Source organism: Labrys sp. LIt4 (assembly GCF_017813775.1).
Taxonomy (GTDB): Bacteria; Pseudomonadota; Alphaproteobacteria; order Rhizobiales; family Labraceae; genus Labrys; species Labrys okinawensis_A.
The window spans coordinates 1-113,136 of the sequence record NZ_JAGIPY010000013.1 but is presented as its reverse complement, the minus strand read 5'-3'; the positions used below and the strand labels follow the sequence as shown (position 1 = coordinate 113,136).

The following is a 113,136-nucleotide window of genomic DNA, read 5'->3' as shown; positions in this document are numbered from 1 at the left end:
TGTCGTTCATCATCGCCTGGTCCAGAATTCCGTCATGGAGCGGATCAAGCTTGAGGGCAGAGAATTCGGGCTGATGACTGACGATGGGCAGGCTGAGGCAGGCCGCCAGGCCCTGCGTCTGGGCAGCCGTATAATTCGACACGCCGATGGCGGCGATCTTGCCGGCCCGGTGTGCATCCTCCAGGGCCCTGGCGATCTCGCTGGGGTGGGTGAGGATATCGGGCCGGTGGATCTGCCAAAGATCGATGCGATCGACCTGCATCCGCTTCAGCGACGCGTCGATGGCCGAGGTGAGATAGGCAGCCGAGGAATTATAGGGCGTACCGAAGACGATACCGCCCTTGGTCGCCAGCACCATGCGCTGGCGCAGGCCGGGACTGGCTTCGAGCACGCGGCCGAGCTGGCTCTCGGCAACACCGAAGCCGCCAAGATCGGACGGCCCGTAGATGTCGGCAGTATCGAACAGCGTGACGCCAACCTCGAGTGCCGTCTCCACCAACTTCTGGGCCGAGGCGAGATCCTCTCCCCCGAAGCGCCACATGCCCCAGGCGACCGAACTCACCGATATGCCGCTGCGGCCGAGGGGGCGGATCGGTTCGGGTGTAGGCAGGTCGCTCATCTCGGTATCCCACAGTGACGATACGTCACTTCTATCAAGTGGAAGCAGCGATGGACATCCCCTCTTCCCAATAAGGCGGATCGCCAAAGCTGCGTTTCAAATGTTCGGCCAGCGCCCGGAGCTTGGCGGAAGGGCGGCGCGCTTCCGGATGAGCGAGGAAGACGAATTCCGGTTCGGGCCGAATGCCGACATCGATGAGCTTCAGCCTGCCGGCGCGGATCTCCGGCCCGGCGATGAAGGTCGGCAGCAGGCCGATGCCAAGACCTGCAATCGCAGCGTCGCGGATCATGTCGCCATTGTTGACGCGCAGGGCCACCTTCGCCCGCACGATCTCCACACCATCGGGCCCGAGGAAACGCCAATCGGCCGCGCCCCGGTTCGAATAGAACAGCCCTTTATGGCGATCGAGTTCGCCAATGGAACGGGGCGTCCCCTCACGGTCCAGATAATCCGCCGAGGCCACCAGGAAGCGCCGGCTCGGAGCGAGACGCCATACCATCAGCCGCGTGTCCGCGATGACTCCATGCCGGATAACGCCATCATAGGCACCGGAGGCGATATCGACCCGGCGATCATCGAGGTCGAGAATCAGTTCGACCTGAGGATGAGCCGCCAGAAACGGAAACAGAGCCGGGCCGAGATGCAGGCGCCCGAAGGTGATCGGGGCGGCAATCCGCATCGGCCCGGCCAGGGTGCCGCGCCGCTCGGCCAGATCCGCCGCCGCCTCTTCCACCTCGCGCACGATCCGCTTGGCACGCTCCAGAAAAGCGGCGCCGTCCTCCGTCACCGACAATCGCCGTGTGGTACGATGCAGCAATATCGTACCGACGCTGCGTTCCAGTTCCCCCAGGCGTTCACTGACCACCGATTTCGACAGGCGCAGGCTGCGGGCCGCCTCGCTGATCGATCCTGCTTCTGCCACGGCGACGAAACTCGCGATCCCGTCCAATTTCATCGTTCGGAAATCCCGGAAGATAGATCCAATATCGGAAGGATACTCCGGACAGGATGCTTGCGCCATATTCGCTTCACCAAAGCATCCCTCACGAACAAGGAACCGCAATCATGAACAGACTCTCGGGCAAGCGCGCACTCATTACCGGCGGCACTACGGGCATAGGCCTGGAAACCGCCCGCCAATTCCTGGCGGAAGGCGCCCTGATAGCCGTGACGGGCACCAATCCCCAGACGCTGGAGGCCGCCCGCAAGGAACTGGGTGAAAGTGCCCTGGTCATCCAGTCGGACGCCGCCGATGTCGCCGGGCAGAAACGCCTCGCCAAAGCGATCGCGGAGGCCTTCGGGGGGCTCGACATCCTCTTCGTCAATGCCGGCATTGCCCAGCTCAAGCCGCTGGCCGACTGGAACGAGCCCGATTTCGACAAGATCTTCGACATCAATGTAAAGGGCCCCTATTTCCTGATCCAGGCCCTGCTGCCGATCCTGGCCAATCCGGCCTCGATCGTGCTGAACACCTCGGTCAACGCCCATATCGGCATGCCGAATTCCAGCGTCTACGCCGCCTCGAAGGCCGCGCTGCAGTCGCTGATCCGTACCCTGTCGGGCGAGTTGATCGGACGGGGCATTCGCCTGAACGCCGTCAGCCCCGGCCCGATCGCCACGCCACTCTATGGCAAGCTCGGCTTTTCGCAGCATGACCTGAAAAATGTCGCGGACAGCATCAAGGGGCTGGTGCCCGCCGGCCGCTTCGGCGAGGTGAGCGAAATCGCCAAGGCAGTCGTGTTCCTCGCCTCCGACGAAGCGGCCTACACGGTCGGCAGCGAACTCATGATCGATGGCGGCATGGGCACGCTCTAACCTCTTGCGACTCCGAGCTTATTCTGCCCCACTGAGGCTTGCCGCCTCTTCTTCCGACAGGGCCTGGGGCTGGACGCCCTCGGCTTCGATGGAGACCGGCCGCCCGGAACGCGCCGCTTCCAGGATGCCCTCCATGATCACGAGCACATGCAGGGCGAGCTCGCCGGATGCCCGCGGCCGGCGGCCTTCCTCGAGGCTGCGGGCGAGATCCGCCACGCCGAGCATGCGGTAATTCGCACGATCGGGCGCGGCGTAGGGCCAGTTCAGGCCGCCATAGGTCATGGCGGCCGTCTCGATGGACTGCCAGGGCTCGCCCTTGCGGCTCAGACGGAGGAGGCCGCCGAACGTATCCGGATCGGGCAGGCTGAGCGAACCTTCGCTGCCATGCAGTTCGATCGGCTGGTTGCAGTGGCGGAAGACATCCCAGCTCATGCCGACATTGACGATGACGCCGCCGGCAAACTCGACCAGGGCCATCAGGGTGGTGGGTGTGCCGACGGCAAAGCTTGTGCCCTGGTTCGGGCCGGGGGCGGTGATCAGCCGCTCCGCCTGCCCGGTCGTAGCCATCGCCGCAACCTGGCGCGCCGGTCCCAGCAGGTTGACCAGCATGGTCAGGTAATAGGGCCCCATGTCGAGAACGGGACCGCCGCCGGGCTGGTAATAGAATTGCGGATTGGGATGCCAATGCTCCATGCCGCGGGTCATCATGAAGGCAGTCCCGGTGGTCGGGCGGCCGATCGCCCCTTCTGCCATCAGGCGGCGAGCCGTTCGTCCCGCGGCGCCGAGGAAGGTATCGGGTGCGGAACCGATCGCCAGCTTGCGCCGGCGGGCCTCTTCGACCAACTTCCGGCCCTCCGCCGCCGTGACGGCGAGAGGCTTTTCGGTAAAGACGTGCTTGCCGGCGGTAAGAGCCGCCATCGATACCTCGAAATGAACAGCCGGAATGGTCAGGTTGAGGACGAGGTCGACCTCGTCGTCGCCAAGCAATTCTTCCACGCTGAGGGCACGAATGCCGTATTCCCCAGCCCTGAGCTTGGCGGATTCCGCTGAGATATCGGCACAGGCTTTCAATTCGACGCCTGGAAACAGCGCGGCATTGCGCAGATAGGTCATCGAGATATTGCCGCATCCGATCACGCCGACGCCGAGTTTACCCATGCGCTTCCTCCGCCTTTCCGGTCAATCTGATTGCTCATTTTTGCATTAATTTAGAAAGTAAACACGAGACTCTTCGAGTTTGAATGAAATTTTTTGAACGAAGATGACAATTTATCCTTGACAGTAGGCAACCTCGGGCCAAGCATGGCCTAAAAATCAGGGTGGCCATTCACCCCTGGAGCAAAGCGCAAACGCCCTTTTGCCCAGACGCATAGTTGCGACGCGTCTTTGCGATTCTTGGTGAGGCCACCAAGTCGCAGAACGCTCAGAGGGAGGACTTGTGATGTCGGACGTTCTGTCACGCTCGACCCCGGCTGTCGGGGCTTCGCAATCCGGATCGACAGCGCCGAGCCGGCGCACCTTCCTGCAGGGAGCGGGCTTGGCCGCAGGCGCCCTGGCGCTCGGCCTGCCCAAGCGTGCCCGCGCCGCCGAGCGCACGGAGATCACCTTCGCCAGCGCCAAGTTCTTCGGCAAGCAGACCATGGCGCAGGTGGTGGACGCCTATAACCGGTCGCAGGGCAAGATCCACGTCACCTATGTCGAGCTGCCGCCGCCCAGTTCCTCTACCGAGGTGCACACGGCCCTCGTGCAACAGCTCGCCCGCCGCACCGGCACGCCCGACGTCTTCACCCAGGACGTGGTCTGGATCGCCGAATTCGCCGGCGCCGGCTGGGCCCTGCCGCTCGACGAATATTTCAACGCCTCGGTCCAGAGCCAGTTCTTCCCCGGCCTGGTGGCGGCCTGCACCTACAACAACAAGCTTACCGCTTTGCCCTGGTATGTCGATTCAGGCATGCTGTTTTATCGCAAGGACCTCCTCGAGGGCATCGGCGCCAAGCCGCCGCAGACCTGGGACGAACTCACCGCTGCCGCCCAGGAGATCCAGAAGTCCGGCAAAGCCGATTTCGGTTACCTCTGGCAGGGCAAGCAGGCCGAAGTGCTGGTCTGCGATCTCGTGGAAGCCATCGCCTCCAATGGGGGCTCGATCCTTACGCCCGACGGCAAATCCTCGGCGCTCAGCGACGACAAGGCGGTGGCGGCGGTTCAATTCCTCTACGACACCATCAACAAGACGAAGATCAGCCCCTCCGATGTGCTGAGCTGGGACGAAGAACCCTCGCGGCAACCCTTCACGGCCGGCCGTGCGCCCTTCCTGCGCAACTGGTCCTATGTCTATGCCATCGCGCAGGACAAGGCGGCGTCTTCGGTGGTCGACAAGGTCGGCGTGGTGCCCCTGCCCCATTTCGCCGGCGGCAAGAGCGCGGCCTGCCTGGGCGGCTACCAGTACGGCGTCAACGCCAACACCAAGAACCGGGAGGCGGCCATCGAATTCCTGACCTGGATGTCCTCGCCGGCCACCCAGCTCCAGTTCGCCCTGCAGCTCGGCATCGCGCCGACCCGTCCCGAAGTGTTCGAGGATGCTCAGCTCGGCAAGGAGCAGCCCTTCATGAAGCAGCTCAAATCGGTATTCACCGGCGCGACGCCGCGTCCGGTCACTCCGAAATATGCGCAGGTCACCCTCGCCATCCAGTCCGGCGTCTCGAAGGCGCTGGTCAGCGGCAACATCAAAGCCGAGCTCGAGGCCGCCAGCGCCAAGATCAATGCGATCGTCGCGGGATGACGCGATGAGCGTGCAAGTCTCCGCGGCCAACCCTCCCCTCGGGGCTGGCCTGCGGTCCCTGGATCTGGCGCCTTGGCTCTTGATCCTGCCGCTGCTGATCTCGCTCGGCTCGGTCTCGGTCTATCCCGTCGTCAACGGCGTGTGGCTGTCGCTGACCAACACCTCCCTGGTCACCCAGGAAGATGCCTTCGTCGGCCTGGCCAATTATCGCACGCTGCTCGGCGATGACGCCTTCTGGAACGCCTGGGGCCACACGGTGCTGTTCACGGCGGTGTCGACGGCGCTCGAGACCGTGCTCGGGCTCGGCATGGCGCTATTGCTCTACGAGCCCTTCGCCGGCCGCTCGCTGGTACGCGCCGCCATGCTGGTGCCCTGGGCCATGCCCACCGTGGTTACCTCCAAGATGTTCGGCTGGCTGTTCGACGGGCAGCACGGGCTGATCAACTACCTCCTGAAATCCGTCGGGCTGATCGACGGCAACATCAACTGGTACGGGTCGGTCGACCATGCCCTGGACACCATCATCATCGCCGATGTCTGGAAGACCACGCCCTTCATGGCCCTGCTGCTGCTGGCCGGGCTGCAGACGGTGCCGCGCTCGCTGACAGAGGCGGCCAAGATGGACGGCGCCTCGGCCTGGCGTATCTTCTGGCATGTGCGCCTGCCTTTGCTGCTGCCGACCCTGCTGATTGCCGGCATGTTCCGGGCCCTCGATGCCTTCCGCATCTTCGACCTCGTCTATGTGCTCACCGGCGGCGGCCCGGCCGACTCCACGGAAACCTTGTCCACCCTGAGCTACAAGGTGCTCTTCTCCACCCTGCAGTTCGGCTATGGCTCGGCGCTCTCCACCGCGATGTTCATCACCGAAACGCTGATCGCCATCGGCTTCGGCATCTTCATCGTGGCGCAGCTGAGGAGGCAGGGATGACAGCCCGCGAGATCCTGCGCCTCATCATGGTCTATGCCGGCGCGGCTCTGCTGCTCGTCTGGTCGGCCGGACCGTTCCTGTGGCAGTTCTCCACCTCGCTGCAGCTCGACAAGGCGTTGACCGATCCGGTGCCGAGCTTCTGGCCCTCGCCCGTGACGCTCGAACACTACGCCAATGTCTTCTTCGTCAAGAAGTTCCAGCTCTATGTGCTGAACTCCGTCGTCGTTGCCGGTCTCACCACGTTGTTCTGCCTGGCCATCGGGGCGCTGGCCGCCTTCTCTCTGTCGCGGCTGGAGATCAAGGGGCGCTTCGGCATACTCGGCGTGGTGCTGTCGGTCTCGATGTTTCCGCAGATCGCCATCGTCGGCCCGCTCTATCTGACCGCTTCCAATTACGGCTTCCTCGACACCTATAGCGGCCTCGTCATCGTCTATCTGGCGCTCGGCCTGCCGCTGGTGACCTGGGTGCTGTTCGGCTATTTCGACACGCTGCCGCGCGAGATCGACGAGGCCGCGCGCATGGACGGCGTCGGTGTCATCGGCCTGTTCCTGCGCATCATCCTGCCGATGTCCCTGCCCGGTCTCGTCACCACCGGCCTGCTCGCCTTCATTGCGGCCTGGAACGAATTCATGTTCGCCCTCGCCTTCACCTCGACCATCGAGCACCAGACGATCCCGGTCGGCATCGCCAACTTCACCAATCTCTATTACGTGCCCTGGGGCGACGTGGCCGCCGCTTCCGTGGTGGTGACCGTGCCGCTGATCGCCCTGGTGCTGTTCTTCCAGCGCCACATCATCGAAGGCCTGACACAAGGCGCCGTCAAGGAATGACATCATGAACGAGACTGCCAAGCTGAAAGCCGGCTGCCAGACCTTCACCTGGGAAATGCTGGGCAAGGCCTGGACGGGCAACGCCGACGACCTGCTCGCCGCCATCGCGGCGGCAGGCTATGCCGGCATCGAGATCACCGACACCATGATCCCGCCCTATGCCGACCGCCCGCGGGACTTTGCTAGGGCCTTGGAAACCCATGGCCTGACACTGGTGGCCTTCGCCTGCGGCAGCAGTTCCGGCTTCACCGAAGCGGACGCTCTCGAGGCCGACCTTGCCATGGTCGACCGCGCCCTGCGCTTCACCGCGCATTTCCCCGGCGCCATCCTGTCGCTGGGCAGCGCCACCATCATGAGCCCCGGTTCCCTCGACGACAAATTCGCCGTGGCCGGGCGCTTCTACAATGGCGCCGGCGAACTCGGCCGCGTCGTCGGCGTCGATGTCGCGGTGCATCCGAGCTCGCACCACGACACGCTCTTGAGCTCACGGGCCGACTATGACCGCATCATGGCCCTTCTCGATCCGGCCCTGGTCGGCTGGGTGCCCGACACCGGCCATATCCTGCGCGGCGGCCAGGATATCCTCGATACACTGCGCACCTATCAGGACCGCATCCGCTATCTGCATCTGAAGGATGTCGACGCCGAGGGCCATTGGCGCATGCTGGGCCAGGGCATCTGCAACCTCAGAGGCGTGATCGACATCGTGGCCGCCGGGCCGAGCTTCAACGGCTGGCTGGTGCTGGAGGAGGAATCCGATATCGCCGCAGCCGACCCTGCCGCCGCCGTCAGGGCCAATCGCCAAACGCTGCGCCGCGCCGGCATCTGAGCTGCACGCCGGCTGCACGAAACCCGCAAAGGAGAACGCCACGATGGCCACCGTCAATCTCAAGGGATTGCGCAAGTCCTATGGCGCCGTCGAGGTCATCAAGGGCGTCGACCTCGAGGTCGAGGACCGCGAATTCGTGGTCTTCGTCGGCCCCTCCGGCTGCGGCAAGTCGACCTTGCTGCGCATGATCGCGGGGCTGGAGAAGATCAGCGGCGGCGACCTCCTTATCGACGGGCGCCTTTCCAACGACGTGGCGCCGGCCAAGCGGGGCCTCGCCATGGTGTTTCAGAGCTATGCGCTCTATCCCCACATGACCATTGCCGACAATATGGGCTTTGCCCTAAGGATCGAGGGTGTGCCGAAGGCCGAGCGCGCCGCCAAGGTACAGGCAGCCGCCGAGATCCTCCAACTCGGCCCGCTGCTGCAGCGCCGGCCCAAGGAGCTTTCCGGCGGTCAGCGCCAGCGCGTCGCCATCGGCCGCGCCATCGTGCGCAATCCCAAGGTCTTCCTGTTCGACGAACCGCTTTCCAATCTCGACGCCGCCTTGCGCGTACAGATGCGCATCGAGTTGATGCGCCTGCACGAACAGCTTCAGGCGACAATGATCTACGTCACCCACGACCAGGTCGAAGCCATGACCATGGCGGACAAGATCGTGGTGCTCAATGGTGGTCGGATCGAGCAGATCGGCGCGCCGCTCGAGCTTTATAATCACCCCCGCAACCTGTTCGTGGCCGGCTTCATCGGCTCGCCGCGCATGAATACGCTGCCGGCCCGCATCGTCGAAATCGACCCGAGGGGCCTGAGCCTCTCCTTGCCGGGGGACAGGCGCATCGCCCTGCCCTTCGCGGCCACTGGCCTGAAAATCGGTTCCGAGGTCACCTTCGGCATCCGGCCCGAACATATCACGCTGCTGAATGGAGCCGACAGCGCCGGCGAAGCCATTGCCGGGACGACCAGCATCGTCGAGCATCTGGGCGGGCTGACCGTGTTTCATACGGCCATCGCCGACGGGCAGACATTGGTGGTGCAGACCGACGGCAAGAACCCCGTGCGAGCTCACAGCGAAGTCCGATTGCGGATCGATCGCGATTCAGCCCATGTGTTCGGGCCGGACGGCACGGCCTTGCCGCGCCTGGCCGCAAATGTCGCCTGAACGGCTGGGGCTGCAAGGCGAAAAAACACAAAAAGACGCTACGGACGGCGCAAAACGTCCGCAGCCTCTGCATAGTCCTACCCTATCGCTCAGCCATGAAGCGCGTGGCTGCCACGCAATTCGGTAAGCGGGGTCGCGGTGACGGCGGGGCGCGGGTGCTGCTCCATATGGAAGGCGATGCGGCCAGCGCCGATCAATTCATAATAGCGCAGTATCGCATCAGCGGCCCGAGGCGCATGTCCCTCAAGATTCGCGCGGTGTTGCCCGTCCTTGGGCACCACTTTGAAATCGCCATTGGCCGCCATCAATCGGCGGGCACAAAGGCTTTCGATCATCGGACGGGTCTCCTCCGTCCACACATACCAGCCATAGTCATCGGCCTGCGTGCGCAGGAATTCCAGCTCCTCGGCCGAGAAGACGGCGGCACGGCTTTCTTTCATGGCTCCACCCTATCGTTTCTGGCTCCCGCTCGATTGAACGCGGCGAGGCACATATGGTTCCGTCAAGGCAGTGGAAAAAACTATAGCGCGCATCCGCGTCACAACCTAGGTATAGAAATCGATTCATCTTTTAAATTTTATTCATTTACCTGGATTTCATCGCGTAAAAATTGAGCAAACCAGTCATAATTCGGGCAGAGTTGCATAAATCCGTCATCTGGGCATTTTCCGGCCCAGCAGCCGAGCTTGAAGTTCGGCCGTCTTGAGTCGTTGCTTCCACCGGACAAATCCGCACATCGCCGCCGAGCCCAGACCCAAAAAGGCCGGCAATGACCGGGCATGGCCGTTCCCGGACGCAGGCCTCGGCCAGCATGATGCCGGGAGTGTCATCGCAACAGGAAACGCTCCCATGCGCCGTCTTTCGATCGCCTTCCTCACGACTGCCCTGCTGGCGGGTTCGGCCACGGCCGAGACCTTCAAGGACTGGCAGGTGAATTGCGACGCGAGCCGCCAATGCCGGGCCATCGGCTTGGCCGCAGGCGACCCGGATGCGAGGGGCTATCTCGGCATCCACCGCAGTTTCGAGACGTCGGCGCCGGTGGAACTCCGCTTTGCGGTGGCCGATCCGACCGGCGGCCTGGCCGGCCGGCCTCATGTCCTTCTGGCGGATGGTAAACCCATCGCCTCCCTCGCCCGCCCGATCATATTCTCGGAACCCGAGGAAGATGGCGGGCTGGTCGAGGCCACCCTCGCGGTCGACGAAACGTCGAACCTGCTCCAGGCCCTGCGGCAGCACCACTCCCTGCAATTGCAGGCAGCGGATGGCAGCCTGGCGGTGAATGTCTCGTTGGCCGGCGCCACTGCCGCCTGGCTCTACATGGAGGAGCGGCTGGGAAGGAATGCTCTGCCCGCCGGGCCTGCGACATGAACGGTGGATCGCGGGAGGGGAAACCTTGCGCCCGCCTCTACGCACGTATACTCCTGCGGCCCCGAATTCATCGCAGGCGCCGGCATGGCTAGGAAGAAAGCCCCCTCTCCCTCCCGATCGAGCCCGGCGCCCCAGGCCAAGCGCCCTCGCAATGCGGCGGCGACGCGCGAAGCCATTCTGCAGTCGGCCCTGGTCGCCTTCTCGCGCGCGGGCTATGACGGCGTCGGCCTGCGCGAAATCGCGGGAGAAGCCGGCGTCACCGCCATCCTGGTCAACCGCTATTTCGGTTCGAAGGAGGAGATGTTCGCCGAGGCGGCCAAGATCGCCTGCGCCGATGCCAGCCTGTTCGAAGGCGATGCCGCTACCCTTGCCGACCGCGTGGCGCAGGCGATGGTGGCCAACCCTCCCGGCGAGAGCTCCGGTGTCGATCCGTTCCGGCTGATGCTGCATTCGGCTTCCAACCCCAGGGCCGCCGAAATCCTGCGCGAGACCGTCACGGCGCAATTGGAACGCCCGCTTGCCGCCGGCTTGGCCGGCAAGGATCGGCCGGAACGCGCCGCCTTGTTCCTCGCCCTGATCGCAGGCGTCGCCCTGATGCGCGACGTGATCGCCAGTTCCGCCCTGGCCGAGGCCGATCCGTCGGCGCTGGCCAAGCGGCTGGCCCAGATGCTCAAGCCCCTGATCGACGACAAGCCGGCCAAGAAGACGGACAAGCCCCAGCAGCTCAGCCTGGGATTTTGAGACGGGCTCTCACACTGCAGTTGCGTTTATACAAATGAGCTCGGGATAACTGGCTCTAGCCTTCCTCTGGTCCGCTCGATGCGTCCCGACAACCGAAAACGAGGGGCAATGGCTCGAAGCTGAGGGCCACCGCGTGAAAACGGCTACAGCAACTTGCGCAGGGCCCGGCGGGTCGCGGCATCGACCCGGCCGGTGATGGCACCATCATAGTCGCCATCCGCTTTCATCTGCCTCTGCACCTGTCGGATGGTCTCGCGGTGCAGGCTCAAGGGCCTTGCCAGGATCGCAGGTATTTCGAAATACCGGTTGTGGCAGGAAACGGCCTTGAGCTGCAGTTCGCCGGCGCGCTTTGGGTCTGGCGGTCCGCCGAGACCGGCGTCCAACAGCCGGGCGTAGCGGTCGGCGATGTCGCCATGGCACCACTTCAGCGTCTTTTCATAGATCGCACGCGCCTCGGCGGGGTCCTTGGGGCCCCCGAGACCGAGTTCCACCATGCGCGCATACTCGTAGCTGGCATCGATTTGCCCCTTGTCGTCCGATTGCTTGAACAGCATCCGCGCCAAGGGCAGGTTGCGCGGACCGCCCTTGCCGTCGAGAAGCAGGAGGCCGAGGCGCCACAGCGCTGCTCTGTTGCCGGATCGGGCATAATGGATGCGCGCGGCGGCTCGGTCCCGCCGCCCGCCGGCCCCGGCTTCGAGCATCTGCGCGAGCAGCCTGTCGGCGGTCTTGTCGCCTCCCGCCGAAGCCTGCGTGAGCAATTTGCGGGCCTGATAGGCCTTCTCGGATTTGGCACCTGCTGGAACATCATAGGCACCGTCCCTGTCGGCGCTGCTGATATCGTCGGCGGGATAGAGTTCGAGGGCCTGCGCACGCAGATCCGTGCCAGGCGCATCCCCGGCCTTTGCGGGCAGGGCCGGCGCAAACGCCAGGAATAAAATAGCGGCCAAGGTGGCCGCGCAATGCTTCCAATCCTGCCCTGATTCCGGCGACATCATCCTGGCTCCCTGCGGCATCGAGACTGCAATCTGAGCCATGGCTCCATCACGATCGGTGCGTTCGCGCACGGGTTGCCCGACTTCTCCTCCCGCAACCGCCGGAAGAGTATGAATTGTCCCATGCCCCTATGTCGGATACCTGTTGGTTCGTTCGTCCTTGGCACGAGAGGAAGCAGACAATGCGATATACGATCCTTTGCTACAATTACGAAGATGTCGTCGGCGCCTGGACCAAGGAAGAGGACGATGCCGTGATGGCGCGCCTGCAGAAAGTGCATGAAAAGGTCGCCGCGGCCGGCAAGCTCGGCCCAGTGGTGCGGCTGCTGCCGACAACCGCTGCCACCACCCTGCGCAAGACCGGCGGCGATCCCCTGGTGATCGACGGCCCCTTCGCCGAGACCAAAGAGCAATTGCTCGGCTTCTATGTGGTCGACTGCGAAAATCTCGAGGAAGCGCTCGATATCGCCCGTGATCTCGCCAAGGCCAATCCCAGCATCGGCTCTTATGAGATCCGCCCGCTTTCGATCTTCCAGCCCGGGGTACTCGGACAGAAGGCGCATGCAACATGACGGATGCGGCCTGGATCAACAGCGCTCTCGCCTCTGCCCGCCCACAGGCCATGGGAGCGCTGCTGCGTTATTTTCGCGACCTCGACACCGCCGAGGAAGCCTATCAGGAAGCCTGTTTGCGCGCGCTGAAGAGCTGGCCGAAAAACGGCCCGCCGCGTGATCCCGCCGCCTGGCTGATCTTTGCCGGTCGCAATTCCGGCATCGACGCCAAGCGCCGCGAGAAGAAGCAGGAAGCCCTGCCGGACGAGGACCAGATTTCCGATCTCGGCGATGCGGAAGCCGAGCTCGCCGAACGCCTCGACGGCCAGCATTATCGCGACGACATCCTGCGCCTGCTCTTCATCTGCTGCCACCCTGATCTGCCCGGCACCCAGCAGATCGCCCTGGCTCTGCGCATCGTCTGCGGACTCAGCGTCAAGCAGATCGCCCGCGCCTTTCTGGTCGGCGAAGCGGCGATGGAACAGCGCATCACCAGGGCCAAGGCGCGCATCGCCAATGCCGACGTGCCCTTCGAAGCACCGGGCGCGGTGGAGCGTTCGGAGCGGCTCGGCGCCGTGGCCGCCATGGTCTATCTCATCTTCAACGAGGGCTATTCGGCCGGCGCCGAGGACGATGGTAGCCGGGCCCAGCTCTGCGACGAGGCCATCCGCCTCGCCCGCCTGCTGCTGCGCCTGTTCCAGACCGAACCGGAGATCATGGGGCTGGCCGCACTGATGCTGCTCCAGCATGCGCGCTCGCCGGCTCGCTTCGATGCCGAGGGGCAGTTGGTGCTGCTGGAGGACCAGGACCGGCGCTTGTGGAACAGCCAGATGATCGCCGAGGGCCTCGCCCTGATCGACAAGGCTGCCCGCCACGGCAGCCCGGGAAGCTATCAGTTGCAGGCTGCTCTCGCCGCCGTGCATGCCAGGGCAGCGACCCCCGAAGACACCAATTGGCGCCAGATCGATTTCCTCTATGCGCTGCTGGAGGAAATCCAGCCCTCGCCCGTGGTCACCCTCAACCGGGCGGTGGCCGTTTCCAAGACGCAGGGCCCCGAGGCCGCGCTGGCGATGATCGAACCCCTGGAAGCCCGCCTCTCCGGCTATTTCTACTTCCATGGCCTCAAAGGCGGGTTGCTGCTGAAGCTCGGCCGAGGCAAGGAGGCTCATCGAGCCTTCGACCAGGCTATCGCCCTCGCCAGCACGGCGGCCGAAGCCAATCATATCCGCCAGCATCTGGACAGGCTGATGAAGGACGCCGCGGCGCAGGCATGACACGATGGGAGGCCATGCCTGCCCGTTATCCCCGTCAAGGCTCCCACATTCGCGGAAGTAGCCTCAGATCAGTCCGCCATTGGCCCGCAAGGTCTGGCCGTTGATCCAGCCGCCGTCCGGGCCGGCCAGGAAGGCGACCGCCGCGGCGATATCCTCCGGGGTGCCGAGCCGCTCGAGCGGCGCCATGCGGGTATAGTGCTCGATCAGGTCCTCGGATTTGCCGGTGAGGAAGAGATCGGTTGCGGTCGGTCCCGGCGCGATGGCGTTGACGGTGATGCCACACCCGCGCAACTCCTTCGCCAGCACGCCGGTCAAGGCCTCGATGCCGGCCTTGGTCGCGGCATAGATGCCATAGCTCGGTTGGCGCAGTCCGACGACGCTCGAGGAGAAGTTGATGATGCGTCCGCCCGGACGCAAGCGCCGTGCCGCCTCGCGCATGGTGTTGAAGCTGCCCTTGAGATTGACGGCCACCAACCGGTCGAAGCCCTCATCCTCGGTCTCGGCGAGGAGCGACAGGGCGATGATGCCGGCATTATTGACCAGGACGTCCACCCCGCCGAAAGCCGCCTGCACCGCCTCGAACATATGGGCGACGGCCGCGGGATCGCTGACATCGGCCTGAACCGCCAGCGCCCGGCCTCCCGCGCTCTCGATCTCGCGCGCCAATGCCTCCGCCCGCTCGGTATTGCCGGCATAGTTGACGACGACCGAAAAGCCGTCATGGGCAAGGCGTCAGGCGATGGCGGCGCCGATACCGCGCGAGGCGCCAGTGACGAGGGCGACTTTGCTGCCATTCAAGGTCATTTTGTTCTCCGTGACGTGAAGTTGATCGCCGAAAGGCACTATCCCCCATCTGCCGTCTTGGATAATTGTGTAAGATTAGGCATGACTATTCAGAGATAACGAACAATGGATCGTTTCGACGCCATCCGGCTTTTCACCCGCATCGTCGAGCGCCGCAGTTTCACGCAGGCAGCTCAGGATCTCGGCCTGCCGCGCTCGACCGTGACCGAAGCGATCCGTCAGTTGGAGGCACGCCTTGGCGTCCGCCTGCTCCAGCGCACCACCCGCGTCGTCAGCCCGACGCTGGACGGCGAGGCCTATTATCATCGCTGCCTCGCCATTCTTGCCGATATCGAGGATGCAGAAGCGGCTTTCGGCGATGCCCAGCCCCGCGGATTGCTGCGTATCGACGTGCATGGCACGCTCGCCCGGCATTTCCTGCTGCCGGGGCTCGCCGATTTCCTGGGACGCTATCCGGGCCTGCAGCTCCATATCGGCGAGGGTGACCGGCTGGTCGATCTCGTGCGCGAAGGCATCGATTGCGTAATCCGCGCCGGCGATCTCCAGGACAGCTCGATGGTGGCCCGCCGGGTCGCCATGCTTGCCGAGGCCACTTGTGCAAGCCCGGCCTATCTTGCCCGCCACGGCGTGCCGGCCACGCCGGACGACCTCGAAGGCCATCGCATGGTCGGCTTCGTTTCCTCGGCGACGGGAAGCGTCATGCCGCTCGAATTTCAGGTGGACGGCGCCATACGCCACGTCAGCCTGCCCACCGCGCTGACCGTCACCGGATCGGAAGCCCTGTTCGGAGGGGCGCTGGCGGGGTTGGGGCTCATCCAGGTGCCGCGCTACCATCTCCTGCCCTATTTCGCCGATGGCAGGCTGATCGAAGTGCTGCCGGCCCACCCGCCGACGCCGACGCCCGTCTCGCTGCTCTACCCACAGAACCGCCAGCTCTCGCCGCGGGTTCGCGTCTTCATCGACTGGGTGGCAAGAAGCTTCGCCGCATGGGCCGATGCCGGGATAATTTCCCGCTCGCCGGGGCCGGCGTGAGATGATAGCGCCTGCCCTTCTCCATCAGGTCTTGCGGAACGTCAGATTGATGCGATTGCGCCCCAGGCGGGGATGCTGGCCTTCCTTCAGCGGCAGGATGCCGTGATAGGCCAGTCGCGAGGGGCCACCCCATACCATCACGTCGCCATGCTGCAGCGGCACCTTGCTCGGTTTATCGCTGCGTGACAGGCCTCCGAATTGAAAAATGGCGGGCAGGCCGAGCGAGACCGAGACGATGGGCTTGCTGAAATCGCGCTCGTCCTTGTCCTGATGCAGCGACATCTTGGCGCCGGGCTCATAGCGATTGATCAGGCAGGCATCCGGCTCGAAACCGGCAAAGCCGGCCTCCGCCGCAGCCTCATGCGCAAGGGCGGCGAAGGCCCCGGGCATCTCAGGCCAGGGCTGACCCGTCTCGGGATCTTCCGCCGTGTAGCGATAGCCGCGCCTGTCGGTCACCCAGCCGGCCCGTCCGCAATTGGTCATCGCGACCGACATGGTGAAGCCGCCGGGCGTTACCATATGGCGGAAAGGGGCTCCGGCCACCACGGTATCGAGAGCGGCAAGCAATGCTTCCTCGCCGGCGAGGGCACGGCCGCCAAGCAGCACGGCGCCCTCGGCGATATCGAGGCGGTTGGGTTGGTCGAAGCTGAAAAGATCCGTCATCCGCGTGTTCTGGCCCATAATCTGGGCGCCTATGTGACCCAACGGCAGCGCCAGTAATCCCTTCGCCGTCTTTCGATGACGGCGCTTATACGGGTGGGCGGGTCTGGGGACCCGCCCACAAAGATGTCGCTCGCGGCATCGACGCTGCATGAGCAGTATTTTCGTGCTCTGGTATTACAGCCGCTCGATCAAGGCCTTGGCCGCGGTGGGCGCCTTGGGCTTGAAGCCGTTGATCATGAAGACGAAGACGTCGCGACCGGCAGCCTGAGGCGGTTTCTTGCCGGAGGTCTTGTCGAGGTCGGCAGGCTCGCCACCCTTGGCCCAGGCCTTGGCCCGCTCGGCCCATTTGTCCAGCGCGGCCGCGGAATAGCCGAGTTCCTCGTTCTCTTTCGCCGCCTGTAAACGCGCGTAGACAAAGGGGGCCGTGACATCGTGGATATGCGGGAAATCCGCTTTGTCGGTCAGGACGATGCCGACATCGTAGGCGCGCACCAGCTCGATGAATTCGGGCACCTTGAAGCTGTCGTGCCGGACTTCGACGACATGGCGCAAGGCATGGCCTTCATGGCTCTTGGGCAGGAGCTTCAGGAAGCCTTCGAAATCGGCCGGATCGAACTTCTTGGTCGGCATGAACTGCCAGTTGATCGGCCCGAGCTTCTTCTTCAATTCGACGATGCCGCTGCCGATGAACATATCGATCGATTTTCCGGCGTCCGACAGCACTTTCTTGTTGGTGGCGAAGCGGTTCGCCTTCATCGCAAAGACGAAATCATCCGGCGTCTCCGCATGCCATTTGGCGAAGCTCTCCGGCTTCTGCGAACCATAATAGGTGCCGTTGATCTCGATCGCGGTCACCTGGCGGCTGGCATATTCCAGTTCCCGCTTCTGGGTCAGGTCGGCGGGATAGAAGCTGCCGCGCCACGGCTCGAAGGTCCAGCCGCCGATGCCGACGCGGATTTGGCCAGTCATGCGAATTCTCCCGATTTGTTCTCGGTCGCCAACCGACCATAGCACGCTGAGTCCGGCAACCCGAAACCTCTTGCCGGGGAGCGCGGACTTCCAGCCCGCGCTCCAGGCACCCTATCCCGTCTGTCCCGGGTTGGTCTGCCAGCCAGAGATCCATAATTCGCGCAAGCGGTCTCCCTCATGACGAAAATAGTGCCCGGTCGGTTTCAAGGACAAGGCGCGGTCGGCGCGGAAGTTGCGGATCGCCTGCCGCAGTTCGCACCACGCCACCAGGACGAAGGCCTGCGAATAATAGATCAGGGCGAGCGGGCGGATCGTCCGCTGCGTCTGCCGTCCCTGTTCGTCGCGATAGCCGAGATCGAGCTTTTCCTCGTCCCGGATCGCCCGGCGAACCAGGCCGAGGTCGATGCGCTCAGGCGTCGGCGCGATATCGCCCCAGGCATGCAGCGTGCGCGAGGAGAACAGCTGGCGCAGGGGCTGGGGCACCGCACCCGCCAGTTTCGCACCGGCTCGCCGCGAGGCCTGTGTCAGTTCGGGATCGCCGGCGCGTTCGATCAGGGCGAGACCCAGCATCACCGCCTCGGTCTCCTCGATCGAGAACATCAAAGGCGGCAGGTCGAAGCCCGAGCGCAGGACATAGCCGATGCCCCGTTCCCCCTCGATCGGCACCCGCATGGCCTGCAGCGCGGCGATGTCGCGATAGATCGAACGCATGGTGACTTCCAGGGTCCCCGCGATGGCGGCTGCGGTAACCGGTTTCCTCGCCAGCCTGAGGATCTGGATGATCTCGAACAGACGTGCCGCCTTGCGCATGGTGCCCCTTCACAACTGACACATCCTTGTCAGTTGCTCCCCTCTATAGAGGCAGCCAACTCCTTGAAAAAGCGGCAAAGGTGTCCCCGAACACGTTCACCTCCGCCTGGCAACTGACATGACCTATACTGAAAATCTCTGGATCTTCCTCATCCTGCTTGCCGGCATCATCATCGTGCCTGGCATGGATATGCACTTCGTGCTCGCCAATGCCTTGACGGGCGGACGGCGCGCAGGCCTTGCCGCGACCACGGGCATCATGGCCGGCGGCATCTGCCACACTGTGTTCGGCACGGTCGCGGTCGCTGCCCTCAGCCGGCTGGTTCCCGCCCTCGCCACCGCCATGATCCTGACCGGCTCGGCCTATATGATCTGGATCGGCATCCGGCTGCTGCGCAGCTCCATTGTCGTCGGCGAGGTCGAAACCGGCCGCGCGGCCGCGCTGGCGCGCATCTTCGGCCAAGGGCTGACCACGTGCCTGCTCAATCCCAAGGCCTGGCTGTTCGTGCTGGCGGTCTACCCGCAATTCCTCAGCCCGAGTTTCGGGCCGCTCTGGCCCCAGGCTGTGGCAATGGGCCTGATGACGGTGCTGGTGCAGTTTGCCGTCTATGGTGGGCTGGCCCTGATGGCCGCGCGCGGTCGTGATGCCCTGACATCGAGCCCCGCCCTCACCATCTGGGCCGGGCGCGGGGCAGGACTGCTGCTGGTGGCCGTTGCGGCCTTCGGCCTTGTCTATAGGCTCGCCAGCCCGTGAGCGCCGCCTCAGCTCCGGCGCGCATCCTTCGTCAATGCGGCGAGAGCGAACTCCACGGTCTGGCGCAGACTTTGCGTATCCGCGCCAGCCTTGCCGCTGACCTTGAGGCCGCGCAGCGTCGCCTGAATGAAGCGGGCCGCCCCCCTGATATCCGTGGCCGTACCGATCTCGCCCTCCGCCTTGGCCTTGCGCAGGCTACCTTCCAGCGCCGCATCGAGCGCGGCCTCGCTCTCGGCGAGCATGGCGGCGATTTCTTCGTCGTTCCGGCCGAACTCGACGATCGCGCCGACATTCATGCAGCCGAGTGCCCGGAAGGACGGGTCGGCCTCCGCCACGGCCAGCAGCATCCGGCGGATTCCGGCGAGCGGCGATGCTTCCGCGTCCAGTTGCGCGAGCTGGTTGGCAAGATTGACCGCCTGATAACGCCCGAGCGCTTCCAGATAGAGGCGGCGCTTGTCGCCGAAGGTGTCGTAGAGGCTCTGGCGGCCAATCTTCATCGCCGCAAGCAGATTGTCGGTAGACGCCGCCTCGAAGCCCTTGGCCCAGAACACGGCGGTGGCGCGCTTGAGCGCCTCGTCACGATCGAATTCTCTCGGTCTTGCCATGTCACCAGAAACACTGTTTCGGACAGACTTGTCAATAATTTTGTTGCACCGCACAAGAGCAGGCGCTCCGATCGATTGTCGTCCCCGGCGGCGCCGCAGGCGGCGGGAAGGGGATCCAGGGGCCGTAAATACTGTCTTTAGCCCTGGATTCCACTCACAAGCAAAGCTTGTGAGGATACCTCGGCCTCTCTCGCTTCGCTCACGACAAGCTCGGCCGGGAATGACAGCGCGCTTATTCTCGGACGATCCGGCTAAGGCCCGTTATCGCCGGGCATCATGCGACCTCCCCTACCACCATCGGATGGCCGAGGCCTCCCAGAACCTGAAGGGTCTCGACGGTCGGTATGGCCGGCTTTCCCGTCTCACCGAAGGCGAAGACCTGCTCAACGATGAAAATCGCCGCCAGCAGAGCCATCAGTATCCAGACAAAGACCTGCCTTCTCAATTTGGCCGCCCGTTCTGGCGCTGACAATTCCGCCGCTGACAACCGCGGTGCATGGAGGATCTTCTCCATCTGCCCGGCAGCGCCGAAACGACGCCCGAACAGAGATAAGGGCCAAGCGCGACGTTTCGAAACGTCGACGGCGATTGCCCTGGTGGCATAGCCCTTGCCACGACTCTTATGGCCGGAGAGACGGGACTTGTCTGTTCGGCCAATCGCACGGGAGCCGATCTCATAGATCGTGATTGCGAGTTTTGCGGAGGCCGGCAGCGAGCCCGCGATATGCCGGGCAAGACCGGCAAGGCTCTGCGCCGGCATGGTAAAGATCTTGCCCTCCGCGCTGTCGCAGTTGACGATCGCGGCAATAGAGACACGGTTGCCGGCCGATCTGGTCAGCACATAGTCGCAGTGTTGCAGCAACTCCTCCGATTGGGGCAAGGCTCCCAGCCTGTAGCCACGTTTGGCGACCAAATAGCGAGCGTAATAGCGGGAAAAGGGTTCGCACTCCGTCGCAGATTCTTCCATCGCTTCACTATCCCTGCCGCTCCCAGCTGATGTTTGCATGAGCACTCGTCTGTTTGGCAATGCAGATTTGGCCGCCAGCGGACGATCGCGCAACGTCATGGTGTCCTGTCACCAATCCCGACGACACCCCGGCCATGTTGCAAACGCGCAGCAGCATCGCGTGATCGCCCTCGCAATTGCCGGCGCTTTGCTGTATTGGGCTCCCTCATCAGTGAAATCCTGCAGAAGTGGACGCTGGCGCGCGGACTTTATTCCCGTGGGCGCGCCGCCCCCGACCCGGCATTTCACATGACCGGTTTTCCTCATCTGACAGGTTTATCACGTGGCACTTCCTTCCCTGAACCCGGCCCTTCGCCAGGCTCTGACCGATCGTAATTATGAAGAACTGACCCCCGTTCAGTCCGCCGTGCTGGCCGACGACGCCGCCGACCGCGACCTGCTCGTTTCGGCCCAGACCGGCTCGGGCAAGACGGTGGCCTATGGCGTTGCCATCGCCCGCGGCCTGCTCGGCGACGACGAGCGCTTCGAACAGGCCGATGCCCCGCTCGCGCTGATCATCGCGCCGACCCGCGAACTCGCCATCCAGGTGGAGCGTGAATTGCTCTGGCTCTACCAGAAGGCCGGTGGGCGCGTGGTTTCCTGCGTCGGCGGCATGGACCCCCGCCGGGAACGCCGCCAGCTCGCAGACGGCGCGCATATCGTGGTCGGCACGCCCGGCCGCCTGCGCGACCACATCGAGCGCAAGGGCATCGATCTCTCGGCCCTGCGCGCCGTGGTGCTCGACGAGGCCGACGAGATGCTCGACCTCGGCTTCCGCGAGGATCTGGAATTCATCCTCAAATCCACCCCAGACGACCGCCGCACCCTCCTCTTTTCGGCCACCATGCCCAAGGGCATCGTCGCCATCGCGCGCACCTATCAGAAGGATGCGCTGCGCATCGAGGTGAAGACCGCCGAGCGCGGCCATGCCGACATCGAATACCGCGCCATCCGCGTCTCCGCCAAGGAGATCGAGCACGCTGTCGTCAATCTGCTCCGCCTCGTCGCCTCCCCGACCACGATCGTGTTCTGCAATACGCGCGAATCCGTGCGCCATCTGCATGCCACCCTGCGCGAGCGCGGCTTTTCGGCCGTGCTGCTCTCGGGCGAGCTCGGCCAGCACGAGCGCAACCAGGCGCTGCAGGCCCTGCGCGACGGCCATGCCCAGATCTGCGTCGCGACCGACGTGGCGGCGCGCGGCATCGACCTGCCCAATCTCGGCCTGGTCATCCATGCCGACCTGCCCACCGACGCCGAGAAGCTGCAGCATCGCTCGGGCCGTACCGGACGCGCCGGCCGCAAGGGGATCAGCGCCCTGCTGGTGCCGATGTCGCGCCGCCGCAAGGCCGAGATCCTGCTCAGCCAGGCCGGCGTGAAGGCCCAGTGGATGGGGCCGCCGACCGCCGACGAAATCCGCGCGCTCGACCAGCAGCGCATGCTGGAAGACCCGCTGCTGACGGAGGCCCCCGGCGAGGAGGACCTGGCCATCGCCAGGCTCCTGCTCGAAAACCGCAGCGCCGAGGACATCGCCGCCGCGCTTGCCCGCGTCTACCGGTCGCGCCTGCCCGAGCCGGAGGAGGTCAGCGATCCCGGCGACAGCTTCGGGCGTCGCGACGCTTTCGATCGCCGCGACGGCCGCAGATCTTCCCGTTTCGACCGGGACGACCGTCCCGCCAGGTTCGAGAGGGACGACAGGCCTCCCCGCTTCGAGAAGGGCGAGCGCACCTCGCGCTTCGACAAGTCGGATCGGGCACCGCGCTTCGAGCGGGCTGGGCGCTTCGAACGCGACGAGGTGCCGCCCGCCGCCGACGACATGGTTCTCTATCGGTTGAGCATCGGCCGCCGCAACAATGCCGACCCGAAATGGCTGTTGCCGATGCTGTGCCGCCGCGGCGGCGTCAAGCGCCGCGATATCGGCAACATCAAGATCCTTGACAACGAGACCGTGGTCGAGATCTCCAAGGAAGCTGCCGAGCATTTTGCCGTCAACGTGCGCAAGCCCGACGAAGAAAACATTCGCATCCAGCCCTATCGCGACCGGGGCGGCGAGGAAGCGGCACACGAACCCAAGCCGCACCGCAAGGGTCCCAAGAAGCCCTGGGCTGACGAAAAGCCGGGTAGAAGGCGCGGGCGAGAAGCTTGAGGCCGTACAGGCAAGGTACGACGTCTCGTAAGCGCGGCCTCCCTCGAAGCTGCAGCGGTTGCGCGCGTGACTTGTGCGCGCTGGAACCGACGACGTTGACGCCGAAAGAGTAAAGGCTCGAGAATTTCTCTATCTCAAAACAATACTCGATGAAATAGTGACACCATCACTATCTCGAGCCTGGCACAACTTGCGGCCAGGCTCTCATCATATGCCAATCGCGTCGTGCGATTAAAACTTCTTGGCGTCATTGCCAAACGCGAACTCGCCTGTGCTGCCATCGCTCATGGTAAAGGAACCGGTACCGCTCATGAGGCTTGGATCGTTATGAACGCTCGCCGTACCCTTGCGGCCATCGCTGCAGAAGATCGGCACGTATATCCTCTCCCTCACCCCCGACAAGGCATATGAACCCGTGCACGAAAATTTGCCTTTGCTCACCAGATAAGAGCCTTGGGTCTGCTCCAGGCGGACAGACCCATGCAAAGTTCCCCCAAGTCCCTGGCTGACGACGACGACGGGCAGACTTTTTACCGTGCCCGGAAGTGTCCGGATCGGAGTGGAACAGCCTCCGAGATTCGCCGCGACGGTCCCTAGAGCAAGAAAATATCCCGCGGCAGAAAGAACGCGCATGACGCCCCTCATCGGATAGCAATGAGGTTAGGTATGGCGGCTTTTTATAATCGGTCAAGGGCACAGAAGCCCCTCGCCTTCCGGGTGCGACAGCCGACCCAAGCGCTCAGAATGTCCCCGGTCTGGCGAGCAGAAGCCGCTTCCCGCCTCGTCGCGACTTCGGCGTCTGCCCGCCCAAAATCCCAGGGTGAGATCAACTCGAGTCCCGTCGTCTGGAAGTCAGCCCGATTTCGGGTAGCCAAGCGACCGCCATTGACGCGTGTGATCGCCGCGATCATGCCGTCAGGAGCGGACATTGGGCGCCCTTGATGGACGGCATGGGCCATGATCTCGCCATAAGCGAGCGTCGCTTCTTCGGTAAGGCCGAAGATCCGGTCCGCGAAACGGTGGCGCCAACCCGAAAGGCCTTGTTTCAATCGTATGGAACGTTCTTCTGGCCGAATCTTACGGATACCGAAAGCAATCTCCGCAATCGTCACCGTCGGCAAGGCGAGTTCGGCGTCGAAGCGAACTAGCCATGCCTACCCCCCTTTTCCTCAGCCGAATATAGGGCGCTCGACTCTGCCATTACGATGGCAGCTGCCGGCACTGGTTCACATCCATCGATGGCCCTCCTTGAATCCTCCTTGCATTTCCTCCGCCAAGCGCCTATCTGCGCCTTCCTATTCGTCTCCCCGCCCCAAGGCACCGGACCCATGCGGACATCATCGTCGATCTCGCTGATGATCCCGAGGAACGTCGATTCCTCGGCCGCATTCGCTTTGCCCTAGGCCGGACCGACATCACCTGAGATCGAGCCAGCCCGGACGCAAAAGCGGTTCCGGGCACTTTTTTGGCTCTCGTGGTGCCCTGAGCCGTTTTCTCCTCCAGTGAGAGCCAACGGTAAAAGGACCGACCACAGGTGTAGCATGACCAAGGAAAAGTTCACCCGGTTGAAGCCCCATTGCAATGTGGGCACCATCGGCCACGTCGACCATGGCAAGACGACGCTGACCGCGGCGCTCACCAAGGTCTCGGCGGACCGAGGCTGGGGAGCTTTCGTCTCGTATCAGGACGTGGCCCGCGCCTCTGCCGCGCAGGGCACGCGCGATGCCTCGAAGATCCTCACCATCGCCTCCGGGCATGTGGAGTTCTCGACCGAGAACCGCCACTACGCCCATGTCGACTGCCCCGGCCATGCCGATTATGTGAAGAACATGATCACCGGCGCGGCGCAGATGGATGGCGCCATCCTGGTGGTTTCGGCCTTGGATGGTCCCATGCCGCAGACGCGCGAGCATATCCTGCTGGCGCGGCAGATCGGCGTGCCACGCATCGTGGTGTTCCTCAACAAGTGCGATGCGGTGGAGGATCCGGAACTGATCGACCTGGTCGAACTCGAGATCCGCGAACTCTTGAGCCGGCAGAACTATGAGGGCGACAAGGTGCCCTTCATTCGCGGTTCCGCCCTGCAGGCCCTGAACGGGATCAAGGGCGAACTGGCGGATGAGGCGATCCTCCGGCTCTTCGAGGCGCTGGACAGCACGATCGAGCTGCCCGAGCGCGCAGAGGACAGGCCCTTCCTGATGCCGATCGAGAGCGTGCGCACCATCTCCGGAAGGGGCACGGTGATCACCGGCTTGATCGCGCGCGGTGCGGTCAGGCTTGGCGACGAGGTCGAACTCGTTGGCTTCGGCGCCCGTCGCAAGACGGTGGTCACCTCCATCGAGACCTTCCAGAAGATCCTGGACCAGGGTCTCGCCGGAGAGAATGTCGGCTGTCTGCTGCGCGGTGTCGAGCTCAAGGAGGTCCGGCGCGGCCAGGTCCTGGCCAAGCCCGGAACGGTGGAGCCGCATGCCCGCTTCGAAGCCGAGGTTCACGTCCTCAGCAAGGAAGAAGGCGGGCGCCATACGCCCTTCTTCGGCCATTACCGGCCGCAGTTCTTCTTCCGGACGGCCAACGTCACCGGCAGCATCGAACTGCCGCCGGACGTCGAGATGGTGATGCCCGGCGATACCGTCGTGCTCACCATTGCCCTCAACCAAGCCATCGCGCTCGAAGCCAATACGCGCTTCGCCATCCGCGAGGGCAACCGCACGGTGGGGGCTGGCGTGATCAACCGGCTGCTCGACTGAGGGCAGCAAAGCGGAGGGCGGGCGACCGCCCTCCGCATTCAAGGCTTATTCCGGCTTTTCAGAATAGGGCACGGGTCCCCTCCTCACGAAGCTGGGGAGGGACCCGCGCCTCATCCGGCCCGCTCCTGACCCGCCCCGATCGCCGATTCCAGCAGCGTGCGCACCGAGGTTTGCAGATGCTCTTCGAGCCGCATCTGGGCTTCTTCGATCACACCGGATTTCAAGGCGGAGAGGATTCTCAGATGCTCCGCCAGCGCGGTCCGATAGCGCTCGATCTCATCGTCCTTGCGCCATTGATAATGATAATGGAAGACGAAGGACACGACGTCGTAGAAGCTCGCCACGAAACGGTTGTTGAGCTGGTCCACCAGGAAGCGGTGAAAGCGACGGTCGAGTTGCGGGAACTGGCGGATCACCTCGTCCCCTCCCCGGCTCATCGCCTCATGCGCCTCGATCAGCCGGCCGATCTCCCGCCATACAGGATCATCGGTGCTCCGCTGCGTGAAGAGCCGGATCGCCTCGATCTCGAACGTACGCCGCGTCGCCGCGAGCTCGCGCGCGAAGGAGGCGTCGAAGGCGCAGAGCCGCCAGCCCCCGCGCGGTGCCTTCTCCACCAGGCCATAACGCGAAAAGCCGATCAGGAATTCGCGCACGCTCACCGTGCTGGTGCCGAAAGCCCGCGCGAGTTCGGCCTCCGAAAAATTGCGTCCGGGCATCAGATCGCCGCCGACGGCCATTTCGAGGAAGCGCCGCTCCACCAGATCCGAACGGCTCTCGGTTTCAGCCACGCCGAAATAGTCCGACACGGCAGGCAACCGGTGCAGCAAGGTGCGCCGGCCGTCGCGCCGGACCAGCCCGGCCTGCTCCAGGCCTTCGAGGGCAGACCGCATTGCCGTACGGCTCACGCCGACTTCGCGCGCCAGGACGGCCTCCGGCGGCAGCAGCGCGCCGGGCTGCAGCTTCGCCATGATATCGAGGGCCAGATTGGTGGCCTTCATCGAGACATTGCGCGGGCGCGGCATCGCCATCCCCCGGGATTGCGGTGGGCTGGTCCCCAGACGAGCCCTGAACCACGACAGTCCCGAGGGAACGGGTCTGGGGACCCGCCCACCAAACAGCAAGGATCACTCCCAGCTCCCAACGCTTTGTGCCCTTGCCGCCCCCGATAACGCATGTTAGTGTCCTCTATAAATAAAAGACACCGATACAACAAGGGTGTCGAGGAAACGCACAATGCTCGCCACTCGGCCCGAACCGAGTGATGTCGCGCTGGAAGCGCGTGGCATCTCCAAACGGTTCGCAGGCGTCCCCGTCCTCGATGATGTCGACTTCTCGGTCGAGGCTGGAGAAGTGCATGCGCTCGTGGGCGAGAACGGCGCCGGCAAATCGACCTTGATGAAGATCGTCAGCGGCATCCTGACCGAGTTCGACGGCAGCCTGTTCGGTCGTGGCCGCAGCCTGCGCTTCACCTCCGTGCGGGAGGCCCAGGCCGCCGGCATCGCCATCATCCATCAGGAACTCAATCTCATTCCCGAGATGACCGTCGCCGAGAACATCTTCCTCGGCCGTGAACCCCGCATCGCCGGGCTGTTCGTCGAGCGGCGCGCCCTCGGCCGCGCCGCTCGCGACCTGCTCACGGGTTTCGGTGTCGCCCTCGACCCCGAATCCCGCGTGGGATCGCTGCGCGTCGGCGAGCAGCAACTGGTCGAGATCGCCAAGGCCCTGTCGCTGGAAGCGCGGGTCCTGATCATGGACGAGCCGACCTCGGCCCTGTCGCCGAGCGAATGCGAGCGCCTGTTCGGCATCATCCGCAAGCTCGCTGCCGCGGGCGTCGCCATCGTCTATATCAGCCACCGCATGGACGAAGTCTCCCTGCTCGCCGATCGGGTGACGGTGATGCGCGACGGGCGGCGTGTGCTGACGGCTGCCATGGCGGAACTGACGCCTGAGCGCATCATCGCCAGCATGGTCGGCCGCGATCTCAGTCTCGCCACGCCGCCTCACACGCCCGACCGTTCTGCCGAGGCCTTGACCGTGCATGGTCTCGGCCTCAGCCTGCCGCAGGCGCGCGGAGGCTGGAAACGCGTGCTGCGCGGCGTGTCGTTCAACCTGCATCGCGGCGAGATCCTCGGCATTGCCGGCCTGCTCGGTTCCGGCCGCACCGAGATCCTGGAAACCATTTTCGGGGCCAGCATGGGGCGCCGCGAGGGCCGGATCGTCGTCGACGGTGCCGAGGCCCGGATCGACAGCCCGCGCCAGGCCATCCGGCACGGCCTGGCTCTGGTGACGGAAGACCGCAAGGCGACGGGACTCCTCCTGCAATCGGCCATCCGCGACAATGTTTCGCTGCCCTCCCAGCCGCTGCAGCGACGCTTCGGCCTGCGCGATGACCGGCTGGAAACCCGGCTTGCCCGAGAGGCGATCGCCGGCCTCTCCGTGCGCTGCCGCTCGGACGAGCAGGTCGTAGCCGAACTTTCCGGCGGCAATCAGCAGAAGGTGGTGATCGCCAAATGGCTCGCCATCGGCCCCCGCATCCTGCTGCTCGACGAGCCGACGCGCGGCATCGACATCGGTGCGAAGAAGGAGATCTACGACCTCGTCTTCCGCCTCGCCGGACAGGGCATGGCCATCCTCGTCGTCAGCTCCGAACTGCCCGAATTGCTGCTGCTCTCCGATCGCATCCTGGTCATGCAGGAAGGACGCCAGGCCGGCATCCTCGAGCGCCGGGAGGCCAGCGAGGAGGCGATCATGACCCTCGCCTCGCCGCGGCGTGCTGAGAGGGCCGGACTTCGGGCCGGCCCGGCAACAGCACACCAACCGGAGAGTCCAGTCGGGTCTGAAAACCCACCACCCGATGCGCCGCCCTCCTCGCCCTTCCCCATGAGCCGTCAATGACCTTTCTGAGACTTCTGTCGCGGACCAAGCTGTATTGGGGCCTCGCCGTCCTCTTTGCGATCGGCGTCGCCTTTTCGCCGGTCACCTCCAAGGGGCGGAACATCTTTCTTACTTCCGGCAATCTCTCGGACGTGCTGCGCCAGGTTTCGATCACCGGCCTGGTCGCCGTCGGCATGACCATGGTGATCCTGATCGGCGGCATCGACCTGTCCGTCGGCTCGATCCTGGCACTCGGCACCGTGCTGGCGGCGCTGCTCCTCACGCAGCCGGGCTTCACGGTGGCTGCGGGCATCGCCCTGCCCATCACCTTTCTGGTCGCGATGGCCGGGGTCGCCCTGATCGTCTCCTTCGTCTCCGGACAGCTCGGCACGGGCAAATCCACCGCCACGGCGACGGCGATTCACCAAGGCCGCCGGCGATCGACGCTCTCGGCCATCTGGCTGCCACTCGCCGCGGGAATCGTCGTCGCCGGCCTGTTGACGCTCTGGCTGGCCTCCCAGGCCGGCAGCCAGTTCGGCATGCCCGGCGTGCTGATTGCCGTTTCCTGCGTCGGGCTTGCGGTCGGCGCGCTCAACGGCGCCATCATCGTCAGCGGTCGGCTGCAGCCCTTCATCGTCACGCTGGCGATGATGGTGACCATGCTCGGCCTCGCCCGCCTGGTCGCCGGCCAGGACAGTGCCGTGGTCGCCGTCTATTCCGGCACCAACGCCACCGCGGACATCGATCTCCTGCGCGCCGTGCTCTGGGGCGTGCTGCCCGTGCCGGGCCTCTTCTTCCTGGCCGCGCTTGCGCTCTTCATGGTCGTGCTGAAATTCACTGCTTTCGGCCGCTATGTTTATGCCATCGGCGGCAATGAGGAGGCGACGCGCCTGTCCGGCATCGCCGTCATGCCGGTGAAGATCACAACCTACGCCTTTTCAGGCATGCTCGCCTGCATCGCCGGCGTGCTCTATGTGGCGCAGTACCGCCAGGGCAAGCCCGATGCCGGTGTCGGCCTGGAACTCGATGCCATCGCCGCCGTGGTGATCGGCGGCACCAGCCTGATGGGCGGGCGCGGCAGCCTCGCGGGCACGCTGGTCGGCGTCCTCATCTTCGGCCTGCTCACCAATATCCTGCAGCTCCACAACATTTCCACCAACGTCCAATTGGTGATGAAGGGGCTGATCATCATCCTCACCGTGCTGCTGCAGGAACGCAATCTTGGCCAGATCTTCGCGTTGCTCCGAGCGAGCCCGCAAGCCGAGGCACAGGATGAGAAGACCTATAACAAGCTGGAGGAAACCCCATGATCAATCGCCGGAACTTCATCCACGCCGCGCTCGCCAGCGGCGGCGCCATGCTGATCCCCCTGGGCTGGACGCCGCGCGCCCACGCCGACGACAAGAAATATACGATCGGCTTTTCGCAGGCGACGACGCTCGAACCCTGGCGCGTCCAGTTCAACAAGGATCTGAAGGCAGAGGCCGAAAAGCATCCGAACGTCAACCTGCTGATGGCCGACGCCGAGGACAAGACCGAAAAGCAGGTGGCCGACACCGAAAGCTTCATCACCCAGGAGGTCGATGCCATTCTGATCAGCCCGAAGGAATCGGCCGGGCTCACCGCCGTGGTCGAAAAGGCGATGGACGCCAAGATCCCGGTCTTCGTGCTCGACCGCAACGTCAATTCCGAGAAATACACCCAGTGGATCGGCGGCGATAATGTGGTGATCGGCCGTGCCGTCGGCGACTTCGTGGTCAAGACGCTGGGCGGGGCCGGCAAGGCCAAGGGCAATGTGGTCGAGATCTGGGGCGGACTCGGCACCCAGGCGAGCCACGACCGCTCCAACGGCTACCACGAGAAGGCGGACAAGGAGAGCGGCATCAAGCATCTCCTGAACCAGCAATCGGCCGACTGGAAGCAGGCCAAGGCCTATGAGGTGATGTCGACGGCCCTGCGCAATTTCGAGGACATCAATCTGGTCTATGGCCACAACGATCCCATGGCCTATGGCGCCTATCTCGCCGCCAAGGATGCCGGCCGCGAAAAGAACATCCTGTTCGTCGGCGTCGACGCCCTGCCTAATGAGGGGGTCAAATACGTCCATGACGGCGTGCTCGCCGCGACCTTCCTGTACCCCACGCCCGGCGCCGAGGGCCTGCGCCAGGCCCTAAAGGTCCTGGGCGGTGGGACGGTCGAGAAAAAGCTGGTGCTGGATACACAGACCATCACCAAGGACAATGCCGACGCCATCCTGAAGGCGAACGGATTGCTGTGAGGCATCTTGGCCTTCTCCCCTTGCGGGAGAAGGCCTCCTACCCCAACCGCATCAGCACCAGTCCGCCCAGGATCAGCAGGGCCGAGAGCCCGCGCACGGGCGTGAGGGGCTCCTTCAGGAAGACCATGGCGATCAGGCCGCCGAACAGCACGCTGGTCTCGCGCGTTGCTGCAACGAGGGCGATGGGCGCCACCGTCATCGCCCAGATGACGATCCAATAGGCGGCAAGCGACATCACCCCGCCGGCAAAGCCCGGCACCAGGAATTTCAAGGCAGGGCTCACGCCGGCCCAGCCCTTGCGCCACAGGCAGATCGCCAGCATCGGGTAGGCGTCGAGCGCGAACAGGGCGGCCGCATAGGAATTCGGGCTCCCCGCAGCGCGGGCGCCGATGCCGTCGACGATGGTGTAGAGCGAAATGGTGACGGCGGTAAGCAGGGCGTAGATCACGGCCGTCCGGCTCGGAACCAGCGAGCCGCGTTGCCCCTTGAGCGAGATCAGCAGGACCCCCAGCCCCAGGAGGGCGACGCCCGCGACATTGCCGGCGCTCATCGGGTCATGGATGAAGGCGAGCGAAATCGCCGTGGTAACCAGGGGCGCAGCACCGCGCGCGATCGGATAGACCTGGCTCATATCGGCGCGGCGATAGGCCTCGGCGAGGAACAGGTAATAGCCAAGGTGCAGAACCGTCGACAAGGCCACCCACACCCAGGCCTCCTCGTTGGGCAGGCCCGTGATCGCCAGCGCCGGCAAGGCGATGAGACCGCAGGACACCGCGATCAGCGTCATGGCCAGGAAGGGATCGAGCCTGATCTTGACCAGCGCGTTCCACCCGGCATGCAGGGCCGCCGCAGCAAGTACGGCCAGGAAGACGGGGAGTTGCAATTCCATGAGGCGGTGAACTTCGAGGCAACGGGCGCCTACCGGCGACAATGGTGCTGGCTGGTGACCCTGACAGAGGGAGGGCTGAAGCTCGGTGAATTTCACCAGCGCTTTCAGCGCCTTCCTTCTCATTATGACAGTTTGATGTCAAAGCCGCTCGGCGGGGTGCGACGTTTCGCGTGTCCCTCAGGCCGGCGCCCAGACCAGATTGTCGTTGGAAAGAACCGTTTCGCCGGACCAGCGATAGGCGGTCAGCACGCCGCCCTTGGCGACGCTGAAATCCAGGCACGACGCGGTTGACGACAGCAATTGCGGCCGGCCGGACATCCAGTAATGGCCGAACATCACCGGGACGGGATCATCATAGCGATAATGGGTAGGCACGGGATCGTCAGGCAGCGCGCTTGCACCTTCGCCCAGGCCCAGCGTCGCGGACCGGAAGGTCGTCGCTTCCCGGTCCCACCAGCGCAGGCGGGCGTCATGCCTGATGTGACCGTCCTTGTCGCGGAACGAATGCCCGGCAGGCAATCGTATTTCGGGCCCCTTGAGCAGAATCTCGGCGGCTCGATTTTCAGGAGCACCGTCATAAAGGGCCTTGTGCAGGCCCGGCCCGTGCAAGCATCCGGCCGCGTCGAGGCAGGTTGCCGCGAGCCGATGCTGTGATGCGCCGTGCCAGCACGCATGCACGACCCGCAATCCCCCGAGGTCGAGCCATATGGGAAGGCAGGTAAACCAGGCCAATGCCTCACGATAGGCGGGCGAGCCCTCTCCTATCTGGTCCAGAAAGGCAGCGTGCTGCTTTCTGTTCTCCTCCGTGTGAGGCCGAAGGAAACCGCCGCTGCCATCCGGCGTACCCCAGCCGAGAGCATTGAACTCGTGATTGCCCATGATCGCCCGGGCCGTGCCCGCTCCCGCCATGGCGCGGACGACGCGCAGGACCTCGACCTGCTCCGGCCCACGATCGATGAAATCTCCCAGGAAGATCGCCCTCCGGTCGGAATGCCGATAGGCCCCGTCCCGCTCGCGATAATCCAGCTTCGTCAGCAGCCTGTGCAGTGCATCAGCGTGGCCATGAATGTCACCGATCACATCATAATTCATCGTCAAACTATTGATTTTCCTTGTTCATATCGAGATCGAGATAATTTCGGCCTCTTAGGTCATCCCTTATCCGCACGGCATCGTTTGTGCTGCGGTGCCCTCTCTCAGCTGTGCCATGGCTTTGGCTTGACACGGAACGGCTGCCCGGCCCAGGATGGACCATGGCCAATTTGCGCATCATTCTCGCCGTTTCCAAACAGCGCCTCCATATCGGGGGCAGGTGATCGCGTGCGCCATCAACAGCGAAGTCAGATCGAAAATGTACCCCGCCGGTTGACGGGGTTCTTGTTTGCTGCCGTCTCCGGCCAATCGGAGATGATCCATGGAAATCCCCTCTTCTTCCGCCCGCGAGGCCTCTCCGCGGGGCCTGTGGCTGCCCTTGATCACGCCGTTCCGCGATGGCGAGCTCGACGAGACCTCGCTGCGGCGTCTCATCCGCCACTATGGCGCACTCGGGCTGGATGGCCTGGTTCTCGCCGGAACCACAGGTGAGAGCCTCACCCTGGACGAGAACGAAACGCAGCAGCTGGTCGAGGTCAGTGCCGACGAGCTTGCCCGGCAAGGCTACCGACTGCCGCTCTATCTCGGCCTTTCCGGCAGCGATACGCGCAAGCTCGCCAAGTGGCTTCACCGCCTGGTGGACTGGCCGATCGCCGGCCACCTCATTGCCTGCCCCTATTACAGCAGGCCTGGCCAGGCGGGGCTGATCGCCCATTTCGACGCACTGGCGGACAGCACCCGGCACTCGATCCTGATCTACAACATTCCCTATCGCACCGGCGTCACTCTGGGCAATGACGCGATGCTCCGGCTCGCCGAACGGCCCAACATCGTCGGGGTCAAGGATTGCTGCGCCGATCCGGCCCAATCGGCCGAATTGATCCGGCGCCGGCCGCCCGGCTTTTCCGTGCTGACCGGCGAGGATGCCTTCTGCCATGCCGCCCTGTCTGCCGGCGCCGACGGCGCGATCCTCGCCTCCGCCCATGTCGAGACCGCCGGCTTCATCGCCATCCGCGACGCCTTTGCCCGCGGCGACGGCCCGACAGCAGATTCTGCCTGGCGCCGTCTCGCCGATCTCGTGCCGCTGCTCTTTGCCGAACCCAATCCGGCCGCGATCAAGTACTGGCTCTGGCGCACGGGCCTGATCGACAGCGGCGAATTGCGGCTGCCGATGACGCCGGTGAGCGCCGCCCTCGCCGCCCGCCTCGACAGCGCGATCGAGCGCCTGAAGCCGGCGGCCTGAGATCCGGCCGTCGCAATGGAGTCAGCGCGCCAGTGCCGCCTTGCTGCGCTGGCGCCATTTCGGCCAGATCAGCAGCCAGCCCACCAGGACGAGATTGACCACGTTCCACAGGAAGCCGTGCAGGAAGGCGAGCCGGTAGGACTGGGTGGCGTCATAGATGAAACCGGAGGCAAGCCCGCCGCCAGCCATGCCGAGCACGGTTGCCATCAACACCAGGCTGATGCGCGCGCCCGCCTCGCGCGGCGGCAGGAACTGGCGGATGATCACGGCGTACATCGGCACGATGCCGCCCTGGAACAGGCCGAACAGGCCCGAGATCACCCACAGCGAGGAGAGGCTGTTGAAGAAGAGATAGAGCAGCAGCGCCGCTCCCTGCATGGCTGAGCCGATCAGCAGCATTGGCCCGGCGCCGATGCGGTCGGCGACAAAGCCGGAAGCAAGGCGGCTGACCACGCCCAGGCCCAGCATCAGGGCGATGATCTGGGTGCCGATGGCCACGCCATAGCCGAGATCCCCGCAATAGGCGACGATGTGAACCTGCGGCATCGACATCGCCATGCAGCAGGCAAAACCGGCAACCACCAGGATCGCCTGCAGGGCATTCGCCGACAGCCCGAGCTCGCCGCGGGCGGCCTCGGTGGCGGCCTCGGCCGCGGCATAGGTGGTGGTGGCGGGCCGCCGGGTCAGGGCCAGGGCCAATGGGAGCATCGCGGCAGGCGCGAACAGGCCGATGCCGACATGAGTGGCGCGCCAGCCATAGGCGGACTGGAAATGCTCGATCACCAGCGGCCAGACGGCACCGGCAAGATAGCTGCCCGAGGCCGCGAAGGTCACCGCCAGCGCCCGGTGCTTGCGGAACCAGTGCGAGAGATCGGAGATCAACGGGGCGAAACCGGCGGCCGAGCCCAGGCCGATCACGATCGAAAGGGCCGCGAACTGCCAGATATTGGAGGTGGAGGCGGCAAGCACATAGCCGGCGCAGAGCAGAGCGGCACCGATCAGGATCGGCACGACGATGCCGAGCCTGTCGGCCAGTCGGCCCATCACCACCCCGCCGACGGCAAAGCCGAGCATGGTGCAGGTATAGGGCAAGGAGGCTCCGCCCCGCAGCGTATCGAACTCCAGCTGCAGGGTCGGCAATACGACCACGACCGACCAGTTGCCGACGCAGGCAACCGTTCCAAGAATCAGGGTGAGAACCAGACGCAGCCAGGAATAGGCGGAATCGACATCGCTGGAACGAAGCGCGTTCATGACGGAACGTCCGTCTTCTCCAGGCCTTCGTTTCGACGCGTCCTTGCGATTCTCGATGGCTCCCTCAAATCGCAAAACGCTCTTGGCCCATTGGCCTCACGGGGCAAAGCTGACACGGGAAGTTTCCTCGTTCCGGAATATTATCCTGAATATGCATGTTTCGCCGACCGGACGGCGTGCAATGGTCAGGCTATAGCAGCTTCCGTCCCGGCTTCGCCACACCGTACGAGGCATGGCTGGTCTGCTGGACAGCGCCTCACCTGCCCTGCCCCAGGACCCGCAACACGAAGGCCGCGCGTTCGGCAACCGGCACCAGCGGCAACGGCACCAGCTCGTAGCCGAGGCTTGCATAGACCCGCATCATCGCCTCATGCGTTGCCTGTGCCTCTTCCGGGCTCTGCTTGCGTTCGGCATCGCCGGCATAGATCGCCGGCCAGGGCGGAGCGATGAAGACCTGCCGCCGGTAGCGGCAAAGCGTTGCAGCCTTGCGAGCCGGCTCCGGCACCGGCAAACCGCAGAGCTCGAGATAGCCGATCACGTCAGGGATGCCGCGATCGAAAACCACGAGCCCCTCGGCTGCCTGCGCCTCGCGATAGGAGCGCATGTCGGCCGCCAGCATCAGATTGGCGAAGGCAGCGCGGTCAGCCCATGGCAGGGCATCGCCGCCGATCGCGACCTGATCCTGAATAATCGCGCGGCCAGCCTCGGGCATGGTGCGGAGGCCCTCTCCGGCCAAGGCCGATATCAAGGTGGTCTTGCCGGAGCCGGGACCACCGGTAAGAACGACGAAATGATCGATCCGAGACAAGGCTCGATCTCCTCTTGCTGACAATGACGATGTCGGGGATGTGCAGTGGGCACGGCAGGCACCTCGCATGCGCGGAATGCAGCCGGCCGGTCGATCGGGAAAAGGTTTTGAAATGCGATGACATCGACCGGACACGGCCCGGGATGTCGATCTTCAGAGCATGCGGCAGGACACTCTGCCGGGCCTGCGACTCGCTGGAACAGCCTACACCGTCTTCCGCTCGACCGAAACCCATGCTGCCGTGCCAGCTTCCGGATCGTTGCGTCGAGCACTCAGGAAATCACCAAAGCGTCGCCTCCCTCGTAGAGAGTGTCGCTTGCAGGTCATTTGCCCCACGCCCAAGGCAACACGATGCGGATCGAGAAGGGTACGCCGCTTGTGGCCAACCCGTCCGCAACATCACAGGGGACAGTCAGGCATGACAGACAGGATCGGCAAGGCGGGAGCACAGGGTTTGATCGTGGATCGCCGCGAGCTGATGAAGGGAGCTGCCGCGCTCGGCCTCGGCTACGGCCTGACCGGGATTTTTGGAGGGCCGGCCCGGGCCGCCGAGACGCCCAAGAAAGGCGGCACGCTGCGCATCGGCATGGAGGGCGGCTCGGCTTCCGACACCCTCGATCCGCGCTCCTTCGCCGATTCCATCCCGCTCAATTACGGCTATCAGATCTGGAACGGCCTGGTTGAGATCGACAATAACGGCAATGCCGTCGGTGAACTCCTGGAGAGCTGGGAAGCCAAGCCCGGCGCCAAGGAATGGATCTTCAACATCCGCAAGGGCGTCACCTTCCATTCCGGCAAGACGCTCGATGCCGATGACATCATCTATTCGATCAACCTGCATCGCGGCGACACCAAATCGGCGGCCAAGGATCTTTTGTCGGGCATCACCGAGATCAAGAAACTCTCCCCGACCCAGATTCAGATCAGCCTGAACGGCGGCAATCTGAACCTGCCCTACAATCTGACCGACTATCACATCCTCGGCATGCCCAACGGCTTCACCGATTTTTCCAAGCCGGACGGTACCGGTGCCTACAAGCTGGAAACCTTCGAGCCCGGCGTGCGCGTGGTCACCAAGAACACCGGCAATTACTGGAAACCGGGCTGCGGCAATTTCGACTCGGTCGAGCTGCAATATATCGGCGACTCCTCCTCACGCCTGCAGGCGCTGATCGCCGGCCAGGTCGACGCCATCAACCGCCTCGACCCCAAGACCATGGACCTGGTGACATCCTCGCCCGACGTGAACGTGGTGCAGACCAAGGGTACCGGCAACCGCTATGCTTTCGTGGCGCTGTGCGACACCGATCCCTATTCGAATGTCGACCTGCGCTGGGCGCTCAAATATGGCATCGACCGCAAGAAGATCGTCGACACCGTCTATCAGGGCTATGCCACCGTCGGCAACGACACCACCATCAGCCCGATGAACAAGTATTTCGCCAAGGACCTGGCGCAGACCCTCTACGATCCGGAAAAGGCGGCCTTTCACTACAAGAAGGCCGGCAGCCCCAAGCTGGAGGTCAAGGTCTCCGAGGGCGCCTATAGCGGCGCCACCGACGCCGCCCTGCTCTATCAGGAATCAATGAAGCAGGCCGGCATCGAGCTCACCGTCACCCGCGTCTCGGCCGACGGCTACTGGTCGAACATCTGGCTCAAGGATCCCTTCTGCGCCGTCTATTGGGGCGACCGTCCCGCCATCGACCTGCAGCTGTCGCAGACCTATCTCTCGGATGCGGCCTGGAACGACACCCATTGGAAGCGGCCGGATTTCGACAAGCTTGTCCTGGCCGCGCGGGTAGAGGAAGACGAGGCCAAGCGCCGCGAAATGTATTACGAGGCGCAGAGGATGATCCATGACGACGGCGGCATGATCTGCTTTGCCGTCAGCGACTATCTCGACGGCTATGCCAAGAAGGTGATGGGGGCCGCGCCCCATCCGCGCTACGACATGTGCGACCAGCGCATCGCCGAAAAGGGCTGGTTCGCCTGACCTCGCATGAACCACTCAGGGCGTCGATAGACGCCCTGCAACATCCGCCCCGCTTGTCGCGAAAGCTGCTTCAGCCCCACCAGAAAATGGCGGCGATTATGACGTAGAGGCCGACAAGGGCGGCGCCGTCCGCCATGTCGGCCCGGCCATCCGCGGTGACGACCACGCCGATGATGGCCGACAGCATCAGGGCCACGGCCAGCATCGGCGGGATCACCAGGGTGAAGGGTGTTCCGCCCATTGCATAGCTGGCGAAGACCAGCACGGGAATAAGGGCGAGCGCGACCTGGAGCGAGGAGTTCAGGATCACGCTGATGGCGAGCTCGGCCCGGTTGCGCAAGGCGAACTGGATGCCCACGACATTCTCCACCGCATTGCCGACGATCGCCACGATGACGAGACCAGCGAAGGCCTGGGAAATGCCCAGCGTTTCGATGGCCGGGTTCAGTGCCTCGACGAACCAGTCGGACACGAACAGGGCGGCGGTGCCGGCGAGCGCCAGGATCGTCAATGCCAGCCAGAGCGGCCAGCCAGCCTCCTGCTGAACATGTGCCTCGGCCGGCACGGTGCGTTCGCTGCCACCGAGCATGACCCTCACGGAAACCAGGAAGACCAGCAGCAGGACGCCGGCGCAGACCAGGGCCAGCTTGTCCTCATGGGCGCCCGCCGGCAGGTGCATCACCGAAGCGAGCGTCGGCAGCATCAGGGCGGAAACCGCCAGCAGCAGCAGTGCCGCGATCATGCGCGGCCCGGCTGCATCGAAGACCAGCACCTTGTGGCGGGCACTTCCGGCGATGAAGGCGATGCCGAGCACCAAAAGGCTGTTGCCGAGGATCGAGCCGATCAGCGAAGCCTGCACCACCTCGATCAAGCCGGCGCGCAGCGCGAAGATACACACGCATAATTCAGGCAGGTTGCCGACCGCCGATTGCACGACGCCGGTTGCGGCCGGGCTGAGATAGCGCCCCAGATGGTCGGTGGCCTCGCCGATCAGCGAGGCCAGTCCGGCAAGCGCGACGGCGCCGATGACGAAGACGAGGATATGAGAGGCGCCGGTATAGTTCGCGACACCCGTGGCAGCCGATGCCCCTCCCGCGATGGCGAGCGTCACGAAATCGCGTTTCGACAGCATGAAACCTCCTGCGAAGCCGTGCAAATTTCATAGCCCGACGTGAAGACGCAAGGGAAGGTCAAATCTCATGCCGGAATATTTGGAGACCGAAGCCTCGTCACGCGCGTCAGCATGACGCGGCGGCCCGCTTGTGTCGTCGTGGCGACCCCATGCCGAACTTGCCCCATAGCGCATCCCCTCGAAGATCTTGGTTCAGGCCGCGAGACCGGCACCGTGAATGAAGCCACCCTTTTGACAATATCGGCTTCCAGCAGGCATCAGACTCGCCGTCCATACATATCTTCGCCGGTGAGTTCGTTTGCTTTGAGCAGCATTGCTTCCAACGCCTGATATACAGGACCGACATCCGCTTTCTTGCTTGCCAGGTCGATGCATTCAGATCGCAGTTTGGCTGTCATTCCATAGAGGGCTTGAAGGGCGTCCGGCTCCAATCGATCATTCAGCGATGCGGCTATGCCAAGATCAAGCGCGCGCTCATATTCACCCCTCTCGACTAAACCGCGAATCTGATCAGCCAGCATCATGTCACAGTGAACCTGCTCAACATTTCTTGTCGTTCGTACGCCCGCCCGGATCCGATACGGCCGGGCTGATGCCGTTCCAGACGACGGCCAAATGCAAGGCGACGAGCAGGTCGATCATCTCGCGGAATCGCGGGCGAATCTCGATAATTCGTCCTGCCCCGGCGTGCTGGACGATCAGACCCTTGTCCTGCAGCTGACGCATGATGCGATGGATCTGAATGCGGGGGATAGCGAGTTCGCGCGAAACCCAGCCATAGTTGAAATTCACAAAGTCTTCCGACCGCGGATCCTCAATTTTGTCGGCGAGCATCAGGAAAAGGGTCACCTCATATCCGCCAGCCATATCGAGGATCGTCTCCATTTCTGGCGTGAAGATCGAGATGTAGCGAAAGTCGATGATGCATCGATAGGAATAGTCGATGACATCCCGAAGCAGGCGATCATCGTTGTAGAGGTCGGAAAGCAAGGTTGGATTGTCCATGAGCAGCGAGATCGGAATGAAAAAGTTCCGGTAAACGCCCTTGGCTTTCTCGATCGCTTTGGCGGTGGCTTCGTATCGGAGGTTACGGCGATCCTGATGATTGACGACCTTCCTCAGATATCCCCCGAGCTGAAGCAGCCGCAGGAAGGCGATGGTTCTGGCGCGGCCGGCAATATCGGCGCGTTCGGCAAAGGCCAGGGCGCCCGGCAGTGTGATCCCCTTCTCGTCCGCTGACGTACCAAACGCAAAATGGCTTCGCAGCAGATAGAGGGACAGCAAATGCCGCACTTTCTCGGTTGCGAAATGCGAGAGGAAGAAATTACTGCCCATCATCGAGCAATAACGTTTCGCGAACATCCGAAACGCCGCTCGAAAATTATAATGATTCATCAATAATTTAGCAGTTTCCATCACTTCATGGGAGAGACGACCGAACACATACATGCAATAGACCCGTTCCGCGTCAGGCTTTCTTCAAGAAAAATCAGCGAGCTTTTTCATTGCTGAAAAAACCGAATCGACGCTTCCAAAATTCGGGGCAGAGGCCCGTGACGCCGTGCAGGCCAAAGGCGGCTCGCTCCCACCGTGCCGAGGCATCGCCACCTGTCCGGCAAGGCAGAGTTACCGGAGGAAAAGGCCTTGGAGCAACTTCGCGTTCACGCCTGGACGCGATCGAGGCGGCACCATGGGTAATGCCGCCCCGCCCCGTCACCAGCGATAGCGCAGGCCGGCCGTGCCCTTGAGGGTGTAGTTGTCGCCGCCTTTGCCGGAGAGGGCCATGGCATAGCTGGCCTCGCCATAGGCGCTCCAGTTCTTGTTCCAGCCATAGGTGGCGCCGGCGCCGATTTCGCCCCACAGGCGGCGGTTGCTCTGCACCAGCGAAGTGCCGGACACCTTCACGCTCCTGCCCTTCAGGAACTCGTAGGTCAGGTTGGCGATACCGTAGAATTGCAGACGCGCCGTCTGGCCATCGGCATCCTCCCAGCTCGACAGGTGCTCCACCCTGAGGCCGGCGCGGCCCTGCAGGCTATCGCCTCGGCCGAGCGCGATGCGGTTGCCCAGATTGTCGGTGAAGCTGGAGAAGTCGACATGGGTCCAGGCGAGCTGTGCCTGCGGCACCACTGCCCAGCCGGAGCCGAGTTCGTAACGCTTGCCCACCTCCAGGCTCGCCGCGCTCGACCAGCCCTGGTTGCGGCCGTTCTTGTTCGACAGGCTGGAATCATACCAGGTGAACTGGCCGATGGCATCGGCGTAGAGGCCGTCATGGCCGAGCCAGGTCAGGTTGGCGCCGATGCCGTAGCCCTGCGTGGTGATCCTGCCCTTGGCCCTGATAGCGCCGGTGACGGGATCGTTGCTCACATTGATGCGGGCCGTCGAGGTGCCGATGATCGCATAGGCGCCGATGGTAAGGTCGCCCGCCGCAGTTTCCTTCGCCACGCCCTCATAGCCGGCCTGCAGGAAGCCGATGCTCTGGTCGTAGGCCGAGCCCTTGCTGGGGGCGAAGGAGGAATATTGTCCCCCCATCCGGCCCCAGGCGCCCTGGCCGATCAGCACCGGCCCTCCCTTGGCATAGGCCGCAGTTCCGGAGCGCGGCGAGTCGGCAGCGAAGCCCGACGCGCCTTCAGGCCAGATGCGGTTACCCGTGCGCTGCTGCAGGGTGCCGAGCGTCGCCTGCGCGAAGGTCGAGAGCACATCCGCATAAGGCAGGGCCGTCTGGCTGTTGGGCGACAATTTGCCGGTCGAACGCAGATACCAGTTCTGGCTGCCGGCATGCGCGCCGACGCCGCCGAGATAGAGATTATAGTCATAGGCACCCACCGCGACGGCAGCGCCGAGGCTGAAGGCGCCTGCCTCAGAGGTGCCGCCGACCTGGATGACCTCGATACCGTCGGCGGTCGTCGCCGCGCCGGGGCCGCCGATGTTATGGATCGTGAGCGTCGTCGTCCCCGAGACATTGCCGTTGACGATCAGCTTGTCCGTCGGCGAATTGTCCGAGGCCAGATAGGTGTTGAGTTCGAGCCGTCCGTCTGCACCGACATAGTCTCCGGTCACCGTCAGCGTGGTGCCGGGCGGGCCGCCTTTGAGATTGGTGGCGACCGTGCCGGCATTGGTGAGCGACTTCACGGTCTGGTTGAAGCCGTTAGCATCGAGAGTGCCGGCGGTGACATTGACGTCGGAATTGGGGCTGAAGGCGTTGGCGGCACCCGCCTGCAGCATGCCGGCCGAGACGGTGGTCAGGCCATAATAGGTGCTCTGCCCCATCAGGACGGTGGTGCCGCTATTCATCTGGTTGACGGCGAGCTTGTAATCCGGCGAGGCGCTGGTCATCGCCGGCGTGAAGGTGATGTCGTCGGTGTGGTTGAAGTTGACCGTCGCTCCGGTCTGCGAATAGCTGGTGACCTGGCCGGCCGTCAGGTTCCCGGCGAGGCCGCCCGCGCCGATATTGATGGTGCCGGTGCCGTTCGGCGAGAACCCGCCGCCGACGCCGACCGTGCCCGTGACGGAGGCCGTGCCGCCCTCTGTAAGGTTGACGACGCCGGTGGCGCCGCTATTGCCGACCGACATGTCGCCGGTCACCGCCAGGGACGACCCAGCGCCGGTGACGGTTACGGTGCCGTCGGAGCCGTCGAAGCGGGCGATCGTGGTGGTGCCGCTGGTGACCTTGGCGCCGTTATCGACCGTCAGGCTGGCCTTGCCATTCTCGGCGACGACGAGCGTTCCCGTATTTTCCCAGCCCGAGCCCGCGCCGGTGACCTTGACGGTGCCGCTGGACGTGATGCCTGCATTGATATCGACCATCTGCGCAATCGTCGCCGATGCGGTCTTGAGCTTGGCGCCATCCTCGACCGTGAGACTGGCCGTGCCCAGGCGCCCGACGATCAGCTCGCCGGTCGTCGTCCAGCTCGAGCCGGCTCCGCTCACCGTGGCGGTGGTGTTGGAGCCCCCGTAATAGCTCAGATGCGTGATGCCGCTCTCGATCGCACCGCCCGCGGTTACGTCGACGGTGGTGGTGCCATACAAGATGGAGAGCTGGTTCGAAGCGACCAGCTTGGAGCCGGCGCCGGTGACGTTGATCGCGCTCGGCCCGTAGCCATTGTAGCAATTGACACAAAGGTAGCCGGTTTGGACCTGGCCGCCATCTTCAAGGTTCAGCGTGCTCGATTCCACCGTCAGGCCGTTGGTGGCGGTCCATTTGGAGCCGGCGCCGGTGATGGTCGCGACCGATTTCGTCCCGTTATAGCCAATCGAGCCGAACAGGTTGTTGACCTGACCGCCATCGGCGATGAGGAGCACGGCCTCGCCCCCGCCGGGAACGCCCGTGCCATTGGAATAGGACCCGCCGACGCCGAGGCCGATTGAGGTCCAGGTGGAGCCGGCGCCGGTCACGACCATGGATGAGCCGGTGGAACTGCCTTGGGATGACACCGTCACGGCATCTGCTGACCCCGTCGCGCCGTTTTCGATGCGCAGGGTGCCTTTGCCGCCGTCACCGACCATCACATTGTTGCCGGCCTGAAAGCTGGAACCGGCGCCCGACACTACCACGGAGCCGGTCGATCCGGCATATTCGCCGATCGTCGTGTAGGTGGCTGTGCTTGGGGAAGGGTTGGCGACCTTGAACTGACCGCCGCCACTGATGTTGAGATTGCCGGTGCCGGTGCGGCCGACCGTCAGCCTCTCGGTCACGGTAACGCTACCGCCAGCCAGGACGTTCACAGTGCCTGTGCCAGGGTTACCGATGAACAGCTGGCTGCCGGGATTCCAGGGACTCGCCTGGTCGCCGGGTACATTCACGGTTTGATTGACAATGACAAGTTGCGCCTGCGCGCCATTCAACGGCGCGAGGCCGAGGAGGCAACCCGCCGCCCCTGCAGCGATCCTAATCGGCTGATGCTTTTGTCCAGCGAGAGATTTGTTCGGGGAGCCGGAAGGCTTTTTGCTTTGCGTTGTCATTTTGCCGTGATTTGACCGGTTGGTGCGAAAGCGCACATATCGAGGCCATTGAGCCGCGTGTATGTGCTATTTCGCACACGCCATAGTTGTGATTGATCGACTCAAGCGACGACACTTCGTCCCGACGCACAAGTCAGTCGAAAGCAAATTCTCTATTTTTCTTGAATTACTCTAGGTTACTTTTAGAAAATTCCGAAATTATTATGTAATTTATAGCGCTATGCCGTATGGAGAACCTTCTGTCAATCAAGCTTTGGATGTCATCGATTTTGTACAAACGCCACAAGCAAGTGATGCATTCATGCAACAGTGTCGCAGTGTTACTAATTTGATGAAAATGTCCTCCATTACTGCAGCAGAGAACAGGTAAAGCAAAGAAGCCATAGCCGTTTCCAAGGAACACAGTCCGCGCGCAAAGTGTGTATCGGCTTGATCCGAAAGGGCTGAACTTTATCGGTCGCCCCCCCTGCCGGCGCCCGGGACGGTTGACCATTTCCGGCTTGCAGGGCGGCGACAGTGCAATAGGATATCTTCCTGCCGTCACCGGAGCAGAATACGATTTCTTCGAATCGCACTTTGTCTCCGCTTCTTTGTCTTGACGCATTTTCTCAATTGAAAAGGCCGTCAACTTTTCTGGAAAATGTTTATCGGGAGAAAGCGCTGCCATGGCCCTCTACGCCGATCGCTTCAAAGGCCGAAGTGCCGTCATCACCGGCGGGGCCTCCGGTATCGGTCTCGCCAGCGCCAGGCGCATTGCCGCCGAGGGTGGCCGGATCATGATCTGGGACGTCGATGCCACGCGTATCGACGCGGCGAAGGCGCAAATCGGCTCCGGTACGTTCGGCCTGGTGGTCGACGTCACCAATCCGGAAGCGGTCGAGGCCGCCGCAAAGACCTCCGAGCGCCATCTCGGCCAGATCGACGCCCTCATCTGCTCGGCCGGCGTCGCCGGCCGCAACGCGCCGGTGATCGACTATCCGATCGAAGAATGGAAGCGCATCTTCGAGATCAATGTGAACGGGCTGTTCTATGCCAACCGCTTCATCGCAGCGATGATGAAGAAGCGCGGCTACGGCCGCATCGTCAACCTGGCCTCGATCGCCGGCAAGGAAGGCAATCCCACGGCTTCCGCCTATTCGGCATCGAAGGCGGCGGTGATCGGTTTCACCAAGGCGCTCGGCAAGGAGCTGGCGAAGAGCGGCGTCACCGCCAATGTCATCGCACCCGCCACGATCGACACTCCCATCCTCAGGCAGGTGGCGCAGGCCCATATCGACTATATGCTGTCCAAGATCCCGATGGGCCGCTTCGGCCGGGTCGACGAAGTCACCGCCATGATCGCTTGGCTCGCCAGCGAAGAGTGCTCCTTCGCCACCGGCGCGGTCTTCGATGCTTCGGGTGGCCGCGCCACCTATTGATCCGTCACTGCCTCAGCGCCAGCGATAGTTGAAGCTCACGCTGATTCGCTCTTCGTCCGCCTGGTTGACCGGTACTTCGTGCCGCAGCCAGCTCTCCCACAGCAACACGGTGCCGGCCTGCGGCGCCTCATAGATGAAGGGCCGCTGCTCCCTGGCCGCCTTGGCCTTGCGCGGCGGTGCCGCCATCATCAGGCCGAGCCGCGGATCCTCGAGCTTGAGCGCACTGGAGCCCTTCGGCGTGGCGACATAATAGGTGCCTGATATCACCGAGCGCGGATGGATGTGCGAGGTATGCACGCCCCCTTCCGGCAGCACATTGACCCAGATGTCGTCGAGCTTGAGCTTGTCGCGGCCGAGATCGAGCTCGAGCTCCCTGGCAAAGGCGGCAACATGACCGTCGAGCACCTTCACCAGCTTCTTGATGGCCGGGAAACGCCAGGGCAGATCGTTCAGCGACGCGTAGGAGGTGTAGCCGGGATAACCGTGCTTGAGGCACCAGGCCTGCCCGGCCTCGTCATCCTCGGCAAGCGAGCGGCAGGTCGCGTCGATCTCGGCGAGCGGCGCCTGCGCCTCGTCGAGTTCGGCGCGATAGAGCTTGGTGACGAAAAGTGTCTTGATCTCGGCCATGGCGAGGAAGTGGCCGGGCAAGGGCTCGCCTGTCAAGCCGCTTGTCGCTTCGTCTCGAATTCGGCTGCGAGAGCTTGAGCCCGACGACCTGCCGCAATGCCAAAACCCCTCCCCCTATCGCTGCCAGAAAGGCTTGGCGATCTCCGCCTCGACCTGCCATTTCTTCATGCCGATGTCGTCGATCAGATGAGGATTGGCTTTCGCCATTTCCTCCAGCTCCCTGCGGAAATAGATCCGCTGGCGCCAGATCGCGATCATTTTCGGCAGCGCCGTCAGGCTGCAGGGCCAGCGCGATGCTTCGCCCCTTCCCCGCCATGCCGGATTGTGGTCGGCCGTCCCAACGATCGGTGTATCGTTCATGGCAACCTCCATAGGTTTCAAGGTTCGAGAAGGGTCCTCGACCTGATTGAGGCTGGATTGTGCAAGATACGGCCGGCGCCGTACTTAAGCTTTGCCAAATAGTTCTCAAAACTTCCAAATGAGCTATAGAGTGCCGCCCATGCAGGGATCGCGCTTTGCCTTTGGCCCGTTCGTGCTTGATACAGGCGCGGCAACGCTTCTTCGGGACGATGCGCCCGTTGCCGCCGGTTATCGGGGGTTGAAGCTGCTTGCCGCGTTGATCGAAAAGCCCGGCGAGGTTCTGGGCAAAGCCGCGCTGATGGACGCGGCATGGCCCGGCATGGCCGTCGAGGAAGGCAACCTTACCGTCCAGATCGCACAATTGCGCAAGCTCCTCGGCCCCGCCCCCGACGGCGAGTGGATCGCCACGGTCCCGCGCATCGGGTATCGCTTCGCCGGCGCCGTCGAAAAGCTCGGTCGCGAGCAGCGAAAGCCTCTGCCTTTGCCCGGCAAGCCGTCGATCGCCGTGCTGCCCTTCGTGAATGTCAGCAACGACCCCGAACAGGAATCCTTCGCCGATGGCCTGACCGAAGACCTGATCACCGATCTGTCGGGGATCTCGGGTCTGTTCGTCATCGCCCGCAACTCGGCCTTCGCCTACAAGGGCAAGGCGATGGACGTGCGCGGCATCGCGCAGGATCTCGGCGTGCGCTATCTGCTGGAGGGCAGCGCCAGGCGCGCCGCCGGACGCGTTCGCATCAATGCGCAACTGGTCGACGCGGTGAGCGGCGACCATCTGTGGGCCGAGCGCTTCGACCGCAGCCTGGACGACATCTTTGCCGTCCAGGACGAGGTCACCGGCAAGATCGTGGAAGCGCTGCTCGGCCGGCTGCGCACCCCGCCGCCCCGCACTCCGCCCCGGAATCGCGAGGCCTACGAGCTCTGCCTGCGCGCGCGCAGGCTGATGGATGATTCGCCGCAGGCGGCGCAGGAAGCCCATCTGATGCTCACACGCGCGGCTTCGCTCGCCCCCGGCTACGCCGAGCCTTATCGCTGGCTTGCCATGAACCACTGGATGGGATGGGTGCATTCGGGCGGGCCGAGCGAAGCCTCCCGCAACACTGCCCTGGAGCTGGCGCGCAAGGCGGTCGCACTCGATCCCGGCGATGCCGGCTGCCGCTGGGTCCTGGCTTATCTGCTGGCCTATGACCGCAGCTTCGCCGAATCGGACGCGCAATTTGCCAAGGCGATCGAACTCGATCCGAATGAGGCCGACATCTGGGCGACTTTATCCGACATCTCGGTCCTGGCCGGCCGGGTCGAGGAAGGGCTCGAGCAGATCCGCAAGGCGTTTCGGCTGAACCCGTTTCCGGCAAGCTGGTACTATCTGACGCTGGGCCAGGCACAATATGCGGCCGGCTACTACGAGGCCGCCGTCGAGACGCTGCGCAGGGACGAGACCTACCGTACCAGCTCACGCCGTTTCCTGGCAGCAAGCCTGGCTCAACTGGGCCGGCTCGACGAAGCCCGCGCCGAGGTCGATTTGTTCCTCGTCGGCAATCCGGATTTCACCCTGCGCCACTGGGCCGAGATGGAACCCTTCCGCGACGCCGCCACGCTTCAGCATTTCCTCGATGGCTGCCGCAAGGCAGGCCTTCCGGAGTGAAGGGCGGCGATTCGAGGAAAGCGCGGCCTCAGTCCTCGAAGCGACCCTTGGCGTCACGGTCATGCTCATATCGTTTGGTGAGCGGAAATGGCGGCAGCCATGATTCGCGACGCACGGTCCAGCTTTCATAGGTCGGCATCAGCTGGTCGGGAGCATCGAGTGTGCCCAGATGCACTTCGATTTCATCTCCACTGCGGGCGAAAACGGACGAGCCGCAGCGGGGACAGAAAAAGCGTCCGGCATAGTCGTGTGTCTCGCCGTCGATCGTCACCGCCTCCTGCGGGAACACGGCGGCTGCATAGAAGAGCGCCCCATGATGCTTGCGGCAATCAAGGCAGTGACATAGGCCAACCCGATATGGGCGCCCCGATGCCACGAGCCGGACATCGCCGCATAGGCAGCCGCCAGTGAATCGGTCCATGCCGCGCCTCCTCTGCATTCGAGCGATCAGATGGTTAAACGAACCGGCCCCTCATTGCCACGGCCTTCGGGAGCGGGTCCGCAGCCGAATCACGCCTTTGCCGAGCTTCCTGCCATGATGCGTTCTGCCCGGCCGAAAAAGGCGACCGGCTTTTCCGGCGGATGCGTCGGGCCGGTCGAATTCCGACTGCCTAAAATGCAATCGCGCCGCCGCCGCACTCGCCGATATTCGGCTCGGCGGAGATCGTTCGGCGGTATTCCAATGCTACTTTCCTTCGGCAATACCGAGCTCTGGCGGCATGGCGAGAGGGCGGGAACGCCCCATCGCAGCCTCTGCAGCACTGCGCATGCGTCGCACGAGGACAGGAAAAACTTTCCACTTCAGCGTCGTTACAAAGTTGTCATGTAGCATTGTGCTGATCAAGCAGACTGTAGAAAACTACCACCCTGCAATCTGGACAAAAAAAGACGGCCGGGACGAACCCGGCCGTAGCTTGGACAAAGTCCAAAAGTCACCATCCAGAGGGGAACGTCAGATGCTCCAGGTCGCCACCGGGAGGATGATGGCCCGAACGTCTGACAAGGCTGAGAGTATATTTGCCAGCCCCCTGCTGCAATGCATTCTTTCACATGCCGGCCCTGCGTGCTGCGCATAGATGCAATTGCTGTCGAAACGCGCAGCTCGTCGCCCAATCCTTGATCAGGCCGGTGCACAACGCGTCCTTGCTGCAAAAACAGGCAAACATGTGCTCGACCTAGCCTGGAAGCAACGCCACTGAGGAAAACGCACCGGTTCTGATCCGGTTCCGGAAGCCGCGGGGTAATCGGCAAGGGGCTTGATCCCGGGTCATGCCCGGCAATGACAAAGGCAGCCAAGCGCCCGGGGCTCAGTGAACCGCATGCGACCTGCAGCGTCAGACCCGTTGTCGGAGTCGGATCTGATCCAGGCATTGTGGCCGCGTTGTTTTCCCGAAAACCGACGGCCACTTTTCAACGCGCCCTATAGCGTTTTGCGATTAGACGGAGTCACCAAGAATCGCAAAGACGCGTCGGAACAATGAGCTGGAGCAAATAAGCGTTCACGCTTGAACGCGCTTTGCTCTAGAAGGCCCAGCGCTGGGCCTTGCTGACCAGGAAGTCCCTGAGAACCTGGATGCGGGCCAGGTTCTTCATCTCCTCGGGGTAAACGAAATAGGTCTCGAGCTGCGGCATTTCCGCGTCAGGCAGCACCTGGACCAGGGTCGACTCACGCCCGACGAGATAATCGGGCAGCACGGCGAGGCCGACGCCCCTCTCCACTGCCGTCTTGACGCCGCCGAGATTGTTGACTTCGAACACAGGCTCGCGAGGATCCTTGGGATCGCGCCCGACGGTGTTCAGCCAATTGATCGCCTGCAGGAAGCTGCCGGCCGTACCGCCGAAGCTGATGATGCGATGGCGGTCGATCTCCTCGATGCTGCGCGGCTGTCCGAAACGCTTGATATATTCGGGCGCGGCATAGGCGTGGAAATGCACGGTGAACAACCGGCGCTGAATGAGGTCCCCCTGCTCGGGCTGGCGCATGCGCAACGCGACATCGGCTTCGCGCATGCCCAGATCGAGCTCCTGCTCGGTCAGCAGGAGTTTGAGTCGCATATCGGGATAAAGATCGAGAAACTCGCCGATGCGCGGCGTCAGCCAATAGGTGCCGAGACCCACCGTCGTGGTCAGGCGCAATTCCCCATTCGGCTTTTCCCGGCTGTCGCTGAGGGCGCCCATCGCCGCTTCCAGCTTGAGCATGACATCCTGGGTGGTGCGGAACAGCATCTCACCCTGTTCGGTCAGGATCAGCCCGCGTGCATGACGATGGAACAGCGGCGTGCGCAGGTCCCCCTCGAGGGCGGAGACCTGCCGGCTGACCGCCGACTGCGACAATCCGAGCACGTCGCCCGCATGCGTGAAGCTACCGGCCTCCGCAGCCGCGTGAAAGACCTTGAGCTTATCCCAATCCATGAAGCACCCAGTTCAGCCCCGCTCCAGATTCTGCGCTCCGACCCTTGCTTTGCTTCGGTTCAACGTCGGCCAAGTTCAACGTCGTATTGGCGACGCGCGAAGATCTGATTTGCGCAGAGTATATGATGATTGCCTAGAAGTTTGAAACGGGTGGCAAATTTAGGGCGGAAATCGATTTATTCCGCAGCTTCCCTGTGGACTTCCTCAGCTGCCAGCCATTTCTCCGCCTCGAGCGCCGCCATGCAGCCCATGCCGGCGGCAGTGACGGCCTGGCGATAGACGTCGTCGGCGACGTCGCCGGCGGCATAGACGCCCGGTACGCTGGTCGCCGTCGTGCCCGCGACGGTCTGAATATAGCCGCCATTCTTGAAGGTAAGCTGACCAGCGAAGAGTTCGGAGGCGGGCTTGTGGCCGATGGCGATGAAGACGCCGTCCGTGTCATGCTTGGTCACGACGCCGGTTTCGACATTGCGCAGATTGACATGGGTGACACCCAGCGGGATCTCGTTGCCGCCAATCTCGTCGAGCACGCTGTTCCAGACCACCTCGATATTGGGATGCTTGAACAGGCGGTCCTGCAGGATCTTTTCCGCCCGGAAATGATCGCGCCGATGCACGACCGTCACCTTGGCCGCAATATTGGCGAGGTAAAGCGCCTCTTCCACGGCCGTATTGCCGCCACCGACCACGGTGACGTTGCGGTTGCGGAAAAAGAAGCCGTCGCAGGTCGCGCAAGCCGAGACGCCGAAACCCCGGAATTTCTCTTCCGACGGCATCTCCAACCATTTGGCCTGGGCACCGGTGGCGATGATCAGGGCATCCGCGAGGTAGATGTCGCCCGTATCCCCTTCCAGGCGGAAGGGGCGCTGCGACAGATCGACCTTGGCGATATGATCGGACACCAGGCCCGTGCCCATATGCTCGGCCTGCTTGCGCATCTCCTCCATCAGCCAGGGGCCCTGGATCACCGAGGAGAAGCCGGGATAATTCTCGACATCGGTGGTGATGGTGAGCTGCCCACCGGGCTGGATGCCGGAGATCAGCAGGGGCGACAAATTGGCGCGCGCTGCATAGATTGCCGCGGTATAGCCCGCCGGGCCCGAGCCGAGGATGATGAGCTTGGAGTGACGGGTAGCCATGCCGAGGTTCCAATCAGGATGCCGCCCGAAGGCGTGCGAGGATTTCTTGAGCAATCAAAGGGGTTGAATCTAGGGGTTCATAGGGGTGGTTTTCAAGATGCCCGTCGAACTTCACCACAGCCCCGTGCGCGATCAGGCCGTCGATGAGGCGCATGATCTTGGCCGGTACGCCCTTGGGCAGGTAGACATGGATGGTCTTGCCCGTCGCCGCCGCCTCGCTGAGCATATTGGCTGAATCGGCGGTCACCACGAAAGCATCCGCCAGCGCCAGCATCTGCGCATAGGGATTGGCGCCCTCACCGTTCCAGATCCAGGCCGGCTTGCCCTCCAGTGCCCGCGTGATGGCCTGAGCCATTGCGGGCGGCGTCCGGCGCGACGGGGTGACCATCAGCCCCGCGCCGCTATCGGCCAGCCGCGACAGCGCCGAGACGAAGCCGTCGACGTCATCGGCGGCGAAGGCGACATCCTTGGAGGGGCCGCCCGCCAGCACGGCGACACGCGGCTGCGGCAGGGCGATGAGTTCGGCACGGGCATCCGCGCGCGCCGCCGCCAGCACGGCCGGCGTCTGCCGGTGCGGCGAGGTCAGCGTCGCCAGCACGTTGGCGCCGCGCAGGCGGTCATGCGCCGGCACCCAGATGAAATCCGCCGCCTTGGGTCCGGTGCGAGGATCCTTGAGAAACACGGTAAGCGTGGCAGGCGAGCGTCGTTTCAACCAGGACAGATAGCTCACGGCGCGGCGGCCCGAGGCGATCGCGAGGTCGGGCCAGGGCGGGAGCAGGTTGCGCAGGTCGGCCGGATCGGGCGGGCCCCACGGCATGGCGAGGGCATAGAGGCGCCGCGGCGACACCTTGTGTTCCACGATGCTGCCGCCGGTCTGCGCCCGCACCGCCTCGGCGACGCCGAGGCACTGCAGGGCATCGCCCGCCTTGCCGTCCGTGAGGGTCCAAATCAGAGCCATGAGGGCGCTCTTAACATGTCCTTCCCGAGGCGCGCCATCGCGGTTCAAATCAAGGGTGAATTTTTGCCCGGAAACCCTGTTGAGACTAGCCCCGCAGAGCGCTGGCAACAAGGCTAAGTACCTGAGTTTATCGGGGCTTTTCCACCAATCATATTGAGAACACAATTGACCTTATAACCCGGCGCATCCCCAACTATTGAGAGCTTGACTGAATGACGTCTAAAACGACGAACGCTACATTTTTTGCCGCAGCAATTACTCTACTAACGATGACGGGAACTAGCTATGCTGACTCCGTCGGTGTGGCCTCCTACTACGGCAAGGAATTTAGCGGTCGCCGCACTGCCAATGGCGAACGTTTCAACCCGGGCGGCCTGACTGCCGCGCATCGCTCCCTGCCCTTCGGAACCAAGCTGCAGGTGACGAACCTGCGCAATGGCAAGAAGGTGGTGGTGCGCATCACCGATCGGGGGCCTTTCGCCAAGGGCCGTGTCCTCGATCTCTCCTATGGCGCCGCCCGCGCCGTCGGCATGGTGTCTTCGGGCACCGCCAAGGTGAAGATGGAGCGCCTCGCCGCCCGTTGAGCGAGGCAATGAAGAGAAGACGAGCGAATTGGGGCGGCCTCCGGGCTGCCCTTTTTCTTTGCACCTACCGGCCGTCGGAGCCCGCCGTGGCGCCTTCTCATTCCACGCTTTGGTTCAATTTGGTGAAGATGCGGGTCAGTTCCTCGATATCGCCGGAGGAAAGGGCGGCGACTTCGCGCGGCGTGCGGTAATGCTCTTCCATCAACTCCTTGCGGGTCACCTCGCCCTTTCCGGTGAGCCGTACCAGCTTCACCCGGCGGTCATCCGGCGCAGCGGAACGCTCGGCAAGGCCCGCCCGCTCCAGCCGATCGACCAGCCACGTCGCCGTCGAGGGATCGGCCCCCCATTGTCGCGCAAGCGCGCCGATCGGACGCGCCTCTTCCCGATCCAGCGTGAACAGAACCCGTGAATCGTTAGGGGTCAGGCCGCGACTCCGCAGGCTCTCCAGGCGTTGTGGCGAAGATCGCATCAGGAAATCGAATATCAGCCGCCAGGCAGCGGAAGCAGAGTCAGGGCTGCGATCCGGCGGCATCATGCGGGCATCCTTGGGAGGCAGGGAAGTTCGCCCCATAAAAATATTTGACTAATAAAATATTTTAGTCAATCAAAATAATAGCGAAGGGAGACGACAGCCATGGGAACGCCGCTGCAAACCAGACCTTCCGTGCTCATCGTCGGTGGCGGCCTCCCCGGCCCGACGGCGGCCGCACTGCTGGCCGAAGCCCGGCCTGACGCCCTGCATCGTCCTGGCCCAGGCACGACCGGAAATGCGGAGCGGGTATCATGACCGCGCGGATCGCACGCTTGCTCGCACCTGAGACCGCGCTCTTTGCCTGTGCTTCCATGGCGCATGCCGGCCTCTTGCCGTTTGGAGAGCCTCATTCGAGAGCCGCGACTGCGGAGGCGATCATTGCCGTCATCTTGGCGCTGGGTCTCGCCACCAGCCTTGTCCGGCCACCCCTGGCGCGGTTCGCGGCTCTCGCTGCGCAGGGTCTTGCTCTTCTGGGGACGCTGGTCGGCGCCGTCACGATCGCCATCGGCATCGGACCGCAGACGGTTGGCGACAAGATATTCCATATCGTGCTGGTGGCCGTTCTGGTGTTCGGCCTGTGGCGCGCCGCCGGAATCCGGCAACGCTGAAGGGACTTTGCCATCGGCAGGATGTTCGGCTGCAGCCTGGCGCCTGCCCCTAATGGCGGGCGCTCGCACGCAGGCCGCCACAAGCGCGCTTTGCGTCGCTTCTCGCCTCTTGCGCAAAAGCATGGCATCGGCCGCGCCCATCGCCTTAAGGTCGGCAAAGCGCTCGGGAGGGCCCACGCCTAGCGTCGGGGTGGGGTGAAATCCTCGGGTGGCGACGAAGAAAACGGGGGATTTTTGCCAAGAAGTCACCCCACCCCGGCCTTTCAGGCCGACCTTCCCCATCAAGGGGAGGGTAGTCGCGCTTGGCGTTAACCGGAAACGATCGCCCTGTTTGAGTACTCAGCATCTTCGAAACTTGGGATCACTCATGCATCTTATTTGCAGCTTTGCCCAATATGGCAGATCTATCGGTTAAGACTGCTTGCAATTGCTGGCCCTACCGGTATTGGTAAACACTAACGGAAGCCTTTGGAAGATATAAGCATAACCAACCCGACGCACCTTTATTGCGGCGTCAAGACGGCATCTCTTCATCAAACTATCTCATGGAACAAATATGTGGCCGTTCCGTCGTAAGACTATGCTCGATCCGGAGATGATGGGCTGGATGTTCGGTCAGGCGGAATGGCTGCTTACCGCTCATGCCCATCGCAGAGCTTTCGCCACGGCGCAGCTCCTGCCGCTGTCGGAACGGCTCTTTCCGGCCGCCGGCCAAGCGGGACACGCGCTTGCTCAGGACACATTCGCCAGGATTCGCAGATTCGCCGGTGTCGCCGACCACCCCATGACTTTGGCGCCGCTCGGATCGAGCGGACGCTACAGCGATAGCCGGGTTCAGCAGCAGATGACGGCGGCGGGCCTCTATCAGGCAGGCGAGCATGGCGTTACCATCCATTACGATACGGCCCTACTAAGCAACCGGGCCGATCTCGTGGCGGTGCTGGCGCATGAGGTCGCCCACGCTGTCCTCGATCTCGGGGCGCGGCGCCCCGCTCCGGGGGATGAAGCCTTCGAGGAAATGCGCACCGATTTCACCGCCGTTTTTCTCGGCTTCGGTTTCTATCTTATGCAGTTTCGCGCGGACACACGCGTGCCTACCCCTGAAATCGCCCATGCCTGGAAGGACTACTACGCTTATTACATGAACCTGCCGGAGCTTTGTTTTGCCACGGCCTTGTTCTGTGCCGTGCGAGGCATCGACAAACGCAAGATCTTGCCGGGAGCGCCCGGCGCAGGTGCCTCGATGCTTAAGCGTTGTTTCCAGGATCTCGAAAGGCAATCCGACTGGATCGAGGCCTTGCATGCCATGGCCGCCGAAGCGGGCGGTCGATCGGCACAAACGGCCTGACCCGGCAAGAACACCCGAGCCGATAGAAAAAGCCCGCCCCCTTTCAGGAGCGGGCCGCATAGTCTTGCCTGTTCCGAACGATCAGACCAGCGTGTTGCAGAAGCGCTGGATGCGGCGGCCGGCCTCCTCCAGCGCCTCGGTCGAGGTCGCGTAGGAGATGCGGAAATTCGGGCCGAGGCCGAAGGCCGAGCCATGCACCACCGCCACGCCTTCGGCCTGCAGCAGTTCGGAGACGAAATCCTCGTCCGTCTCGATCACCTTGCCGCTCGGCGCCTTCTTGCCGATCGTGCCCGCGCAGGAGGGATAGACGTAGAAGGCGCCTTCCGGCGTCGGGCACTGGATGCCCTTGGCCTGGTTGAGCATGCCCACGATCAGGTCGCGGCGGCCCTCGAAGATCTTTCGGCGCTCGGGGATGAAGTCCTGTGTGCCGTTGAGCGCTTCCACCGCCGCCCACTGGGCAATGGTGCAGGCGCCTGAGGTCTGCTGGCCCTGGATCATGTCCATCGCCTTGATCAGCTTCTCCGGGCCGGCGGCATAGCCGATGCGCCAGCCCGTCATCGAATAGGCCTTGGAGACACCGTTGATGGTGAGCGTGCGGTCATAAAGCCTGGGCTCGACCTGGGCCGGCGAGTAATAGACGAAATCGCCATAGACGAGATGTTCGTACATGTCGTCGGTCATCACCCAGACATGGGGATGACGCAGCAGCACGTCGGTGAGTGCCTTCAGTTCGTCGTGGCTATAGGCGGCCCCGGACGGATTGGAGGGCGAGTTGAAGATGAACCACTTGGTCTTCGGCGTGATCGCCTTCTCCAAGGCCTCGGGCGACAGTTTGAAATTGGTGGCCAGCGTCGTCTCGGCGAAGACCGGCGTGCCGCCGCACAGCGCCACCATCTCCGGATAGGACACCCAATAGGGCGTGGGGATGACGACCTCGTCGCCGGCATTGAGCGTCGCCATCAGGCCATTGAACAGGATCTGCTTGCCGCCGGTGCCGACAATGGTCTGCGAAGGCTTGTAGTCGAGCCCGTTCTCGCGCTTGAACTTGGCGGCGATGGCTTCGCGCAGCTGCGGGATGCCGGAGACCGGCGGATACTTCGTCTCGCCGCGCATGATGGCGTCGACCGCGGCCTTCTTGATGTTGTCAGGCGTATCCATGTCGGGCTCGCCCGCGCCAAGGCCGATGATGTCGCGTCCCGCCGCTTTGAGTTCGCGCGCTTTCTGGCTCACCGCGATGGTCGCGGAAGGCTTGATGCGCGAGAGGGCGTCGGCGAGAAAAGCCATGGCTGGAAACTCCTGTAAGCCGTGGGAAATGCGGTTGAAGCGGAACATGGCGGCGGCCCGGATGGGGGGCCCCTGCCCGCCCCGGAGGGCGCGCCTCTGCTTAGGCGCCGCCCGGTCTGCATTCAAGCGCAAAGATTACGCCCAATGCACAACTTGCCGGAGAGGTCGCGTGAGCTCATTGCTTGACGATATCGACACAACAATGCCGCGAAACTTCCTCACCGCCGCCTGAGAACGTGCAAAAGCCCGCCGTGATCGGCGGCGATGCTTTGATCGTAGCCGATGCGCTTCACGGCCACGCGAGTTTGCGGTGATGTGATGCGCAGCCCGAAGTATCTGAGTTGAGTGCCGCGTGCGTTTTTGCACTTCGTCCCGCCGGGCGAAGTTCTAGACGGAAGGACGTTAGAGGTTTTCGAGCGTTTCGAGGAGATCACGATGGCCGTCAATCAGGCAACCGCACGCATGTTCAAGGCCGATACCCGCGCCATGCGCGTTTCGGCGGCTGAAGCGGAACGTCAACTCACCTTGGCGCTCTGGCTCGTCGGACTTCTCGCGACTGCAACAGTAGTAACAGCGACCATTGGGTTCTTCGCCTAGTCCCCCCGCAAGCGAATTGAACGGGTCGCTCAACGCGCCGGATGGTCCCCCCGCCATCCGGCGCATTTTTTTGGTACAGTCCTTCACGCCATTCTTGGCACTTTCCGCCGACCCCGTGGCGAGGCTATCTCAGGGCCGATCATTCTGAGACGAAGTCAGCCATGTCCCGAACCATTTTGCCCCGAACCATTTTCCTGGCCGGCGCAGCCGGTGCCATTGGAGCCCCCCTCACCTGCCTCCTCCTTCGCGCCGGCCACCGTGTCGTCGGCACCACGCGCACGCCTGCCAGGGCCGAAGCCCTGCGCAAGCTGGGCGTCGAGCCGGTGGTGGTCGATGTCTTCGAGCGCGACGCGCTGATCGCTGCGGTAACGGCCGCCAGACCTGAAATCGTCATCCACCAGCTCACCGATCTGCCCCCTGCCCTCGATCCGGCCCGCATGCCCGACTTCGTGCCGCGCAATGCTCGTATCCGGCGGGAAGGAACCGCCAACCTGGTCGCGGCCGCTCTCGCCGCCGGAGCCCGCCGGATCATTGCCCAGAGCATTGCCTGGGTCTACGCGCCGGGGCCGCTGCCGCACGCCGAAACCGATCCCCTCGACCACGGCGCCGAGGGCCCCGGTGCCGTCAGCGTGCAGGGGGTGATCGCACTGGAAGACGCCGTGCTCCAGGCTCCCATCGAAGGCGTGATCCTGCGTTACGGCTATCTCTATGGTCCCGGCACCGGCAGCGACGCTCCCCGTCGGCCGATGTCCGTGCATGTCGATGCCGCGGCACAGGCAGCGCTGCTCGCGATCGATCACGGCCGGCCAGGCGCCTACAATGTCGCGGAGGCAAGCGCCGAGCTCTCCACCACCAGAGCTTTGGACGAGCTCGGCTGGCGGGCCGATTTCCGTCTCGTGGCCTGAGCAGAGCGTGGTTTGCCGGGTGGCACAGGCTTTGGCGACCGTGGCAGCGCATGTCACTTTTCCCTTGCCACGGCCTGCAATCGGCGCGACGGTTCCTGTCAGCCGCCCAAAAGAGCGGCGGCCAGAACAGGAGGGACGCGACAATGACGCAGAACACTCCAAACGGCAGACGATCCAGCGGGCCGCGCTGCATCGCCCTGGTCGGCCCGTTCCAAAGCGGCAAGACGACCCTTCTGGAAGCCATCCTCGCACGCATGGGCGCCCTGCAGCGCCAGGGCACCGTGGCGGCCGGCTCCACCATCGGTGACGCCAGTGCCGAGGCGCGTGCCCACGCCATGAGCGTGGAGGCCAATATCGCCTCCGTGGATTTCATGGGCGAGACCTATACTTTCATCGATTGCCCCGGCTCGATCGAATTCCTGGCCGAGATGCGCCCCGTGCTGCCGGCGGTCGACGCCGCCGTGGTGGTTTGCGAGGCCGACGAGAAGAAGGTGCCGGCCCTCCAGCTGATCCTGCGTGAACTCGAAGACCAGAAGATTCCGCGCTTTCTCTTCCTCAACAAGATCGACAATGCGCACCAGAGCGTGCGCGAAGCCCTGCCGCTGCTGCAGCCGGCCTCCCGGCTGCCGCTGCTGCTGCGCCAGATCCCGATCTGGAAGAACGGCGTTGCCGTCGGCTATGTCGACCTGGCGCTCGAGCGCGCCTTCATCTACCAGGAGCATGCCGCCTCGCAGGTGGTCGAGATTCCGCCCGACGAGCGCGACGAAAGCAAGGATGCGCGCTATTCGATGCTGGAACGCCTGTCGGATCACGACGACGCGCTGATGGAACAGCTCCTCGAGGAGGTCGAGCCGCCCCGCGACCGGGTGTTCGACGACCTCGCCCATGAGCTGCGCGACGGCCTGGCCGTGCCGGTGCTGATGGGCTCGGCGGCCAACGGCAACGGCATGCTGCGCCTGATGAAGGCTTTGCGCCACGAGGCGCCCTGCATCAAGGAAACCGCCAGCCGCCTGGGCGTGACGCCCGGCTCGGAGCCTGTCGGTTATGTGATGAAGACCTTCCATACCGCCCATGCCGGCAAGCTTTCGCTCACCCGCGTGCTGAGCGGCGCCTTCCAGGAAGGCATGACGGTGACGACGTCCTCCGGCGAGACCGGCCGCATCGCCGGCTGTGCCCGCCTGCTGGGCCAGACCACCCAGAAGACGACGCAGGCCCAGGCCGGCGATACCGTCGCGTTCGGCAAGGTCGATGCCGCCCACACCGGCGACATGCTCGCCGTCGGCAAGGCCGTGCCCCGGCCGGCCGAGATCGAGGCACCCCAGCCGGTGATGTCGCTGGCCGTCCGGGCCCGCGACCGCAAGGACGACGTCAAGCTCTCGGCCGCCCTGCAGCGCCTGACCGATGAGGATCGGGCGCTCGCCATGGAACAGAATGCCGAACTCGGCGATACCATCCTGCGGGGCCAGGGGGAGATGCATCTGCGCGTGGCGGTGGAGAAGCTCGCCTCGAAATTCGGCGTCGCCGTCGATTCCAGCCAGCCGCAGATCGGCTATCGCGAGACCATCCGCAAGCCGGTGACGGGCGTGCGCGGGCGCCACAAGAAGCAGTCCGGCGGGCATGGCCAGTTCGGCGACGTGGTGATCGACGTCGCCCCCCTGCCGCGCGGCGAGGGCTTCGCCTTCATCGACAAGATCACCGGCGGCGTGGTGCCGCGCAACTACATTCCCTCCGTCGAGGAGGGCGTGAAGCAATATCTCAAGCGGGGCCCACTCGGCTTCCCGGTGGTGGATGTCGGCGTGTCGCTGACGGACGGCTCCTACCACACGGTGGATTCCTCCGACATGGCCTTCCAGACCGCGGCGCGCATCGGCATGAGCGAGGCCATGCCGCAATGCAGTCCCGTGCTGCTGGAGCCGGTGCTGGCGGTCGAGATCTCGGTGCCCTCGGATGCCACGGCCAAGGCCAACGCCATCGTCTCCTCCCGGCGTGGCCAGATCCTCGGCTTCGACGCCCGCGAGGGCTGGGAAGGCTGGGATGTGGTGCAGGCCCTGATCCCGGAGGCGGAGATCACCGATTTGATCATCGAGCTGCGCTCGGCAACGGCGGGCGTCGGCACCTTCCGGTCTCGGTTCGACCATCTGGCCGAACTGTCCGGGCGGCAGGCCGACACCATCGTGGCGTCGAGGCAGGCGGCACAGTAGGGTCCCGGGACCGCCGGCTGACAGCCGGCGGTCCCGGGGGAAATTTGCCCACCGCCTCCAATGGCGCTAAAGAGCGGCGATGCCGACCATCGAAATTGCCGCCTTCTATCATTTTGCCCGGCTGCCCGGCTTCGCGGAGCTGCGCGAGCCGCTGGCCAAGCTCGCCTGTTCGCTCGGCATCAAGGGCATCATCCTGCTGGCGCATGAGGGCATCAACGGCACGGTGGCCGGCACGCCAGAGGCGATGGCGGTCTTCCATCCGCGCCTGCGCGCGATCACCGGCCTCGATGCCATCGAGCACAAGACCTCCTTTGCCGAGGAGATGCCCTTCCTGCGCATGAAGGTCCGGCTGAAGGAAGAGATCGTCACCATCGGCGACAAGAGCGTCGACCCGCTGGAACGGGTCGGCACCTATGTCGAGCCCAGGGACTGGAACGCCCTGATTTCCGATCCGGACGTGCTGGTCATCGACACGCGCAACGATTTCGAGGTGCGCATCGGCAGCTTCAAGGGCGCGCTCGATCCGAAGACCGAGAGCTTCGGCGACTTCCCCGCTTATGTCAGGGACAATCTCGATCCCGCCAGGCACAAAAAGGTGGCGATGTTCTGCACCGGGGGCATACGCTGCGAGAAGGCGACCAGCCTGATGCTGCGCGAGGGCTTCGAGGAGGTCTATCACCTCAAGGGCGGGGTGCTGCGCTATCTGGAGGAGATCCCGCCGGCCGAGAGCCTGTGGGAGGGCGCCTGCTTCGTCTTCGACAAGCGCGTCGCCGTCGGCCATGGCCTGAAAGTCGAGGATTTCACGCTCTGCCATGGCTGCCTGTCGCCCCTTTCGGCAACGGACCGGCAATCGCCGGACTATGAGGAGGGCGTGAGCTGCCCCTATTGCGCCGCCACCCTCACCGAGACGCAGAAAGCCTCCTCGCGCGAGCGCCATCGCCAGGAGACGCTCGCCCGCCGGCGCGGCCATGCCCATCTCGGCCCGCGCCTTGCCACGGCGGTCGAAGAAAGCTGAAAAGCACCGTCGTGCCAATGAGATGACGTTGCCTCATGCGCCGGTTCGGGATGGCAGTCACCCCACCCCGATGCTTCGCATCGCCCCTCTCCCTCCAGGGGAGGGTAAAGAGAAAACTCTGTGTGCAATTGCGAGAAGACCATGTCTGACAAAGCCCTCGTCCTGTTCTCGGCCGGTCAGGATTCCACCACCTGCCTCGCCTGGGCGCTCGAGCGTTTCGACAGCGTGGAGACGGTGGGCTTCGACTATGGCCAGCGCCATGGCGTGGAGCTGGCGATGCGTCCGGTGGTTCTAGCCGCCCTGCGCGAAGCCTTTCCGGCCTGGGCGGGGCGCCTGGGGGAGGACCATCTCGTCGACCTCGGCATACTTGGCCGCATCAGCGAAACCTCCCTGACCCGCGACGTCGAGATCACCATGCAGGAGAATGGCCTGCCCAACAGCTTCGTGCCCGGGCGCAACCTGCTCTTCCTGACCTTCGCCGCCACCCTCGCCTATCGGCGCGGCGCCCGCCATCTCGTCACCGGCGTGTGCGAGACCGATTTCTCCGGCTATCCCGATTGCCGCGACGACACCATGAAGGCCATGCAGCTGGCGCTCAATCTCGGCATGGAGAGCCGTTTCGTCATCCACACACCGCTGATGTGGATCGACAAGGCGCAGACCTGGGGGCTGGCACGGGAGCTCGGCGGCGAGCTTCTGGTGGATCTCGTCCGCGAACACACCCACACCTGCTACAATGGCGATCGCAGCCATCGGCACGACTGGGGCTATGGCTGCGGCACCTGCCCCGCCTGCGAGCTGAGGTCCAGCGGCTACCGGCGCTTCGTGGCCGAGAGCGCTTCTTGATGCGAGCACCCGGGCGGCCGCAGGCGCAAGGATAAGGGCTGGGCAAGATGATTGACCCGCGCGTCATTGCGAGCGCAGCGAAGCAATCCATGAGCCACGGACACCACGTTTTCCATCTCTGGATTGCTTCGCTGCGCTCGCAATGACGGTGCTTGATCGGTCAAGCATCAATATCGTTGGTATGACGCCGCGTTCTCGACCTCATCGTATCGCCTGCGGCCAGCCGCCCGCCCTCATTTGCTGCCGGGCGGGACCTGGAAATAGCTGCCGTCGGCGGAGCCGTTCATGCCGCAATAGCCCACCCTGCGCTCGGTCGCACCGGCCGGAAACACCGTCTCGGCCTTGAGGCTGGCGCCCTCGCGGGTCAGCTTGAGGGTCGACGTTTCGTCCTCCTGCCTGACCTCGAGCACGCCGCCGGCCTCCCGCCCGCTGCCGGAGACCTCGCAGACCCAGCGTCCCATCACCGGCTCGACGACAGTGCCCGAAACGCTCAGGCTGCCATCCGCCTTGGCCTCGATGTCGAGTCCGCCGGCGACGTTGCGCCAATTGCCGGCAAAGCCGTCCGCGGGCTTGACGCGGACGCCCTCGAGAAAGCCCGAGCGTTCCGCCAGGCGCTCCTTCAGTGTGCGAAAGGCGCCGTCCCCCTCCTTGCCGGCGCCCGCGTCGTCGCGGGCACCGACGAACCAGCGCTGGTCGGCGGCAAGCGCCGCAGCGGCCCGGGGGTCGAGGGCCTTGCGCAAGCGATCATAGGCCGCGGCGATCGCCGCGTCGGCCTTCGACAAAACGGGACTGGCGCAGATCGCCTTCTCCACCTCGCTCGCGGCTTTGCGGCAGTCGAAGGAGGGCTTGCCGGCCGCCAAAGCGATGGCGGGCAGGAGGCAGGCAATGGCAAGGCCGGCCGGGTTGCGTGCGATCATGGCTGCTTCCCGGTCTCGATGAGGGAGAACAGATCCTTCTCGATATCGCCGTCCTCGCTGCGCGGCTTGACGCCGCCGACCGGGCGGTAATGGCCATTGTCATAGACCAGCTTGAACCCTGCCGGCTTGCCGGGCCGCTTATCGGCGCGACACTCGCCGGCAACCGTCTTCCAGGTTTCGCGGGTGAGGCTCTGCTCCACCGCGAGGTCGCGATAGCCCGCCCCGGCCTTGGGACCGAGCTTGACGGTGCGCGTCAGCGTGGTGGATTCGCCCTCGCACTCGCCGTTGTTCTCGCCATTGCTCCGCTCGACGATCAGCCCGTCCAGCACGCGCTCGATGCGCCCCTTGTCGAAGATGTACATCCACAACGCCTGCTCGCCATAAGGATTGAGGCGCGAACTGCCGGATTGCGAGGTACGCAGGCCGAAGGCCCGCAGCCCGTCGCCGACGTCGTAGCGGGCGGTATCGAGGCTCATCGAGCCGAACCGGATGGCGTCCGAGAACGCCATGCCCTTCTCCAGCCGCCGCGCGACGGGCTTGCCGGTGGCGACATCGGCGATGATGATCTCGACATCGCCCTTGTTCTCGCCCTCGATCGGCGGCTCGGCCTCGATCAGCGGCACCGCCGCCAGCATCAGCTCGGGGCGGTAGGGCCAGGCCTTGCAGACCACATCGCCGGGATTGATCGCACGATCATAGGCACCGCCCTTGACCAGCAGGCCGTTGTCGCCCTGCTGCGCGTCGGGATAGGCCTGCTTCAGCAGGGCGTCGGTGATGTCGCAATCGGCCAGGGCCTGGCCCGGCAGCATCAGGGCCAGGGCTGCGGCACCGAGGGCAAGCTGAAGCTTCATGGCGGGGTGATTCCATTCCAGGGACGCTCCGATATCTAGCACGAGCCGGAGCCGGGACAATCTCCTGCACCGTTTGGTCCGCGGCCACAGTTTCGGCGGATACAGGGGACTCGCCGCCGGCGATTGTCTGGCCGTCGCGGCCCCGATAGGTTCGGCCCATGTCTCTCGATACCGATAGCCTGCAGGCCTTGCTGAGCCGCCGTTTCGACACCCTCTATGCCACCGACGACCGGGGACGCCTGCTGCATAGCAATGAGTGGGCTTCCCGTCCGGCGCCCCGCTTCCATCTCATGCGCACGCCGGCTGGGCCGCTGTTTCGCTGCCGCGCCGACATGCCGGATGCCCTGGTCGCCCGCCTCGGCGAGCTCTGCCGCGACGAGATGCTAGGCGAGGTGCCGCAGCAACCGCCGGCCCGGCAGCAGGCCTATCTCGACCTGCTCGGCCACCAGGCTCCGGTGACGCAGATCTGGTCCTGACCGGTTTACCGGGCAGATGCCGCCCTGCCGCCGCCGCGATCGCTCGTCGCCATCCATGAGGGCAATGCCGAATTGCTGCGGCCGCTCTTTCCCGACTGGCTGCCGGACGTGCCGCACCGGCGGCCCTTCCTGGCTGTCGTCGAGGGCGATCGCGCCGTGGCGCTCTGCGCCAGCGTGCGCATCTCCGACGCGGTGCATTGCGCCGGGGTCGAGACCCATGCCGACTACCGCCGCCTGGGCCATGCCGCCGCGGTCGTCGCCGGATGGGCACAGGCCGTGCGGGCGCTCGGGGCCGTGCCCTTCTACAGCACGTCCTGGGACAACCAGGCCTCGCGCGCCGTCGCCGCCCGCCTCGGCCTGCCCCTGGTCGCCACGGACTTCCATGTCAGCTGAGGTGGCGGGAAACCCGGCTATTGCCGGCGATGGCGGCAATTACACCAATGGCATAGATGCTTGCCCGGTTAAGCGCCGTCATTGCGAGCGTAGCGAAGCAATCCAGTGCCGGGAAACGTGGTGGCCATGGCTCCTGGATTGCTTCGCCATGCCAATCCTGTGGATTGGCAGAGCTCGCAATGACGTGCGGATCAAACATCGAGGCCGTTGGTCTTACTGCCCCTCGCCCAGGGCCGAAGCCCAGTCCTTTCTGACCTGGCCGATGCGCGCCGCATAGGCGCGCTCGATGCAGGCAGCGTCGATGCAGATGTCGCGCACCGTCTCGCGCCAGCGGGTCTGGTCCTTGCCGAAGGGGTCGCTGGCTGCGCCGGTCTCGCCGTCGACGCCGCGCGTCTCGCCCTCGATGGCCTGGTAGAGCCGGTTCATCTCGTCATCGAGGCGGGAGAGTTTCGGATGGGCGCAGATCAGCTTCTCGACGACCGTATGCGCCTTGCGGCAGTCGAAGCCGGCGGCCTGGGCCGGGCCTTCCCAGGCGAGGACAGCGAGGGCCGTGGCGATAATCATGACAAGACTTGCAGGACGGGTCATCCGGGACTCCCAAGGCGACGAACACCCGTCGCTAGCACAATGGCAGCCGCCTCGTCGTGCCGCGGGAAACTCAGCCACCCTGCTGACAGGACGTTGTCAGCAAGTTTCCGACGACAGCCCTTCCCCCGGCGCGTGACTCACCCCATTATCTCAGCATGTCCGATACGCCCAAATCCCCCTCCCCGAGCAAGACGCCTGCTCCGAAGAAACTCCGCACGCCCAAATCCAAGGCGGCGCGACCCGCCCTGCCCTCGCTCGACGAGCATTTGAAGGCGCTGCTCAATCCCGGCCTGCTCAAGGAGGCCAAAAGCAGCTTGCGCGACGACGAGAAGCCGGGCTTCGGCGAAGGCCCGCAGGCCGGCTTCGACACCGGTGCCGTCACGGGCCTCGACCCCGAGCTTGCCGCCAAATTGGGCGTGCCCTCCGCCGGTGGGGGCGCCGAGATGGAAGGCCGCGCGGTCAAGCGCAAGCCGGCCGACAAGAAGGCGCGCGCCAAGGAGGGCGGCGAGCTCGATCCGGACGGGCTCGACAGGCTCGGCGGTTCGGCCGGCACCATCAAGGCGCTCTCCGAACTGCTGGAGGGCGGCGACCCGCGCATGGTCGGCAAGCCGGTGTGGACGCCGCACCGCCCCTCGCGGCCCGACAAGAGCGAGGGCGGCATCCGCCTGGAACTCGTCTCGGAATACCAGCCGGCCGGCGACCAGCCCACCGCCATCGCCGAGCTGGTCGAGGGCCTGCAGAGCCATGAGCGCGACCAGGTGCTGCTCGGCGTCACAGGCTCGGGCAAGACCTTCACCATGGCGCAGGTGATCGCCCGCACCCAGCGCCCCGCCTTGATCCTGGCGCCGAACAAGACGCTGGCGGCCCAGCTCTATGGCGAGTTCAAGTCGTTCTTCCCCAACAACGCGGTGGAATACTTCGTCTCCTACTACGACTACTACCAGCCCGAGGCCTATGTGCCGCGCACGGACACCTATATCGAAAAGGAGTCCTCCATCAACGAGCAGATCGACCGCATGCGCCACTCGGCCACGCGCGCGCTGCTGGAGCGCGACGACGTCATCATCGTCGCCTCGGTCTCCTGCATCTACGGTATCGGCTCGGTGGAAACCTACACCGCCATGACATTCTCGATGAGCGTGGGCGAGCGCGTCGAGCAGAAGCAGCTGATCGCCGACCTCGTCGCCCTGCAATATAAGCGCATCAATGCCGATTTCGCCCGCGGCACCTTCCGGGTGCGCGGCGACACCATCGAGCTGTTCCCGGCCCACTATGAGGACCGCGCCTGGCGCATCAACCTGTTCGGCGACGAGATCGAGAGCATCGCCGAGTTCGATCCGCTCACCGGCCAGAAGATCCAGGACCTGCAATTCGTCAAGGTCTACGCCAATTCGCACTATGTCACGCCGCGCCCCACGCTGAACCAGGCGATCAAGGGCATCAAGGACGAGCTCAAGACCCGGCTGCAGCAGCTCTACACCGGCGGCCGCCTGCTGGAGGCCCAGCGCCTCGACCAGCGCACCACCTTCGACCTGGAGATGATGGAGGCCACCGGCTCCTGCGCCGGCATCGAGAACTATTCGCGCTGGCTGACGGGACGCCAGCCCGGCGAACCGCCGCCGACCCTGTTCGAATATCTGCCCGACAATGCCATCGTCTTCACCGACGAGAGCCATGTCACCGTGCCGCAGATCGGCGCCATGTATAAAGGCGACTTCCGGCGCAAGGCGACCCTGGCCGAATATGGCTTCCGCCTGCCCTCCTGCCTCGACAACCGCCCATTGCGCTTCGAGGAATGGGACGCCATGCGCCCACAGACCGTGCATGTCTCGGCCACCCCCGGCAAATGGGAGCTGGAGCATACCGGCGGCGTCTTCGCCGAGCAGGTCATCCGCCCAACTGGACTGATCGATCCAGTATGCGAGATCCGCCCAGCCCGCACCCAGGTCGACGACCTCCTCGGCGAGGTGCAGGAAGTCGCGCGCAAGGGCTATCGCAGCCTCGTCACCGTGCTGACCAAGCGCATGGCCGAGGACCTCACCGAATATATGCACGACCATGGCGTGCGCGTGCGCTACATGCATTCGGACATCGACACCATCGAGCGCATCGAGATCATCCGCGACCTGCGCCTCGGCGCCTTCGACGTGCTGGTCGGCATCAACCTCCTGCGCGAGGGCCTCGACATTCCCGAATGCGCCTTGGTCGCCATCCTCGATGCCGACAAGGAAGGCTTCCTGAGGTCGGAAACCTCGCTGGTGCAGACCATCGGCCGCGCCGCCCGCAACGTCGATGGCCGCGTGCTGCTCTATGCCGACAACATGACCGGTTCGCTGGAGCGCGCCATCGCCGAGACCAACCGCCGCCGCGAGAAGCAGATGGCCTGGAACCAGGCCAACGGCATCACGCCGGAGAGCGTCAAGCGCTCGATCGCCGACATCACCAATTCGGTCTATGAGCGCGACCGCGTCACCGTCGACAAGGGCCTGGCCGACAATGTCGCCACCGTCGGCCATAATTTCGAGGCCGTCACCGCCGACCTAGAAAAGCGCATGCGAGACGCCGCCGCCGACCTCCGCTTCGAGGAAGCCGCCCGCCTGCGCGACGAACTCAAGCGCCTGCGCGAGACCGAGATGGCCGTGGCCGACGACGGCTCGGCCCGCCAGGTCAGCGTGCGCGAAAAGGCCGGGGCGTATAAGGGCCCGAAGGCCTATGGCGACGCGGCGAACCTGCCGAAGACGCGGGCGGCCAAGCCGGGGCTGGACAGCATGGGCCCGGGCACGGATCGCGAGGTGCCGCTGGGGGCGGAGGCGCGGAAGAAGGGTGGTGGGAAGCCAGGGCCGCGGAGGTGGAAGCGGTGAAGAAGACCATCCTATATAAGGGAAGCTTGAAACAGAGCTGTGTAATATAATATCAAGAGTGCCGTCTAATAACAGCGCCGCAGGCTTTGCCGTATGGTTCACGGTGAGCCCTTTCAAATAGGTTCGGCATGGCTCTTTTTAATCGCAGTAGCGCAGAAAAAATTACCAACGTTTTTGTAACTACTGGCCAGCCGACGATAACGTACGTAAAAAGAGATAATGGCCTATATGAAAGGAATCTTAACAGAGCTTTGGATGAGAAAGGACAGCTTTGCCTTCTGACGGGTCCATCCAAAACGGGGAAAAGTACCTTATACAAGAATGTCCTCACAGAGAGAAAGCAACTTCCACTTGTCGTGGGTTGCTCCAAAGGAATGTCCACCAGAGATATTTGGACTAGAGCATTAGAAAAAATAGAATTTTCTAGGACAGAAACGACTACAAATAAAAATACGTCAACAGCTGGCGCTGAATCAGAGGTGTCCTTAACCGCCGGCTGGAAAGCTTTAGCCTCAGTAGTTGGCAAAGGAAGATTAGTTTCAAATCAATCTGATACGGAAGAAGATGTTCGGCGAAGAGTATTAGCCGATCCAAATCCAGAAACACTTATTGACGCACTCGTTCATCTTAATCATGTACTAGTTGTGGAGGATTTTCATTATCTCTCCGAAACAACAAAGATTGATTTATTTCAGCAATGGAAAAGGTTTGTTGATAGCCACTTAAGTGTGATCGTTGTTGAAACGAGCCACAGAGCCGTGGACATTGCGAACAGCAATAAAGATCTTATTGGCCGCATCACTCAAATTGATATCGGCGACTGGAGTGAGGATGACCTGGAGAAAATTTGTCTTCTCGGATTCAAGTATCTAAAAAAGGATTTTGATAAATCCGTAACCTTAAAGATAGCATCCGAATCCGTTGGCCTCCCAATTGTTTGTCAGCAGGTATGTCTTGAAATTTTTTCGTCACGAAATCTAATTTATGTCTCCGATATCCAAAGAACAAAAATTAAAATGGATTCGTACAATCTTAACGTAATATTTAACTCCGTAGCAAAAAATCGCTACACTACTCCATTTGAATCTTATTATCAAACTTTAACCAAAGGACCGCGAGAAAAATCAAGAAAATACAAAACATATGAACTTATAATTCTCTGTTTTGCTATCAATCCAGTACAATTTTCATTAAGGCGCGGCGATATTGATAGCAGACTCCAGAGTCTCGCCATATCACCCAGCGAGAAACCCCCATTCCCATCTGTCACATCAGCTCTCGGCGCTTTATCAAATTTTCAAGAAAGACGCGGCATTGAGCTTCTAGAGTGGAGATCGCAAGATAACTCGTTATATATACTTGAGCCATCATTTCTATTTTATATTAGGTGGCGCCGCCTTGATAATGAGAATCCCGTTCAGCTGGAATTCACATTTGAGAATATAACAGCTTTGTGAATCCCTTTTATTTTCTTAATTACGGCGACAATGCATTCTATTAACATCACGGACTCTAGCTCTTGTGGCCCATGAGCCAGCGATGGCCCTCCGGCTCCTTGGCCATGGCGCAGAAAACGGCTCTGTTACCGCCTGCAACGCCGCCGCATTGACGCCAGGCCTCGGTGTACTTGGCGATCTGAGTAGCGCATCTGTCCACTTGGTCGGGCGCAGCGTTCTTGAGGCAATCATCCCTGGAATCGATGGCATCCCGCTGCATGTTCATGCAGCGTCTCTGCGCCGGCGTGAACGGTACCCATGGCGTTGCGCCACACGCCTGAAAGGCATGTTTCGCTTGGGCCTCTGTCACCTGGTTCGGACCTTGCCCAGCGCAGCCCGCCAGTCCCAACACTCCGAAAATCACTGGAAGCATCAGACGCATTCTGTTCCCCTCTATCGCTCCCCATTCAGGAGCGCCGTCCGTACCATTACTCCACAGCACTCGTCATTCACCCGTCACGGCGTCTCCAGCGGATGCATGTGCTCAAGTCGCAGCCCGGCCAGATCCGAGGCCTGGGAAAACTCGTCGAGGTCGACGCTGAGCGTCCCCGGCTGCCTGAGGCGATAGAGACCGAGCTTGACATATTGCGTCCCGGGATCGTCCTTGGGATCGATGGGCGGCCGGATGCCGAAATCGCCGCTGACCCGTACGATCTTCCGGCCGTCGGCCCAGACTTCGAGCAGGGCGCCGACAGGCCTGCCGGACGGGTCGTAATGCGAACCCCTGATATGATAGACCATGTCGACCCAGGCATCCCTCGGCGTCGGCAGCGGCCGGTTCGACACCGGCTCGATGCGGACCAGGTGACAGCCGAGATAATTCTCCGGGGCCGACAGGAAGGCGAGCCCTTGCAGGTAATCGGCGGCACGGTTCTCCCCGCTGCGCCGGTCCTCCGCCTCCGTGCCCGGCAACGGCGCCGGCAGGGGTGCGTTGGCCGGCATCACGCCGGTCAGGACCTCCGCCTGCCGCTGCTGTCCGATTTTGCCCCGTATCAGCGCGACGGCCTGTTCGCGCACCCGATCGTCGGAGGCGTCGAGGGAGGCGAGAAATTCCTGGGCCTGGAGCACCTCGGCCACATTGTTGCGGTCCGTCGCGACGAGGCACCGCCCGTTGGCCGTTTCCACGGTGATATGGAAAATGCCGTCATCGTAGCGCTGCGCCACGAACGGGCTGTCATTGCCCTGCCCCTTCCATTGGCCGATGACCGTGCGGTGGCTGCCTGAGACAGCGACCTGCCCCCGAATACGGAGGCTGAAGGCATACCAGCTGTCGGAGCCGTAGGGGAGCGCCTGCTTCTTCGCGACCTGCAATTCGGCCCGCTGGCAGCCGCCCGCAGGCGCTTCCTCAAGCGGGCAATCATTGCCGCCGTCGGCGTCCGTCGTGACGATCGAGACGGCGCCCGCGGTTCCGCCGCTGCCGGGGAAGAGAGGCTGCACCTGCTTGGACGGATAGCCGCCGACGAACTTGCTGAAGCTCCACGAGGCCGGATCGACGCTGCCGCTGTCGAAACCGTCATGGAGGTCGCCGGCCCGGCAGCCTCCGGCCAGACTCGACGAAATCAGCAAGCCGGCAATCAACCACCGCATGCGGTCCCTCCCAATTCCGCGAACATCAGGCAAAGCTGAGGCGGAGTCAAAACAAGGGACCGGAATTACAATGGCGGTTTACTGATTTTTCTGCCTCATACACTCTATCGTCCGTGCTGGTCATGTTGAAATTGGTCGTTACGACGACAGTACGCTCAATTCCGGTGCTGTCGGCGTGGACGGCCTCGCACGGCATATTGCCGGGCCCATGATACCCATGCCATGCTACCCGGGCCGCGACAGACACCAGCCCGGCATCGGGCCAGGAGATCGGAATGCCCACGCACAAAACCTACGCATTCGTCGCCGCGGCGATGGTGCTTGCCGGAGCAACGCAGGCTGCAAAAGCGGCGGAGGCCGTGCCGGCCGCGCTGCAGCCGCCGGCCGGCTACACGCTTGTTTTCACCGCCAAGGCCAGGGGCCTGCAGGTCTATACCAGCACGGCGGAAGCCGGCGCGGCGCCCAAATGGGTGCTCGAGGCCCCCGTGGCCGAGTTGGCGGCGAAACAAGGCGCCGTGCATCATTATGCCGGCCCCTCCTGGGAGGCCGCCGACGGCAGCAAGGTCGTCCGCGACAAGGATACGGCCGTGGTGACGGTGCCGGCCAGGAAGGCCGACGCCGATATTCCCTGGCTGCTCATCAAGGTCACGGCCGATCCGGCGGCCGGCGCGCTGAGCAAGGTCGGCTATGTGCAGCGCATCGCCACCCATGGCGGCGTCGCCCCCGCTGCACCGCCGGTGCGCACCGGGACGAAAGTCGGCGTGCCTTACACCGCGACCTATGCGTTCTTCGCCAAGGCCGACTGAGCCTGCGACAGCGCACTCTGACCGATACGGGCAACTGCGCCCGTCATCCCCTCCCCACGGCTTTCGGCCGTGCCGGGGATGACGGGTCAACTCGACGCGTCGATTTCAACCGGGCGTGACGAGGCGTCAGGAACGCCGCTTCAGCAGGTCGGCAAAGGTCGTCCGCTGCCGTGGCAGCACGAAGGGCACGGCACCGCGCTTGCCCAGGCCGAAGGGATCGCCCGCCACGCGCTCGACGACATGCCCCTCATACAGAGCGATCCCCTCGCATTCCCAGTTGCCGCCATAGTTGAGCGTGAGCGGATTGTAGGTATTGGCGCCGTATTGGAAGCAGATGTTGTCCTGGAAACCGGTGGTCGGATCAGCACCGACGAGACGCCAGCGGCCCTGCAGAACGACGGCGTTGCCGGGATACCATAAAGCAGTCCGGCCATCCTTGCCCAGGAACTCGACCTGCGTGCCATGGGCGCTGAACGTCATGTTGGTCGTGCCGCCCTGGAATTTCTTCTTGGTCTCCGCGCTTGGCGGCGTCGTGCTGTTGGCGTTGACGCCGACCAGGGGCGCGCAGCCGGCGATCAAAGCCGACAGCCCGAATACCAACATGAAGTTCCGCAACATCACCAGCCCCGCAGTAAGACGCCGGTGACTACATCATGTTTTACCTGGAATTGAAACTATAGATGCGTTTCGCTCTCTCCGAGGGGCGGGCCTGAAGAGCCTGGCTCAGAACGGGCAGCAGAACCGCGAAAGTGACAAAAGCGGAGGTTCCCGTGATTTTCGGTCAAGGTCTGAAGACTGCCCTCCACGCGCCTGCGGCCTAAAGGGCGACCAGCGGCCAGAAGCTGATTTTCCTCGACCTCAGAAAGGCCGATTCACCCTGCATCGGGTCCATGTCGGCATAGGTATTGCCCATCCTGTCCTTGTTCCATAGGTCGATATGGCCACCCCACATCGAGGTTTGTCCCTTGATGCTGAAATAATGGGTGAACAGGATGATGCCCTGGCGGCCTTCGACGAATTTGAAAGCGGCAAGGCCCGGCATCGGTTCGGGCGAGAACGGGGGCTTCGCCTCCCAGACATAGGCCTTTCCCTTGGCCCAGGACCAGGTCGGAAAATCATAGGGGTTCGAAAAATGATGCCGGTGATCGGCGCCGGGAAGCTGGCAGGACGAGCCCCAGCATCCCTTGAAGGACACCCCGCTCAGATGCAGCGCCTCGCAGAGCCGGACGAAACACTGCATGTTGCGCAGCGGGGCCCCGCCGTCGTTGCAGGGATAATGCACGGCCCCATTTGCCGGGTTCATCGGATGGTTGTTCCACATTTCCTGAAAGCTGCCGACGGACCGGCCTGCTGCAGCCGGCAAGACGAGCAGCTTCGGATTTGGCTTCACGCTGATGGGCAGGGACGGCGCGTAGGTGGCGCCCATCTTCCCTGCCCTGGAAACCCAGTAGAAAGCGTCCAGCTCGGTCTCGCCGGCGGACCTGCCGCAAATCTGGAAGAAGAAACGTCCCTGTGACTCGATCGGAACATTGTCCGCCGCGACCTTCGCCATGTCGTAGACGTCGATATATTTCTTCTTGGTCACATCGCCCAGATGAACGCATTGCTGGCTGAAGGCGATGTCCGCGTTTCTCGCAACCACGCCCACTTCGACCATGGGCTGCAGATCGAATTTTTTCAGGCCGACGATCCTTGTCTCACCGACAGCCAGATCGATCCGATGAACGGGCTTGCCGTGAATATCGACGAAATTGTCCATGGAAATTCTCCGCGAGCCCGATCCTCGAACAACCTGTGCGTTGAATTCACTTCGCCGATACCGTGAATTGCGGCGACCTATTGCGTATTACTGTGACGGAACCTTCCGTTTCCGGTGGCCGCTGGCCTGCTGGGCACGGAGCGCGGCCTGAAGCCGGCCCGCATTGCCGCCGTCCATCTCAGCTTTTGCATCGATTGTCCTGCGCCGCGATGGTCTGCCTGTACTGCGTGATCAAGCGATGGAAGATCTTCGGCGGATCCTCATCCATTGCCCACAAGGACGGATCGGGCTGCGCCAGCGCGATGGTGTGAAAGACGGCGTCCCGCTGGTAATCCAATAGATATTCCAACTTGTCGCTCACGCGCATCGCATTGGGCCCGAAGCCGCAACTTTCATACAGGCTATTGGCGGCGACGATCGCCGTGATGTCCCAAAGATCGTTTCGCTGCATCAGGGGGACCGCGTTGCCCCCCCGCGTGAATAGGTCGTCCAGATATTTGAAGGCTTCCGGAGACAGCAAAGGTTTGGATTTCAAAGCGTAGAGATACAAGGCCGTGAGATCGGTGCGCCGCAGTGGAAGGTCCCATTTGTCCCTCCCCTGCACCTCCTGGACGTCACAGAGGACGCCATCTCCCCATGTGCGGCAATCCGTCCCCGCACTGTAGCCCTTCGATTGCAGCCACCCGAGAATTTGGGGATGCACGACGTTCAGATCCGAAATACTCAGGGCAATGGTTCTTCTCTCGACTTCCGTATCGAAGAGCTGTTTTGCCTGCTTGTCCTGGTCGTCCTTCCAGATTTTGTATCCAGAGAAGCCCGATGACGCCAGAATAATGAAAATAATGCCGTATTTCACCCAGCGAGGCGGCTTGTCCCAGATCGCTCCAGCGAGACCGCCGAGGAGGGTGAAGAGCAATGAGACATATTCCATTCCCGCCTCCACATCTTCACCACCTGGAACGAGGCCCGGCCGAGGCATTCGGGATGACCACCACCACGGGCCGAATACCCCGTGCACAAGGCCTCGATATCCAAGTCACGGAACCTGTCATGGCGCCGGCATTGCGGATTGCGGATCCATAGTGAAGACGGATGCCGTGACAGCCCCGTGAAAAGCAGCGCGCATCCATCAAAACAGTCGTTGAAAACATCGTCCGGCGGTGCGTACCTTATCGGTGAACTATCCACGCCTGAAATACCCGATTTCGTAGCAGAAGACCTCGCCCTGCATCGCATCCGTGCGCGTCTATTGTGATGATCGATTCCGGAAAGCATCGCTTTTCCGGCCGTGAACTCCTGAATTCTTTTCGCGTCACGATGAGTGCGGGGCCAGGGAAGTAAAAACCGCACGACCACCGGGAGGGGCTGCCATGGCTGATTGCATCGTGATTTCGAAGGCGCCGCTTTTGCCGGATCCCGACGATTCCTCCGTGGCGCTCGTCAGCCTTTCGGCGGGGGATCGGGTTTCGCAGCTGCGGGAGCTATCGAGCTGGGCCAAGGTTTCGTTCACCGACAAGGCCGTCCAGACCTATCTCGGCTGGCTGCACGCCGACATGCTGAAGATCGCGCAGGCGACAGTGTTCAAGCTCTATGACGAGCCGCTGGGCACACCGAGGCCCGTGACGGGCAGCATCATCGAGGAACGCGCCCAGCTGCCGCCCTGGAAGAAGGTGCGGATCCGGCTGGAGGACGGCAGCGCCGCCGAAGGCTGGATCGACACCAGCGACCGGCCGGCCGGCGGCGGCGACACCGGCGGAGAGGATGTCGCAGGGCCGGGCTCCGATGCCGGCGACGAGCTCAGCCTGGGGCCGAACGAGATCTATCGCGCGTCCCTCCTGAAGGCCCACGGCATCACCGATATCGACGCCGCCGCGCTCGCCGCCCTCATCGATGCCGAGGCGGCGAAACTGCCGGGCGGCCAGTGGAACAGCAACTCCAAGGCCGGCACCAGCAGCGCGGCCGGGCTCACGCAATTCCTCGACAGCACCTGGATCTCGCATGCCATCAACCGGAAGACGCTGCTGAACCAGGTCTGCAAGGCCAGGGGCTTCATCAGCGCCGCCAACGACGTCGTGGCCGCGCGCAAGCAGGCCCTGCTCGACCTGCGCTTCGATCCGGAGCTCGCGATCGTCTCGGCGGCCGAATATGGGTCGTTCAACTTGAGCGCCCTGATCGCCGAAGGGCTGGTCGACGACCAGATCGGCGACGACGAGAAGGCCCGCTTCATCTATATCGCCCACCATGAAGGGCTCGGCGGGGCGCAGGCCTTCCTGAAGCAGACGGCATCCTACACCTTTAGCGACCTGGTCACCCAGATCGGGCGCAGCAAGGCGCAGACCTATGTCGACGCCGCCGGCGGCGACACCACCCGGGCCTACCGGGCCTGGCTGAACGACTATCTCGACAGCCATATCGTGCCCGCCAAGTTCCGCAAAAGCGGCACCGCAGCGGCGGGCGGCGGCACGACCTCGCTGTCGCAATTCGACGGCGCCGCCATCCCGGTGGCCGATCTGGGCGGCAAGACCAGCCTGGTCAAGGCGATCCAATGGCGGCTCTCGGAGTTGGGCTTTCTCGATCCGCCCGCCGACGGCAAATTCGGCCCGGTCTCGCTCTGGGCGCTGAGCGAATTCTGCGACCTGAACGGCATCTCGCTCGCCGGCGGCTTCAGCGGCGCCATCGCCCGCCGGCTGCTCGAGCCGACGGCGTTCCTGCCGGAGATCGCCGCGACCGGAACCTGGTTCGACAAGGTCATCGCCTATATGAAGGCGCAGAAATACTTCATCTGCCGCCATCCCGACTGCCGGAACATCGCCTATCTCGAAGGGGTGGACGCGAACGGCACGCTGAATGACGACCGGCACAACGTCTTCAACGACCTTCGGATCGTCTTCGCCATCGACAGGAACGGACGCCCGGATTTCAAGGACTCGCTCTGGGAGGGCACCACCGAGCCGGGCGATTTCTGGACCATCCATCCGATGAATCCCGGAGGCGCGGCCAGGATCGCCTTCAACCAGTACAAGGCCTGGGTGGTCGGCACCCACCATGCCGGCTCGCCGTCCGCCCATGAGGCCCTCGTCCAGGCCGAGCCTGTCGGCGTCTTCCGGGACCTCAACAAGGACTTCAAGCGCACTGGCGACCGCCTGGACACCGGCCTGTTCGCCATCAACCAGCATTGGGGCTACGACGCGCCGCAGGGCGACCTCGGACGCACCAGCGCCGGCTGCCTCGTCGGCCGCGCCAGGAACGGCCACCGCCAGTTCATGGCGCTGATCAAGGCCGATCCGCGCTACGGCGTGAACCGCGGCTACAAATTCATGTCCGCCATCATGCCGGGCGACAAGGTGCTGGCCTGAGGGGATGGGGAATTGGTGACCTTCGGCTCATGCGTTCTCGCCAGCGCCGCTCCTCACCATGGTTTCCACCAGGGCTTCTTCGCCGCGGGGGGCTTGATGATGCCCTCGACCTTGGCGATCCGCCGCTGTGCATCGAAGGCGAGTGTGACTTCCGCGCCATCGGCTTCCCGCGTGGCCGAGAGCTGTGCAGGCTCCGCCTTCAGCGCAAAGCCCTGCTGGCGCAGGAAGTTCTCGGCCATGATGCGGTGATCGAGTTCGAAATTGCTGACGACCTGCATCAGCACCGTGTTCACCCGCTCCGGCGCCACCGGCGCGCGGATCGAGGCGGGCAGGTTGTCGAGCAGGAGAAAGACGGCACCACCCTGATAAGACGCCCGGTAATAGCAGCTCCTGTCCAGGAGGGCGCCGCACAGCATGGCGAGCATGTGATCGGTGACGGTGCCGAGCATGAATTTCGGCTCGACGAATTCCCCGATGCCGCGCTGGCGGCCAATGTCCCTGATGCGCAGGCTGGCCGCGAGGACTGAGGCCGGCAGGTCGCTCTGCTGGTTGGCCCAGGCCCACAGCCAGCTGTTGTCCTGTTCCGAGCAGGTGCCGAGAACCTGGATCGGGAAGGAAAGATCGCTGCCGAAGGCAATCTCGCCGCGCCCGATGTCGACGCTCCAGGGGCGGTCGCCCACCAGATCGCCGAGCGCCAATTGCCGGGCGAAAGCCGAACCGGCTTCCGCGGAGAACAGGTCGTTCAGGCTGGTGGTCATTGCTGCTGTCCTGGATTGCCGCATGCGGGGGCCGATCGGGCTGACCGGGCCGCCGCATTTCTGCATCTGGGTCACGACGGCGCAATGTCGAAGGGAACACGGCGCCCTATCATCACGCCGCCGAGGGCCCGACCAGGCCGCAAGCGGCGTTGAACCGCGGTCGGCTTTTCAGCTACCCTCCCCTCGTGACCTGAGGAGACCACCATGCGTTCGCTGTTCCACCTTGCCTATCACGTCACCGATCTCGACGAGGCCCGCCGCTTCTATGGCGAGGTGCTCGGGTGCGAGGAAGGGCGCAGCACGCAGAGCTGGGTGGATTTCGACTTTTTCGGCCACCAGATTTCGCTGCATCTCGGCACGCCTTTCGCCACCAGCCGCACCGGCAAGGTCGGCGATCACCTGGTGCCGATGCCACATCTCGGCGTGATCCTGCCGCTCGACGACTGGCTGGCCCTGGCCGCCCGTCTGGAAAAAGCCGGCATCGCCTTCGAGATCCCGCCGGTGATCCGCTTCGAGGGCGAGCCCGGCGAGCAGCGCACCATGTTCTTCCGCGACCCGAGCGGCAATCCGATCGAGATCAAGGGCTTCAAGGATTTCGACGGCGTGTTCGCGCGATAGGCAGGCCACACGCATAGGACGGGCGCCCTCTCAGGCACCCGTCGTCACGCGGCCTGTGCCGAACGGTCCTACCAGACCGCCTGCACCTCCGGTGCCTTGCGCTTGAGATGCACCTGCGCATCGACATGGTCGACCCAGTCCAGCGGCACGAAATGATGCACGCCATCGGGCGAGGTATTCTTGGCGAGCCTGATCTGGTCGTCGCCAAGATCGTCGACCGTGCCGATATTTACGCCATCGGAGGTGATGACCTCCATGTTCTCGCGGATGTCGCCTCCGGCCGCCGCGGAGTGTTCGGAGGAAAGCGGCGCGCCGTCCGGGGCCGCAGCCGCATAGCCCGGCCAGCCGCTCTGGCGCCAGCTCTCGGCCCGCGCCGGCAGGTCGATCGAGCCATATTCCTGCATGATCATCCGGGCGGTTTCGATCTGGTGGTTTTCGGCCTCGACTGTGAGTAGCGTGCCGCCGCGACTCAGGCCCTCGCTATAGAGGTAGCGCCGCTCGTCGGGGAAGAAGAAATGCTTGAGCATCGCCCAGAAGCCGCCCTCGTCGCGCCGGTGATCGTAGGAGGTGGCGTCTTCGTCGCGCACATAGTCGGAACTCTCGTCTTTCGTATTGAGCGTGATCTGGTCGCGGGCAAACCCGGCCGACAGCAATTGCTCGAACGCGGCTTGGGCATCGGATCGATTGTCGTAGAAGCCGGTGATGATCTCGGTCATGGCAGTCTTCCTTTGCATCCGACCGTGGAGGCCACGGGTCTTGGGTGAGAGGACATTTCACCCAAGACAATCCCCGAACGGCGTCTGCGTTCCATCGAAAGTGCAAATCGCCGGCGGGAAAGGATCGAGCACGGAGCCGGAATCCCTGCTCTCCACGGCTCTTTTGAGCGGCAGGAACGCATCTGCAGCGTGCCGATCTCAAGATCGGCGCTCGGCGCTCCCGCCCGCCATCCGGCTTTCGGTCACCATGAAAGACCGCCTCCCAAAAGTCCGGGCCGCGCCTTTCCTATTCCCGCACCGCCTCCACCACGCCCACGGCGGACTCCGTCGGCACCACGCGAGTGAGGCGGAAACCGGCCTTGGCGAGAAGCTGGCGGTATTCCTCTTCCGTGCGCTCCTGGCCGCCGGGCAGCGCCAGCATCACCATGTCCAGCAGCTTGCCGGGATGGGGCGCGTCACCGGCGGGCAGCACCATCTCGACGAGCAGGAGCCGCCCATCGGGCTGCATCGCCTTGCGGACGTTGCCGAGGATGGCGAGGCACTGGGCCTCGCTCCAGTCATGAATGATATGGGAAAGCACATAGGCATCGCCGCCGGCGGGAACCGTCTCGAAGAAGTCGCCAGGCTTGATCGTGACGCGCTCCCTCACGCCGCGCGCCTCGAGCAGCGCCGGCGCCTCGGCCACCACATAGGGCCGGTCGAACAGGACGCCGCGCGGTCCCGGATGCCGGGCCAGGATCGTGCCGAGCAGATTGCCGGTGGCTCCGCCCACATCGACGATGGTGCCGAACGACGAGAAGTCGTAAGCCGCGGCGACGGCCTCCGGTTCCTGGCCATTCACGCCGACCATGGTCTCGCTGAACAGGGAGGCTTCCTCCGGATGCTGGCCGAGATAGTCGAACAGCGGCATGCCATGCACCTTCTCGAAGGCTGTCTTGCCGGTCTGCAGCGAATAGATGATCTCGTCGAGGGGGCCGACGAACCAGGGACTGCCGAAGGTCAGCACCGTGGACCGTGCGGCACCCGGCGCACCGGTCCTGAGCGCCTCGCCCAGCTCCGTCAGGGCGAAACGCTGGCCGGTGCGTTCGCCGAGGACGCCCAGGCTGGCCAGGCAGCGCATGAAGCGGTGCAGCGAGGGCGCGTGCAGGCCAAGGGGCCCGGCCAGCTCTTCGGCACTGCGCGGACCGGCGACGAGGTGATCGGCAAGCCCCAGTTTGGCCGCCGCCCAAACCATGCGCGAGACCCAGTTGCCCATCGCAATCTGGATCAGCTTGACAGGCGGGGGAGGCTCCTGGACCGGCGGGGAGATGGGCTGGGCTGAATCTGCGCGGGCCTTGTCGTCCATGGCGCCTCTCCGGGGTGGCTTGTAATGGACCAGATCTGCAATCCAAAATAGCATGAGTGGCGATGCCCCGCACGGAATTGATAGGGTTGGATCCTACCATTCCGGAGCAGCCCCCTCCTTCTGCCCAATGGGTGGCCGACCACCGCAAACAGCGCTTCAACCTTGCTAAGGCCTTCCGTTACCTCGGAATTCTCTACGGTAATCGCGGAGAAAAGCGTTAGGTTTCCGCGAACCCGTCCTGCCTCGAAGTGGGCTCGAAGCTCTGTCGCCGAACAGGCCAGGAGTGATCGCTCCTTCAGCGGGAAAATGACCTGAAGCAAACGTTAGCATACGAACAAACATTATTGAGGCGTCCTTATGAAACGGTATTTTCTGCAATACTACTTGAATGTACTCCCTCGATCCGGTTGACATTGCAAAAAGTGCGTATAATCTTCGCCATCAACGACCCTATTACAGGGAAGAATGGAAGTTGGGGATGTCAATCGCCAGCGTCATTGCCGCCCCAGGCAGAGACCAGCGCGATTTTCGACCTTGATGACCGGATAAAACTGAAATCTAAGGGAGGTTTTCGGACCTCCCTTTTTTATTGCCGTAGGGTTATTTCAAGAGCATCACGCCAAAAAGAAGCCCGTTCTGGCAAGAAGAATGCGGCAATCATAACCAGCAATGCCACTCTCACTCTCGGCGCTCATCCCCACCTGCGGAGACCTCCGCCCTGCTTTCGGCGGCCGCGTTGTCAGCCCGCGACGCGTCCCTTCCCCGCCATCAGCCTCACGCAGGCGGCCGTCAGCGCAACCATGGCGACATAACCGACGGCAAGAGGGATCACGGTACCATCGAAAACCTGGCCGATCAGGATGCCGATCGCGGCGCCCGGCACCATCTGGAGGAAGCCCTGGGTAGAGGCGGCGGTGCCCGCCACTTCGCCGAGCGGCTCCATGGCCAGGGCACCGAAATTCGATAGAATCATGCTGAAGACCAGGAATTGCACCGCGCTGAGCCCGAAGAACAGCCAGAGCGGCAGCGCCTGCAGCAAGGCTGCGACGAGGATGGTCAGGGCCGCCGCGCCGAACACGCCGAGCGCCAGCCAGGACAGGAGCCGCATGCCGTAGCGGTTGACCAGTTGCGCATTCACCATGCCTCCCAACGCCGAACAGGCCGCGCCGCCGGCGAAGAACAGCGGGAACATTGCCTCGACGCTGAAGACGTCGCGATAGATCTGCTGGGAAGAATTGAGGAAGCCCATCAGCGCACCGAACAAGGCCGCCATGCCGATGATGTAGGCGAGCGAAATCCGGTTGGCGAAGACGATGCCGAAGCCTTCGATCACGGCCTTGAGGCTGAGCGGGCGCTTATGCTCGGGCTGCAGCGTCTCCGGCAGGCGCCAGCAGACCCAGGCGATCACGATCGCTCCCCACCCCGCCATGAAGCCGAACAGGCCGCGCCAGTCCATCACCGTCATCAGCCCCTGGCCGAGCGAGGGCGCGAGGATGGGCGAGAGCATCAGCACGGTGAACACCAGTGACATGATCTTCGCCATCTGGTTGCCGGCGAAGACGTCGCGCACCAGCGCAGTGGCGATCACGGCAGAGGCCGCCGCGCCGCTCCCCTGGATGAATCGCAGGGCAACCAGGGCATTGAAGTTCGAGGTCGAGAAGGCGAACAAGGCCGCCACGCAATAGATGCCGAGCCCGACCAGCAGCGGCCCGCGCCGGCCGAAACGATCGGACAGAGGCCCGAATACGAGTTGAAGCAGGCCGAAGCCGAGCAGATAGGCCGGGATCACCAATTGCCGCCGGTTGGGATCGGCTTCGCCGAGGCTGGCACCGATCTGCTGCAGGCCCGGCAGCATGATGTCGATCGCAAAGGCGTTGACGGCAACCAGGCTGGCCACCAGCACGATGAATTCCGTGCGCCCGAGCCTGCCCACCACGGGCGCGCGGCTTGTCGTATCGGTCATGATGGGATTCCTATGAGTGGCTTTTCATAGGATGATTCCGGTGCCCGCCGATAGGGTCTGGCGGGCGGGCGGTGTCACCTTGCGTCCTTACAGCCCGGCGAGCCGCGCCCTGCCCGCTGGGCTGATCGCCACCTTGGTGCGTTGCGTGCGCGCTTGGCGTTCCACCACGTCGAGCCAGCGTCCCTCCTCGGTGAGTTCGTGCGCGGCGCGGATCACCAGGGCATGCTCCACCTCGAACAGCCTGGCGAAGCTGCGGGTATCGTCGGCGATATCCAGGGTCACGGCAGCGAGGATGACGCCGTCGAGCGGCGAAAGGCGCGGGTCGAGCCGCCGGATCGCCTCGATCGTCGCCAGCAGATCCTCTTCTTCCTCGCTCATGCGGCCACCGCCACCCGGCGCCGCAGCGAGACCAGCACCGATTTGGAGGTCGGCGTATCGCTTTCCTCGCCGGCGCTGGACAAGGGCACCAGCACGTTCGCCTCGGGGTAATAGCCCGCGATGCAGCCGCGCGGGATGTCGTAGGAAACCAGGCGGAAATTCTCGGCGACACGGGTGATGCCGTCATCATGCTCGCCGACGAGATCGACGGAGTCACCGGGCGCAGCGCCGATGGCGGCAATGTCGTCAGGATGGATGAAGATCACCCGGCGCTCGCCCTTGATGCCGCGGTAGCGGTCGTCATGGCCGTAGATCGTGGTGTTGTACTGATCGTGCGAGCGGAAGGTCTGCAGCACGAACACGCCCTTGCGCCCCCGCGCCTGCTGGAACGCTGTCGCCTCCGGCAGGGGCACGGCGGCGAAATTGGCGCGCCCGGTCGGCGTGTTCCATTCGCGCTCGGCCGCGGCATTGCGCAGATGGAAGCCGCGGGGCTTACGCACCCTCACATTATAGTCCTCGAAGCCGGGAATGGTGCGGGCGATCCTGTCCCGGATGAGGTCGTGATTGTCGGCAAGCGCCGCCCAGTCGACCTTGTCCGACCCGACGGTCGCGGCGGCGATGCCGGCGACGATGGCGACTTCCGAGCGCAATTCCCTGGAGGCCGGCGGATTGATGCCGCCCGAGCCGTGCACCATGCTCATCGAATCCTCGACCGTGACGATCTGGATCTTGCCGGCGCTGTTGCGATCGACCTCGGTGCGGCCGAGGCAGGGCAGCAGATAGGCGGCACGCCCCGGCATCAGATGCGAGTGGTTGAGCTTGGTAGCGATGTGGACGGTGAGGTCGCAGGCCCGGAGCGCCTTTTCCACCAGGGGCGAATCCGGTGTGGCGCGGGCGAAATTGCCGCCGAGCCCGACAAAGGCCTTGGAGCTGCCGTCGAGCATCGCGCCGATGGCGGCGAGCACGTTGTGGCCGTCGGCGCGCGGCGGCTCGAAGCCGAATTCGCGGGCCAGCGCATCGAGAAAGGCCGCCGGCGGCTTCTCGTTGATGCCGACGGTTCGGTCGCCCTGCACGTTGGAATGCCCGCGCACCGGGCACAGACCCGTGCCGGGACGGCCGACATGGCCGCGCAGCAGCAGGAGGTTGGCGATCTCGCGGATGGTGGCCACCGAATGGAGATGCTGCGTCACGCCCATGGCCCAGGTACAGATCACCTTCTCGGCCGACAGATAAATGTCGGCGGCCGTCTCGATCTCGACCTGCGTCAGGCCCGACTGGTCCTCGATCTCCTCCCAGCTCGTCGCGTCGACGGCGGCACGATAGGCGGCAAGGCCATGGGTGTGCTCGGCCAGGAAGGCTTCGTCCAGCAGGCTCGGCCGGCCGGCGGCGCGCTCGGCGTCGTCGCGGGCGAACACGGTCTTGGCCATGCCGCGGAAGGCGGCCATGTCCCCGCCGAGGCGCGGCTGGAAATAGTCGCTGGCGACCGGCTTGGAGCCGCCGCGCAGCATTTCGAGCTTGTCCTGCGGATCGGCGAAGCGTTCGAGGCCACGCTCGCGCACCGGGTTGAACACCACCACGCGGGCACCGCGCATCGCCGCACGCCTGAGGTCACCGAGCATGCGGGGATGGTTGGTGCCGGGATTCTGGCCGACAACGAAGATGGCGTCCGCCTCCTCGAAATCCTCCAGCAGCACCGTGCCCTTGCCGACGCCGATGGCCTGGCGCAGGGCGACGCCGCTCGCCTCGTGGCACATGTTGGAGCAGTCCGGGAAATTGTTGGTGCCGTAGAGCCGCACGAAGAGCTGATAGAGGAAGGCGGCCTCGTTGCTGGCCCGGCCCGACGTATAGAACTCGGCCTGGTTCGGATCGGCCAGCGCGTTGAGATGAGCGCCGATTTCGCGAAAGGCCTCGTCCCAGGTGATCGCCTCATAGCGGTCGCTGCCCTGGTCGTAGCGCATCGGGTGGGTCAGCCGGCCCTGGGCCTCCAGCTCGTAATCGGTCCAGCGGCTCAACTCGGCGAGCGTGTGTTCCCGGAAGAAAACCGGCGTGATGCGCTTGTCCGTCGACTCCCAGGCCACGGCCTTGACGCCGTTCTCGCAGAACTCGAAGGAGGAGCCATGCTCGGGGTCACCCCAGGCGCAGCCGGGACAGTCGAAGCCATCGGGCTGGTTCGCCTTCAGCATGGTGCGCGCGCCTGTCAGAGGCGAGCCGCTCGCCAGCAGATGCCGGCCGCAGCTCTTGAGCGCTCCCCAGCCACCGGCGGCTGCCTTGCGAAGCCCGCTCTTGCTGGCCTCGGTCTTGGTGGTCTCGGTCATGGAGGGCTCGCGACGATCTGAAAAACTGCCCTCGCGACATATGGACGATCCTCGGCTTTATCAAATCGAAATATTCTATCGCGCGATAGGATATCGCCGTCATTCAGTATTTATCGACAACCCTGTTCATATTTATACGAATTACAAACTGCGTACACGATCAGCTGCCAGTCATATTGTGCAATAACATGTCGCTATAGACACATCAGCGACACGAAAACGGGCTCCATGCCTATTTCAAAGGCATCAACTCCAATTATCTCAAGTAGATCTGCACATGTTGCATGGCCCATCAGCGCCACGCTCATACCGGGTCATGACGCAAGCTATTTCAGCAAACGGCCTCGAACCGTACCGCGAAAACGGGAGTACGCCAGTGTCGCATGAGGAATGGTCGAAACCGAACGGTCACCTATACCAGGTCTCGGAAATGCTGAGCTTTTCACGCGTGACGTTCGAGGAGAGCTGGCAACTACGGGGTAGCCGCCACGGGTGCGGTCGGCGTCGGAGCGAGCTTGCGAAGTTCTTCCGCCATGCCGGCTGCGAGCTCGCCATCGGCCTTGCCCTCGATGAGGTTGCGCTTGAGCAATTCCTGCTGCAGCACGACCCGGTATTCCCTGGGCCATTTGGCGAAATTGGAAAGGATATCCTCGACGCTGCGCGGATCCCCGCCGATAGCGGCATCGGCCATCATGCGAGCGGCGGCCGCATAGTTCTGCGGCACGCCGAGACCGTCGAGATACATCAAGGCGAGTTGGTAGGTGGCGTAGCTGTTATCGGCCTTCTGGGCCTCGCCGAGCTCCTCCAGCGCCTCCTTGGCATCCTGCCGGACGCCGTAGCCGGTCTTCAGCATCAAGGCGAGATGGATGCCGGTGTCCTCGGGCCGCGGCAGGCGAGCCTTGTCCAGCGCCGCCATGCCCTTGGCATAGTCCTTCGGCACGTTGAAGCCGAAGAGATACATATAGCCGATCCAGACATTGGCCGCCTGGTCGCCGGCCGCGGCGGCCTTGCTCAGCTCGCGCGTGACACCGGCCTTGCCCTGCATGCGCTCGAAAGGCTCGACGAAACCGCGTTTGAAGAAGAAGGAACCCAGCGGCTGCTGCCAGGCCAGGGTGAGGGAGATGGAGCTGTTGCCATCCGGATTGCTGGCCCCGCCGGCTCTCGCCTTGAACAGGCGGGCAGCGCTGATCCAGCCGCCCTGGCTGCCGGCGATGCCGGCCCGCAGATTCATACCCAGCGCCTTATCCTTCTGTCCGGCATCGGCCAGCGCATCGCCGAGCTGGCGCATGAAGCGCCGCTCGCGCGGATATTGCTTGAGCGCCGCCTCGCAAGCCGCCACGATCTCCTTGGGCGAGGCCGCACGGGTACGCCGCATCACGGTGTCGGGGTCGAGCGGGGCCGCGCCGATGCGATCGCATTCGGTTTCGGGGGCCGGGATGCGCTCGCCGGCCGGCGGCGGCAGCGGGTCGAGCTCGCTGACACCCAGGAGCTGCTTGAGCCTTTCCTCGGCTTCGCCCGCATTGCGGGAATCGCGATAACGGTCGCGGAATTCCTCGATCACCTCCGGCATGTCGACATCCTTGACCACTTGCCAGACACGCGGATCGGTCATGCGCAGCATCGCCCCGCTACCGGCCCCGCCGTTCTGAAACAGGGAGGGCGGCACCGCCAGCGGCGTGAACTTGGTCTGCTTGCGGGGCTGCGGCTCGACGGGCGGAGGCGGTTCGGCCGGCGGGACCATCGCTACCGGCCCGCCGCCGGCCGGCGCCAGAGTAATGACGTCGCCACCCAGCGAACCGTTGAAGAACGGCGTCTGCTGCCGGTCGGTGGCGTTGAGCACGTCGTCGCGCACCTTGCCGAGGGCGAGGCGGATGTCGAGGCCGGGTTGGGCGAGATAACGCGCCAGGGCCTGTGCATAAGGGCTGTTGATGCCGTTGCCGTCCAGCGCCACGCTGCCCTCGCGCGCGGCATAGGCGACGAGCACATTGTCCCCTTCCGGCTCGACCCGCGCCAGCCCCTTGCCGACGGAGCGCGTGCCGCGCGTGCGTGCCATCCTGGCGAGGAAGGGATTGTTGCGGCAGGCATCCAGGATCACCAGCTTGAGCTGCCCCGCGCCGTCCGTTGCCTCGACTACCCGCGAAAGCGCCAGCGTCTCGTCCTGGACATCGCGATCGCTGGACAGATGCGCATCGGTCGGCACCAGATAGTTCTCGCCGCCGATCTCGATGCCGTGCCCCGAAAAATAGATCACGGCGATGTCAGCGCCCGAGGCGCTGGCCTGGAAGCGGCGCAATGCCGCGATCATGCCGGCGCGGTCGGCATCGACGACGGTATCGACCGCATCGAAGCCGGCCTTCTGCAGCGTCTCCTTCAGCAGCCCGACGTCGCGCCCTGGATTGGCGAGGCGCGGCACCTTGGCATAGTCGCTATTGCCGATCAGCAGCGCCACGCGCCGGCCGGCAAGGGCTGTGTCCGGCATAACGGCCAGGACGAAGAAGAACAGCAAAGCAAGGCAGCGTGTCATCGGGCAACCGGCGTTGGGGCTCCAGGGCCGCGATTAAGCGGCGCGCCCTTCTCCGATGGCTCAAGTGGGCGCCAATGTCCATGGCCGTTTCAGGCTTTCAGCCCTCCAACCCGCCCCCTACTTCGGAATCACGACTGCCTTGGTGACTGTCTCGAAATCCGGGCGCCAACGGTCGAACCGAGACCCGAGCGCATAGCAACTGATGGCAGTCCGGCCCTTGGCCGTTTCGAAGACGGTCCAAAGATGGCGGGGCTTGCCGGGGAACTCGCTGACGAAGTCGGCGGTGAAGGTGATGCCCGCTACGCCCTGCTGGCTGATATCCCTCACACTTCCCACGCGAAAGTTGCCGTTGAGTTCCTGCTGTGCCGCCTGGAGCAGGCCGGCCCGTCCCGGCTGGGCGGCCGCCTTGCCGCCCCTCGCACCGGCGGTGAAGGCCACCTTGCAATTGCCGATTCCCCAGGCTGCGCGGGAGATCTCAAAAGCCGCGCCGTCAGGCTTGAACGCCCGCGTGACGGTAAACTCCCAGGATAAGTCGCCCACACCCAGGCCGGTTTTCCCGTCACGGACCGGCCCGGCCCACGCCGCGGCCATCAGCAACAGGCTCAATAGGAGAGTCACAAGCATCTTCATGAATAAATCCCGCCGTTCTGTGAATCCAAACGTAACGGAATGACGATAACGATACTTTGCTACAATAGGAAATTCATCAATCTCAAGAATGATTTACCAAATCGGAATGTATACCCATCAATGCCAGCGCATGCGCGCGCACTGACCGTGCCAACGGCTCCAACCTGTAGCCGCCCTCGACCTCCGAGACGATACGGCCGCCGCAGATCTTGTCGGCGACCGCCATGATCGAGCGGGTCACCGCAGCGTAGTCCTCGTCCTGCAGTTCGAGATGGCTAAGCCTGTCCTCGCTATGAGCGTCGAAACCGGCCGCTATGACGATGAGACTGGGCCGAAACTCCACAACACGTGGTAGGATGATGTCGCGCCAGGCTGCGAGAAAAGCCTCCCCACCATCGCCAGCCTTCAGAGGCACGTTGACGATCTGGCCATGGGCACCCCGCTCGCGCGCCTTGCCGGTGCCGGGATAGAGCGGCATTTCATGCGTCGAACAGGCCATCACATCCGGATCACCCCAGAAGATGTCCTGCGCGCCATCCCCGTGATGAGCATCGAAATCCAGGATAGCGACCCTGTCAGCACCATGGGCGACCTGGGCATGGCGTGCCGCTATCGCGGCCTTGTTGAACATTCCCCCACCGCCGGATGCGTCATATTTGACATGATGTCCGTTGGGCCTGGTGGCGAGCAAGGCATTGCGTGCCCGCCCACTCATCACTTCGTCGACACAGAAGGTCACACCACCCACGCCATGCATTGCCGCCTCCAGCGTACCGGGCGACATCACCATGGTATCGGTGAGGCGATAAAAGCCCTCCCGTGGCGCCACTGCCATAACGTGTTCGATGTATTCTGGTGCATGCACGAGCAGAAGAGTCTCGACCGTACCTCGCGGCGCCAATTCGCGCCGCAGGCTGGCAAATTCCGGTCCTGCCAAACCTTCCTCGATCGCAAGCAGTCGCTCAGGACGTTCGGCTAAACCACCTGTGTGATGATCGAGGCCGGAGGGGTGGGAGACATAAAGCGTGGTCATAGGTCTCCGTCGTTACCACCGCTGAATATAGATTTGAACATATAGAGAACAGAAAAATACCTTCCCTACAAGATCCTTGTTCTCGCAGCGACTGAAGGTGGCTCTCCCTTCATTCCCCCGTCACACCCCAGCCCTATCCAGACCGGCAGTTTCGACTCGCATTATTCGGGGGCTACCATGATCCAGCGTCGCAATTTCCTGATCAGCGGGCTGCTGACCACCGTGATGGCGGCGACGCGGCCGGCGCAGGCGGCCGAGGGCGTTGCCCTGCCCACGCCTGACCCGAGCAAGCTCGCCACCGACGCCGGCTTCTGGTCCGGCGTCCGCGACCTCTATGACGTCGACCGCTCCACCGCCAATCTCGAAAACGGCTATTGGGGCATCATGGCCCGGCCCGTGCTGGAGACCTATGTCGGGAACATCCAGCGCGTGAACCGCCAGAACACGGTCTATGCCCGCAAATCCTTCGATGCCGATTTCGCCGCGGTGCGCGACCGCGTCGCCGGAGCGCTCGGCGTCTCGCCCGAGGAGATCGCCATCACCCGCGGCGCCACCGAGGCGCTGCAGACGCTGATTGCCGGTTACAACAAGCTCCAGCCCGGCGATGCCGTGCTCTATGCGGACCTCGATTACGATTCCATGCAATATGCCATGGGCATGCTCGAGAGCCGCCGCGGCGTCGCGGTCAAGACCTTCGCCATCCCCGAGCCGGCCACGCGCGAGGCCGTGCTGGAGACCTACCGAAAGGTGCTGGAGGAGACGCCCAGGGCGAAACTCCTGCTGCTCACCCATCTCTCCCACCGCACCGGACTGGTGATGCCGGTGCGCGAGATCGCGGCGATGGCACGCGCCAAGGGCGTCGACGTCATCCTCGATGCAGCCCATAGCTGGGGCCAGTTGCCGCTCGACATGGCCGATCTCGGTGTCGACTTCGCCGGCTTCAACCTGCACAAATGGATCGGCGCGCCGGTCGGGCTCGGCTTCCTCTATATCCGCAAGGGCCGCCTCGCCGACATCGACACCCATATGGGCGACAAGGACTGGCCCGCCGAGGACATCCGCTCGCGCATCCACACCGGCACGCTCAATTTCGCCGCCGCGCTCACCATTCCGGCAGCGCTCGATTTGCACCAGACGATCGGCGTTGCGGCCAAGCATGCCCGGGTCAGCCATCTGCGCAATTACTGGGTGGAGCGCATCGCCGGCATCGGTGCCATCGAGGTCCTTACGCCAAACGATCCGGCCCTGCATGCCGGCATCACTTCGTTCCGGATCAAGGGCAAGGTGGGCAAGGACGACAATGCCGCCATCGTCACGCGGCTGAGGGACGAGTTTAAGGTGCTCACCGTGCGCCGCGCCGGCGTGGCCGCCGGCCAGTGCATCCGCGTCTCCCCGGCCGTCTACACGACCGAGGCCGAACTCGACCGGCTCGTCGCCGCCCTGACGGTGGTGGCGGCCTGAAGCCAAACGCGCCAGCGCGTCCTTCACCAGCGCGTGCTGCGGTCGACCCGGATGTCATCCTGCACCGGCGAGACCGCCGCCCGGACGGCGGTACGCTCCTGGTCGGTAAGATCGAGCATTTCGAGCCCGGCATCGAGCAGGATCGGCGTCGAGGTGGTTTGGGGTACGACCGCGAGCACGTGGCGCTCCTCGGTGTCGATGAAGAACGGCGTCTCCTTCTTCTTCAGGACGCTGGTCGCCTTGCGGGTCTTGCCGTCGAGTGAATATTCATACTTGATCGTCTGGTTCAGCCAGGTCCGGGCCTGCGTCAAGACCTTGGCGACGACAGGCCTCATGACAACCGGTTCGGCCACCGCCCGCTTGAGCCTCGATGCCTTGAGCAGCATGGCAAAGCCAGCGATGCCAAGGGCGGCAAACCCGCCGACAAAGGCGAGAAAGATGAGGATGCGATCGCTGATCTTCTCGACGCCCAGTTCCAGCGTGAGCAGCCGGGCGTCCTCGCGCGAGCGCACGACCCCGGTTTCATAGTCTCCGGTGTGCATATCCACGAACATCATCTCCACTCTGGTCCTGGCGCCATCGGGTGCGATGATGGTGGCGGAACAATCGGTGAAGATGAACTTTCGGGTCTTGCACTCGCCATTGGAAATCCGCGCATCGTCGGCGATTTCGTAATTGTGGCTGATCTTGTAGTCGCGCCACAAATCCGCGGCCTGCCACCAGGCCACGCCGCCGGCAATGGCGAAGCCGACGAGAATGACGAACCACCCCGTGAGGCTGCTGATGCCGATACGGTTTGCCCGCAAAGGCCGGGTGGGAAATGCGTCTAGCACACTCATGGGGCCGCTTGATCCAGATTGACGATGTACCCGTCTTATCGCTGGGCAGCGGACGTGTCAGCGGATCAGAGCGGCTTTCTTCTTGAGAAGTCCCAGTCTAGTTCCGTGGGTTACACCGACATGACCTTCAGAAAACCGGGATCATCGCCGCGCGCAATCCACAAGACGCTCGCGCTTCCCCCTAGAGCAAAGCGCGTTCAAGCGTAAACGCTTATTTTCTCTAACTCATTGTTCTGACGCGTCTTTGCGATTCTTGGTGGCTCCGTCTAATCGCAAAACGCTAGAGCGACGTTGCACGGCCGTCATGCGCAGCCTGCGGTCAGGCCGCAGCGTGATGTGAAGCTTGGGCCGAGGGCCACGCCGGTCGATATGGCGCAGCGAGAAGCCTTTCAGCAGCACGGCGAGAATGGCCACCGCCTCCAGCATGGCGAAGGCACTGCCGATGCAGGTGCGCGGTCCGGCGCCGAAGGGCATATAGGCATAGCGATGGCGCCCTTTCGCCCGCTCCGGATCGAAGCGATCGGGGTCGAAACGCTCCGGCTCCTCCCACAAACTGGCATGACGATGCACGGCATAGATAGGCACATAGATCGCTGCGCCGGCAGGAATGGTGTGCCGGCCGAGCTGGAAGTCGGCCAATGCCACCCGCGGAATGATCGCCGCCGGCGGATAGAGCCGCATCGCTTCCTGGAACACCTGCCGGGTATAGACGAGCCGGGCCACCTGGTCGGGCAGCAACGTACCGGTCCCGCTCGTCACCGCCTCGATCTCCGCCACGGCCCGGGCCTCGATCTCGGGATTACCCGCGAGCAGATGGAAGGTCCAGGCGAGGCCGAGCGCCGTGGTTTCATGGCCCGCCATCACGAAGGTCAGGAGGTTGTCGACCACCTGTTCGTCGCTCATGCGCCGCCCACTTTCGGGGTCGACGGCCGACAGCAGCAGGCCCAGCAAATCCTGCCGCGGCTCCGAAGCATGCCGGCGCTCGGCCACCACGCGCGACAGGGTCGAACGCAGATAGCCTGCCGAGCCGGTGATGCCGGCTCGGCCCGGAAAGGGCAACCATGCCGGTGCCTTCAGCAAGCCCATGGCGAAATTCCAGCCTGACCCCTCCAGATACCGCGTGATATTCCGTTCTACCGCCTCGACATCGATCTCCCCCTGTCCCGACATCATCGTCTCGACGATGATGTCGAAGGTGGTGTGCATCATCTCATGGCCGATATCGAGCTCGGCGCCGGGAGCAGTTTCGAGCCAGCGAGCGCGCGTGCGTTCCGCGGCGGCGATCATGGCGGGCAGGAAGGCGAGCAGCTTCTCATGCCGGAAGCCCTGCGCAACCGACTGGCGCTGCCATTTCCAGTGGGCACCGTCTGCGGTCAGCAGTCCCTCGCCGAGCGCAGGGCCGAGGCCACGCTTGGTATCCTCGCCCTTGCCCAGCACGGCAGCGTTGCCGGTAAGCGCTTCGTGAATCAGCGCGGGATCGGTGATGAAGACCCGCAATTTGCCGCCGTCGCGCGTGACGACCAGCGGTTCGTGGAAAGCTTCGGGAGGGATCACCTTGAGCGGATTGGTGATCATGGCCGAAAACACCGACAGCAGGGAGCGGCGGCTGACGGCGACGTCGCCCGTGATCTCGGATATCACCGGAAAAGCCGTTTCCTTCACACCGGTCTCCATCGCTTCAAATTTACCAGCGTCTGCGGTCACTTTAAGGTAGTGACCTTAGAGTGAGGCATCATTAAGGTGAACACCTTAATCTGGAACTGACACCGATGGCGACCGAGATGCGACGAAAGAAGGCAGCGACCAACAAGGGCGGCGCAACGCGCCAACGCATCGTCACGCTCGCGCTCGGCCTGTTCAACGAGAACGGACCGGACCGCGTCACCACCGCCCAGATCGCCGCTGCCGCCGGCATCAACGAAGGCAACCTTTATTACCACTTCCGCACCAAGGAAGCCCTGGTCGCGGCCGTGCTCGACCGCTTCGAAGCCGATGCCATGGACCTGCTGGCGGAGGGGGCGGAAGACAGCGCCGATCCGACGGCCTCGCTGGGGCTGTTGCAACGCTGGTTTGCCCTGGTCTGGGACTATCGTTTCCTGTTGCGCGACATGATCGGCCTGCTGGCGCTCTCCCCCGAATTGCGGCTGCGCGTGCGAGCGCTCAGCGCCCATCTGCGCGAGGCGGTGGAAGTGCTGGCCCAGCGCCTGCGCGAGCGGGACCTGTTGATCGTGCCGGACGAGCAGTTCCAGCCCCTGCTCGCCAATCTATGGATCGTGGCGACCTACTGGGCTCTTTATCTCGACCTGCACGAAGGCATCGCGGCCCTCACGCCGGACCATCTGGCCTGGGGCCTCGGCCAGGTCCGCAGCCTGCTGCGCCCCTATCTCGCACCCGCATTGCAGGCACTGGTGTAGGAAGGATCGAGCCAGACTTCCCGCAAAGGATCGCCGCGACCGATGAAAAGCCGTGCCTCCGGCGTCAGCACGCCCGCGAGGCGCAGCCGTACTTTTGCTCCAACGACCGGATGCCGCCCGTCGAGCGCGCCCGGTCTGCAGCCGCTCTCCAATACGCGCAGCCCCGGCCGCAGCGGCAAGACCTCAAGGATGGCGCGCAGCCGATCGGAGAGCTCGCCCGTCATCGCCGTGCTAGGGCAACGCCTTGGCGAAATCGCTCCAGGCACAGAAGCCATCCTTGTCGGCGGGGCAGCCCTTGAGCTTTAGCGTCACCCGGCGCGGCGGGTTCTTCGGCGTGAGCTTGGTGCCTTGGCGCAATTGCGCCTTGGTCTGGTAGACATAGTCGAGCCGGAACAAATCGCGATTGCCCTTGGTGTCGCGCCAGCGCTGAAACTGGATGACGCCGCCGATGGGCGTCTTCTCATCCTGCCCCGGCAGCGCATAGGGCTCGGCCTCGAGCGCGGCGAGGACGGAGGCGACATTGGAGTCATGACCGAACAGCACCGTCACCGGTACGGCCTTGCCCGCCTCCGGCTTCACCAGAGCGTCGGCAATATAGGCCAGCATCGGGCCGGCAACGTCGCGGGCCACGGCTGGCGTGGTGAACAGGGCTTCCTGGTAGCCGTTCTTGATGGCGGCGAGCGAGCGCCACTGCCCTTCGTTGCGGATCTTCCCCCAGGCGACGTCGCCGAGCGGAAATCCCTCGTAATATTGCAGGGTGAAGGCATCGACAACGGCATTGCCGAGCTTGAGCGGCCCCTTGGTGCCCGGTTCCTCGCCGGCCTTGGCCGTGAAACTGTCCGCGCTCTTGGTCAGATCGCACAGCTTGTCCTGCTTGCAGCTTTGGGAAGCCTTGAAGCCGAGAATGCCGTCGAGCAGCCGGTAGCCCGATGCAAGCGGCGCGGCTTTGGCCTGCGCAGCCATGGCTGTAACCGCCTGTTCGCGGAAGCCGTCGCTGTCGGAGCGGATGGACGGATTGAAGGTCGGGTCCATCGTGCCCATCCTGTCCTGATGATGTACGGCGACGTCGCAGCCGGCAAAGGCGCCGGCGACGAAGAACTGCGCCGTCGCCACCGTGCGCTGGAGACTGTTGGCGTAGACATGGACGCTGCCCGGCGCCGGGCAGGAATCCCTGGGGATCAGGCCGTTCTCGGCCAACCAGCCGCCGATGGAACGGCCCATATAGGTTTCGAGAATGCCGCCCTTGACCGTGAGATTGCCGCCCGGCACCTCCCATTCCGGCCATTTCTTCTCGGTCACCTTGGCGAGCGCGCTGCCGCTATTGGCCAGCGGCGCACGCAGATTGTGCCGGCTGAGCATCAGCACCTGCTCGAGCCTGTAACCTTCGGGCACCGATCCGGCCGAGGCCTGCGTCGCCGGAAAGGCGCAGGCCGCCGCGGCCAGCAATAGGGCATATCGTGCGATCATGGCGATTCCTCCCCCTGGAGCGTTTTCCAGAAAAGTTGATAGACTTTTCGGCTAAGAAAGCGCGTCGAAATAAAGAGTTAGAGAGAAAATGCGATTCAGAGAAATCGCATTTTGCTCCAGCCTCCCCTATCGGTGGCACAGGCGGCGCGCTTTGTCGCCCCGGCTGGGCGGCAAAGGGACATCGATACTGTCCCGCCGGCATGCGAAGGCTCTGTAACGGCGGGCATAAACGAATTCATGCAATCACGGTAGGATAGCGTCGTGATATCGGATTTCGGAATGCCTCGACCATGAACACCGACCGCAGAACCGCCGTGACCCTGCTGCTGACGGGGGCGATGTCCGCGCTCGGCCTTCCGGCGTTCGCTGCCATTCCCGACATGTCGCCGGCCGCCCTCACCGCCAAAGCGGATCTCATCCTCACCGGCCGCCTGCTGTCCGTCGCCACCACCAGGAAGGTCCCGGAATGGGTGAAGAGGCGCGACGACATTTCCTTCTTCGAAAGAGGGTCGTTCGTCGACGAGGTCTTCACTCTGACGATCGAGGTCGGCGCGGTCGAGAAGGGTGCGCGCGAGTTCGCCGGCCAGCGCCTCGAGGCACGAGGCTGGCGCGCCTATGGCCGCCCTTCGGGCTGGGCCGGGCCGGGCGGCACCGTCCGAGACCTTCCGCCCGAGGGCACGCGGATCAAGGTCTGGCTCCGGCGCGAGCAGGACAGCTGGGATTTGATGTCGCCTTCCGGCCTGGTGCCCGCGCCATGATCCGGTGAGCGGACGCGCCGCCAGACGGAGCGCCGGCAGCCGACCCGTTCCCGGCATAAGACATAGCGTCGAATGCACGACCTTTCAGATCGCCCCGTGGTATTCCCGCACCAAAGGCGGCTGTCGATCGTTCCCGCCCGCTTTCCAAACCTGGTGACGGCGCCTATACACGGCGGACCCAAGGCCCAGGCAAGGAGCCCCCGATGACCCCTTCCCGCTTTAAGCCTCGCACACCGCGCCGCGCCGCAGTCTTCGCGGCGAGCCTGATGTTCGGCCTTGCGGCCTGGCTGTCCGCCCCATTGCCGGCCACTGCCGGCGGCGACGTCACCGACAAGGCCGTGATGCTGTTCCGCGACGCCTGCCTCGCCACCGCGCCTGCCTTCGACAAGGCCATGGCGGCGGCCAAGAAGCATGGCATCAAGCCGCAGATGGATCTCGGGGCCAGCCTGGTCGGCATGGCGCCGGACGGCTCCTATTCCCTGCAGGTGCGCGGCAAGAAGGAATGCGCGGTCACGGCCGAAAGAAGCGCCGGCCCTGCCGTGGCCGAACAATTCCGCAGCGTTGTCGGCGCTGCCGCGGGCGTGCCCGCGGCCAGCCTGGCGAACGAAGGTCCGATCCAGATCACGATGCGGGGCCAGACCTTTGTGGTTCGCCATGACCGCAAGGGCGGCGAGGCCTATGTCATCATGAGCAGTGCGGGTTTGTAACGAGATCGAGACGCTCCTGGTCCGAAGCCAGGCGCAAAGACCTTCGCCATCTCGAACTCATACCAGGTCTCGAAAATGCTGACTGATGCAGCGTCGATGCCACAGGCGGCATTTTGGTGGGGGCGGGTCGTCAGACCCACCTGTAAGGGCTGCATGTCCCGGCGGGTCTGACGACCCGCCTACGGTAGGTAGCGTCGAGGTCGCGAGGTCAATCTTGTCGAAACTTGGTATCAGTCATCCCGCCCGCAGCCGAAGTCCCGGTACAATCGACGACATAGATAACCTAACGTCACCGTGCTATTGGAGGGATCTTGCCGGCATAGTCTCGTCATACAGCGGAATCCCATGATCAAATACGGTATCGCGGCCTTGCTTGTTTTCGGCGCAACCGCCGCCCAGGCCCAGAACTGCTCTTCGAACTTCACCATCTCCGGCGGGCTCGCGCCGGCAATCTCGACCTGGGATAGTTTCCCCGGCTTGAACCCGGGCACCGCGATCGACAATCTGGCGCGCGCGGCGCAGCTCAATTCCTACTGGGTCAGCATCAAGGTCAATCGCCGGCTGGGCCTGCTTACCGCGCTCAATGACGGCGCCCGCAACGGACGGGTCCAGCAGGTCAAGATGACCGTCCGCAAGCGCGGCAATGCCACGCGCGTCGACTATACCATGGTCCTGAATCCCGGCCAGGTGCCGGGTTTCGACTTCCGCTCCAATGTCTGCCGCATCATCCGCTCCGCGGCCGGGGGCTGAGGCCGGCAAACCTCAGGGCGTCTGCGCCTCGTAGACGAACAGGGTCGACTTGTCGTCATCCGGCATGAAATAGGCCCGCAGCCCGCCATCCCTGGTTTCGATGAAGGCCGGGTTCTGGGTCATCGGCAGGCCGGAGGGTGCCCATAGCTCGATGGGCAGCTGCCAGACCGGCCGGTTGTCCTTGAGATCGACGAGTTCGAGGCCGCCCAGGCGGAAGGGCGCCGCATCCGGCGCGACCTTGTAGGCGTTCAGGCCGGAACAGAGCATGCGTGATCCGCCGGCATAATGGCAGTCCTGATAGTCGATATATTGGGCCGGATTCATCACGCGCAGGGTCTCCGGCGCCGCATCGGCATTGCTGACCTTGCCATCCGCGCCGAGCGGCCAGGCGTAGAAGCGCCGCGACCCCCAACTCACGCCGTGGAGAGCGTTGCGTTCGGTATCATGGACGATGCCGCCGACATGGTCCTTGAAGCGGAAGACCTCGAGGGCCTTCATGGTGGCGGGATCGACCTTGTAGATGATCGACTGGCTGTTGGGCCGATACTCGGCCACCGGCACCCAGAGGAACTTGCCGTCGAAATCGATGCCACCGGGGTGGTAGATGCTGCCCTCCCCCAGCTTGAGATCGGCCAGCAGCTTGCCTTCCTTGGAAATGCGGAAGAGATGCCCCTCCCCCTCGCCGGTGTCGCGATCATAGCCCTCGCGCGGCGACGGATATTTGGTGGTCGGCTTGAGAATGTTCACCGAGGACACGAAGAAATCGTCACCGATCTTGACCATGCCCTGGGGATGGAAAGTCGGGAAGGCGATGGGAATGGTCGCAACCTGCTTCCAGACCGTCCCACGCGTGAGCTTGGTCACGCGTTCGGCAACCGAGGCTTCCTCCGCCATCGCCGTGCCGATCGCGCCAGGCAGCACCGCGAGAGCGGCAAGCAGTGCGGCAATTCTGATTCTGACCATCGAAACATCCTCCACGGCGGTGGCTTACGACACGCTTCTAACGGCGATATGACCGTTCCGTCGGATTGGCGGGATCAATAGATCGTCTGGCGCAGGCGTTCGGGATAGGCCTTGTCATAGGCCTCGCCGTCGAAGTCGCCCCGGGTGATCGTGCTCAGGATCTGGCCCATCGTCGGCAATTCCGCCCGCGAAATCCGGGTCGAGGGATCCCAGAGCTTGGAGCGCACCAATGCCTTCTGGCACTGGGTGTAGACCTCTTCCACGGTGACGATGATGACGGTGCGGGGCGCCTTGCCCTGCATGGTGAAGCTCGCGCACAGGTCGAGGTCGGCCGAGACGACCGCACGCCCGACCACGCGCAGCGTCTCGCCGATGCCGGGGATCATGAAGAGAAGATGGACGCGCGGGTCCTCAATGATGTTGCGCAGCGAGTCCAGCCGGTTGTTGCCACGCCTGTCCGGGATGATCAGCGTCTTGGCGTCGGCGACGCGCACGAAGCCGGCCGGGTCACCGCGCGGTGAGCAATCGACGCCCGACGGCCCCACCGAGGCAAGGATCATGAAGGGTGAGGCCTGGATGAAGGCGTGATACTGATCGGACACATGATCCAGCACCTTGATGCGGGCCGCGGGCTGAACCGGCTCACTGTAGAGCGCCTCGAGTTCGGCGATGGTGGAGATCAGCGACATTGGAAACTTCCGTCCTTGCGGCCCCGGCAGACGCCGCGGCCCGTTACGTCAATAGGTCCGCCACAGCCCGGGCGTGGCCAGTTCCAGCATGTGACCGTCGGGATCGCGGAAATAGATGCTGTCTCCACCCGCCGGCCAATGGGTGCGGCCTTCCACCGCGACCTCGTGCGCCGCCAGCCGGGCCTCCCACTCCGCCAGTTCGGCGGCACCAATGGCAAAGGCGACATGGATGCGTCCAGAGGCGTCATGGCCCGGTATCGTGCCGACGGACGATGTCATGTCCTGATCGGAGGCGCCCTGCTTGAAGACGAGCAGGACGCTGGCACCGCCCACATCATAGGCATAGAGCCGCTCCATCTTCAGCAGGGGAGCAAGCAGCAGCACCGTCTCGTAGAAGCGTGCGGCCCGATCGAGATCGTCGACATAGATGGCGGTTTCGAGAATACGGTCGAGCTTGGGCATGCGATTCTCCTGCATCGGCCGAACACGGCCCGCGCCTCCATGCCGGTTCGCATCATCGGCTCGACGGGCAGACAATCAGGACGGTCGACAAGCTGTCAACCTCATGATTATGCCGGCACCGTCACTTGACCGTAATCTCGATCTCCATTTCGTTGGGCACAAATCGCACATTGTCGGTATGCGAGGGCGCCATCCAGGTCACGGTCAGATGATCGACACCGGTGAAGCCGGCGGCGGACCTGTAGACGACGACGGGTGCCTTCGTGGCGGTACCGGCACACACGCCCGTATCCTTGCTCAGTTTGGTCGCCACGGTCACGAGTTGCGCAGCCCCATGCGCCGGCCCGGATGCGATGCGGATATCCCTGACGGGATAGACTTCGCAAGTCCCGGCACCGTATACGCCGATGGCGAGGACCGGATAGGGTTTGCCGCGAGGCACGGTTACTTGCCTGGGACCGGCATAGGCGAGCGAGGGAGACATGGCGACACCGGCAGCGATGGCCATAAGAAGTCGATTTACTTTATTCATGTGAAAAACTTTATGATCGCAAGCTTACATGGAAGTCGGCGCCAACATCACGTCGACCGTCTTTCAATCAATACGTGGATCAGTCCGAGATTCTCAATCGAGTTTCACTATCAAAAAGATGAATCATGTTCGGGTCGACGGCAAATTGCATGTCGTCGGCGATAGCGTGTTCCATACCGAGTGCGATCACCAGGGGTTGCCCGTCGATGTCACCGTGGACGAGGCGATGCGCGCCCAGTTCCTCGACATAGCGCAGCTTCACGCCCAGGCTGCCCGGTACCGGCGCGGAGACCGGCTGCAGATCCTCGGCACGCAGGCCGACCAGGACCTCGCCCGGAACCGGCCGCGGCAAGGTCAGGCGCGTCTGCCCGAGTACGAGCGTATTACCCTCCCCGCGCGCTTTCAGGATATTCATGGCTGGCGAACCGATGAAAGCCGCCACGAAGGTGGAGGAGGGCTTGCGATAGATCTCGAGGGGTGCGCCGATCTGCTCGATCGCGCCACCATTCAGCACCACCAGCACATCCGCCAGGGTCATCGCTTCCAGCTGGTCATGGGTGACATAGATCGAGGTCGTGCCGAGACGCTGCTGTAGCTGCTTGATCTCGCCGCGCATCTGCACGCGCAGCTTGGCGTCGAGATTGGAGAGCGGCTCGTCGAACAGGAAGGCGGCTGGCTGGCGCACGATGGCCCGGCCCATCGCCACGCGCTGGCGCTGGCCGCCGGAGAGTTGGCGCGGCTTGCGCTTGAGCATGTCGTCAGAGAGCTCGAGGATGCGGGCCGCTTCCTTCACCCGCTTGCCGATCTCGCCCTCGGCGGTTTTGCGGTTGCGCAGGCCATAGGCCATGTTGTCGTAGACCGACATATGCGGATAGAGCGCATAATTCTGAAACACCATGGCGATGTCGCGGTCCATCGGCTCGATCTCGTTGACCCGTCGCTCGCCGATATGGACATCGCCCGACGAGATGCGTTCCAGCCCCGCCACCATGCGCAGCAAGGTCGACTTGCCACAGCCGGAGGGGCCGACCAGCACGCAAAAGCCGCCATCCGGCACGGTGAAGCTCACCCCCTTCACTGCCTCATAGCCGTTGTCATAGATCTTCTTGACGTTGTTCAGAACCACTTGCGCCATGGGTTACTCACTTCTCGGTCTCGACCAGGCCCTTGACGAAGAGCTTCTGCATCACGACGACGACCACCACCGGCGGCAGCATGGCCAGAATCGCGGTTGCCATGGCGATCTGCCATTCGGTCAAGGCATCCTGTGTGGTGATCATCTTGCGGATGCCGATGACGATGGTCTGCATCGAATCCTGGGTGGTGATCAGCAGGGGCCACAAATACTGGTTCCAGCCATAGATGAACTGGATCACGAACATCGCCGCGATCGAGGTGACCGACAGCGGCAGCACGGTATCCTTGAAGAATTTCAACGGGCCTGCCCCATCGATCTTCGAGGCTTCCAGCAATTCGTCCGGAATTGTCATGAAGAACTGGCGGAACAGCAGGGTCGCCGTCGCCGAGGCGATCAGCGGCAGGGTCAGGCCTGCATAGGTATCGAGCAAATGAAGATCGGAAACGATCTTGTAGGTAGGATAGATGCGAACTTCCACCGGCAGCATCAGCGTGATGAAGATCAGCCAGAAGGCGAACATGCGGAAGCGGAAGCGGAAATAGACGACGGCGAAGGCCGAGATCAGCGAGATCACGATCTTGCCCACCGCGATCGCCACCGCCATGACCAGGCTGGTGGTCAGCATGGTGAGCACCGGCTCACGCGTCGCCCCCTGCGTGCCGTGAAACAGGGTCTGGGTGTAGTTCTTGATCAGGTCCGGCCCCGGCAGCACGCCGATCTGGCCGTTGATGATGGTGGTGGCGTCATGGGTCGAGGCCACGAAGGCCAGCCAGACCGGGAAGGCCAGGATGAGCACGCCCAGAATCAGAATGGCATGGGGCAGAAGATTTCCGAAACGGCGGTTTTCAACCATGGATGGCCTCCTGGTTAAGCCCGCAATATTGAGCGTCATCGGTAGGCCTCGCGCTGCCCCTCACCCTTACCCTCTCCCCGTAAACGGGGCGAGGGGGCTCAGGCGTCGCGTCAGCACCGAGAGCTTGTGGCCTTGCACCACGCCAGTCTCCCCCTCGCCCCGTTCTTACGGGGAGAGGGTAAGGGTGAGGGGCAGCGCCACGCTCGGTCGGCAAGAAAACGCCAAGAATACCCCCCATCAATAGGTCACCTTCTTCTCGATGAAACGGAACTGCAGGGTGGTCATGGCGATCACCAGGATCAGCAGGATCACCGATTGCGCCGCCGAACCGCCGAGATCGCCGCCGCTCTGGCCATCGTTGTAGACCTTGAACACCATGGTGATGGTCTCCCCGGCCGGGCCGCCATGCGTCACCGCATCGATGATGCCGAAGGTGTCGAAGAAGACGTAGACGATGTTGATGACAAGCAGGAAGAAGGTCGTAGGCGACAGCATCGGCAGGATGATCGTCCAGAAGCGCCGCGCCGGCCGGGCGCCGTCGATGGCCGCCGCCTCGATCAGCGATTTGGGGATCGATTGCAGCCCCGCCAGGAAGAACAGGAAGTTGTAGGAGATCTGTTTCCAGGTTGCCGCCAGCACCACCAGGATCATGGCATGATTGCCGTTGAGCAAGGGATCCCAGGGCAGGCCGAGCTGCTTGAGGCCGCGCGCCACCAGGCCGAGCGAGGGCTGGAACATGAAGAGCCAGAGCACGCCCGCCACCGCCGGCGCCACGGCATAGGGCCATACCAGCATGGTGCGATAGAAGGAGGCGCCCTTGATCTTCTTGTCCGCCTGCACGGCCAGGATCAGGGCAAGGCCGAGCGAAAGCACCGAGACCAGGCCCGCGAACACCAGGGTGACGCCGACCGCCTTGTAATATTCGGGTTGCTGGAACAGGAGCTGATAGTTCTCGAACCCGACGAATTCGGAGGTGGTGCCGAAACTGTCCTCGATGAAGAAGGATTGCCGGATCGCCTGCAGCACCGGCCAGTAGAAGAACACCAGCGTGATCGCCAATTGCGGCGCCAGCAGCAGCCAAGGCAGGGTCTTGCCGGAGAAGACGGAGCGTTTTTCCATGGATGCTTCCGGGCTATGCAGTTCGTTCAAGCTGGAAGGGCGCGAAATAAATCATGCGTTTCGCGGTCGCCATTTCCGGGTGCACGGGCATCTTGCCCGTTCTTGAAACCACAGCGTTCGCTGGTCGGTAGGAAGAACGGGCAAGATGCCCGTGCACCCGGACACTTGACTCGCTTATTTCACGCCGCCCTACCGCCCGGCCGTACGGGCGAAGGTCTTCAGGATCGCATCGCCGCGGCGGACGGCGTCGTCCATGGCAGCCTGTGCGGTTTTCTTGCCGGCCAGGGCCTGTTCGATCTCCTCGGCCCAGACATCGCGGATCTGTGCGAGATTGCCGAGGCGCAGCCCGCGCGAATTCTCCGTCGGCGGCTTGTTGGTCAGTTCGAGCACGGCGACTTCGCTGTTGGGATCCTTGGCATAGAAACCCTGTTTCTTGGAGAGCTCATAGGCCGCCGGGGTGATCGGCAGATAACCGGTCTCCTGGGCCCACCAGGCCTGCACGTCGGGCTTCGACAGATAGGTCAGGAATTTGGCGACGCCCTTATAGGATTCGTCCGACTTGCCCCCCATCACCCAGAGCGAGGCGCCCCCGATGATCGAGTTCTGCGGCGCCCCCTGCACGTCGGGGTAATAGGGCATCGGCGCCACCGAATATTTGAACTTGGCGTTGGCCTTGACATTGCCCAGGAAGGCCGAGGAGGTCAGGAACAGGGGGCACTCGCCCGAGGTGAAGCGGCCCTCACCCTGGTTGGTCCGGCCGGAATAGTCGAAGGTCTTGTCCTTCTGGGCCTCGACCAGGTTCTCCAGATGCTTCACCACCACCGGGTTGTTGAACTTCAGTTCCGTATCGAAGCCCTCCAATCCGTTGGCCTTGGTCGACAGCGGCACATTGTGCCAGGCCGAGAGTTCCTCGATATTGGCCCAGGTCGTCCAGGCCGTGGAGATGCCGCAGGTGGCATAACCCGCCGCCTTCAGCTTCTTGGCCGCCTCGAAGGCCTCGGGCCAGGTCTTGGGCGCCGCGGCCAGATTGGCCTTCTTCAAGGCATCCTCGTTGACCCACATCACCATGGTCGAGGAATTGAAGGGGAAGGACAGCATCTCGCCCTTGGCATTGGAATAATAGCCGGTGACGGCGGGCAGGTAGGACTTCTCGTCGAAGGGCTCGCCGGCGTCCTTCATCAGCTGGTAGACCGGCTTGATCGCTCCCTTGGCCGCCATCATGGTGGCCGTGCCGACCTCGAAGACCTGCAGGATATCGGGCGCGTTGCCGGCCCGGAAAGCGGCAATGCCGGCATTCATCGTATCGGGATAGGAACCCTTGTAGACGGGAACGACGCGATAGTCGCTCTGGCTGGCATTGAAATCGTTGGCCAGCTTGACGATGCGGTCATTGTTGGCCCCCGTCATCGCATGCCACCATTGAATGTCGGTGGCCGCGAGGGCCCCGCTGGATACACTGGCCAGAAGAACCGCGGCCGAAGCCAGAACGCTCAACTTCATGAATAATACTCCCTCACGGTGCGCCGCTTCTTGAAAGGACGGCGTTGTTTACGGCCGGATGGTTAGCGCTTCCGTGACGGAACAATGAAGCAATTATGACAATGGAACAAGCCAGCGGCGACAGGTGTCTGTCGATAGCGTGAACGGCGCATCATTGCCGCTCGCCGGTTTCGGGGCTAAGCAACTGGAAACCGGATTGCCAGGGAGGCTCCATGCCGTCGATCGTCATCGCTCAAGGAGGCGGCCCCACCGCCGTGATCAATCAGACCCTTTGCGGCGCCATCGTCGCCGCCCGCAGGCATGATCCCTCGCTGCGCATCCTCGGCGCCCGTCATGGCGTACGGGGCCTGACGCGCGGCGATCTCGTCGATCTCACCGCGCTTTCGGAAGGCGATCTCGAGCGCCTGGCCCGCACGCCCAATTCCGGCCTCGGCTCGACGCGGGACAAACCGGATCCCGCCTATTGCCAGACCATCCTGCAGGCGCTGGAAAAGCTCGACGCCCGCGGCTTCATCTATATCGGCGGCAACGACACGGCCGGCACGCTCGACCTGCTGCGCCAGCAATCGACCGGCTCCTGCAGCTTCGTGCATGCTCCCAAGACGATCGACAACGATTTGATGGAGAACGACCACGTGCCGGGCTTCATCTCGGCGGCCGCCTTCGTCGCCAACGCATTCGTCAGCATGGACCTCGATTTCCGAGCGATGCCGGGCATCTATGTCGCCATCGTCATGGGCCGGCATGCGGGCTTCCTCAGCGCCGCGGCGGCCGGCTGGCAGCAGGCGCCGGAGGATGCGCCCCATCTGATCTACACACCCGAGAGGCCCTTCTCGGTCGAGCAGTTCCTCAACGATGTCGACACCGTCTATACCCGCGTCGGCCGCTGCATCGTTTCGATGTCGGAAGGCGTGCAGGACGAAGCCGGCCGTCCTCTTGCCGAGGTGCTGGCCGCCGGCGCGGTCGAGCGTGACGCCCATGGCAATGTGCAGCTTACCGGCGGCGATCTCGGCATCGAGATCCAGAAGGCCTTGAAGCAACGCTTTCCCAAGGCACGCGCCCGTGTCGACACGCTGGGCTATCTGCCGCGCGGCTATCTCGGCATCATCGACGAGACCGATGCCAAGGAGGCCTTCGAGGCCGGCGCCTTCGCGGCCCAGAGCGCCTTTACCGGCTCGGGCTCGGTGGTGCTGCATTATGATGGCAAGCGCACGTCGCCGCGCATCGTATCCCTCGATCAGGTCGCCGGGCGCACCCGTCACATGCCCGACAGCTTCTTCACGGGCGCCAACGCCGTTTCCGACCAAGGCCGGGCCTATTTCGGCCGCCTGCTGCCGCCGCGCCCGGACATCTTCACGCCTTTCGTGTGAGGGGCCGTTGCCCCTCGCATGTCGTCAGGGGCAGCCCTGCGGCCAGCGCTCCAGGGCTTCCCGGCCCGCGGACGTCAGGCCGTAGATGCCTTTTTCGACCCGCTCGAACCAGCCATAGACATTCCCCTGCAGGATCTTCGGGGCGTCGGGTACCGCCTTGGCGAGATCACGCCGGCGCTGCGGCGCCACTACCAGCGCGGCAGCGCAGGCCAGCGCCTGCTGGCGGTAGGCTGTCATCTGCGGCGAACGGCTCGAACCGCCGACGACGGGATCGCCTTGGCGCTTGCGGTGCTCTTTCAAAAGGCGGGAACGGCGCTTGGGATCGCGGCGCGGAAACGGCGCCTCGGGCGTGACGATGATCTGCACCTCGCCGCTGTCGGACACGCCCAGCAATCCGAAGCCGAGGCGGCGGCAGAGATTGCGGAAACGCGCATCGCTCTCCCGCCCCTTGCCGCGCACAGAGAGACGGGCCGCGAGCCAGACCTCGTCGCAGGCGCCCGCCCTGTCGACGCCCTGCAGCACCAGTTCCAGGTTGAAGCTCTGCTTGAGCTCGCAGATCACCGCCACCGGCGGTTCGCCTTCGCGCAGGGCCAGGACATCGCAGCCGCCGATCTCGCCTTTCACCACAAAATCAAGCGACTCCAGGAAGGCCTTGACCGGTAGATACAGCTCGGTTTCCAAGGCCGCCCCTCACTGCAATCCGACGGGGTCGACGACGCCCGATTTGCAACCCTGATCCGTCGGCGCGGCAGCGGCGATCAGATCGGCCAGCCTGGCGCCATCCTTGACCTCGCCGCGCAGGCCGATGGTCATCTCCACGATGATGCTGCGGTTGCCGTCACGCTTGCAGGCAAAGCGCACGCGCTCGCCGGCCCCCGCGCCGAAGCCCTGGTCGAAGGCGCTGCGGATCTGGCCGGTGTCGATTTGCTTGCCGACATTCTCGGCGAACAGCTTCTGGACGGGCGAGGCGTTGATCTCGCCGATCAAGGCCACCGAACGGCGGAAATAGGCATCGGCCGATTTTTCGAAGAAGCAGGTGCCGTGCTCGATCCATTCATGGCGATCGAGGAAGGAGGCGGTGCCGGGCATCGCCTTCTCCAGGGCCGCACGGGTCGCCGGCTCGAGCTGGGGCTCGGGCAGGTCCTCCCAGCGATGGGCCTTGTCCGCCTCGACATCGCGTCGCGCCACGCCGCAATAGGCATTGCCGCGCGGCTGCGGCCAGAGCCCGTGCAGCGTGAAATGGCTGGCATCATAGCGATCGGCGGTTTGCGTGCGGCACTCGGTCTTGTCGGGCAGCCCCTCGCAGAACGCCGCCTGCCAGCTGATGGCGAAGACATAGGAAGCCCCGCCCGCCGAGATCGCCGCATCGGATCTGGCCGGGCCGGGCTTGCCCGCTCCCGGCGCGACGGCCGTGCCGTCGCCCGCCTTGACCTCGCCACAGGAAACCGGAACCCAGCGCTGCGCGGGCTGAGCATCCTCCACCTCGACGCGATAGAAGGTCGGATCGGGCTTGTTGCCGGCGAGCAGCCTGTAGCTCTGCGCAGGGGTGAGCTTGACGTTGCCGGGGTTGGTCTGCTTGCGGATGGACTGCAGGGCCGCGCAGGCCTCCCGCGCCGTGAAAGTCCCCGTCATTGCTTCCTCGGCCCTGACCGACGCAAAGGGAACCAGGACCGAAACGGCCAAGGCCGCAAGCCAACTTCTGTGCATGCAATCCTCCAGAGCAAACCGCGCTTCGACGGAAACGCCGTTTTCCCCTTACCTCTTGTTCGATGCGCCCCCGTGATTGCCTTGTGGTTCCTGGCGAACACGCCCAATCCCAAGACGCCCCGGGGCCGGGCGCGCATCGCCTGCGGCCCGCCATCCTTCTCGAGGAATAAAGCATAGCGCTGAACAGAAACCTACCAGGGGCGCCACGGCGGGAGAGTGCCCTTGATTTAGGCATCGAAAGGGCGGCTTCGGCCGGCCCCCGCGCCATGCTACCGCATTGCGGTAACCCCCTCTAAACCATGCGAAAATGGCATGCCGGGCATACCGCTTTGCACGTGCGATTCTGCACAAATTTCACCACGATTCGCCTATATACGCGCCAGCAAGTGAACTACTCTTTTTTGGAACCACTCCCGTGACGACCGTCGCCCTCATCAACGCCATCACCACCCGCCTCGTCGCCTATCGCAATCGCCGTCGCATCGCGACAGTGCGCCGCGAACTGAGCTACCGCGACATGCTGGATCTGGGCATCTATCGCGGCCATATCGACCGCGTCGCCAGCGCCGAGAACGAGGCGATCTGACCTCCCTCCGTCTCGGGCTCGCATGGCCCACCCGATGGTCCGATCGCGATCCTGGCCAGCCCGGATCGCGATTTTGTTTTCACGGTCCGGGCTTCCGTCTTGAACCCCGTTTCCCGCGCCTGTGACCGCTTTCATTGCATCGGCGTGATGAATATCATCACGAAGTTTTATAATTGACGATGCGTCTCGATATTTCGCGGCTGCCGACAATCGGCTAAAACGGTTTAGCGGGCGGCTCCCGCACCTCTTCCCATCACCCGCATAGCCCAGCGGAACCAGGCCGATCGGCCTTGGCGTGTGCCAAGACACCGATTTTTCGTGCCGCAACAAAGGGATAGTCCGCGTTTGCACCCCGCGTGCCACCGCGGGTCTAGCACTGACGTATGGACGCCAAAGCAGCCACCCTGCCCCCCTCAGGTGCTTTCAGCCCCGAGCGCACGGCCTATTCGATTCTGATGGCGATCAGCGTCTCGCATTGCCTCAACGACACCATCCAGTCGTTGATCCCCTCGATCTATCCGATGCTGCGTGACAACTACGCCCTCAGCTATACCCAGATCGGCCTGATCACGCTGGCTTTCCAGCTCACCGCATCGCTGCTGCAGCCTTTCGTCGGCCTCTATACCGACCGCCGCCCCCTGCCCTATTCCCTCACCGTCGGCATGGGCCTCAGCCTGGTCGGCCTGGTGCTGCTGGCCTATGCCCAGAACTATACGACGGTCCTGATCGCCGCCATGCTGGTCGGCACCGGCTCCTCGGTCTTCCATCCCGAATCCTCGCGGGTGGCGCGCATGGCTTCCGGCGGCAAGACGGGGCTCGCCCAGTCGGTCTTCCAGGTCGGCGGCAATCTCGGCACCTCGATCGGGCCCTTGCTGGCTGCCTTCATCGTGCTGCCCTATGGCCAGCATTCGATCGCCATCTTCTCGGTGATCGCCCTGGTGGCGATGTTCATCCTGTGGAATGTCGGCAACTGGTATGCCGCCTATCGGCGTCATACGGCAGGCACCAAGGCCAGAACCATGTCGGCCGTGGCCTCGCTGTCGCGCGGGCGCGTCATCGCCTCGCTGGCAGTCCTGCTGGCGCTGGTCTTCTCCAAATTCTTCTACATGGCCTCGCTGTCGAGCTACTACACCCTCTATCTCGAAGACCGCTTCGGCCTGCCGCCCGAAGCCGTGCAGATGCAGCTCTTCATCTTCCTGTTCGCGGCGGCCGCCGGCACACTGCTCGGCGGGCCGATCGGCGACCGCATCGGGCGCAAATATGTGATCTGGGTCTCGATCCTGGGCGTGCTGCCCTTCAGCCTGGCCCTTCCTTATGCCAATCTGACCTGGACCCCGGTCCTGGCGGTGATCATCGGCTTCATCCTCTCCTCCGCCTTCTCCGCCATCGTGGTGTTCGCGCAGGAGCTGGTGCCGGGCAAGACCGGCATGATCGCCGGGCTGTTCTTCGGCCTCGCCTTCGGCATGGGCGGGGTGGGTGCGGCCGCACTCGGCGTTCTCGCCGACAAGACCAGCATCGAATTCGTTTATAAGGTTTGCTCCTTCCTGCCGATGATCGGGCTGCTGACGATCTTCCTGCCCAATATCGAGCGCCCCAAGCCGCAGCCCGTGGAAGCGGCGAAGGAAGCCTTCAAGTAGAAAGGCGGCCGCCCGCCTTTCCATCCGACTTTTGAAGCCGAACGGGGCTGCGCACCGATGAGCGCGCGGCCCCCGTTCCAATTTGAATAATGAATGGAAACGACCAATGGCTACGGTATTTCCGCCGACGGGCTCGCAGGCGAGCCTCGGTGGTCACCAGAGCTGGAGCCGGGAGGCACTCGAAACCCTCATCCTGGCCTGGCCTCTCATTCTGACCAATCTTGTCGAGCTGGCGCTGACCACCACCAATCTCATCCTCGTGGGTGAACTGGGTTCGCAGGCGATTGCCGCCGTGACCCTGGCCAACAACCTGTTCTTCTTCTTCGCCATCATCGGATTGGGGGTTGTGACGGCGGTGGCGCCGATGGTGGCCAGCGCCCTGGGCGCGGGCGACGACAGCGGCCGTGACATCCGCCGGACCGTGCAGCAGGGTTTGTGGACGTCGCTGATCGTGTCGCTCCCCGGTCTCGCCTGCCTGATGAACGGCGAATGGATCATGCTGCATCTCGGCCAGAATCCCGCGATCGCCGCGCAGGCCACCGAATATCTCAGCGGCCTCGCCTGGTCGCTGCCGGCCTTCATCGGCTATATCGCCCTGCGCTCGGCCGCCGCCGCCATGGGGCAGCCACGCGCCGCCCTGTGGAGCGCGCTTGCGGGAATCATCATCAATGCGGTGCTGGCCTGGGGCCTCGCTTTCGGCCATCTCGGCCTGCCCGCCCTCGGCGTGTCGGGTCCGGGCATCGCCACCACGATCGCGACCTGGATCTTCTTCCTGCTGCTGGCCGCCTTCCTGGCCTTCAGCCGGCCGTTCCGGCGCTATCGATTGTTCCAGGATCTGTGGCGGCCCGATTGGCAGCGGCTGTGGCAGATCTTCCGGCTGGGTGTGCCCATCGCCGTCACGCTCGCCTTCGAGGTCACCGTTTTCAATGCCGCGGCCTTCCTGATGGGGCGTATCGGCGAGACGGACCTGGCGGCGCACGGCATCGCCATCCAGATCGCCTCGATCAGCTTCATGGTGCCGCTCGGCCTCGGCCAGGCGGCGACGGTGCGGGTCGGCCTCGCCTATGGAGCGGGCGACAAGCATGCCATCAGCCGGTCCGGTTGGACAGCCTATGTCCTCGGCGTCGGCTTCATGTGCGCGGCGGCCGCCTTCATGCTGATCGCGCCGCACCTGCTGATCGGCCGGTTCATCGATCTTGCCGATCCGGTCAACGCCGACGTGGTGGCCAGGGCCAGCCTGTTCCTGATCTTTGCCGGCCTGTTCCAGATCACCGACGGGGCCCAGGTCGTGGCTGCCGGCATGTTGCGCGGCCTGCACGACACGGTGATCCCGATGCTGTTCGCCGCCATCGGCTATTGGGTGGCGGGGCTGCCGCTCGGCATCCTGCTCGGCTTCCATTTCGGCTGGGGCGGCGCCGGCATCTGGGCCGGCCTGGTGAGCGGGCTGACGGCGGTCGCCATCCTGATGACCATGCGCTGGCTGCGGCGGGATCGCCTGAAGCCTGCGACGTAACGCAGACGCGTCTCCCGGTGCCCTCGGGGCCCCCTATTGCAGGGACTGGAGGTAGCTCAGCCTTTGCCGATAGGCCGCCTCGATGCAGCTGGCCTGGGCGCCGCAGCGATCGCGGTTGGCGCGCCACGCCGTCTGGTCGGCCGACAGGCTGGCCTGCTCGGCCTTGGGCAGGAGCCGGAAGCGCGCCTTGAAGGCATTGTCCAGGGCGAGATCGAGCCGCGCCAGCGTGTCGCTCTGGCAAATGGCGCGCTCGCTCGGATTGAGGCGTCCGCCGCAGGGAAAACTCGGCGACGCCGAGGGCGTGCCGGCCGCCTTGTCGACCAGGCTCTTCAGGAAGGCGAGCCGCTGCCGGTAACTCACGCCGATACAGGCTGCCTCGGCGCCGCATTCGTCGCGCTGGGCGCGCCAGGCCGTCTGGTTCGCCTTCAGCTTGGCCTGCAGATCCTTCGGCAGCGCCGCGTTGATCAGGCCGTAGGCGGATGACAAGGTCTGGTCGAGGGCGGCGAGACCGCCATCCTGGCAAATCGCGTTTTCGGTCGGGTTCAGCCGGCCGTTGCAAGGAAAGCTCGGCGAAACGGAGGCGGGAACGGTCCTGTCCGGGGCCGCAAAGTCGAGGGCCGCATTCTGCTGCAGCGTGGAGTTCGGTTGGCTGTCGCTACCTGCCGTCGCCGCCGGAGCAATCTCGACCGAGCCTTGCGCCGGCTGATCGACCGATGCCGGGGCGGCGGTATCGACCGCCTTGACCGGCTGCGGCGTTTCCACTTTTCCGGCCATGGCGAAGGAGCCGATGATGGCCTCGTTCACCCAAGGGGTCTGGCCGCCCTGGGTCGACTGGTCGACATCGGCCCGGACCTGGCCGAACATCTGGCGGATGTCGAGGCCGGG

At 63.8% G+C, this 113,136-nt stretch carries 105 protein-coding genes and 3 pseudogenes (1 of these 108 only partly in view); 45 read left to right on the top strand and 63 right to left on the bottom strand.

What is annotated here, in order from left to right:
• Positions 1–619, bottom strand: partial view of an aldo/keto reductase gene (locus tag J8I29_RS22150; RefSeq protein WP_209433314.1) — the 5' portion only. 290 nt of this gene lie to the left of the window's left edge; the window shows 619 of its 909 coding nt (coding positions 1–619); it begins with the start codon at positions 617–619; its stop codon lies beyond the left edge, outside the window.
• 34 nt (positions 620–653) lie between these two features.
• Entirely contained in the window at positions 654–1,574 is a 921-nt protein-coding gene (locus J8I29_RS22145; protein WP_209433313.1) for a LysR family transcriptional regulator, read from the bottom strand.
• Positions 1,575–1,684: 110 nt separating this feature from the next.
• Between J8I29_RS22145 and J8I29_RS22140 the strand changes: the two genes are divergently transcribed.
• A complete protein-coding gene (locus J8I29_RS22140; protein WP_209433312.1) occupies positions 1,685–2,434 on the top strand; it encodes an SDR family oxidoreductase in 750 nt (249 codons plus the stop codon).
• An 18-nt stretch (positions 2,435–2,452) separates the two neighbouring features.
• On the opposite strand, the gene J8I29_RS22135 is transcribed toward J8I29_RS22140, so the two are convergent.
• Complete coding sequence (locus J8I29_RS22135) at positions 2,453–3,592, bottom strand: Gfo/Idh/MocA family oxidoreductase (protein WP_209433311.1); 1,140 nt, start codon at positions 3,590–3,592, stop codon at positions 2,453–2,455.
• A 283-nt stretch (positions 3,593–3,875) separates the two neighbouring features.
• Here J8I29_RS22135 and J8I29_RS22130 point away from each other — a divergent pair, with 283 nt between their 5' ends.
• From J8I29_RS22130 to ugpC (J8I29_RS22110), 5 genes are read left to right on the top strand one after another with little or no spacing between them, the layout of a single operon-like run.
• Positions 3,876–5,213: an ABC transporter substrate-binding protein gene (locus tag J8I29_RS22130; RefSeq protein WP_209433310.1), complete on the top strand. Its 1,338-nt coding sequence runs from the start codon at positions 3,876–3,878 to the stop codon at positions 5,211–5,213.
• A 4-nt stretch (positions 5,214–5,217) separates the two neighbouring features.
• Complete coding sequence (locus J8I29_RS22125) at positions 5,218–6,141, top strand: sugar ABC transporter permease (protein ID WP_209433309.1); 924 nt, start codon at positions 5,218–5,220, stop codon at positions 6,139–6,141.
• Complete coding sequence (locus J8I29_RS22120; RefSeq protein ID WP_209433308.1) at positions 6,138–6,971, top strand: carbohydrate ABC transporter permease; 834 nt, start codon at positions 6,138–6,140, stop codon at positions 6,969–6,971. Before J8I29_RS22125 ends, J8I29_RS22120 begins: the two co-directional genes overlap by 4 nt.
• Before the next feature lie 4 nt (positions 6,972–6,975).
• Positions 6,976–7,800: a sugar phosphate isomerase/epimerase gene (locus tag J8I29_RS22115; protein ID WP_209433307.1), complete on the top strand. Its 825-nt coding sequence runs from the start codon at positions 6,976–6,978 to the stop codon at positions 7,798–7,800.
• A gap of 43 nt (positions 7,801–7,843) precedes the next feature.
• On the top strand, positions 7,844–8,956 hold the full coding sequence (ugpC, locus tag J8I29_RS22110) for a sn-glycerol-3-phosphate ABC transporter ATP-binding protein UgpC (protein WP_209433306.1): 1,113 nt from the start codon (positions 7,844–7,846) through the stop codon (positions 8,954–8,956).
• Positions 8,957–9,045: 89 nt separating this feature from the next.
• Here ugpC (J8I29_RS22110) and J8I29_RS22105 read toward each other — a convergent pair whose 3' ends face one another.
• Positions 9,046–9,396, bottom strand: coding sequence for a hypothetical protein (locus J8I29_RS22105; RefSeq protein WP_105862188.1), 351 nt, complete (start codon positions 9,394–9,396; stop codon positions 9,046–9,048).
• Positions 9,397–9,805: 409 nt separating this feature from the next.
• Between J8I29_RS22105 and J8I29_RS22100 the strand changes: the two genes are divergently transcribed.
• Positions 9,806–10,324 (top strand): DUF1176 domain-containing protein, encoded by a 519-nt coding sequence (locus J8I29_RS22100; RefSeq protein ID WP_209433305.1) that lies wholly within the window; start codon positions 9,806–9,808, stop codon positions 10,322–10,324.
• Between the two features lie 84 nt (positions 10,325–10,408).
• A complete protein-coding gene (locus J8I29_RS22095; protein ID WP_209433304.1) occupies positions 10,409–11,065 on the top strand; it encodes a TetR/AcrR family transcriptional regulator in 657 nt (218 codons plus the stop codon).
• A gap of 143 nt (positions 11,066–11,208) precedes the next feature.
• Here the strand turns inward: J8I29_RS22095 and J8I29_RS22090 are convergent, their stop codons facing one another.
• Entirely contained in the window at positions 11,209–12,099 is an 891-nt protein-coding gene (locus J8I29_RS22090) for an SEL1-like repeat protein (protein ID WP_209433303.1), read from the bottom strand.
• Positions 12,100–12,239: 140 nt separating this feature from the next.
• Here J8I29_RS22090 and J8I29_RS22085 point away from each other — a divergent pair, with 140 nt between their 5' ends.
• Both J8I29_RS22085 and J8I29_RS22080 read left to right on the top strand, forming a co-directional pair.
• Positions 12,240–12,629 carry a YciI family protein gene (locus J8I29_RS22085; RefSeq protein ID WP_068291451.1) on the top strand — a complete coding sequence of 130 codons (390 nt, stop codon included), beginning with the start codon at positions 12,240–12,242 and terminating at the stop codon, positions 12,627–12,629.
• A complete protein-coding gene (locus J8I29_RS22080; RefSeq protein ID WP_209433302.1) occupies positions 12,626–13,882 on the top strand; it encodes an RNA polymerase sigma factor in 1,257 nt (418 codons plus the stop codon). The genes J8I29_RS22085 and J8I29_RS22080 overlap by 4 nt, the downstream gene beginning before the upstream one ends.
• A 63-nt stretch (positions 13,883–13,945) precedes the next feature.
• On the opposite strand, the pseudogene J8I29_RS22075 reads toward J8I29_RS22080, so the two are convergent.
• A pseudogene (locus tag J8I29_RS22075) lies at positions 13,946–14,686 on the bottom strand (SDR family oxidoreductase).
• A 105-nt stretch (positions 14,687–14,791) separates the two neighbouring features.
• On the opposite strand from J8I29_RS22075, the gene J8I29_RS22070 reads away from it, so the two are divergent.
• Positions 14,792–15,718: a LysR family transcriptional regulator gene (locus tag J8I29_RS22070; RefSeq protein ID WP_105862194.1), complete on the top strand. Its 927-nt coding sequence runs from the start codon at positions 14,792–14,794 to the stop codon at positions 15,716–15,718.
• 24 nt (positions 15,719–15,742) lie between these two features.
• On the opposite strand, the gene alkB is transcribed toward J8I29_RS22070, so the two are convergent.
• The 3 genes from alkB to J8I29_RS22055 all read right to left on the bottom strand — a co-directional run bounded on the left by alkB (position 15,743) and on the right by J8I29_RS22055 (position 18,160).
• Positions 15,743–16,381: a DNA oxidative demethylase AlkB gene (gene alkB, locus J8I29_RS22065; RefSeq protein WP_105862575.1), complete on the bottom strand. Its 639-nt coding sequence runs from the start codon at positions 16,379–16,381 to the stop codon at positions 15,743–15,745.
• Between the two features lie 174 nt (positions 16,382–16,555).
• The gene (locus J8I29_RS22060; RefSeq protein WP_209433301.1) at positions 16,556–17,350 is read right to left on the bottom strand and encodes a DUF72 domain-containing protein; all 795 of its coding nucleotides are present in this window, start codon (positions 17,348–17,350) and stop codon (positions 16,556–16,558) included.
• Positions 17,351–17,461: 111 nt separating this feature from the next.
• A complete protein-coding gene (locus J8I29_RS22055) occupies positions 17,462–18,160 on the bottom strand; it encodes a YafY family protein (RefSeq protein WP_209433300.1) in 699 nt (232 codons plus the stop codon).
• A gap of 118 nt (positions 18,161–18,278) precedes the next feature.
• Here J8I29_RS22055 and J8I29_RS22050 point away from each other — a divergent pair, with 118 nt between their 5' ends.
• On the top strand, positions 18,279–18,914 hold the full coding sequence (locus tag J8I29_RS22050) for a LysE family translocator (RefSeq protein ID WP_209433299.1): 636 nt from the start codon (positions 18,279–18,281) through the stop codon (positions 18,912–18,914).
• 8 nt (positions 18,915–18,922) lie between these two features.
• Here the strand turns inward: J8I29_RS22050 and J8I29_RS22045 are convergent, their stop codons facing one another.
• Both J8I29_RS22045 and J8I29_RS22040 read right to left on the bottom strand, forming a co-directional pair.
• Positions 18,923–19,519: a TetR/AcrR family transcriptional regulator gene (locus J8I29_RS22045; protein WP_209433298.1), complete on the bottom strand. Its 597-nt coding sequence runs from the start codon at positions 19,517–19,519 to the stop codon at positions 18,923–18,925.
• A 274-nt stretch (positions 19,520–19,793) separates the two neighbouring features.
• Positions 19,794–20,585 carry a hypothetical protein gene (locus tag J8I29_RS22040; RefSeq protein WP_209433297.1) on the bottom strand — a complete coding sequence of 264 codons (792 nt, stop codon included), beginning with the start codon at positions 20,583–20,585 and terminating at the stop codon, positions 19,794–19,796.
• A gap of 223 nt (positions 20,586–20,808) precedes the next feature.
• On the opposite strand from J8I29_RS22040, the gene J8I29_RS22035 reads away from it, so the two are divergent.
• Positions 20,809–22,668, top strand: coding sequence for a DEAD/DEAH box helicase (locus J8I29_RS22035; protein WP_209433296.1), 1,860 nt, complete (start codon positions 20,809–20,811; stop codon positions 22,666–22,668).
• Positions 22,669–22,899: 231 nt separating this feature from the next.
• Here the strand turns inward: J8I29_RS22035 and J8I29_RS22030 are convergent, their stop codons facing one another.
• A complete protein-coding gene (locus tag J8I29_RS22030) occupies positions 22,900–23,301 on the bottom strand; it encodes a hypothetical protein (protein ID WP_209433295.1) in 402 nt (133 codons plus the stop codon).
• Positions 23,302–23,477: 176 nt separating this feature from the next.
• Positions 23,478–23,822 (bottom strand): annotated as a pseudogene (locus J8I29_RS22025) (PIN domain-containing protein); the annotation flags it as partial.
• Positions 23,823–24,209: 387 nt separating this feature from the next.
• Between J8I29_RS22025 and tuf the strand changes: the two are divergent.
• A complete protein-coding gene (gene tuf / locus J8I29_RS22020; RefSeq protein WP_209433293.1) occupies positions 24,210–25,415 on the top strand; it encodes an elongation factor Tu in 1,206 nt (401 codons plus the stop codon).
• Positions 25,416–25,525: 110 nt separating this feature from the next.
• Here tuf and J8I29_RS22015 read toward each other — a convergent pair whose 3' ends face one another.
• Positions 25,526–26,437, bottom strand: a complete 912-nt coding sequence (locus J8I29_RS22015) for a GntR family transcriptional regulator (RefSeq protein WP_209433292.1) — start codon at positions 26,435–26,437, stop codon at positions 25,526–25,528.
• Positions 26,438–26,648: 211 nt separating this feature from the next.
• Here J8I29_RS22015 and J8I29_RS22010 point away from each other — a divergent pair, with 211 nt between their 5' ends.
• The 3 genes from J8I29_RS22010 to J8I29_RS22000 are packed head-to-tail and all read left to right on the top strand — an operon-like array spanning position 26,649 to position 30,567.
• Complete coding sequence (locus J8I29_RS22010) at positions 26,649–28,310, top strand: sugar ABC transporter ATP-binding protein (protein WP_209433291.1); 1,662 nt, start codon at positions 26,649–26,651, stop codon at positions 28,308–28,310.
• Positions 28,307–29,599: an ABC transporter permease gene (locus J8I29_RS22005; RefSeq protein WP_209433290.1), complete on the top strand. Its 1,293-nt coding sequence runs from the start codon at positions 28,307–28,309 to the stop codon at positions 29,597–29,599. The genes J8I29_RS22010 and J8I29_RS22005 overlap by 4 nt, the downstream gene beginning before the upstream one ends.
• A 47-nt stretch (positions 29,600–29,646) precedes the next feature.
• Positions 29,647–30,567, top strand: coding sequence for a substrate-binding domain-containing protein (locus J8I29_RS22000; RefSeq protein ID WP_245197251.1), 921 nt, complete (start codon positions 29,647–29,649; stop codon positions 30,565–30,567).
• 37 nt (positions 30,568–30,604) lie between these two features.
• Here J8I29_RS22000 and J8I29_RS21995 read toward each other — a convergent pair whose 3' ends face one another.
• Together J8I29_RS21995 and J8I29_RS21990 are read right to left on the bottom strand one after the other, a co-directional pair.
• Positions 30,605–31,456 carry an EamA family transporter gene (locus tag J8I29_RS21995; RefSeq protein WP_105862206.1) on the bottom strand — a complete coding sequence of 284 codons (852 nt, stop codon included), beginning with the start codon at positions 31,454–31,456 and terminating at the stop codon, positions 30,605–30,607.
• Between the two features lie 177 nt (positions 31,457–31,633).
• Positions 31,634–32,548, bottom strand: a complete 915-nt coding sequence (locus tag J8I29_RS21990; RefSeq protein WP_245197250.1) for a metallophosphoesterase — start codon at positions 32,546–32,548, stop codon at positions 31,634–31,636.
• A 322-nt stretch (positions 32,549–32,870) separates the two neighbouring features.
• Here J8I29_RS21990 and dapA point away from each other — a divergent pair, with 322 nt between their 5' ends.
• Positions 32,871–33,791, top strand: a complete 921-nt coding sequence (gene dapA, locus J8I29_RS21985) for a 4-hydroxy-tetrahydrodipicolinate synthase (protein ID WP_209433287.1) — start codon at positions 32,871–32,873, stop codon at positions 33,789–33,791.
• A gap of 21 nt (positions 33,792–33,812) precedes the next feature.
• Here dapA and J8I29_RS21980 read toward each other — a convergent pair whose 3' ends face one another.
• Together J8I29_RS21980 and J8I29_RS21975 are read right to left on the bottom strand one after the other, a co-directional pair.
• On the bottom strand, positions 33,813–35,045 hold the full coding sequence (locus tag J8I29_RS21980) for an MFS transporter (protein WP_105862208.1): 1,233 nt from the start codon (positions 35,043–35,045) through the stop codon (positions 33,813–33,815).
• A gap of 256 nt (positions 35,046–35,301) precedes the next feature.
• On the bottom strand, positions 35,302–35,853 hold the full coding sequence (locus J8I29_RS21975) for an AAA family ATPase (RefSeq protein WP_245197245.1): 552 nt from the start codon (positions 35,851–35,853) through the stop codon (positions 35,302–35,304).
• Positions 35,854–36,271: 418 nt separating this feature from the next.
• Between J8I29_RS21975 and J8I29_RS21970 the strand changes: the two genes are divergently transcribed.
• Positions 36,272–37,846, top strand: a complete 1,575-nt coding sequence (locus J8I29_RS21970) for an ABC transporter substrate-binding protein (protein WP_209433285.1) — start codon at positions 36,272–36,274, stop codon at positions 37,844–37,846.
• Between the two features lie 70 nt (positions 37,847–37,916).
• Here the strand turns inward: J8I29_RS21970 and J8I29_RS21965 are convergent, their stop codons facing one another.
• From J8I29_RS21965 to J8I29_RS21950, 4 genes are all read right to left on the bottom strand, one after another.
• Positions 37,917–38,978 carry a sodium:proton exchanger gene (locus J8I29_RS21965; protein WP_105862213.1) on the bottom strand — a complete coding sequence of 354 codons (1,062 nt, stop codon included), beginning with the start codon at positions 38,976–38,978 and terminating at the stop codon, positions 37,917–37,919.
• Positions 38,979–39,235: 257 nt separating this feature from the next.
• The gene (locus tag J8I29_RS21960; RefSeq protein WP_105862214.1) at positions 39,236–39,502 is read right to left on the bottom strand and encodes a hypothetical protein; all 267 of its coding nucleotides are present in this window, start codon (positions 39,500–39,502) and stop codon (positions 39,236–39,238) included.
• A 16-nt stretch (positions 39,503–39,518) separates the two neighbouring features.
• Positions 39,519–40,427, bottom strand: a complete 909-nt coding sequence (locus J8I29_RS21955; RefSeq protein ID WP_209433284.1) for a hypothetical protein — start codon at positions 40,425–40,427, stop codon at positions 39,519–39,521.
• Between the two features lie 264 nt (positions 40,428–40,691).
• Positions 40,692–43,778: an autotransporter outer membrane beta-barrel domain-containing protein gene (locus tag J8I29_RS21950; protein ID WP_209433283.1), complete on the bottom strand. Its 3,087-nt coding sequence runs from the start codon at positions 43,776–43,778 to the stop codon at positions 40,692–40,694.
• Between the two features lie 824 nt (positions 43,779–44,602).
• Between J8I29_RS21950 and J8I29_RS21945 the strand changes: the two genes are divergently transcribed.
• The gene (locus tag J8I29_RS21945) at positions 44,603–45,355 is read left to right on the top strand and encodes an SDR family NAD(P)-dependent oxidoreductase (RefSeq protein ID WP_209433282.1); all 753 of its coding nucleotides are present in this window, start codon (positions 44,603–44,605) and stop codon (positions 45,353–45,355) included.
• 12 nt (positions 45,356–45,367) lie between these two features.
• Here J8I29_RS21945 and J8I29_RS21940 read toward each other — a convergent pair whose 3' ends face one another.
• Together J8I29_RS21940 and J8I29_RS21935 are read right to left on the bottom strand one after the other, a co-directional pair.
• Positions 45,368–46,018: a TIGR02466 family protein gene (locus J8I29_RS21940; RefSeq protein ID WP_245197243.1), complete on the bottom strand. Its 651-nt coding sequence runs from the start codon at positions 46,016–46,018 to the stop codon at positions 45,368–45,370.
• A gap of 78 nt (positions 46,019–46,096) precedes the next feature.
• The gene (locus J8I29_RS21935; RefSeq protein ID WP_209433281.1) at positions 46,097–46,342 is read right to left on the bottom strand and encodes a DUF1127 domain-containing protein; all 246 of its coding nucleotides are present in this window, start codon (positions 46,340–46,342) and stop codon (positions 46,097–46,099) included.
• Positions 46,343–46,481: 139 nt separating this feature from the next.
• Here J8I29_RS21935 and J8I29_RS21930 point away from each other — a divergent pair, with 139 nt between their 5' ends.
• Positions 46,482–47,987 (top strand): winged helix-turn-helix domain-containing tetratricopeptide repeat protein, encoded by a 1,506-nt coding sequence (locus tag J8I29_RS21930; RefSeq protein WP_209433357.1) that lies wholly within the window; start codon positions 46,482–46,484, stop codon positions 47,985–47,987.
• A gap of 28 nt (positions 47,988–48,015) precedes the next feature.
• On the opposite strand, the gene J8I29_RS21925 is transcribed toward J8I29_RS21930, so the two are convergent.
• From J8I29_RS21925 to J8I29_RS21910, 4 genes are all read right to left on the bottom strand, one after another.
• Positions 48,016–48,408 (bottom strand): GFA family protein, encoded by a 393-nt coding sequence (locus tag J8I29_RS21925; RefSeq protein WP_209433280.1) that lies wholly within the window; start codon positions 48,406–48,408, stop codon positions 48,016–48,018.
• Positions 48,409–49,508: 1,100 nt separating this feature from the next.
• Entirely contained in the window at positions 49,509–50,399 is an 891-nt protein-coding gene (locus tag J8I29_RS21920) for a LysR family transcriptional regulator (protein WP_068291406.1), read from the bottom strand.
• A gap of 176 nt (positions 50,400–50,575) precedes the next feature.
• Positions 50,576–51,538 (bottom strand): thioredoxin-disulfide reductase, encoded by a 963-nt coding sequence (gene trxB, locus J8I29_RS21915; RefSeq protein ID WP_105862221.1) that lies wholly within the window; start codon positions 51,536–51,538, stop codon positions 50,576–50,578.
• A gap of 13 nt (positions 51,539–51,551) precedes the next feature.
• Positions 51,552–52,496, bottom strand: a complete 945-nt coding sequence (locus tag J8I29_RS21910; protein WP_209433279.1) for a mitochondrial fission ELM1 family protein — start codon at positions 52,494–52,496, stop codon at positions 51,552–51,554.
• 269 nt (positions 52,497–52,765) lie between these two features.
• Here J8I29_RS21910 and J8I29_RS21905 point away from each other — a divergent pair, with 269 nt between their 5' ends.
• Positions 52,766–53,080, top strand: a complete 315-nt coding sequence (locus tag J8I29_RS21905; RefSeq protein ID WP_245197242.1) for a septal ring lytic transglycosylase RlpA family protein — start codon at positions 52,766–52,768, stop codon at positions 53,078–53,080.
• Between the two features lie 97 nt (positions 53,081–53,177).
• Here J8I29_RS21905 and J8I29_RS21900 read toward each other — a convergent pair whose 3' ends face one another.
• A complete protein-coding gene (locus J8I29_RS21900; RefSeq protein WP_209433278.1) occupies positions 53,178–53,612 on the bottom strand; it encodes a MarR family transcriptional regulator in 435 nt (144 codons plus the stop codon).
• 251 nt (positions 53,613–53,863) lie between these two features.
• Between J8I29_RS21900 and J8I29_RS21895 the strand changes: the two genes are divergently transcribed.
• Positions 53,864–54,220: a hypothetical protein gene (locus tag J8I29_RS21895; protein WP_105862223.1), complete on the top strand. Its 357-nt coding sequence runs from the start codon at positions 53,864–53,866 to the stop codon at positions 54,218–54,220.
• Positions 54,221–54,776: 556 nt separating this feature from the next.
• On the top strand, positions 54,777–55,568 hold the full coding sequence (locus J8I29_RS21890) for a hypothetical protein (protein WP_209433277.1): 792 nt from the start codon (positions 54,777–54,779) through the stop codon (positions 55,566–55,568).
• A gap of 81 nt (positions 55,569–55,649) precedes the next feature.
• On the opposite strand, the gene J8I29_RS21885 is transcribed toward J8I29_RS21890, so the two are convergent.
• Complete coding sequence (locus tag J8I29_RS21885; protein WP_105862225.1) at positions 55,650–56,852, bottom strand: pyridoxal phosphate-dependent aminotransferase; 1,203 nt, start codon at positions 56,850–56,852, stop codon at positions 55,650–55,652.
• A 435-nt stretch (positions 56,853–57,287) separates the two neighbouring features.
• Here J8I29_RS21885 and J8I29_RS21880 point away from each other — a divergent pair, with 435 nt between their 5' ends.
• The 5 genes from J8I29_RS21880 (at position 57,288) to queC (ending at position 62,416) form a co-directional block, all read left to right on the top strand.
• Positions 57,288–57,449 carry a hypothetical protein gene (locus J8I29_RS21880; RefSeq protein ID WP_181161133.1) on the top strand — a complete coding sequence of 54 codons (162 nt, stop codon included), beginning with the start codon at positions 57,288–57,290 and terminating at the stop codon, positions 57,447–57,449.
• 161 nt (positions 57,450–57,610) lie between these two features.
• Positions 57,611–58,354 carry an NAD-dependent epimerase/dehydratase family protein gene (locus J8I29_RS21875; protein ID WP_209433276.1) on the top strand — a complete coding sequence of 248 codons (744 nt, stop codon included), beginning with the start codon at positions 57,611–57,613 and terminating at the stop codon, positions 58,352–58,354.
• 143 nt (positions 58,355–58,497) lie between these two features.
• A complete protein-coding gene (locus J8I29_RS21870) occupies positions 58,498–60,555 on the top strand; it encodes an elongation factor G (RefSeq protein WP_105862227.1) in 2,058 nt (685 codons plus the stop codon).
• A gap of 79 nt (positions 60,556–60,634) precedes the next feature.
• A complete protein-coding gene (locus J8I29_RS21865) occupies positions 60,635–61,570 on the top strand; it encodes a rhodanese-related sulfurtransferase (RefSeq protein WP_209433275.1) in 936 nt (311 codons plus the stop codon).
• A gap of 141 nt (positions 61,571–61,711) precedes the next feature.
• On the top strand, positions 61,712–62,416 hold the full coding sequence (queC, locus tag J8I29_RS21860) for a 7-cyano-7-deazaguanine synthase QueC (RefSeq protein WP_209433274.1): 705 nt from the start codon (positions 61,712–61,714) through the stop codon (positions 62,414–62,416).
• Between the two features lie 233 nt (positions 62,417–62,649).
• On the opposite strand, the gene J8I29_RS21855 is transcribed toward queC, so the two are convergent.
• On the bottom strand, positions 62,650–63,333 hold the full coding sequence (locus tag J8I29_RS21855) for a lysozyme inhibitor LprI family protein (RefSeq protein ID WP_209433273.1): 684 nt from the start codon (positions 63,331–63,333) through the stop codon (positions 62,650–62,652).
• On the bottom strand, positions 63,330–64,184 hold the full coding sequence (locus tag J8I29_RS21850) for a hypothetical protein (RefSeq protein WP_209433272.1): 855 nt from the start codon (positions 64,182–64,184) through the stop codon (positions 63,330–63,332). Before J8I29_RS21850 ends, J8I29_RS21855 begins: the two co-directional genes overlap by 4 nt.
• Positions 64,185–64,342: 158 nt before the next feature.
• Between J8I29_RS21850 and J8I29_RS21845 the strand changes: the two genes are divergently transcribed.
• Complete coding sequence (locus J8I29_RS21845) at positions 64,343–64,660, top strand: hypothetical protein (protein WP_209433271.1); 318 nt, start codon at positions 64,343–64,345, stop codon at positions 64,658–64,660.
• A gap of 72 nt (positions 64,661–64,732) precedes the next feature.
• The gene (locus J8I29_RS21840; protein WP_209433270.1) at positions 64,733–65,053 is read left to right on the top strand and encodes a GNAT family N-acetyltransferase; all 321 of its coding nucleotides are present in this window, start codon (positions 64,733–64,735) and stop codon (positions 65,051–65,053) included.
• 213 nt (positions 65,054–65,266) lie between these two features.
• Here the strand turns inward: J8I29_RS21840 and J8I29_RS21835 are convergent, their stop codons facing one another.
• A complete protein-coding gene (locus tag J8I29_RS21835) occupies positions 65,267–65,641 on the bottom strand; it encodes a lysozyme inhibitor LprI family protein (protein WP_209433269.1) in 375 nt (124 codons plus the stop codon).
• 155 nt (positions 65,642–65,796) lie between these two features.
• Here J8I29_RS21835 and uvrB point away from each other — a divergent pair, with 155 nt between their 5' ends.
• A complete protein-coding gene (uvrB, locus tag J8I29_RS21830) occupies positions 65,797–68,502 on the top strand; it encodes an excinuclease ABC subunit UvrB (RefSeq protein ID WP_209433268.1) in 2,706 nt (901 codons plus the stop codon).
• 128 nt (positions 68,503–68,630) lie between these two features.
• Positions 68,631–69,959: an AAA family ATPase gene (locus J8I29_RS21825; protein ID WP_209433267.1), complete on the top strand. Its 1,329-nt coding sequence runs from the start codon at positions 68,631–68,633 to the stop codon at positions 69,957–69,959.
• Between the two features lie 55 nt (positions 69,960–70,014).
• Here the strand turns inward: J8I29_RS21825 and J8I29_RS21820 are convergent, their stop codons facing one another.
• Positions 70,015–70,380, bottom strand: coding sequence for a hypothetical protein (locus tag J8I29_RS21820; RefSeq protein WP_209433266.1), 366 nt, complete (start codon positions 70,378–70,380; stop codon positions 70,015–70,017).
• 74 nt (positions 70,381–70,454) lie between these two features.
• Positions 70,455–71,585 (bottom strand): heparin lyase I family protein, encoded by a 1,131-nt coding sequence (locus J8I29_RS21815; RefSeq protein ID WP_209433265.1) that lies wholly within the window; start codon positions 71,583–71,585, stop codon positions 70,455–70,457.
• Positions 71,586–71,860: 275 nt separating this feature from the next.
• Here J8I29_RS21815 and J8I29_RS21810 point away from each other — a divergent pair, with 275 nt between their 5' ends.
• Positions 71,861–72,391 carry a DUF3455 domain-containing protein gene (locus J8I29_RS21810; RefSeq protein WP_209433264.1) on the top strand — a complete coding sequence of 177 codons (531 nt, stop codon included), beginning with the start codon at positions 71,861–71,863 and terminating at the stop codon, positions 72,389–72,391.
• 126 nt (positions 72,392–72,517) lie between these two features.
• Here the strand turns inward: J8I29_RS21810 and J8I29_RS21805 are convergent, their stop codons facing one another.
• From J8I29_RS21805 to J8I29_RS21795, 3 genes are all read right to left on the bottom strand, one after another.
• Positions 72,518–72,994: a hypothetical protein gene (locus tag J8I29_RS21805; RefSeq protein WP_209433263.1), complete on the bottom strand. Its 477-nt coding sequence runs from the start codon at positions 72,992–72,994 to the stop codon at positions 72,518–72,520.
• Positions 72,995–73,208: 214 nt separating this feature from the next.
• Complete coding sequence (locus J8I29_RS21800; protein WP_209433262.1) at positions 73,209–74,150, bottom strand: T6SS effector amidase Tae4 family protein; 942 nt, start codon at positions 74,148–74,150, stop codon at positions 73,209–73,211.
• Positions 74,151–74,328: 178 nt separating this feature from the next.
• Positions 74,329–75,081, bottom strand: a complete 753-nt coding sequence (locus tag J8I29_RS21795; RefSeq protein WP_209433261.1) for a hypothetical protein — start codon at positions 75,079–75,081, stop codon at positions 74,329–74,331.
• A 439-nt stretch (positions 75,082–75,520) separates the two neighbouring features.
• Here J8I29_RS21795 and J8I29_RS21790 point away from each other — a divergent pair, with 439 nt between their 5' ends.
• Positions 75,521–77,506 (top strand): peptidoglycan-binding domain-containing protein, encoded by a 1,986-nt coding sequence (locus J8I29_RS21790; RefSeq protein WP_209433260.1) that lies wholly within the window; start codon positions 75,521–75,523, stop codon positions 77,504–77,506.
• 53 nt (positions 77,507–77,559) lie between these two features.
• Here the strand turns inward: J8I29_RS21790 and J8I29_RS21785 are convergent, their stop codons facing one another.
• Positions 77,560–78,264, bottom strand: coding sequence for a DUF6882 domain-containing protein (locus tag J8I29_RS21785; protein WP_105862243.1), 705 nt, complete (start codon positions 78,262–78,264; stop codon positions 77,560–77,562).
• Between the two features lie 204 nt (positions 78,265–78,468).
• Between J8I29_RS21785 and J8I29_RS21780 the strand changes: the two genes are divergently transcribed.
• Complete coding sequence (locus J8I29_RS21780) at positions 78,469–78,882, top strand: VOC family protein (RefSeq protein ID WP_105862244.1); 414 nt, start codon at positions 78,469–78,471, stop codon at positions 78,880–78,882.
• A gap of 68 nt (positions 78,883–78,950) precedes the next feature.
• On the opposite strand, the gene J8I29_RS30080 is transcribed toward J8I29_RS21780, so the two are convergent.
• The 9 genes and pseudogenes from J8I29_RS30080 to J8I29_RS21740 form a co-directional block, all read right to left on the bottom strand.
• Positions 78,951–79,139 carry a DUF2171 domain-containing protein gene (locus J8I29_RS30080; RefSeq protein ID WP_105862580.1) on the bottom strand — a complete coding sequence of 63 codons (189 nt, stop codon included), beginning with the start codon at positions 79,137–79,139 and terminating at the stop codon, positions 78,951–78,953.
• A 222-nt stretch (positions 79,140–79,361) separates the two neighbouring features.
• Positions 79,362–79,598: pseudogene (locus J8I29_RS30465) on the bottom strand (general stress protein); the annotation flags it as partial.
• Positions 79,599–79,884: 286 nt separating this feature from the next.
• Complete coding sequence (locus J8I29_RS21770; protein ID WP_209433259.1) at positions 79,885–80,943, bottom strand: methyltransferase; 1,059 nt, start codon at positions 80,941–80,943, stop codon at positions 79,885–79,887.
• A gap of 739 nt (positions 80,944–81,682) precedes the next feature.
• Complete coding sequence (locus J8I29_RS21765) at positions 81,683–82,906, bottom strand: multidrug effflux MFS transporter (RefSeq protein WP_209433258.1); 1,224 nt, start codon at positions 82,904–82,906, stop codon at positions 81,683–81,685.
• Between the two features lie 87 nt (positions 82,907–82,993).
• Positions 82,994–83,284, bottom strand: coding sequence for a hypothetical protein (locus J8I29_RS21760; RefSeq protein WP_105862247.1), 291 nt, complete (start codon positions 83,282–83,284; stop codon positions 82,994–82,996).
• Positions 83,281–85,599 (bottom strand): FdhF/YdeP family oxidoreductase, encoded by a 2,319-nt coding sequence (locus tag J8I29_RS21755; RefSeq protein WP_209433257.1) that lies wholly within the window; start codon positions 85,597–85,599, stop codon positions 83,281–83,283. The genes J8I29_RS21760 and J8I29_RS21755 overlap by 4 nt, the downstream gene beginning before the upstream one ends.
• A 472-nt stretch (positions 85,600–86,071) precedes the next feature.
• The gene (locus tag J8I29_RS21750; protein WP_209433256.1) at positions 86,072–88,123 is read right to left on the bottom strand and encodes a caspase family protein; all 2,052 of its coding nucleotides are present in this window, start codon (positions 88,121–88,123) and stop codon (positions 86,072–86,074) included.
• 117 nt (positions 88,124–88,240) lie between these two features.
• Positions 88,241–88,753 (bottom strand): hypothetical protein, encoded by a 513-nt coding sequence (locus J8I29_RS21745; RefSeq protein ID WP_209433255.1) that lies wholly within the window; start codon positions 88,751–88,753, stop codon positions 88,241–88,243.
• 82 nt (positions 88,754–88,835) lie between these two features.
• Positions 88,836–89,786, bottom strand: coding sequence for a histone deacetylase family protein (locus J8I29_RS21740; protein ID WP_209433254.1), 951 nt, complete (start codon positions 89,784–89,786; stop codon positions 88,836–88,838).
• A gap of 177 nt (positions 89,787–89,963) precedes the next feature.
• Between J8I29_RS21740 and J8I29_RS21735 the strand changes: the two genes are divergently transcribed.
• Positions 89,964–91,247 carry an aminotransferase class V-fold PLP-dependent enzyme gene (locus J8I29_RS21735; protein ID WP_209433253.1) on the top strand — a complete coding sequence of 428 codons (1,284 nt, stop codon included), beginning with the start codon at positions 89,964–89,966 and terminating at the stop codon, positions 91,245–91,247.
• 23 nt (positions 91,248–91,270) lie between these two features.
• Here the strand turns inward: J8I29_RS21735 and J8I29_RS21730 are convergent, their stop codons facing one another.
• Both J8I29_RS21730 and J8I29_RS21725 read right to left on the bottom strand, forming a co-directional pair.
• On the bottom strand, positions 91,271–92,086 hold the full coding sequence (locus tag J8I29_RS21730; protein ID WP_209433252.1) for a hypothetical protein: 816 nt from the start codon (positions 92,084–92,086) through the stop codon (positions 91,271–91,273).
• Positions 92,087–92,311: 225 nt separating this feature from the next.
• Positions 92,312–93,724, bottom strand: coding sequence for a cytochrome P450 (locus tag J8I29_RS21725; RefSeq protein ID WP_348536125.1), 1,413 nt, complete (start codon positions 93,722–93,724; stop codon positions 92,312–92,314).
• A 143-nt stretch (positions 93,725–93,867) separates the two neighbouring features.
• On the opposite strand from J8I29_RS21725, the gene J8I29_RS21720 reads away from it, so the two are divergent.
• Positions 93,868–94,500, top strand: a complete 633-nt coding sequence (locus J8I29_RS21720; RefSeq protein ID WP_105862255.1) for a TetR/AcrR family transcriptional regulator — start codon at positions 93,868–93,870, stop codon at positions 94,498–94,500.
• Here J8I29_RS21720 and J8I29_RS21715 read toward each other — a convergent pair.
• The gene (locus J8I29_RS21715; RefSeq protein WP_209433251.1) at positions 94,467–94,724 is read right to left on the bottom strand and encodes a hypothetical protein; all 258 of its coding nucleotides are present in this window, start codon (positions 94,722–94,724) and stop codon (positions 94,467–94,469) included. The two genes, J8I29_RS21720 and J8I29_RS21715, sit on opposite strands and share 34 nt — an antisense overlap.
• A 7-nt stretch (positions 94,725–94,731) precedes the next feature.
• The gene (gene agp / locus J8I29_RS21710; RefSeq protein ID WP_209433250.1) at positions 94,732–95,967 is read right to left on the bottom strand and encodes a bifunctional glucose-1-phosphatase/inositol phosphatase; all 1,236 of its coding nucleotides are present in this window, start codon (positions 95,965–95,967) and stop codon (positions 94,732–94,734) included.
• A 290-nt stretch (positions 95,968–96,257) separates the two neighbouring features.
• Here agp and J8I29_RS21705 point away from each other — a divergent pair, with 290 nt between their 5' ends.
• The 3 genes from J8I29_RS21705 (at position 96,258) to J8I29_RS21695 (ending at position 98,182) form a co-directional block, all read left to right on the top strand.
• Positions 96,258–96,725, top strand: coding sequence for a hypothetical protein (locus J8I29_RS21705; protein WP_209433249.1), 468 nt, complete (start codon positions 96,258–96,260; stop codon positions 96,723–96,725).
• Positions 96,726–96,928: 203 nt separating this feature from the next.
• Positions 96,929–97,432, top strand: a complete 504-nt coding sequence (locus J8I29_RS21700; protein ID WP_105862258.1) for a hypothetical protein — start codon at positions 96,929–96,931, stop codon at positions 97,430–97,432.
• Between the two features lie 345 nt (positions 97,433–97,777).
• Positions 97,778–98,182: a hypothetical protein gene (locus J8I29_RS21695; protein ID WP_105862259.1), complete on the top strand. Its 405-nt coding sequence runs from the start codon at positions 97,778–97,780 to the stop codon at positions 98,180–98,182.
• Between the two features lie 12 nt (positions 98,183–98,194).
• Here the strand turns inward: J8I29_RS21695 and J8I29_RS21690 are convergent, their stop codons facing one another.
• The 8 genes from J8I29_RS21690 to ugpB form a co-directional block, all read right to left on the bottom strand.
• Positions 98,195–99,145 (bottom strand): DUF6454 family protein, encoded by a 951-nt coding sequence (locus J8I29_RS21690; protein ID WP_209433248.1) that lies wholly within the window; start codon positions 99,143–99,145, stop codon positions 98,195–98,197.
• A gap of 74 nt (positions 99,146–99,219) precedes the next feature.
• Positions 99,220–99,834 (bottom strand): pyridoxamine 5'-phosphate oxidase family protein, encoded by a 615-nt coding sequence (locus J8I29_RS21685; RefSeq protein WP_209433247.1) that lies wholly within the window; start codon positions 99,832–99,834, stop codon positions 99,220–99,222.
• A gap of 48 nt (positions 99,835–99,882) precedes the next feature.
• Positions 99,883–100,296 (bottom strand): VOC family protein, encoded by a 414-nt coding sequence (locus J8I29_RS21680; protein WP_105862582.1) that lies wholly within the window; start codon positions 100,294–100,296, stop codon positions 99,883–99,885.
• 121 nt (positions 100,297–100,417) lie between these two features.
• A complete protein-coding gene (locus J8I29_RS21675) occupies positions 100,418–100,804 on the bottom strand; it encodes a hypothetical protein (protein ID WP_209433246.1) in 387 nt (128 codons plus the stop codon).
• Positions 100,805–100,907: 103 nt separating this feature from the next.
• Positions 100,908–101,963, bottom strand: coding sequence for a sn-glycerol-3-phosphate ABC transporter ATP-binding protein UgpC (ugpC, locus tag J8I29_RS21670; protein WP_209433245.1), 1,056 nt, complete (start codon positions 101,961–101,963; stop codon positions 100,908–100,910).
• A gap of 7 nt (positions 101,964–101,970) precedes the next feature.
• Positions 101,971–102,819: a sn-glycerol-3-phosphate ABC transporter permease UgpE gene (gene ugpE, locus J8I29_RS21665; RefSeq protein WP_209433244.1), complete on the bottom strand. Its 849-nt coding sequence runs from the start codon at positions 102,817–102,819 to the stop codon at positions 101,971–101,973.
• A gap of 237 nt (positions 102,820–103,056) precedes the next feature.
• Positions 103,057–103,938, bottom strand: a complete 882-nt coding sequence (ugpA, locus tag J8I29_RS21660) for a sn-glycerol-3-phosphate ABC transporter permease UgpA (RefSeq protein WP_105862264.1) — start codon at positions 103,936–103,938, stop codon at positions 103,057–103,059.
• A gap of 189 nt (positions 103,939–104,127) precedes the next feature.
• The gene (gene ugpB, locus J8I29_RS21655) at positions 104,128–105,438 is read right to left on the bottom strand and encodes a sn-glycerol-3-phosphate ABC transporter substrate-binding protein UgpB (RefSeq protein ID WP_105862265.1); all 1,311 of its coding nucleotides are present in this window, start codon (positions 105,436–105,438) and stop codon (positions 104,128–104,130) included.
• Positions 105,439–105,650: 212 nt separating this feature from the next.
• Here ugpB and J8I29_RS21650 point away from each other — a divergent pair, with 212 nt between their 5' ends.
• Positions 105,651–106,808, top strand: coding sequence for a diphosphate--fructose-6-phosphate 1-phosphotransferase (locus J8I29_RS21650; protein ID WP_209433243.1), 1,158 nt, complete (start codon positions 105,651–105,653; stop codon positions 106,806–106,808).
• Between the two features lie 24 nt (positions 106,809–106,832).
• On the opposite strand, the gene J8I29_RS21645 is transcribed toward J8I29_RS21650, so the two are convergent.
• Positions 106,833–107,489 (bottom strand): DUF2161 family putative PD-(D/E)XK-type phosphodiesterase, encoded by a 657-nt coding sequence (locus tag J8I29_RS21645; protein ID WP_209433242.1) that lies wholly within the window; start codon positions 107,487–107,489, stop codon positions 106,833–106,835.
• Positions 107,490–107,498: 9 nt separating this feature from the next.
• The gene (locus J8I29_RS21640; RefSeq protein WP_245197241.1) at positions 107,499–108,515 is read right to left on the bottom strand and encodes a ribonuclease T2; all 1,017 of its coding nucleotides are present in this window, start codon (positions 108,513–108,515) and stop codon (positions 107,499–107,501) included.
• 415 nt (positions 108,516–108,930) lie between these two features.
• On the opposite strand from J8I29_RS21640, the gene J8I29_RS21635 reads away from it, so the two are divergent.
• The 3 genes from J8I29_RS21635 (at position 108,931) to J8I29_RS21625 (ending at position 112,251) form a co-directional block, all read left to right on the top strand.
• Positions 108,931–109,101, top strand: a complete 171-nt coding sequence (locus J8I29_RS21635; protein ID WP_181161135.1) for a hypothetical protein — start codon at positions 108,931–108,933, stop codon at positions 109,099–109,101.
• Between the two features lie 455 nt (positions 109,102–109,556).
• On the top strand, positions 109,557–110,738 hold the full coding sequence (locus J8I29_RS21630; protein ID WP_245197248.1) for an MFS transporter: 1,182 nt from the start codon (positions 109,557–109,559) through the stop codon (positions 110,736–110,738).
• 106 nt (positions 110,739–110,844) lie between these two features.
• Positions 110,845–112,251 (top strand): MATE family efflux transporter, encoded by a 1,407-nt coding sequence (locus J8I29_RS21625; protein WP_209433240.1) that lies wholly within the window; start codon positions 110,845–110,847, stop codon positions 112,249–112,251.
• A 33-nt stretch (positions 112,252–112,284) separates the two neighbouring features.
• On the opposite strand, the gene J8I29_RS21620 is transcribed toward J8I29_RS21625, so the two are convergent.
• Positions 112,285–113,136, bottom strand: an 852-nt coding sequence (locus tag J8I29_RS21620; RefSeq protein WP_209433239.1) for a lysozyme inhibitor LprI family protein, incomplete at its 5' end; no start/stop codon positions are given.

Coding starts and splice junctions, on each gene's coding strand:
- J8I29_RS21785 (WP_105862243.1), bottom strand. CDS start 78,264: ATGACCACCAGCCTGAACGACCTGTTCTCCGCGGAAGCCGGTTCGGCT.
- J8I29_RS21865 (WP_209433275.1), top strand. CDS start 60,635: ATGCCGACCATCGAAATTGCCGCCTTCTATCATTTTGCCCGGCTGCCC.
- J8I29_RS22040 (WP_209433297.1), bottom strand. CDS start 20,585: ATGACGTTGCGCGATCGTCCGCTGGCGGCCAAATCTGCATTGCCAAAC.
- ugpC (WP_209433245.1), bottom strand. CDS start 101,963: ATGGCGCAAGTGGTTCTGAACAACGTCAAGAAGATCTATGACAACGGC.
- J8I29_RS22140 (WP_209433312.1), top strand. CDS start 1,685: ATGAACAGACTCTCGGGCAAGCGCGCACTCATTACCGGCGGCACTACG.
- J8I29_RS21895 (WP_105862223.1), top strand. CDS start 53,864: ATGACCGCGCGGATCGCACGCTTGCTCGCACCTGAGACCGCGCTCTTT.
- J8I29_RS22085 (WP_068291451.1), top strand. CDS start 12,240: ATGCGATATACGATCCTTTGCTACAATTACGAAGATGTCGTCGGCGCC.
- J8I29_RS21850 (WP_209433272.1), bottom strand. CDS start 64,184: ATGAAGCTTCAGCTTGCCCTCGGTGCCGCAGCCCTGGCCCTGATGCTG.
- J8I29_RS21885 (WP_105862225.1), bottom strand. CDS start 56,852: ATGGCTTTTCTCGCCGACGCCCTCTCGCGCATCAAGCCTTCCGCGACC.
- dapA (WP_209433287.1), top strand. CDS start 32,871: ATGGAAATCCCCTCTTCTTCCGCCCGCGAGGCCTCTCCGCGGGGCCTG.
- J8I29_RS21935 (WP_209433281.1), bottom strand. CDS start 46,342: ATGAACGATACACCGATCGTTGGGACGGCCGACCACAATCCGGCATGG.
- J8I29_RS22050 (WP_209433299.1), top strand. CDS start 18,279: ATGACCTATACTGAAAATCTCTGGATCTTCCTCATCCTGCTTGCCGGC.
- queC (WP_209433274.1), top strand. CDS start 61,712: ATGTCTGACAAAGCCCTCGTCCTGTTCTCGGCCGGTCAGGATTCCACC.
- J8I29_RS21745 (WP_209433255.1), bottom strand. CDS start 88,753: ATGAAGATGCTTGTGACTCTCCTATTGAGCCTGTTGCTGATGGCCGCG.
- J8I29_RS21750 (WP_209433256.1), bottom strand. CDS start 88,123: ATGACACGCTGCCTTGCTTTGCTGTTCTTCTTCGTCCTGGCCGTTATG.
- J8I29_RS21815 (WP_209433265.1), bottom strand. CDS start 71,585: ATGCGGTGGTTGATTGCCGGCTTGCTGATTTCGTCGAGTCTGGCCGGA.
- J8I29_RS21995 (WP_105862206.1), bottom strand. CDS start 31,456: ATGGAATTGCAACTCCCCGTCTTCCTGGCCGTACTTGCTGCGGCGGCC.
- alkB (WP_105862575.1), bottom strand. CDS start 16,381: ATGACGGATCTTTTCAGCTTCGACCAACCCAACCGCCTCGATATCGCC.
- J8I29_RS21625 (WP_209433240.1), top strand. CDS start 110,845: ATGGCTACGGTATTTCCGCCGACGGGCTCGCAGGCGAGCCTCGGTGGT.
- J8I29_RS21945 (WP_209433282.1), top strand. CDS start 44,603: ATGGCCCTCTACGCCGATCGCTTCAAAGGCCGAAGTGCCGTCATCACC.
- J8I29_RS22135 (WP_209433311.1), bottom strand. CDS start 3,592: ATGGGTAAACTCGGCGTCGGCGTGATCGGATGCGGCAATATCTCGATG.
- J8I29_RS21790 (WP_209433260.1), top strand. CDS start 75,521: ATGGCTGATTGCATCGTGATTTCGAAGGCGCCGCTTTTGCCGGATCCC.
- J8I29_RS21890 (WP_209433277.1), top strand. CDS start 54,777: ATGTGGCCGTTCCGTCGTAAGACTATGCTCGATCCGGAGATGATGGGC.
- J8I29_RS21870 (WP_105862227.1), top strand. CDS start 58,498: ATGACGCAGAACACTCCAAACGGCAGACGATCCAGCGGGCCGCGCTGC.
- J8I29_RS21980 (WP_105862208.1), bottom strand. CDS start 35,045: ATGAACGCGCTTCGTTCCAGCGATGTCGATTCCGCCTATTCCTGGCTG.
- J8I29_RS22080 (WP_209433302.1), top strand. CDS start 12,626: ATGACGGATGCGGCCTGGATCAACAGCGCTCTCGCCTCTGCCCGCCCA.
- J8I29_RS22005 (WP_209433290.1), top strand. CDS start 28,307: ATGACCTTTCTGAGACTTCTGTCGCGGACCAAGCTGTATTGGGGCCTC.
- J8I29_RS21715 (WP_209433251.1), bottom strand. CDS start 94,724: ATGACGGGCGAGCTCTCCGATCGGCTGCGCGCCATCCTTGAGGTCTTG.
- J8I29_RS21900 (WP_209433278.1), bottom strand. CDS start 53,612: ATGCCGCCGGATCGCAGCCCTGACTCTGCTTCCGCTGCCTGGCGGCTG.
- J8I29_RS22145 (WP_209433313.1), bottom strand. CDS start 1,574: ATGAAATTGGACGGGATCGCGAGTTTCGTCGCCGTGGCAGAAGCAGGA.
- J8I29_RS21630 (WP_245197248.1), top strand. CDS start 109,557: ATGGCGATCAGCGTCTCGCATTGCCTCAACGACACCATCCAGTCGTTG.
- J8I29_RS22130 (WP_209433310.1), top strand. CDS start 3,876: ATGTCGGACGTTCTGTCACGCTCGACCCCGGCTGTCGGGGCTTCGCAA.
- J8I29_RS22090 (WP_209433303.1), bottom strand. CDS start 12,099: ATGGCTCAGATTGCAGTCTCGATGCCGCAGGGAGCCAGGATGATGTCG.
- J8I29_RS21755 (WP_209433257.1), bottom strand. CDS start 85,599: ATGACCGAGACCACCAAGACCGAGGCCAGCAAGAGCGGGCTTCGCAAG.
- ugpE (WP_209433244.1), bottom strand. CDS start 102,819: ATGGTTGAAAACCGCCGTTTCGGAAATCTTCTGCCCCATGCCATTCTG.
- J8I29_RS21770 (WP_209433259.1), bottom strand. CDS start 80,943: ATGGACGACAAGGCCCGCGCAGATTCAGCCCAGCCCATCTCCCCGCCG.
- ugpC (WP_209433306.1), top strand. CDS start 7,844: ATGGCCACCGTCAATCTCAAGGGATTGCGCAAGTCCTATGGCGCCGTC.
- J8I29_RS21730 (WP_209433252.1), bottom strand. CDS start 92,086: ATGAGTGTGCTAGACGCATTTCCCACCCGGCCTTTGCGGGCAAACCGT.
- J8I29_RS22045 (WP_209433298.1), bottom strand. CDS start 19,519: ATGGCAAGACCGAGAGAATTCGATCGTGACGAGGCGCTCAAGCGCGCC.
- J8I29_RS21965 (WP_105862213.1), bottom strand. CDS start 38,978: ATGCTGTCGAAACGCGATTTCGTGACGCTCGCCATCGCGGGAGGGGCA.
- J8I29_RS22010 (WP_209433291.1), top strand. CDS start 26,649: ATGCTCGCCACTCGGCCCGAACCGAGTGATGTCGCGCTGGAAGCGCGT.
- J8I29_RS21765 (WP_209433258.1), bottom strand. CDS start 82,906: ATGACCGATACGACAAGCCGCGCGCCCGTGGTGGGCAGGCTCGGGCGC.
- J8I29_RS21875 (WP_209433276.1), top strand. CDS start 57,611: ATGTCCCGAACCATTTTGCCCCGAACCATTTTCCTGGCCGGCGCAGCC.
- J8I29_RS21855 (WP_209433273.1), bottom strand. CDS start 63,333: ATGATCGCACGCAACCCGGCCGGCCTTGCCATTGCCTGCCTCCTGCCC.
- J8I29_RS22100 (WP_209433305.1), top strand. CDS start 9,806: ATGCGCCGTCTTTCGATCGCCTTCCTCACGACTGCCCTGCTGGCGGGT.
- J8I29_RS21970 (WP_209433285.1), top strand. CDS start 36,272: ATGACAGACAGGATCGGCAAGGCGGGAGCACAGGGTTTGATCGTGGAT.
- J8I29_RS22055 (WP_209433300.1), bottom strand. CDS start 18,160: ATGCGCAAGGCGGCACGTCTGTTCGAGATCATCCAGATCCTCAGGCTG.
- J8I29_RS22015 (WP_209433292.1), bottom strand. CDS start 26,437: ATGCCGCGCCCGCGCAATGTCTCGATGAAGGCCACCAATCTGGCCCTC.
- J8I29_RS21920 (WP_068291406.1), bottom strand. CDS start 50,399: ATGGATTGGGATAAGCTCAAGGTCTTTCACGCGGCTGCGGAGGCCGGT.
- J8I29_RS21930 (WP_209433357.1), top strand. CDS start 46,482: ATGCAGGGATCGCGCTTTGCCTTTGGCCCGTTCGTGCTTGATACAGGC.
- tuf (WP_209433293.1), top strand. CDS start 24,210: ATGACCAAGGAAAAGTTCACCCGGTTGAAGCCCCATTGCAATGTGGGC.
- J8I29_RS22060 (WP_209433301.1), bottom strand. CDS start 17,350: ATGACTGGCCAAATCCGCGTCGGCATCGGCGGCTGGACCTTCGAGCCG.
- J8I29_RS21735 (WP_209433253.1), top strand. CDS start 89,964: ATGATCCAGCGTCGCAATTTCCTGATCAGCGGGCTGCTGACCACCGTG.
- J8I29_RS21955 (WP_209433284.1), bottom strand. CDS start 40,427: ATGTATGTGTTCGGTCGTCTCTCCCATGAAGTGATGGAAACTGCTAAA.
- J8I29_RS22030 (WP_209433295.1), bottom strand. CDS start 23,301: ATGCGCGTTCTTTCTGCCGCGGGATATTTTCTTGCTCTAGGGACCGTC.
- J8I29_RS21695 (WP_105862259.1), top strand. CDS start 97,778: ATGATCAAATACGGTATCGCGGCCTTGCTTGTTTTCGGCGCAACCGCC.
- J8I29_RS22000 (WP_245197251.1), top strand. CDS start 29,647: ATGCTGATCCCCCTGGGCTGGACGCCGCGCGCCCACGCCGACGACAAG.
- J8I29_RS21880 (WP_181161133.1), top strand. CDS start 57,288: ATGGCCGTCAATCAGGCAACCGCACGCATGTTCAAGGCCGATACCCGC.
- J8I29_RS21820 (WP_209433266.1), bottom strand. CDS start 70,380: ATGCGTCTGATGCTTCCAGTGATTTTCGGAGTGTTGGGACTGGCGGGC.
- J8I29_RS21800 (WP_209433262.1), bottom strand. CDS start 74,150: ATGGACAATTTCGTCGATATTCACGGCAAGCCCGTTCATCGGATCGAT.
- J8I29_RS22095 (WP_209433304.1), top strand. CDS start 10,409: ATGGCTAGGAAGAAAGCCCCCTCTCCCTCCCGATCGAGCCCGGCGCCC.
- J8I29_RS21910 (WP_209433279.1), bottom strand. CDS start 52,496: ATGGCTCTGATTTGGACCCTCACGGACGGCAAGGCGGGCGATGCCCTG.
- J8I29_RS22115 (WP_209433307.1), top strand. CDS start 6,976: ATGAACGAGACTGCCAAGCTGAAAGCCGGCTGCCAGACCTTCACCTGG.
- J8I29_RS21740 (WP_209433254.1), bottom strand. CDS start 89,786: ATGACCACGCTTTATGTCTCCCACCCCTCCGGCCTCGATCATCACACA.
- J8I29_RS21990 (WP_245197250.1), bottom strand. CDS start 32,548: ATGAATTATGATGTGATCGGTGACATTCATGGCCACGCTGATGCACTG.
- ugpA (WP_105862264.1), bottom strand. CDS start 103,938: ATGGAAAAACGCTCCGTCTTCTCCGGCAAGACCCTGCCTTGGCTGCTG.
- J8I29_RS22105 (WP_105862188.1), bottom strand. CDS start 9,396: ATGAAAGAAAGCCGTGCCGCCGTCTTCTCGGCCGAGGAGCTGGAATTC.
- J8I29_RS21700 (WP_105862258.1), top strand. CDS start 96,929: ATGACCCCTTCCCGCTTTAAGCCTCGCACACCGCGCCGCGCCGCAGTC.
- J8I29_RS21680 (WP_105862582.1), bottom strand. CDS start 100,296: ATGCCCAAGCTCGACCGTATTCTCGAAACCGCCATCTATGTCGACGAT.
- trxB (WP_105862221.1), bottom strand. CDS start 51,538: ATGGCTACCCGTCACTCCAAGCTCATCATCCTCGGCTCGGGCCCGGCG.
- J8I29_RS21960 (WP_105862214.1), bottom strand. CDS start 39,502: ATGATGCTGGCTGATCAGATTCGCGGTTTAGTCGAGAGGGGTGAATAT.
- J8I29_RS21650 (WP_209433243.1), top strand. CDS start 105,651: ATGCCGTCGATCGTCATCGCTCAAGGAGGCGGCCCCACCGCCGTGATC.
- J8I29_RS21845 (WP_209433271.1), top strand. CDS start 64,343: ATGTCTCTCGATACCGATAGCCTGCAGGCCTTGCTGAGCCGCCGTTTC.
- J8I29_RS21805 (WP_209433263.1), bottom strand. CDS start 72,994: ATGTTGGTATTCGGGCTGTCGGCTTTGATCGCCGGCTGCGCGCCCCTG.
- J8I29_RS21825 (WP_209433267.1), top strand. CDS start 68,631: ATGGCTCTTTTTAATCGCAGTAGCGCAGAAAAAATTACCAACGTTTTT.
- J8I29_RS21640 (WP_245197241.1), bottom strand. CDS start 108,515: ATGCACAGAAGTTGGCTTGCGGCCTTGGCCGTTTCGGTCCTGGTTCCC.
- J8I29_RS22120 (WP_209433308.1), top strand. CDS start 6,138: ATGACAGCCCGCGAGATCCTGCGCCTCATCATGGTCTATGCCGGCGCG.
- J8I29_RS22125 (WP_209433309.1), top strand. CDS start 5,218: ATGAGCGTGCAAGTCTCCGCGGCCAACCCTCCCCTCGGGGCTGGCCTG.
- J8I29_RS30080 (WP_105862580.1), bottom strand. CDS start 79,139: ATGGAGGTCATCACCTCCGATGGCGTAAATATCGGCACGGTCGACGAT.
- J8I29_RS21675 (WP_209433246.1), bottom strand. CDS start 100,804: ATGGCCATCGCTGCCGGTGTCGCCATGTCTCCCTCGCTCGCCTATGCC.
- J8I29_RS21685 (WP_209433247.1), bottom strand. CDS start 99,834: ATGTCGCTGATCTCCACCATCGCCGAACTCGAGGCGCTCTACAGTGAG.
- J8I29_RS21720 (WP_105862255.1), top strand. CDS start 93,868: ATGCGACGAAAGAAGGCAGCGACCAACAAGGGCGGCGCAACGCGCCAA.
- J8I29_RS21690 (WP_209433248.1), bottom strand. CDS start 99,145: ATGGTCAGAATCAGAATTGCCGCACTGCTTGCCGCTCTCGCGGTGCTG.
- uvrB (WP_209433268.1), top strand. CDS start 65,797: ATGTCCGATACGCCCAAATCCCCCTCCCCGAGCAAGACGCCTGCTCCG.
- J8I29_RS21780 (WP_105862244.1), top strand. CDS start 78,469: ATGCGTTCGCTGTTCCACCTTGCCTATCACGTCACCGATCTCGACGAG.
- ugpB (WP_105862265.1), bottom strand. CDS start 105,438: ATGAAGTTGAGCGTTCTGGCTTCGGCCGCGGTTCTTCTGGCCAGTGTA.
- J8I29_RS21810 (WP_209433264.1), top strand. CDS start 71,861: ATGCCCACGCACAAAACCTACGCATTCGTCGCCGCGGCGATGGTGCTT.
- J8I29_RS21705 (WP_209433249.1), top strand. CDS start 96,258: ATGAACACCGACCGCAGAACCGCCGTGACCCTGCTGCTGACGGGGGCG.
- J8I29_RS21905 (WP_245197242.1), top strand. CDS start 52,766: ATGACGGGAACTAGCTATGCTGACTCCGTCGGTGTGGCCTCCTACTAC.
- J8I29_RS21925 (WP_209433280.1), bottom strand. CDS start 48,408: ATGGACCGATTCACTGGCGGCTGCCTATGCGGCGATGTCCGGCTCGTG.
- J8I29_RS22070 (WP_105862194.1), top strand. CDS start 14,792: ATGGATCGTTTCGACGCCATCCGGCTTTTCACCCGCATCGTCGAGCGC.
- agp (WP_209433250.1), bottom strand. CDS start 95,967: ATGATCGCACGATATGCCCTATTGCTGGCCGCGGCGGCCTGCGCCTTT.
- J8I29_RS21760 (WP_105862247.1), bottom strand. CDS start 83,284: ATGAGCGAGGAAGAAGAGGATCTGCTGGCGACGATCGAGGCGATCCGG.
- J8I29_RS21835 (WP_209433269.1), bottom strand. CDS start 65,641: ATGACCCGTCCTGCAAGTCTTGTCATGATTATCGCCACGGCCCTCGCT.
- J8I29_RS21795 (WP_209433261.1), bottom strand. CDS start 75,081: ATGGAATATGTCTCATTGCTCTTCACCCTCCTCGGCGGTCTCGCTGGA.